Source organism: Bacillus infantis (genome assembly GCF_020171945.1).
Taxonomy (GTDB): domain Bacteria; phylum Bacillota; class Bacilli; order Bacillales; family Cytobacillaceae; genus Bacillus_AB; species Bacillus_AB infantis_A.
The window spans coordinates 171943-255011 of sequence record NZ_JAIVAP010000005.1; the positions used below are offsets into that span (position 1 = coordinate 171943).

Below are 83069 nucleotides of genomic sequence, written 5' to 3' on the forward strand. Positions count from 1 at the left end.
TCCTTCTTGAGTTCATCATTGAGCTGTTAAGGGAAGCCGGCGCAAGGCTTCCGACGAAGGTCGGCCAAACAATGGGGATTGTAGGCGGTATCGTCATCGGGCAGGCAGCAGTTGACGCCGGTTTTACAAGCAATATCCTCATTATCATCATTGCCCTGAGCGCGCTCGGATCCTTTACGGTTCCAAGCTATTCAATGGGAACAGCCATCAGGATCATCCGCTTTCCTATCATCATTATGGCCGGTTTATGGGGAGGGATTGGAATCATGATATCTTTCTGCTTCCTGCTGATTCATCTGTTGAAATTATCGGCTATCGGCAGGCCTTACCTGGCGCCGGTTTATCCGCTGAGATGGAAGGATATCCGCTACAGCATGGTCCGCTTTCCGCTTCAATATTTATCCAGAAGGCCTGAAATGAACATGACTGATGATCAATCAAGATATCCGGCGCATAAGTCTGCAAAAACAAAAGATGTGGATGAATAGGGAGGTGTGAAAGTGAAGCCCCAGATCAATATAAACCCAAAAGAAAATCTCCTTTTTGATGCGTTATTTATGTTTTTTCTTATCCATACCATTCAGACCGGGGTAGGTATTGCTGGGCTTCCCAGGATCGTCTATCTTTCCGCGGGCCATGACGGCTGGATTTCCATCATAATCTCCGGGCTGCTCGTCTCAGCAGTCATCTTTCTTTCGGTGATGATGCTGAAGCAATATGAAAGCGCAGATCTCTTCGGCATACATTACGATGTATTTGGGACCTTTTTAGGAAGGCTTATTAATCTCCTCTATACCTTTTATCTTATTTCGGGCATATTTGTTATCGTCATGAATTATGTTGAAATTGTCCAGGCGTGGGTTTTTCCTGATCTGTCCACCTGGTTCCTTGCTATGATCCTTTTGCTCCTGGCAGTGTATGCAGTAATGGGCGGCGTTCGCATTGCCGTCGGCTTTTCCTTTATGTCTTTTCTGCTTACATTCTGGATTGTCCTGATCATCATCGTCCCAGCCAGAGATTTCGATTACACCCACTTATTGCCGGTTTTGGAGTCGAGCTATACCGATGTTCTAAAAGGAGTATATAAAACATCCCTTTCCATAGTCGGTTTTGAAATGCTCCTCTTTTTATACCCTTTTATTAAGGATAAAAAAAAGGCCCATTTGTATACACAGCTTGGAGGCTTGTATACAACACTGCTGTTTGTCCTCGTGACCGTTATTTCTATAGGTTTTTTCGGGGAAAAGGGACTGGAAAGGACAATCTGGCCGGTGCTTTCTATGTTTAAGATCGTCCGTCTTCCTAATCTGGAGCGTTTTGAATTTATAGCAGTCTCATTTTGGATGCTGATTATACTGCCGAATATTTGCCTATATCTCTGGGCAGCTTCAAGGGGGATGAAAAGGGTTTTTCCCGGAAAGAAACAAAAAACCTTTATTATCCTGATTGCCCTCCTAGTGTGGAGCTGCAGTTTCCTTGTCAAAGCCAGGTATCAGATGAATATTGTAACCGATTATATTGGGATGGCAGGATTTTACTTAGGAATCTGCTATCCGGCATTGCTCTCGATGCTTGTTCTGGCGAAAAAGAAAATTTCAGCAAGGAGGAAGAGCGATGAAAATAGTGTGTAGTCTGCTGATAGCTTTGGGCCTCCTGCTGCCAGCTGCAGGATGTGTGAAGACGAAGCAGCTTGAAAGGCTGGGGCTGATCACGGCAATCGGCTATGATGAAAAAGGAGACATTATAGAGGGGACGGTAGTGCTGCACACCTTTGAGTCCAAGGAGGAAAATGTAACACAGATCATTACAGCTTCCGGCAACACAAGCAAGGGCATCCGCCAGAAGCAAAATATCAAAACTTCCCACAATCTTGTGTCCGGCCAGCTGAGGGTCGCCGTATACAGTGAGGAAACAGCAAAAAAAGGACTCCTTCAGCTTGTAGATACATTGAATCGCGATGCCACAATCGGAAACCTGGTATATTTGACGGTCAGCAAAGGGAAAGCGAAGGATCTGCTGAAAAAGGCAGGGCAAAAAGAGAAGACCAATCTTGGCACCTATCTGTATAATCTGATCAAACAGAATATTAAAGACGAGTTGATCCTTTCGCCTACGCTCCACGAATTCAATCACAGCTATTTTGATCCGGGTAAGGATCCTGTCCTTCCTGTCTTGAAGCTGGAAGAAGATAAAGTAATTATAGCGGGAATGGCCGCTTTTAAAGATGATTTGCTTGCGGGAGAGCTTGAAATTGAAAAGCTATTCTATCTGAAAACCTTAGAAGACAACTATGAGTCAGGGAACCTGGAGCTTGAGATTCCAAAGGAGAGGTTAAAGGAATACATCCTTCCTGCAAGCAGTGAAACGGAAGAACAAAAAGAAGAGCCCCTATTCATTACGATAGATGATATCGTGTCTACCAAGAAAATCAGGCTGAAGGACAGGGAAAAAGTGCAGTTCTCAATTGACATTAAACTGAAATCACGAATACTCGAGGTTTCACGCGATATGGACCTTGGCAATCCCAAAGTAATTAAGGCGGTGGAAAAGGAAACAGCCAAAAAAGTTAAGCAGGAGACAGAAACAATGCTAAAGCAGCTTCAGGAAATGGAGTCCGATCCCGTAGGCTTTGGGAATATTTATAGTGCTCATCTGGATCGCGGAAAGAGTATCACAAGAGATGAATGGCGAAACATTTACAAGAAGGCAAAATTTGATGTCCATGTGGAGAACACGATTGCCAGGACCGGCGTTATCGATTGACAGGAGCAGCAAGGCTAGTTCACTGATTTGTCATATCTTTTTCTTTCTTCTTTCTAATTCGTCTGCTAGAATTATTGCTATCTGATGAAGAGCAGGTGATTATATATGAAAAAAAAGCGGGTGTCGCTATTCAGCCTCGGACTGATGCTGCTGATAATTCTTTCCGCCTGCGGCCAAAAGGGTATCGAAAATCCATATAATTGGACGGTTCAGGACTTTACATATACCAACCAGGCTGGAGAACAGACAGGACTTGCAGACTTGAAGGGAAAGGTATGGATTGCAGATTTCATTTTTACAAGCTGTGAGGATGTCTGTCTTCCGATGACCTTCAATATGTCAAAGCTCCAGGATAAGGCAACGGAAGAGGGCATAGAAAATCTTCAGTTTGTTTCCTTCAGCGTCGATCCTGCCGTTGATACGCCGGAAGCATTGAAGGCATATGGCGACAATTTTGAAGCAGACTATGAAAATTGGAACTTTCTGACAGGATATGATCAGCAGGAAATTGAGGATTTTGCGAAGGAAAGCTTTAAGACTCTTGTCGTGAAACCGGAATCAGATGATCAGGTGATCCATGGGACCGAATTTTATCTTATAAACCAGGAAGGCAAAGTACTTAAGTCTTATACAGGGCTGAAGGATATACCTTATGAGGAGATCATTAAGGATATAAAATCGATTCAATAAGCGAAGAGGCGGCCCGTGCTGCCTCTTTTTCTTTCCGGCTGCGGACATTAAGCCCTGATTGGTTTCGATTGAAAGCAAACGTGTTATAATAATTATACTAGAAAAGGCAGGTGATTAGATGAAAAAGACATTCACCTTACTTGTATTGGCCGCTTTCTTCCTCTCTTCCTGCAGCGGGGCAGGGGACTCATCCCCTAAGAATTTGGGAATGAAGGATATCGGCATTTTTGAAAAAGAAATGGTGCCAAATGACTTTATTCCCCGTGATATTCATGTGGTCTCAGTTGGGGATTCGCTGACAGAGGGTGTTGGCGACAGTACTGGAAGGGGAGGCTACCTCCCTTACCTCCAAGAACAGCTGGAACAGGAAAAAGGCGTTGCACAGACGGAATTCCTTAATTTTGGAGTTAAAGGGAACCGGACAGACCAATTGCTGAAAAAGCTCAGATCATCGGAAGTCCGATCTGCCATTTCAGATGCAGACCTGGTCATTATCACTATCGGCGGAAATGATGTCATGAAAGTTGTAAGGCAGAATTTCTCCAATTTGAATGTCAGCGATTTTAAAGGCCAGAAAGCCCAGTATGAAGAAAACCTTAAAGAAATCATTGATACAGTACGCAGTGAGAATTCTGATACGCAGATTGCACTGATTGGACTTTACAATCCTTTTTATAAATGGTTTTCGGATATAACGGAAATATCTGATATCATGGACAACTGGAATGAAGCCAGCAGGAAAATCCTTTCCAGCTATGATTATACTTATTTTGTTGATATTAAGGATATTTTTGAAAATAAGGCAGAGGATTTGCTGTATACCGATTATTTCCATCCGAACGATAAAGGGTATGAGCTTATTGCGGATAGAGTCTACAGGCAGATTGGCCGGGAGACACTAGAAGTGATTGCCGAGCAGCAGAAATATGCAGCCAGGAATGAGGAGAGTTGACTTGAACAAAAAAAACAAATGGAAGGTCCTGTTTTTCCTATTATTGGGGATTGTAATTGCCTTCATAGCCCTTTTTTTCATTATGATAAATCTCCCGGCGAAAGATGAAGAGATTAATACAGCAGAGGTGGATGAAGACGGATATGTTCCATTTCATCTTCAGACCAATAAAAGCGACCTTAACAGAATCATTGCCCACTATATTGCCAAGGAAGGACTGGACGGTCCGATTGACTATGAAGTGATTCTTGATGATGAGGTTGAGCTTTATGGAAATCTCCCGGTATTCAGCCAGAACCTTGAAATGAAACTGACTTTCGAGCCTGAAGCACTGGACAACGGAGATGTTGTCCTTAGCCAGAAATCCATTGCTGTCGGCCAGCTGAATCTTCCGGTATCATATGTGCTGAAATTTGTCCGCGACAGATATCAGCTGCCTGAAGGGGTTGTCATCCAGCCTGATAAAGAGCAGATATATGTCTCTCTCCAGGATATGAAACTAAAGAGCGATCTTAAAGTTAAGGTTGATGAGTTTGACTTGAAAAAGGATGATATCCGCGTTACCTTATTTGTTCCGACTAAATAAAAAACTGGCTGATCTTTCAGCCAGTTTTTTCGTTCCGATAAGAGATTAATAGCTGCATGGAAGTACCATCGTGCAGACAAGTGCCTGATGCGATTAATAAGGCATGCGGGGTAGGTGCGAGCCGGTTTCCAGCCGCAGCATCATTGGGGGGCAGGTCACCCCTCAATGATAAGGGCTTCAAGCGGCGGTTCCCCGGCTGCTGTGCCCACTGCAAGGATGGTATACACTTTATTCGGCTGCAGCTTGACTCCCGGGAGTGAAAGGACTGTATTGCTGGAGCCGGCAACCCTGACTTCGAGATCGACTGTCATCGGAGTGAGCCCTAAATATTGAGTCGCCTGCCTGAAAGAGATGTTCGGGAAGATGACATCCCCTTTTTTGACGGCAATATCGACAGACGGGGCGTCCGGTGAAAGGTGAATGAATCTGACTTTGGTCTCTCCGGTCGGCACAGAAGGCTGATCTTCGAAGGCAAGCAGCTTCAATTTTGCAGCCGGTCCTGCTGCAGCAAGCGTATAGGATTTTCCGCCCTCCACTGTCACTTTTTTGCTGAGAACGGTTGACACCATATCACCGGCAGGATAGATATCTATCTGGTATTTCCCCGCAGGAAGGGACAAATAGCCGCTGACATCTTTGTAAGGGAAATCCTTCAATATCCTGTTCCCATTTACATAAATATCGACATTCGGTGCATCGGGGGAAGCGTGCACGACCCGGACCATAGCTGGCTGCCGCATGCTTTCATACTGCTGTGCGGCATCCATTCGCATGCTTTGGACAGCCCTTCTAATATATTTTAGATGCTGATAATAATAGGCAACATGCAGAGCTGGATCGCTGTACTTATAATACTTGGCAAGAAGATCGTATTTACTGGCTTTGGAAAAATAATCATGATGATCTCTGTTGAAAGACATACCTTTTCCGCTCCTATCCTCAAATATTCTCAGAGTATGATATGCCTCCAAGGATAGGTGTGTGCCTAGCGGAATTTTCGGAAAAAGGTTTACATTCGGTGATAAAAAGAATATAATGGTAACAAATATAAGCGAAAGCGGGTGAAGTGCTATGGAAAAATTATTATTTGCAGTAAATGAGATTGTATTTTCAAGCACGGCCCGGAGAGTAGCTGTATAAACCTGAGAATAGATCTATTCCTTTTTTATGCTGACTAAAACCATGGGCTGTGTGTCTGTGGTTTTTTATTATGCTCAAAAAAAATAAAACGGTCAGCATGGAGGAAATAATGAACATGAACTTAAAACAAATCGGCTTTGATGCACATTTTGAAACAGAGTTTAACAATCTTGCAGCGGAAGGACTTATTCCGGGCAGAGTGGCTCTTGAACATAAAAGAATGTACCGGGTCTGGACGGAAGAAGGAGAGCTGCTCTGCGAGGTTTCAGGCAAATATGCCTTTGCGGCAGGCAGCAGGGAAGATTACCCCGCAGTCGGTGATTGGGTGGCTGTGAAACCCAGAACAGAAGAACAAAAAGGGACCATACAGGCACTATTGCCGCGTAAAGGAAAGTTTTCCCGCAAAATGGCAGGAAATACAACCGAAGAGCAGATTGTGGCAGCCAATGTTTCAACCATCTTTCTTGTCAATTCTCTGAATGACGACCTGAACCTCCGGAGAATCGAACGTTATTTGCTCCTGGCATGGGAGTCAGGTGCAAATCCCGTAATCATCCTAACCAAAGCAGATCTATGTGAAGATGCAGATGAGAAAAAGTCGCTCGTTGAATCTATCAGCATGGGCGTGCCTGTGATTCCGGTCAGTGTTATGTCTGAATCGGGGATTGCTGAGCTCCGTCCCTATATAGGGCATGGGTCAACAGTTGCCCTGCTTGGCTCTTCTGGTGTAGGCAAATCGACCCTCACCAACTATCTCATGGGAAAAGAAGTGCAGAAGGTCCAGGAGATACGCGTGGATGATGATAAAGGAAAACATACGACAACACATAGGGAGCTGTTTATCCTTCCGGACGGAGGTGTGCTTATTGATACACCAGGCATGAGGGAGCTTCAGCTATGGAATAGTGAAAATGGGCTGTCCGAAAGCTTCTCTGATATCGAAGCACTCGCTGATTCCTGCCGGTTCAGGGACTGTTCCCATGAAGATGAGCCAGGCTGCGCTGTCCGCACCAGCATAAAGGATGGAGCAATGGAGGAAAGCAGGCTTGCGAGCTATAAAAAGCTTCAGCGCGAGCTGGCATACCTCGACAGGCGAATGGACAAAAAAGCCCAGTCTGACGAAAAGAAAAAATGGAAGAGCATCCATAAACAAATAAAGCATAAAACCAGGCATTAAAATAGGATAGGCTGCTGCTGTTCCGGTTATGCTGATTAATCCCGATATGGGAAAGCCTCCTGAGTCAAGGGGGCTTTTTCTATTTCACGGTTTTCCGGATAAAATATAGCAAAACAGCTGCCTGCCGCCTGATCAATGCAAAGCGCTTGCACTCAGCCGGCATAATCGGATAATCTAGGGAAGATAGCTTTAAAACCCCGTTTTAAAGGGAATAAGAGTAAGGTGAATGTAAAGCTGAAAAGAGGTGTCTTCAAGTGAATGAGAAGAAATTCGAAAAGGCCGTTTTTGCTGGAGGCTGTTTCTGGTGCATGGTCAAACCATTTGACCAGGAGCCCGGAATTGAAAAAGTGGTTTCCGGATATACAGGAGGTACGGTAAAAAACCCAACCTACAGGGAAGTTTGCTCCGAAACGACAGGACACTATGAAGCTGTTGAAATCACTTACGATCCTGAGGTCTACTCTTACAGCAGACTGCTTGATGTCTACTGGCAGCAGATCGATCCAACCGACCCTGGCGGACAGTTCTTTGACAGAGGACAGTCCTACCAGACTGCCATCTTCTATTATAATGATGAACAAAAGGAGCTTGCAGAGGAATCAAAGAAGCAGCTTCAGGAAAGCGGCCGGTTTAATAAGCCGATTGCGACAAAGATACTGCCGGGCCAGGAATTCTACCCTGCCGAGGATTATCATCAGGACTATTATAAAAAAAACCCGGACAGGTACGAATCATACCGCATCGGCTCGGGAAGAGATGCGTTCATCCGCAATAACTGGAGGGACATAAAATGAAGAATAAAGAAAACCTTGAAAAGAATCTGTCTCCGATGCAATACGAAGTGACGCAGAACAATGGCACAGAACCGCCGTTTCGGAATGAATACTGGAACGAATTTAATGACGGTATCTATGTGGACATCGTTTCAGGCAAGCCGCTGTTCAGCTCAAAGGATAAATATGATGCGGGATGCGGCTGGCCGAGCTTTACCAAACCTATTCAGGACGAAGAAATCATTGAAAAAGCGGATATGAGCCATTTCATGGTCCGGACGGAAGTACGGAGCAAGGAAGCTGACTCCCATCTTGGGCATGTGTTTGATGATGGGCCTGGTCCAAATGGGCTTCGCTATTGCATCAATTCTGCTGCAATGCGGTTCGTCCCGAAGGAAAAGCTTGCAGCAGAAGGATATGAAGAGTATGAAAAGCTTTTTGACGAAGACTAGAAAAAATAATTGGCGGTGTTTGTATGTTCAAGAAATTATTTGGCAAAAAAGAGGAAATTACGGAAGTAGAGCTGAAAGCACCCTTGACAGGGAAGGCGGTTGATTTGGCCGAAGTGCCGGATCCTGTATTCTCAGAAAAAATGATGGGAGACGGTCTGGCAATTGAACCTTCTGAAGGCATTGTCGTTTCTCCTGTGGATGGGGAGGTTGTACAAGTGTTCCCGACAAAGCATGCGATTGGCTTAAGGGCTGAAAATGGAGCGGAAATCCTTATCCATATCGGCCTTGAAACCGTGTCCATGAAAGGGGAAGGCTTTGAAACCCACATCTCCGAAGGTTCAAAAGTGAAAACAGGTGACAAGCTCGTAAGCTTTGATATTGATTTGGTCAAAGAAAAGGCGAAAAGCACCGTCACACCTGTAATCATCACCAATGGAGATGCTCTTTCTTCAATTGAAAAGAAACCTTTAGGAGCCGTAAATCGCGGGGAGACTCCTATTATCACTCTCGTTAAATAATGAAAAAAGCCGTCATAAGACGGCTTTTTTTCATTCAGGAAACATCGCCCTTATGCGTGGCCATGCCTCCGGATAAGATGAATTTCATTGCTTCCTCCGGCTTTACATCAATGATCTCTACTTTATCCTTTGGAATCAGGAATGTGAAGCCTGCCACCTGAAAAGTCTGAGGGATATAGACAGCAATGTCATTTTTCAAAGGCTCATAGAAATGTTCCAGATTTTCTGCTGTTATAAAACCGATGCTTTTCATGCCGTTGCCTGGTAAGGTGACAATCGCCACTTTTGAAAAGGCCCGCTTTTCACCAAGGAAGGAATTGATTGTATCTTTGATGACAGAGTAGATCGTCTTAACCAGCGGAATCCGATCCAGTATTCTGTCAATGAACCGGATCACGCTGCCAGTGATGAATTTGGTCGACAGCCATCCCAATAAAGTAATGGCTGCAGCTGTTGCCAGCAGTCCCACGCCAGGGATGTAATCTTCCTTCAAATACGGCTTCAGGGTGCTGCCCAGAAGATTGTCCAGGAACATGAATAATTTGTATATGACGAATATCACCAGAATGATTGGGACTATGGTCAATATGCCATTAATAAAATTTTTCAATAGGGTTTTCATCGTGTTTCTCCTTTATTATTGTTTCCTCCGCAAAAAGAGCTGCCGCAGGGCAGCCCGGGGTTCTTTATTGTTTCTCCGGCACGATAATTGAGGATATGCTGACAGATGAATAGGTCAATAGACTTTGGAGGCTCTGTTCACCTTTCACGACAAATCTAATGGTATGTGGTCCGTCGGATAGTCCGCTTGCTGCATATAGCGCCCTTTTTCTCTCAAATGGCCACCAGGTGGAAAGGGTTGTATAATACTGTCCGTCTATAAAGACATCAAGCATGCCGCCTTCGTCACTCCTCAATACATTTACACCAACAAAGGTGCCTTTAAATTCATATTCCAGTAAGCTGCCCTTTGCGGAGCTTTTCAGGAATCCGTTTTGATAGCGGAAATCTCCTTCCATCTTTTGTGCGTAGCTTTTTCTGGCCAAGGAAAAATCGGCAGCATCGTGAATGGGTGATTCCAGGGAAGCAATAGCAGGATTGTCTTCTGTAAGGGAACTGATGACAGTAAAGAGTTCTTCTGCATAAAATTTATAGCCTATTCCATTTGGATGGACTAGATCTTTGGTCAATTGTTCATCTGCAAGGCCAGACTTTTCAAATACGTCTCTCATATTTACGTTCTTTGCATGATAATGCTTCGAAATTCTTTCGATTTCACTCGTAAAGAGTTCATTGTCCAGCGGGCTTTCAGTAATGGTAATAATATCGCTTGCCGGATATTTTGTTTTCGCTTTTCTGAGCAGCATTTCATAAAAATAGGAGAAATCCTGCTCTGTCATGTACTTGCGGTCATTTTCCCCGAATACCAGAAAAATCAGGTCGATTCTTCCCTGATGTTCAGTATGCTGCAGCTTATATATACCTTCGAAAGCAGTTGCACCGCTTTGGACGACTGAAACTCTTTTATAATCATTGTGAAACTTTTCCTTTAGCAGCTCCTCAAGCTGGGCAAACCAGGTAAGCTCCTTCTTCTCGGCTCCTGAGCCCCTGCCGATGCTGTCTCCGATGATCATATAGCGGATGTTTTCATTTCGCGCCAGTTTTTCATAGACTGTCGATTCTGTTTCGTCCGCCCTTGAGAAAATCTGCACGCTCCACAAGGAGGCTGCAGCCAAAATCAGTGAGATAACAGCCATTAATCTTCTTTTCATTGGTGTCTCAAGTTCCCCCTGATGGTCGATTTTAATCTTTTTTAATTAATCCAGCTCTGTTGCTGGTCCGGGTGCATCTTATGCATGAGGCCCACAGGATGTGGACGGGGCGGTTTTAGCCTGCGTTCCTTAGTTGAACAGTCGCCGGCGCTTTTCTTTTTGTCCAGCTCCGTGCGCTAGCCCCTCGAGTCATAAGCCAACCAGATCAAAAGGTTAAAGAGCAAACCTTTCGCTCTGTTTGTCTTAAGCTTGTCGGGGCTGGGCAAGCGCCCTCCGCTTTTCTATTTGTCCAGCTCCGGGCGCTAGCCCCTCGAGGTCTTAAGCCACACCGGAATTGAAGGCAAAAAACGCCTTCTATTCCGGTGCGTCTTATGCTTGTCGGGGCTGGGCAAGCGCCCTCCGCTTTTCTATTTGTCCAGCCCCGGGCGCTAGCCCCTCGAGGTCTTAAGCCACACTGGAATTGAAGGCAAAAAACGCCTTCTATTCCGGTGCGTCTTATGCTTGTCGGGGCTGAGCAAGCGCCCTCCGCTTTTCTATTTGTCCATCTCCGGGCGCTAGCCCCTCGAGGTCTTAAGCCAACCAGATCAAAAGGTTAAAGAGCAAACCTTTCGCTCTGTTTGTCTTAAGCTTGTCGGGGCTGAGCAAGCGCCCTCCGCTTTTCTTTTTATCATAACTCAATGGATGTTATCTTAAAAGGGGTTTTTAAGCAGGTTGGGGCTTGTACAGTTAGTTTTATGATTAAAATGGGCGAATGCACATACAGGTCAAGTACCTAATACATATGGTGATATGGAAAGAGAAACAGAGAAAACGAGGAGTGATTCGAAATGAATTATGGGTACTCAGGCTACGGGTGTGATCCGTGCTATAGCGGAGGATATGGATATCCGGCTTATCCGGTTGCAGGAGCGCATGGCGGATATGCAGGGTTTGCGTTAATAGTTGTTCTATTCATTCTGTTGATTATCATCGGCGCAAGCTGCTACGGTAAATGGTAAAAAGGAAAGGATTGCCTTTGCGGCAATCCTTTCCTTTTTGCGGATATTCAGATTTTGAACTTTGAAACCAAAGCCCTCAGCTGCTCTGCCTGCCTTGACAGCTGTTCTGAGGAGCCGGCTATCTGGGACATTGCTGCAGAACCTTCCTCAGCTGCAGCAGCGGAAGAGTCTGTGCTGGCTGCTGTTTCCCTGGCAATGGCTGAAACTGAATCAAAAGCGGCTGTCACTTCTTCTGAAAGGCTGCGGGACGCAGATATTTCAGAAGCCATCTTATCAATATGTCCGGCTGTTTCCTCAGCCTTGCCCCTTATTTTCTTAAGAGAATTTTTCGTTGACTCCGAAATCGCGACGCCCTGCTTCACTTCCTCTGCACCTTGCTGATTGCCGGCTATAATCTTAGCAATTTCCTCCTGGATAGAGCCGACTATATTTGTAACCTGCTTGCCTGCCTGCTGGGACTGCTCTGCCAGCTTCCTGACTTCATCGGCTACCACGGCAAATCCTTTGCCTGATTCTCCTGCACGGGCAGCTTCAATGGCTGCATTGAGTGAAAGGAGGCCTGTTTGATCGGCGATTTCTGAAATTGTACTGATAATCGAATTGATATCAGCCGATTTTCTTCCAAGTGCTTCGATCAGCTCTGTATTCTGCTGCATCCTTTTTTCAATCATTCCGATTTTATCAGAAGCGAGCTGGACATTCTGCTGCCCTTCATCTGCTGCCAGCTGCATGGATTGAGAAGCTGAGCTAACCGAATTAGCACTCTCCTGGAGGGATGCTGATGCCTGATTAAGTTTTTCCATTGCGATAAGGGAAGCAGACATTTTACTGTAGGTTTCTTCTGAACCGCTGGCTATTTGGCCTGCACTGGCAGCGATCTGTGAAATTGTTTTGGATGTTTCCTCGCTGGAAGCATACAGCTCCTGGCTGCTGGAAGAAACATTGTCGGCAAGGGAGGATACTTCCCTTACCAGTCCCGCAATTCCTTCTATCAGCATATTGGCATCAGAAGCCAGCTTTGCCAGCTCATCTTTGGACTTTACCTCGATCCTTTTCGTCAGGTCTCCGCCTGCCTGGGCGATCTCAATCATAGATCGGCTGATTGCACTGGAGCTCCGTTTAATATTTCTTGATAGTGTAAAGCCAAACAGTGCCGAAAGCAGAAGTGCCGCAATGGCAAGGACAATGGTGCCGGTCTGTGCGGCTGATACCTGGCTGTTCAGATGAGCGATCCTTTCTTCGGAAGCCTTCAGCTCATCTTCCTCAAAAGACTGAATCTGGCTCTTAAGCTTATCCATTGTTTCTTTGCCTTTTGCCGATTCAACAAGCTGAGAAGCGTCTTCTTTTGAAAAGTCCCTGCGTGTTTCAATCACAGTATCAATCCAGACGAGCCATTCTTTATATGTATTTTCAATTTCAGTGATCTTATCCATTCTTGCTTTGCTGCCGGCACTCAGTTCCTTGAGTGTCTTCAGATTGTTATCAACCATGTTTTTGCCATTCCCGTATGAAGCAAGAAATGACTCTGAACCTGTGATGACAAAACCCCGTTCCCCAGTTTCTATATCTGAGTAGGCTTTGGACATTTGCTGCAGCTGTTTGTGGAATTCCATATCATGCCCGATGATATAATTCGTTTCTTCCTTCAGATTATGGATGCTTAAAATAGATCCTGCAGATAGCGCAGCAATGACGATCAGCAATATCCCGAAGGATAGATTGACCTTTCCTCTGATCGTCTTAAAATATGAAATTACTTTTTTCATGGTGAACGCTCCCCCTAGGTAAAAAGACCTTTTCAGGCTGATAGATCAAAAGTCTGCCAATATAGAAAATTATAGCAGGTTTTAAAGGGGGACTCTGCAAAAATTAGCGAAATTATGAAAAAAATCTGCAGCGAGTTTATTATCTTATTTCATTGTGAGTATAAGTTTTTCCTGTTTGTCATCGAGCTGGATCAGAACGGTGAAACTTTCTTCCATGTCAGCAGGGAATTTGACATGTTCAAAGACATGTTCAACAGAAGCTTCTTCTTTGCTTGAAAAATCGGTCTGATAGGCTGCTTTTGAATGGCCTGGAAGTGAAACTGAAAGAGTCAGCTCTTTTTCTTCCTGGATTTTTTCTCCGTTATACATCAGTTTAAGAGTGATTGCAGCCTCGCTGATTGTTTCGTCTGCCTTTATTTCCATTTTACCGTCCCAGTTCTCGCTTTTTCCTTCATATGTGTAGTAGGAAGGTGTTGAGCATCCCGTAAGCAAGAATAAAAATGAACTGGCCGCGATCAGGACTTTTTTCAAGCCCATGCACATTCCTCCTTTATATCTGAACGCTGTTTTCTTTTTCTATTCTTACCCCGGATGGGGAATTTAAATGACATGTTCAAGCTGATATAAAATAAAAAAAGAAGCCATGCACCTTAACATGACTTCCCGGTCTTCCGCTCAATCAGGCATAATTGTCACAATCTGAGCGATTCTGATAAAAAAGATTTCATCTCCGGATTGAACAGCTATATGATCGGGCTTTACATCCATCAGCCTTCCCCGCAATGTATCTTTTACCGTTTCGACAACAAGGTTTTTGCCCATTACACTTTGAAGTGTCTGATAGACATAAGGATCAAAATGAAAAACGGGGGCTGGCGCCTGCATTTGCCGGGTGCCCATCATATTAACATCAGCAGGCATGTGGTTTCTATAATACTGCATTTTTTAAATCTCCTCCTGTTCAGTTAACAATATGCACTGGCCGGGCTTCAGGTGCCGAGGGGAATTTATTCAGAAAGATTCCCGATGGACATTCATATAATGAAGCGAGCGGGGCAGCACACGCGAGACAAGTGACTGAATGGGGGAAGCGACATTGAATCAGCCGTCGTTTTTGATAAAACCTATGCTGGATGCCGAATATCCAATGATTGAACGGGGCAAAGGCATCTACTTATATGACAAAGACGGAAAGAAATATCTGGATGCCTGTTCAGGGGCAGTGACAGCGAACATCGGGCACGGTAACGAAGAAGTGATCGAGGCAATGATGGAACAGGCTAAAAAGGTTTCATTCGTATACAGATCCCAATTCACCAGCGATGCAGCGGAGAACCTTGCCAGGAAAATAGCAGAAATTCTTCCGGGTGATCTGAATTGGTCATTTTTTGTAAACAGCGGCTCAGAGGCCACAGAAACTGCGATGAAAATAGCCATTCAATACTGGCAGGAAAAAGGGATAAAAACGAAAACAAAAATTTTATCCCGATGGGTCAGCTATCACGGCATCACAATGGGGGCGCTTTCCATGTCAGGCCATCCGGGCAGGAGGGCAAGATTTGTCCCTCTTCTGGAGGATTTTCCTGCCGTTCATCCGCCATACTGCTACCGCTGTCCATATGGGCTGGAAGCACCTCGATGCGGACATCTGTGCGCAGCAGAACTCGAAACGGCGATTAAACGAATGGGAGCTGAGCAGATTGCAGCCTTTATTGCAGAGCCGGTCATCGGTGCAGCAGGAGGGGCGATCTCCCCTCCGGACGGTTACTATAAAGTCATAAAAGAGATCTGCGAAAGAAACGATATTTTGTTCATAGCCGATGAGGTCATGACGGGATTTGGGCGCACAGGTACGGTGCTTGCCTGCGAAAACTGGGGCATCCAGCCGGACATCGCCGCGTTTGGCAAAGGCATGGGGGCCGGCTATGCCCCGATAGCCGCAGCCGTAGTCTCCGATAAAATAATGGAGCCTATCATGGAAGGGTCAAAGTCAATCATGAGCGGCCATACATTGAGCGCCAATCCGCAATCATGCGCGGTTTCCCTGGCAGTCCTGGAATATCTGGAAAAAAGGAAAATCATACCTGAGGTGGGCAGGAAAGGAGAGTACCTGAGTGATCATCTCCGCCGGCTGGAAAAGAAGTACAGTTTCATTGGCGACATCAGGGGGAAGGGACTGCTTCTGGGAATAGAGCTGGTTAAGGACAAAGCGGCCAAGGACCCATTCGGCCGGTGCCAGATGGCTGTACAAAAGCTGGTCAGCGCCGCCCAGGAGCAGGGCATACTCCTATATCCCGCCGGTTCAGGGTTAGACGGCATTCATGGGGATGCCGTCATCCTTGCACCTCCTTTAAACATCACCTTGGAGGAGCTGGACGAATTGGCAGTGCTCCTTGACCGGGCTTTGTCCGCATTCCAAAGAATCATTGAACAGGAAAGCCTGAAGGGAGGAGGCTCATGAGCAGCTCTTTTAATAAAATTGTGACCGCAGCACAGGCAATGAATCATTTTCATGATGGCATTTCCATAATCGCCGGAGGATTCGGTGGAATCGGTACGCCGCCGGCCCTTATTGAGGAATTGGTTCAAAAGGGGACAAAAAATATCACCCTTATCTGCAATGATGCCGGATTTCCCCATATAGGCGCAGGGAGGCTTGTTACACTGGGACGGGTCAGGAAATTGGTTGCATCACATATAGGCTCCAACCCCGAGGCAGGCCGCCTGATGAATGAAGGCAAGCTCGAAGTGGAATTCTCTCCCCAGGGGACGCTTGCTGAAAGGATCAGGGCTGGCGGTGTTGGCATTGCCGGGATATTGACCGATATCGGCATTTCAAATGAGATGGTTTCAGCAGGGAAGGCAACTCATAAAATCAGCGGAAAAGAATATCTGATTGAAACGGCGATCACTGCTGACATTTCAATTGTGTATGCCAAAAAGGCGGATCCGTTCGGCAATCTTATATATGACAAAAGTGCACGCAATACAAACCCCCTGGCAGCCATGGCAGGGAATAAAACGATTGCCGAGGTGGAGGAAATCGTCCCAATGGGCGCCATTGATCCGGATGAGGTCATGACGCCGGGGGTATTTGTGGATTATGTTGTTCCTTCAAAGGGAGTGAACTGGAAATGGGCATGGGAATAGAGAACCGCAAGAAGATTGCGAAGAGGGCAGCTGAGGAAATCAAAGATGGAATGATAGTCAACCTGGGAATCGGCATCCCTTCCCTTGTGCCTGACTTTCTGCCTGAATCAATAAGCGTTATGTTTCATGCAGAAAACGGAATAACAGGGATGGGGCCAAGCCCGGTTAAAGGCAAGGAAGATCCGCATCTATGCAATGCGGGCGGCTTCCCGGTCACAAGCATAAAAGGTGCCTCGTATTGCGACAGCACCATTGCCTTCGGGATGATCAGGCGCGGGAGGGTTGATTTGACTATTCTCGGCTCACTTCAGGTCAGCGGGAAGGGAGATCTGGCGAACTGGATCGTTCCCGGCAAGAAAGTACCGGGGATGGGAGGGGCGATGGAGCTTGCACAGAAAGCAAAGAGAGTCATCGTTGTCATGAATCAGACAGATAAAAACGGCCAGCCGAAAATCCTTGAGAATTGTACACTCCCGCTGACATCGCCTTCCTGTGCATCGCTTGTGATAACCGAAATGGCTGTGTTTGAAATTACGGAAACAGGAATGGTCCTGAAGGAGCTATTTGCTCCATATTCAGTGGAGGAAGTAAAGAGCAAGACAGGCTGCAGGCTGCGGCTGGCGGAGAACATCAGAATAATAGATTAGCAGGCGGGGGAGGCGGTTTTATTGAGTGAGAGTGATGGAAGAGTAAAAGAATGGCTGAACAAAAACCGGTCCAAAGGAATCAGGCTTCTCCAAAGGCTTGTCCAGGAACCGAGCACAAGGGGAAATGAGGCCGGTGCCCAGGCTGTAATCATCGAGAAGTGCCGGGAAATGGGGCTTGAGCTGGATATATGGGAAATCGGCAAAGATGAGCTCCCTGCACATCCCCTATTCTGTTCTGACAGAAGGGACTTCAGCGGCAACCCGAATGTAGTGGGGGTCTGGAAGGGGACCGGAGGCGGCAGAAGCATCATTTTGAATGGCCATATCGATGTGGTGCCTGAGGGCAGCAGGGATGATTGGAAATATGACCCCTTTGGCGGACATATAAAGGACGGCAGGCTATATGGCAGGGGGGCGACCGACATGAAGGGCGGGACAGTATCCCTTCTGCTGGCGGTTGAGTCCTTGATAGCGTCGGGGAAGAAATTGAAGGGAGATGTCATTTTTCAGAGTGTCATAGAAGAGGAAAGCGGGGGGGCCGGAACGCTTGCAGCTGTAATCAGGGGCTACAAAGCAGACGGAGCGATTATCCCTGAACCGACAAATATGAAGCTCTTCCCAAAACAGCAGGGCTCTATGTGGTTCAGGATTAAAGTCAAAGGCCGTGCTGCACATGGCGGCACCCGCTATGAGGGTGTCAGTGCGATTGAAAAGGCCATCACAGTTATCGCTTCTCTCCAAGAGCTCGAAAAAAAGAGAAATGAACGAATTACAGATCCTTTATATAAAGGTATACCTATCCCGATTCCAATCAACATCGGAAAAATCACCAGCGGGGAGTGGCCATCCTCTGTCCCGGATACCGCCGTCATCGAAGGCAGGATCGGAGTTGCTCCTGAAGAAAATATGAAAATGGCAGAAAACGAGCTGGAAGCGGCATTAAGCTCCCTATCGGAAAAAGATGAGTGGTTCAGGGAAAATCCCTGCAAGGTCGAGTGGTTTGGCGGGAGATGGCAGCCTGGGAATTTGGATATTGGCCATCCACTCATGAACATAATATCAGCAAGCTATGAAAAGGCCGCAGGAGAAAAGCCGCTGATAGAGGCATCTCCATGGGGGACAGACGGCGGCATCCTTTCAAAGGCCGGCGGGACGCCTGTTGTCGTTTTTGGCCCTGGAACTACGGAGGCAGCCCACGACGCGGATGAATCCATCTCCCTGGACGAAATGTTCAAGGCTGCAGAGATCATTGCCGAAAGCATCATAGAGTGGTGCGGCTGATGGCGGTGAAGGTTCCAATGGCCAGCAGGAAAAGCCGATTGATGGGATTTTTCGGCACGAGAATTTATACTTAAGTTACATTGTCTTTAGGAGGTAAAAATATGAAGCAGGATTTATGGATCAATGGCAGTTTTGAACCCGGAAGAGAATACAGGGAGCTTAGAAGCCCTTATAATCAGGAGAAGCTGGCAGATGTGGCAGCGGCTGGAAGCGAAGAAATCGAGGCAGCCATCGCTTCTGCAGAGAAAGCATCAAAAATGATGGCCGGATTGCCTGCGCATAAAAGGGCTGAGATTCTGGAGAATGCAGTCCAAATCCTCAAGGAAGAAAAAGAGGAGTGTGCAAGGATCATTTCGCAGGAAGCAGCAAAGCCGTTAAAAGCAGCACGTGCAGAGGTGGAAAGGACCATCACGACATATGCATTTGCAGCACAGGAAGCCAGAAGGCTGTATGGTGAAACCATCCCGATGGATGCAGCGCCTGGGGGCGAGGGGCGTCTTGCCTACACGGTAAAAGAGCCGCTCGGGGTCATTGGAGCGATTACGCCCTTCAACTTCCCTATGAATCTCGTTGCCCATAAGGTCGGACCGGCAATTGCGGCCGGCAATACAGTTGTCCTGAAGCCGGCAAGCCAGACGCCTCTGAGCGCCTATAAGATCGCTGATATTTTCCATCGTGCCGGGCTGCCAGCCGGTGCACTCAATGTTATTTCAGGCAGCGGAAAAACAATCGGCGACAGCTTCCTCTCTGACAAAAGGATCAAGATGATCACTTTTACGGGAAGCCCTGAAGTAGGCACCTATATCAGGGAAAACGCCGGGCTGAAAAAAGTGACCCTCGAGCTGGGCTCAAACTCCGCCGTCATTGTGGATAAAGATACCGATCTTGATAAAGCCGTCCCGAGAATTGTATCAGGGGCTTTTGCCTTTCAGGGCCAGGTCTGCATCTCTGTGCAGCGGATATATGTGCATGAAGGCATTTTTGAAGATTTTTCTCAAAGGTTTGTCCAAGAAGCCGGCAAGCTCCAGGCAGGAGACCCGCTGGATGAGACGACAGATGTTTCTGCAATGATTTCAAAAGAGGATGCCGACCGGGCGGAGTCCTGGGTGAAAAGCGCTGTGGACGGAGGAGCAAAACTTGCTCTCGGAGGGAGCGGGGAAGGCTCTGTTTTTCAGCCGACAGTTCTGCTTGACGTAGATAAAGATCAGAAAATCTCCTGTGAAGAGGCTTTTGCCCCTGTCGTCCATATCAACCGCTTCTCAGATATAGATGAAGCGATCGGTTTTGTAAATGATTCCCAATATGGACTCCAGGCAGGTATCTTCACAAAGGATATCAATGCCGCGCTGAAGGCGGCACGCGAGCTGGAAGTGGGCGGCGTCATGATCAATGATTTTCCAACCTTCCGTGTTGACCATATGCCATATGGCGGAGTAAAACTGAGCGGGACCGGCCGGGAAGGCATCAAATATGCCGTCGAGGAAATGACAGAACTTAAGCTTGTCAGCATTAAATATGAATAACCTTTCAGCAGAAGGGACGGTTATTAAGCAATGGGGTGCTCGGACGAGTGACCCCTTTATTTAAAGGGGGGAAGAATATGGAGAAGTCATCAGTAAGAATGATCAGGCAGGAGACATTCTCTCTTGAAGTTTTCATTGATCCTTATAACAAAAGAATAAGGGTGGATGACACCCTTGGAAACCATGGGGATGCCCTTGCCTTTGCTTATGGTTTAAGAGAAGAGATCCAGGCAGAAAAAATGATCGTTAAAGCCAGGGCAGAGGAGGCCGAATTTTATCTGGAGAACGGCTTCCAGGCAGAAGGCAAGATCGACGGTTATTTTTTAGGCTCTGATGCTTATTTCATGTCCAAGTATTATAAGAGCAGCAGGAGAACCAATACGAACTGGGCTGAGGAGGATGAGGTCGCAGAAAAGGTCCGCAGGCTTGAAAGAACCGGAATTTATTCCGGCCTTGAGAAGCCATTCAGGCTTGTCCGCTTCCAGACGGAAGATGCACCGTCTTTGGCCGAGCTGTACAAAGCGGTATTCCAGGTATACCCCGTACCTATGGATGACCCCCAATATATCGAAAAGTCGATGGAAAGCGGCACTTTATTTTTCGGAGTGAAATACGAAGGCAAGATTGTAAGTGCGGCATCTGCAGAAATCAATTCCTTCTACAGAAATGCTGAATTGACAGACTGCGCTACTCTGCCGGACTTCCGGAAGCATGGATTAATGAAGATACTGATAGCCAAGCTTGAGGAAGAGCTTATCCGCCAAGGTATCTTTTGCGCGTATTCCATTGCAAGAAGCCTTTCATATGGAATGAATGCAGCCCTTCATCAGCACGGATACAGCTACAGGGGCAGGCTGTCCAATAATTGTTATATTTTTGATAAGCTTGAAGATATGAACATCTGGGTTAAAAATCTGGCCATGATGCCAAAATTCCGGCACTAGACTGACAATTTTCCGGCACCTTTTCATATAGTTGAATAAGGGGGTTGGACGTATGAAAGAACAAGTGCTTACAGCCATTTTGAAGGGAATTGACGAAGGCATCCATGCTGTGGATATAAACGGGATCACTATTTTTTATAATGAAGTTGCCGCTCTGCATGATGCTATGGGGGTCGATGAGGTGCTTGGAAAGCCGCTGCTTGAAAGCTTTCCATCACTAAGCTTGAAGTCAAGCACCCTCCTCCAGGTAATGAAAACAAAACAGCCGATATACGACCAGTCCCAAAGCTATATCAACCTGCATGGCAAAAGGATTGAAACGCTGAACACCACCCTTCCCATTTTTGTGGAAGGAGAGCTTGTAGGGGCTGTGGAAATTGCAAAGGACTATTCCCGGCTGAAGATATTGTCCGAAAGGCTCCTGGATCTTCAGAAAGCAAGCATGCCTAGCGAAAGGAAGCCGCGCCCGGCAGGAAGCACGGTTTATACGCTGGATGATCTGCTGACTGGCAATGCGGGCTTTATGAAGCTGAAGAAGGAAGCTTTAAAGCTTGCTGACTCTTCTTCTCCCATCCTCGTATTTGGGGAAAGCGGGTGCGGCAAGGAGCTGTTTGTCCAGGGAATCCACCATGCATCACCCAGAAGGGAGAAGCCTTTCATAGCGCAGAATTGTGCTGCTATTCCAGAAACCCTCCTTGAAGGAATTCTTTTCGGTACAGCGAAGGGAAGTTATACGGGAGCAGTAGAAAGGCCCGGGCTGTTTGAACTGGCAGATGGGGGGACGCTGTTCCTCGATGAACTTCATACAATGCCTGCGCTGCTGCAGGCAAAGCTTTTGCGGGTGCTTGAGGACGGGTCAGTCAGGCGCGTCGGCGGGTCCAGAAACATAGCCACAAATGTCAGAATCATCGCGGCCATGAATAAACACCCGCATGATGCCATGGAGGAGGGGATACTGAGGCATGACCTCTATTACCGGCTCAATGTGTTCACATTCGAATTATTTCCTCTCCGAAATAGGCCTGAGGATATCGAACTTCTGGCGGGCCATTTCCTCGAGTCCTTTAACAGCAAGCTCGGGAAACATGTAAAAAAGATTGGCAGTACTGCTGCAAAGTTCTTCAGAAGCTATCACTGGCCGGGAAATGTGAGGGAATTAAAGCATACGATTGAGTATATGGTCAATGTTTCTGAGGGCAGCGAGATAACTGAAGAAGATCTGCCAGCCATGCTGAAACAGGCGAGTGCCAAAAACGGAAGCAAGACAGGGAGTTCTTCCTTAAAAGATCGTGTGCAGGCAGCAGAAAAAGAAATCATTGAGGGTGCAATTGCCGAGACGGGCGGGAACATCCTGCAGGCTGCCAGGCTCCTGAACATCCCGAGGCAGACACTTCAATATAAGCTTCACAAGCATCAACTGGGAAATGCCGAATAACCGGCATTTCTTTTTATTTTACTTCCGTTCCTGCAGGCGTACATAAGGATTAACAATTGGCATGGAAATTGCATGTAATACAGTATAAGGAAGCTGCAAACTTTACCATTAGCTGGGAGGAATTGAAAATGAAGCTGGACTTATATAAAGCAGACCGCCATTGGAAGGATATCGAGCTTTGGAAGGATGTAACAGAAGAGCAATGGAATGACTGGCTTTGGCAGCTGACCAATACGATAAGAAACCTGGAAGATTTGAAAAAAGTCATTAATCTGACAGCTGAGGAAGAAGAGGGCGTAAAGATTTCAACTAAAACAATCCCATTGAATATTACACCATATTATGCATCCCTGATGAATCCTGATGATCCCCGCTGTCCTGTCAGGATGCAGTCTGTCCCGATTTCTCAGGAAATCCACAAAACGAAATATGACCTTGAAGACCCCCTCCATGAAGATGAAGACTCGCCTGTGCCCGGATTGACGCACCGCTATCCGGACCGGGTGCTGTTCCTTGTCACCAATCAATGCTCCATGTACTGCCGCTATTGCACAAGGAGAAGGTTCTCCGGCCAGATCGGCATGGGCGTCCCTAAAAAGCAGCTGGACGATGCGATAGCTTATATCAGGAACACACCTGAAGTCCGTGATGTGCTCATCTCAGGAGGAGATGGACTGTTAATCAATGATAAAATCCTGGAATATATATTGAAAAACCTGAGGGAAATCGATCATGTTGAAATCATCAGGATCGGCACCAGGGCCCCGGTCGTTTTTCCCCAAAGGATAACAGAGAACCTGTGCAATATTTTAAAGAAATACCATCCGATCTGGCTGAACACCCACTTCAATACGAGCATTGAAATTACCGAAGAAGCTAAAAAGGCATGCGAAATGCTCGCCGATGCGGGAGTGCCTGTCGGCAACCAGGCAGTCATCCTGGCGGGCATCAATGACAGTGTCCCGATCATGAAAAAACTGATGCATGACCTTGTTAAGATCAGGGTGCGTCCTTACTATATCTATCAGTGCGATTTATCAGAAGGCATCGGCCATTTTAGGGCACCTGTTTCAAAAGGACTGGAGATTATAGAAGGTCTGAGGGGGCATACATCAGGCTACGCCGTACCTACTTTTGTCGTCGATGCACCTGGCGGCGGCGGGAAGATTGCGCTGCAGCCGAATTATTTGATCTCCCAAAGCGCTGAAAAGACAGTGCTCCGCAATTTTGAGGGAGTCATAACCTCTTATCCAGAGCCGGAGAATTATGTCCCGGGCAGGGCAGAGGACTATTTCAAAAGGATTTATCCTGATATGGACCAGAAGAAAAGCAATACAGGAATATCGGCACTCATGAATGATTCACAGTTCAACCTTGTTCCTGAAGGCCTGAGAAGGCTGGACCGCAGGGAAGAGTACCAGCAGGATCCGGGGCACCATTCCCTCAAGGATAAACGGGAAAAGCGCGATGAATTGAAAGATAAGAAATTTGAAGCGCAGATGAAGAAGTGGGGACAGCAGGAGAAGGGAGAGGAACAATCATGAATTGTGATTGGTGCTCATCTGATGAAACGGCAAGGCAGACAACTTCGGTCTTCTGGGAACTGCCGGATGGAACAAAAGGGATTGAGATACAAGAAACACCCTGTATTGTATGCACTGGATGCGGAATGATTTATCAGGAAGAAAAGGTGATTGAACAGATCGAAGACCAGCTCTTTTTAATAGATACGAAAAGAATTGAAAAAACACTTACCTTTGAAGAATTGATGGCTAAACCGAAGCTCCTGAAGAGGAATTATTTCAAATTCGATTAAGAGACAGCAAAAAGGCCCATCGTGAATGGGCCTTTTTGACTTGCATGGAAATCTGCTGCATCTTTTCAAGGCATAGCAGTAAAAATCCAAAAAAAGGCTGCTGAGATGCAGTAGGTGAGCAGCCTTTCATTGGTTTCCTCCCAGCAGTTATACATACCACGTCCCTGTAAAACAGCCTGCAGACAGCAATCCTCCTGCACATCTTCCAAGGCCGGCTATTCTCGGGAGGAGAGAGCCTTTCTGTTGCTGGTTCAGGAAGGCTCTCTTTTGTGGACGAACGGGCAGGCATCCTTTATTATAGACGGTATAATGATTGAATTTTAGTGTGCGGCTGTTTTGCCGCCGCTTATTATACCAGAGAAGAAAGGGAGTACCATGTCTAAATCCTTTTATCATTTCCTGATGAAATACCGCCATCCAGAGCCAAAGGACAGCATCAGTTCTTTTGCCAATTCCGCGTTTGAAGACCACAGCTTCCCAAAAACATCATTTGATTATGATGAACTTAGCAGCTACCTGGAAATGAATGGCCATTATCTCGACAGCATGGCCATCTTTGATGAGTCTTGGGAGCTTTATTTGGTTTCAGAAACGAAGAGATAAAAAGCAGTCGGAAAGCTTCATCATATTCATTAGAGGTCTGCTTAATCAGCGGCCTCTTTTCTTTTTTTAGCTAAATGGCGCATGGGCAAATATGGGACCGAATATCTTCTTCCTGCATATGATATCGTAATTAATACTCACGACGATCATTGAGAGGATGGAGGATATGGAAAAGAAGAAAAAGCCAAGATTTAATATCGGTGATACAGTCGTGATCACGATGTATGGAACAGTCGGCAAAATAACAGATGTTAAATGGCTGGACGGAATGCATGTTTATGAAGTGAATAAAAGCGAGGGCCTGTTTATGGAATCCAGCCTCCAGATGCTTTCTGAGTATGAAGGAAATATAATGGAGAAAGAACATATAGATATTGAATATAAATTTTTGTTCGGCGATCTGGTGCAGGTGAAGGGCTATGGATCAGACCTGTTTAAAGTGGTGGGGTTCCGGACTGAGATCTGGCGCTATAAGGAGGATGCCTGGGAGGATGTCATTTATGAGCTTTCCAGAATCAATGACGGCGAATGGCTGGAGGCCGGGGAAGAAGAATTGACCCTCCTTGCGGATGCAGAAAGCGCCGACACCTTCATCCAGAAGCTGGGGCTTCTTTATCTAATCAACAAGCAGCAGAAGCCTGTCAATTTGAAGAAGCAGCAGGGTTCTGTGAAGCAGATGGAAAAAGAGTTCCTGGAAAGCCGCAAAGAGAAAAAGCAGATGATTGATGGCCTGCTTGATATATACAATGATTACCGCATCCTGTTCCAGCTGTTCGGCGACGATGAATACAGGCATATCATGCAGGTGATTGTGCGGAAGCTTAAGCACTTGACTGGCGCCGACGGAAAAAAGCATGCCTAGCCCTGCAAACCCGAAGCCAGGTATAAATAGGCAAGATAGGGAAGTCCTCCTGCCAGAAGGATCAGGAACATAGAAGAGAGAACCTTTTCAAAGAGATTGATAATGATACTGTTATCCTGGTTAACATCCTCTTTTACATCATCCAAAAACGTTCTGAGCCTATTCATGCAATCCGCCTCCCGACTTTTCTGATATAACATTGTATGCTTGTCCTGGGGAAATATGATTACAAGTGATAGATTAAAAGTTTTCTCATATTGTGCATGAAAGAAGGAAAAGCATCATACATTCTGAAAAAGGGGGCGTTGCTGTGAGAGAAATCGAAGTTTTTATAGATACGGAGGAAATAGCAGAGTTTTTCTTTCATGAGCTTGTTAAAAGGGGATACGTTCCTGAGGAGATGGAGCTTGAGGATCTGGCGGATATAACCTTCGAATATCTGCTGGATAAGTGCATCATTGATGAGGAAATTGAAGAATAGAATACAATAAGAATGAAAGCTGGCGCCGGAAAGAGCGCCAGTTTTCTTTATATTGCCGCAATTAACAGAAGTGTTAAGGTATTATCTGATGGGCAATAGATTCTGCAGCTGAAAGTAAGACATGCTGCTTTAGAAGCTTCCCTGTCATATCGTAGTCTTCGGTTTCCGGCAAGATATCCATATGATAAAGGCAGCTGCCCTGCTCATTCTTGAACCAGTCTGTTTTCCTGGTGAAATAATGCTTTTTGTCCCGCCATGCCTGTTCCAGGGCAGGGCTGTATAGCATTCCAGATTCTTTGCGGGCAGAATATCTGCTGCTCCAGTAGTCGGACCTTGAAGCAGTATGGGGGGTTCCCATGGCGAACTCTATTATCTTTCTGTGGTGTTTTTTATAAAAAAGGATCTGGTATAGGGATTTGCCTGTGGTTATGCGGGCATTGGGAGATTTGAAATCCATGACAGGGACACCGAGCAAGGCAGAGGTATTTGCTTTCTTCAGCGGGAATATAACCGTAGTAAAACCGAGTTTTTCCTGAAGAAGGAATGGCAGATCATCCAGTACACTGGCACCTGTAGCACTGATGACCCTGTCTTCCAGCATTTTTTGCTCATTCACGATCATGGCTGCTGTAATCACAGCAGAAGAGCCATGCTCATAAAAATGATTCCAAAAAGGCTCCATCCAGCATGATACATGAAATTTTGGGAGCAGGTGAAACAGAGGAACGCCCGTTTCCCTGCTGTATTCTAACAGCAGGAGCTGCGGGTATGCATCCTGGAAAATATAAGCATTGCAGCGCTCAAGAAAAAGAAAGTACCGCTCCTGGTCTTCTTCCGTGAGGAAATTGTCCAGATAAAAACTCTTTAGGTCTGTCATATAGTAGCCGCCATTCCTAGATACCATATGGGCAAGAAAGGCCCAGTGGAGATCGGGGTTGCGCTTGTAAAATAATAGATAGGCTTCTGTCCTCGTGCTATTGTTGCGGTTATATTTTTCGGTTTCAGCGGAAATAGCCGCTGCGATTTTCTTTTCTTTTTCTGTCAATATATAAATCGGCGTATTAATTTTAGCCTGGCTGATTAGTGCCTGTTCAATGCCGGCTTTCTCCCGTTCGGTAAGCAAGGTTTTCTTTGGGATGTCAGGCACAATGCGGTAATTCAAAATCCTTCTCAGCCATGCAGGATAAAATTCTGCAAATAATTTCATTTTGCCTCCCCGGATATGAAACTTTATGATCATCCATACGTATTAAAAATCATCAGGCTGAAATGAACGCATATCGTTATATTAAATGTATTAAAGTACTTTCGGCTTCATGTATGCTGCTTCAGCAGTCTAATTGAAATAGGGGGAAACAGGATGTCATTTTTTAATAAAGTGCTGGCAAGTGTAGGTGTGGGTTCTGCTTCTGTTGATACGAAATTGGAGCGGGACTCCTTTTATCCGGGTGAAATGGCCAAGGGTGTCATTGAAATCAGGGGAGGGAAGACAGAGCAGAAAATCGACCAGATTTACCTGGCTCTGAATACAACTTATATTAGAGAGTCAGATGATAAGAAATATACAGCTGCAGGTGTGATTGATAAATACAGGATTGCTGAGACACTGACGATCCAGCCGAATGAAACGCGGGAAATTCCTTTCTCTATTCAAATCTCTGAGGATGCACCTCTGACATTGGGAAGAACGAAGGTATGGATTTCAACTGGCCTGGACATTAAAAATGCGGTAGATCCCGGCGACAAAGATTATATATCCATTAAGCCGAACAGGCTCATGGACGGTGTATTCCAGGCAGTTTCCTATCTTGGCTTCAGGCTCCGGGAAGCAGAATGTGAAGAAGCGCCACGCAGGCTGCGCGGCAGGCTTCCTTTCATACAGGAGTTTGAGTTCGTTCCGGTTTCAGGGCCATTCAGGGGCAAGCTTGATGAGCTTGAACTGGTATTCCGTCCTGCCGGCGGCGGCCAGATGGAGCTGATGCTGCAGGTTGACCGGAAAGCACGGGGGCTCGGAGGCTTCCTTTCAGAGGCCCTGGAAATGGATGAAACCAATGTGAGGATGAGGGTTTCAGATTATGATCTCGCCGGAATCAGACAGAAATTGGAAAATACCATAGCACAGTATTGCTGAAGAAGGTCTCAGAGAAAACAGAGAATTCAGGGATCAGAGCTGAAATTCCGTAATGCAGTAAGCAGCGCCGCCCCGCGGAAAGCGAAGTGACTGGAACGGAAATCAACAGCCCCATTAACATCAAAAAACGATGGCAAATAAAACAATATTCCTACTGTATTTGACGATGGAAAACCATCGTTTTTTTTATGCAGTAAAACCTTCAGTTATACTCATGGATCCACAAAAGAAAAGAGCCGTTCAAAAGTGCTGGCGTATTGTAAGGAACTGTCTGGATAAAGGTCTGATATGATTCCGTTGACTCCCAGTCGCTGCATGGCTGTAAATTGATGTTTTTGCGTGACCGTCCATGAATTTACTTTGTACCCAAATGATTTTGCCTGGGTGACAAAGGATTTGGATAAGAATGCATGATGGACAGACAAGAAATCGGCAAAGCTTCTGTAGGAGGCGAGCTGGAACATATTGAGCGGCTTGCTGACCAGGATTCCGGCCTTGACTTTGGGAGAAAGGGCGCTGAATGTCCTGATATCAGCGATATTAAAAGACTGCACCATCAGGAGTTCAGGGTTGATGCCCTCCTCGAGTGTTTGGTTCAGCAAAACAGCCACCTCTTTTGCCAGGCTTGCTTCACTTCCTGCCCCCTTCATTTCAATAAGAAGGCCGATTTTCCCCCCGAAACGCTTTACGACATCTTTCAGCAGAGGGATTTTTTCTCCTTCATACTGATCGCTGAACCAGGAACCTGCGTCCAGCTCCTTCAGCCGGCTGGCGGTCAGCTCTGTTACCAGTCCGGCTCCTCCTGTTGTCCTGCCGACATCTCCATCATGGATGACCACAGGCTGGTGATCGCGGCTAAGCCACACATCCAGCTCAATAAAATCAAAACCAAGTTCATAGGCTTTTTCAAAGGCAGCCATCGTATTCTCGGGAGCAAATTGGACAGCGCCCCGGTGGGCAATGGACTGAAAAGGGCCCAGCGGCTGAAATGCAAAGCTCAGGAAGGATACAAGGATGCCGAGAAGCAGGGACCCTGCAAAAGTGTTTTTTATGCGAAAAGGCAAGAGGCGGAATTCTTTGCGGGAAAGCCGTTCAAAGGCACGTACCGCCAGTAGATGAATGAGAATAATAAATGAAAAGATCCTGGATCGGGAGAAGCAGAAGCGGTTTCTTCCTGAAAGGGCAGCTTTCGTTGCACTGAGGCCCCTCATATACATTCCCCCTTCTGTAGGTTGGGTTTATATATAATATGCGGAAGCAAGCATGTCCGGAAATGACATACGACAGAATTTTATGAAAAACGATAAAATTAGAAAATATTCTTTGAAGGAATCGACAGGACGAAAATGTAATAATTGTAGTAGAAGATATAGAGGTGCTGGCTGAAAAGGGAGGATCTGGCAAAGGGAATTACTAAAGGAGGCTTGCTTCATGCTGAAGGAATTATCATTGCCAATGTTGAAGCAGAAGGATTTTGACGTGACGATTTTCCAGACGCCGGAGTTTCGGCAAAAGAAAGGGTATAAGCAGGTGTACAGGCTGCCCATTAAGGGTGCGTCACATGAGGAGTGCCTTGATCATGCTTTCAGGAGTTTCAATGTTCCCGATCGCATGCCGGCTGACTTCAGAGGACGATTTCTGTCAACAGGTGATATTATCTTTATTGATGAGGGGAGAAGGGGGCAGTTCTACTATCAGCTTAAACCAGGCGGCTGGGCGCAAGTGAACCGGGTGCACATCAGATAGATAAAGGGAAAGCAGCAGGTAAATGCCGCCTGCTGCTTTTCCTTTTTATTTTTTTCGCCTTTCGGCAGAATTCTCTTTGCCATGTGCTTCATGTTCAGCCACGATAGCTTCAGGCGGGATATGATTGTTTTTCTTTGGTGAATTGATGCGGTTGCGATGTTTTTTTCCCATTGGCGCTTCTCCTCCTCGAATCTTTACATGGACTATTGTTTATGCTTCCTCCGAATTGTTTTGGAGGTGTGCGGTTCAGTATTGGAACGTGAAGATGGGTTGGTTTCATTCGCATGCTGGACAGCCTGTCTCAGCTTTTTGCTCATCGGTTCTTGCGGCATGTTTATCCCTCCTTAGGAAAAACTAATATTAGGTTGCCCGGGGCAGAAAAAAACATGCTGGCATCACTTGGTTTTCCAGCAGCAGCGGAAATATGGTATAGTGTGATGTGAAAGCAGTTGCAAGCCATGCTTCAGAAAAACATTGGAGGTACAAAAGATGAGTGTACATATCGGTGCAGAAGAGAATCAGGTTGCAGAGACGGTTCTCCTGCCAGGAGACCCTTTGCGTGCTAAATATATTGCAGAAACATTCCTTGAAGGTGCTGAATGCTACAATGAGGTCCGGAACATGTTTGGATATACCGGAACCTATAAAGGAAAAAAGATTTCTGTCCAGGGAACCGGAATGGGGGTTCCTTCCATATCCATTTATATTAACGAACTGATGAACAGCTATAACGTCCAAAACCTGATCAGGGTCGGTACTTGCGGTGCCATCCAGAAGGATGTAAAAGTAAGGGATGTCATCCTGGCTATGAGCGCTTCAACTGATTCACAGATGAACCGCCTTACCTTTGGGGGCGTGGATTATGCTCCAACCGCCGACTTTGACCTTTTAAAAAGAGCATATGATGCCGGTGAGAAAAAAGGCCTGAACCTAAAGGTTGGAAATGTTTTCACAGCGGATATGTTCTATAATGACAACTCTGAGCTGGAAAAATGGGCAAAATATCAAATCCTCGCAATTGAGATGGAGACAGCTGCCCTCTATACCCTTGCAGCAAAATTTGACAGAAAGGCATTGTCAGTCCTCACAGTCAGTGATCATATCCTTACTGGTGAAGAAACTACCTCACAGGAAAGACAGACAACTTTCAACGAAATGATCGAGGTTGCACTGGAAGCTGCGATTAAATAATTCTTAAGTACGATGCCCCATGCCGGGCATCTTCTTTTTTTGCTGATATCAATACTATCTATGCTTTCGAATGCAGTGCAAAAAGTGTTAAGATAAACATATTGTGAAATACTAACATGGTACACCAATAGGACAGGTGAAAGAAATGAAGAAAATATTGATCATGGCAGCAGCTGTTTTTATCCTTGGGGGATGCAGCAGAATAGAGCCTTTTGTAAGCAAGATTCCCTTTTGGCCTGAAGGAGGGCAGGCTGCAGAGAGCCCTTCAGATGAAAATAAAGAAACCGGCAATGCAGCAACGTCAACAGATGATGGACAGGCTGCAGCTGAAAAGGAAGAAGAGTCTGTCCAGGACGGCCCTGTTTTGGAAGCAGCCTTTTTCAATCAGATAACGGAAACGGAAGGCAAGAAAGTGATTCAAAACCCTGCCAATATTATGGCGCTTGTAAATAAAGATTTTATGCTGCCCGGCAGCTACATTCCGGAAGATCTTGTCCGGCCAAACGTTCCATTCTCATTCGGGGAACAGGATATTGAAAAGAGCTATATCCGCAAGGAAGCTGCGGCCCATATGGAAAAGATGTTTGCTGCAGCAAAGCAATCCGGGATTGAATTGTTTGCCGTATCCGGCTACCGTTCATATGATAGGCAGGCGGTCATATTGGATGCTGAAATCCAGCGGGCCGGGGAGGAAAAGGCGGTCCAGGCAGTAGCCATGCCTGGCAGCAGCGAACACCAATCAGGCCTGGCGATGGATATATCCAGCAGAAGCGCTAAATTGGAACTCTCTGAAGCATTCGGTGACACTGCAGAAGGAAAATGGCTTGCTGAAAATGCCCATAAATTCGGCTTTATCCTGCGTTACCCGAAAGGCAAGGAAAATATTACAGGCTATCAGTATGAGCCATGGCATTTCCGCTATGTCGGCCCGGCAGCCGGGGAGATTTATGCGAAAAAGCTGACTCTTGAAGAATACTTCAGCATTGTGAAGAAAATATGATCTTCACTCCCTGTTTTTACTTGCCCTGATTGGGGAATAGTAGACTGCAGAACAGACAGAGGGAGGAAGAAAATAATGAATAAAACAACCATGACTGTACCTGAAATGATATGCGATCATTGTGAAGAATCCATCAAAAATGCCCTCCTTTCGCTTGACGGAGTTGCCGGGGTGTCAATAGCACTTCAGGGGAAAACCGTAGAGGTCGATTATAATCCTGAGCAGACATCGGAATCCATGATCAAGGAAGCAATTGAAAATGAGGGGTATGGTATTGCCTGATTGTTTTTTGGGATGGCAGGAAAGCGTGCCATCCCTTTTTATTGGCCATTCCAAAAATGTCATTTTTTATTCATAAATTTTTTCCGTTTTTGTACATATTTTTTGTTAATTTACACTATAAAATGTTATTCTAATTTTTAAGGGTCTAAGGACTTCTTTATGGAGACGAAAGTGGTGAACAGCTTGGATAATAATCATGTAGACCAGGAAAATTCTGACAGGCAGCCTGATTCCGGATATATCCGGATGAAGAAGTTTCATTTTGTTATGCTGCTTTTTTTCATAGTATTCCTGGCAGCGGGGATTACAACCTTCGCGCTGGCGTTCGGGGATGAAAAAGCTGTCAGTATCGGCAACGAACGAAACGAATTTGATAAGCTTTATTCTGCTTATGATACATTGAAAGGCAGCTACTATAAGGATGTGGAGCAGGATACACTCATTAACGGGGCTATCAACGGAATGGTAGAGTCCCTGGGAGACCCTTATTCAGACTATATGAATGAAGAAGAAGCAGCAAGCTTCCATCAGAGCATCTCTTCTTCATTTGAAGGTATAGGTGCAGAGATTCAGGAGCAAAACGGACAGATCATCATTGTTTCTCCGCTTAAAGGCTCCCCTGCAGAAAAGGCAGGCTTGAAGCCGAATGACAAAGTCCTTTCTGTGGATGGAAAGAGCCTTCAGGGCAAAAGCTCTACAGAAGCAGTAACACTGATACGCGGCAAGAAAGGTACCAAGGTGGAGCTTGAAATCCAGCGCGCAGGCGCAGATGAAGCAACAAAAATAAGCATCACCAGGGATACAATCCCGCTCGAGACCGTTTATGGTGAAATGATGGAGGACGGAATAGCAAAAGTCCAGATCACCACTTTCTCTGAGAACACATCAAAAGAACTTATTGATGTATTGAACGATCTGCAGAAGCAGGGAATGAAAGGTCTTGTCCTCGACTTAAGGCAGAATCCGGGCGGATTGCTGAACCAGGCGATCAGTATTTCCAGCCTGTTTGTGCCGGAAGGGGAAATATTATTCCAGATCGAAGACAGGGAAGGCAATCGTGAAGTGGTAAAATCCAATTCTGAAGGCAGTCCCGACATCCCGCTGGTTGTGGTAATCGACAAAGGCAGTGCGAGCGCTTCGGAAATATTGGCAGCAGCTGTGCATGAGTCTGCAGGAGTTCCGCTTGTTGGTGAGAAGTCATTCGGAAAAGGCACAGTACAGCGTGCCGAAGATTTCACGGATGGATCCAATATGAAATTCACAACGGAGAAATGGCTGACACCCGATGCGAACTGGATTCACGAAAAAGGAATCGAGCCTGATTATAAAGCAGAGCTTCCTTCTTATGCATCACTTCCATTCATCAATCCTGAGAGCGAGCTGAAGGTATCTTCTTCATCCGCTGAAGTAAAGGCTGCACAGGAAATGCTCAAGGCACTTGGCTTTGAACCGGGCAGGACAGACGGATTCTTTGATGAAAAAACAAAGCAGGCAGTCATCCAGCTGCAGAAAGCCCATAAACTTGAGCAGACTGGTGTAATTACAGGAGATACCACTGTAAAGATGATGGATCTCTTAAGAGAAAAGCTTCTAAAAAATGATACACAGATTCAAAAAGCAGTAGAGGTGCTTAAGAAAGAAATGCAGTAATATATGATTTGAAAAGGACCGGCCTGCTGGCCGGTCCTTTTTATGCTGCTTAAACGAGCCGGAATTTTACAAATATTAGCCGGGAGGTATAGGGATGCCCCCCGATGCCCGAAAATGATGGTAAACGAATAATGGAGGCAGGCCAGTGATGAAAAAACTATTGTTTATCATATGCTTCACCATCCCATTGACTGCATGCTCTTTACCTTTTGACCCTGGACCCGATGATGCAGCCCCTGGCATTCCGGGGACTAGCGGAGAAGAAGAAACTGCCTATAAACAAGATGCAAAGGGCACTACATTCCTCCTGATAGGGATAGACAGCAGGGGGGAAGCTCACTCAAGGTCTGATGCAATCATGGCAGCAAGCTATATGCCAAAAGAGAAGGAAATCAAGCTGATTTCTTTGATGAGGGACAGCTATGTGGAAATCCCCGGAACCGGCAGGCGCACTAAACTTAATCATGCCTATTATGAAGGAGGGAAAGAATTGCTTAAAGAGACGGTTGAAGCGAATTTCGGGCTGAAAGTTGACTATACTGCCATCATAGACTTTAAGGGCTTCATCGCTGCAGCAGATCTGATCGCTCCTGAAGGACTGGAGCTTGAAGTTTCAAAGGAAATGATAGAGGATATGAAGCTGGATATGCAGCCTGGAAAGCAGACCCTTTATGGAGAAGAGCTTTTGTCATATGTCCGCTTCAGGCATGACGGAGAAAGTGATTTTGGACGGGTTGAACGGCAGCAGGAGGTCTTAGCTGCCCTCAAAAACAAGCTTTCTGAAAGGTTCAGTAATATAGAGGGAGTCCTGGACTTCCCGGCGGTTGTCCTTGAGGCAGCAAAGTATATAGAAACCGATATGGATGCCGAAGAAGCAATCCCATTGGCCGTATCCTATCTGCTCAATTCCGCTGAGAACGTTCAGACATTGAGAATTCCAGTCAGTGACAGTTATGAAAATAAACTTGTCGAGGAAGCTGGAGCAGTGCTTGAAATTGATTTTGAAGAAAATAAAGAGGCGATAAAGGAGTTTATTGGAGAAAAACAATAAAGATGCAAGATAAAAGTGCAGCCATGTCCTTGCACTGCTTTTCCTATGAGCCGGTGTAATCTATAAGCTAAAAATGCTTTTACAGCTTTTTTGCTTTCAAACAAGGCAAAGTTTAGGTAACATATGATTGGAGCGTTAACCAATTTTGTCAGGAAGTGAACATGCTGAAATGGTAAATAAAACAGAAGTTTATATATTATCGGGATTCCTTGGAAGCGGAAAGACCACTTTGCTGAAAAGGCTGCTTATGCAGGAAAAGAAGGATGGCCGGAAGACAGCGGTCATGATGAATGAGCTTGGGAAGGTATCCATTGATTCGGAAGCCGTCGATGGGGAGGTCCCATTGAAAGAACTGCTTGGCGGATGTATTTGCTGCAGCATTCAGGATAAACTGGAATCTCAGCTTCAGTCGCTGCTCCTGGATGAGAAACCTGAAGTGATTTATATTGAAACGACCGGCGCTGCCCATCCTGTGGAAGTTCTTGATGCTGTGCTGTCGCCGCTGTTCGCAGACAGACTGCAGGTGAAAGGCATCATGACTGCGATTGATGGGATGAGATGGCTTACCCGCAAGTCGCTGAGCCCGCAAGTTCAGCAGCTGCTCATAGAGCAGGTGCGGCATGCCGACCTGATCCTGGTGAATAAATCGGATGAAATGACCAGTTCAGAACAGGCCTCTGCAGTAATGGAAATCCAGTCTATAAACCAGCATGCTGTGCCTATTCTCACCACCTACTCCAAGGTCTCCGCCGACACGGTAAGGGGTCTTAAGACGAATCGGAAGACTGGGGCTGAAAAAACCTCCCTCAAGGACCTGAACCTTGGGTCCTATGTCCATACTTTTAAGGGTCCAGTCAGCCAGGAAGCATTTGAGTCTTTTTTGAGGGAGCTTCCTGATTCAGTCTTTAGGATAAAGGGATATATTAAATTTTCGGCTGAAGGTTATCCTTTCCTGTTCCAATTTTCCTATGGAATGCCTTTATATATGAAGGAATATATGAATATGCCCCTAAACATGGTGTTTATCGGCGAAAATATAGACTGGGAGCAGGTCAGCGGGAAATTAAAGGATATGGAGTGAATGATATAATATAATCGAAAGATCATTTAGCCCATATAGGGAAAGGACGATTTTCTTTGAAACAAGCAGCAGAACTGGAAAGAGCATTCCGGACTGTTTTTCGGACTTTAAGGCAGGAAGTGAATAAGCTGATGGGCGATGAAGTCACCAGCAATGAATTCACTGTGCTGAAACTAATAGCAGACGGACCTAAGATGGCTTCTGCCATTTCTAAAGAGCTGAATGTATCGGCAAGCCACATTACGAGTGTAACTGACTCTCTTGTCAGGAAAGGCTATATGACGAGAAGCCGTTCTGAAAACGACCGCAGAGTAGTGGAACTGGTGCTGACAGAAACCGGCAGCAAACTTGTTGAAAAACTGGAGGAGAAAAAATCTGCCTATTTGCAGGCAAAATTCCGTTCATTTACTGAAGAAGAGCTGGATCAGCTGGTAAAGCTGTTTCAAAAACTTATGTAATTATTTAAAGAGCCTGTGCAGCGTCTGCAGGCTCTTTTTTTTGCCTCACTTTACCCAGTCAGGATGCCGGTGAATAAAAGAAGGCTTGTGTGGGACACTTTTCATTGAGGGCCGCATGACCCACCAAACAAAAGAGAAATCGAGTGATGAGAATGAAGTTATTAAAACATCCGGCAGCCCTTATCTTCGCCAGTTTTCTTCTACTGGGCCCCGTTTTTTATGCTGACGCATCCAGCAGGCCTGCACTACTGGATTGGTCTGAAGTCAATGAGCTGCTTCCCAGATACAGCACATTTACGGTTGAAGATGTAGAAACGGGAAGGGAGTTCAAGGTGCAGCGAAGGGCAGGAAGCCGCCATGCAGATGTCCAGCCATTGACGGCGAAGGATACTGCTGTGATGAAGGAAATTTATGATGGCAAGTGGAGCTGGAGAAGGAGAGCCATTATTGTAAAGTCAGAAAAATGGAGAATTGCGGCTTCCATGCATGGAATGCCCCATGGAGCTGGAGCACTTGCCAATAACTTTCCCGGCCATTTCTGCATCCATTTTAACGGAAGCACCACGCATCGAAGGGATGAGATGGACTTATCTCATAAATTAATGATTCTGAAGTCAGCAGGCGAACTGGATGCATACATCGGAAGTGCAGAACCGGAGGAAACAGCTTCAGCATTTATTGCTGGGCTGAAGCAGCAGGACGAAGATATTGCGGGCATGCTTTCTTTGCAAAAGCTGCCATGGAAAAAAATCCTTCCTGTCATTGAAAATGTTCAGCTTGAAAGTGCTTCCGGCGGATATAGCATGGAGGAAAAGCAGACTCAGCTTCTGGAAGTTTCCGTTGAAGTTGACTGGTATATTAAAAATGAAGGGAAAAGGCATTACAAAGGAAAAATCGAAATGGTAAAAATGTCAGCTTTCGACGGCTGGAAAGTAAACGCGCAAAAATTCCTGGAAGAAAACCGCCTACTCGAAAGGTAAGCGGTTTTCTCTTTTCCTGTAAAGGGCTGTAAAAAGTATAAAGGGAATGCTATTGGCATCCCCCCCATTTTTATTTCATCTCCCCAAACTTTACAAACGTTTTCTCATCCTCCACCAGCCCGCAGGCTGCGCACTGCACTCTGACCTCTGGTCCTTTATAAGCCATATGGAAAGGGCTCAGCTGCTCTTCAGCATATTCTTCCACAATACTCCCGGAGCCGGGATCGAGTTTTACTGGCTGTGCTACCTGCCGGATGATATTGAACCTGCTGCGATTAGTTTTGCAGTTCGGGCAGCGGTAAGGTGTCCCCATTAACATTCTCCTTTCATACTTCTTATAGTTTTGCCGGTGAACGTATTTTTTGCCATTCCACTCTTCTTTATGCATATATAGTAGGGGTATACTAGAATGGATTGATAGACGCAGGCAAGGAGAGATAGAAGATGAACACTGATTATGGTTATTTGCTTGACCAGTACAGGCAGCTTTGGAACAACCGCAGGCTTGAAGGTGCCGATTCACCTGAGGATACCCTCAAGGAAGCTATCCGAAGGGAGCTGAAGGATGAAAATGCCCATCCCCGTGCCAGAAAGAGGGAGGCGGAAAAGTTCTACCTGGCTGTTAAGAGGATAACAGAATCGGACATACCTCAAGAGGATAAGCTTTTCCTGATAGAAATGCATTGTCAGCTTTATGAGCAGATCAGATCCTGAGCGTTCTCACGGCATGTGCCCTGTATTAGAGAGTGACCTAAATATATGATCAATAACTTTTCACAAATATTTCACAGTACAAGGATATAATCTTCCTATACATAGCAGAAAAGGGGAACACTCATGAGGGCAATTGCACTTACGCTGGTATATGCATGGCTGCTGCTGGTGCTGGCAGCCTGCAGTTCTGAACAATATCCGCCAATTGCAAAGGACAAAAGGGTTGCGGCAACCGTCAACATTAAAGATATGTCTCTGACCTTCATCGATTTGGATATTTTGGATGAATTGGCGACATGGAATTTACAGAAGCCCTATACGGGCGGCCTGATCCTTTCTGATGGAGATTCCTTGTTATTATACGGCAAACAGCTGGAAACCATTGATCTATATTCGCTGGAAAAAGGGACTAAGATTGGTGAATGGTCCGCAGGTACCGGGATTGTCAATGCCAGGCTCCTTGAAAGCAGGAAGGAAATTGCTTTTGCAGACCAGGAAAAAGATGAAGTCCGATTTTTTGATTTGAATGGTAAAGAAACAGGAGCAGTCCAAACTGAAGCCGATCCCTTGACGATCCTCGAAGAAAAGGAAAAAGGGAGACTATTTGTCTCCAGCTTCAAGCAGGAAGTGATGACTGTCATCGATTTAAATCAAGGCAGGAAAATATCATCCTTCAAGATCCACCCTTCCGCAGCAGGGGCCCTGATCAGGGAGGAAGAGGGAGAACTTTGGATAGGCGGCCATGGAGAAGGGGCAGAAGCCGAGAAAGATATCCATATATACAGTCTGGATACAGGCAGGCTGGCAAAAACGATCCCTGCCCCAACTATGCCGGTAGGCTTTACAGAGCTGGATGGATCTATTTTTGCCCTCAGCCACGGCTCCAGTACACTTTATAAGATGGATGGCGGCGGTAAAGACGCAGGGAGCATCCAGGTTGGGGCCAATCCTTTTGAAATGCTTCCTTTCGGACAGTATTTGATCATAGCGGGGTATGACAGCAATGATGTCCATCTGATTGATCCCGGACCGCTTCAGGTCAAAAAAACAATCAAAACAGGAGAAGGGCCATTCCAGATCATACTCCGGGGGGATGTTGAAAAATGAGTGACATAGAAATATTAATTGTTGATGATGAAGAAAATATGCGCCACCTCATCGGGATGTATCTGGAAAATGCCGGCTTCAGCTGCCGTTATGCCTCAGGAGGAAAAGAGACACTGGCAGAAATACAAAATAACCTTCCTGACCTCATCCTTTTGGATATCATGATGCCTGATGAAGATGGATTCTCAGTGTGTGAGAGGGTGCGGGCCCAATATGAAGTACCCGTCATTTTTTTATCTGCAAAAGGGGAAGAGTGGGATAAGGTAAAAGGGCTGCAGATCGGGGGAGATGATTATATCGTCAAGCCTTTCAGCCCGGGGGAATTGACTGCCCGCATTCATGCGGTCCTAAGGAGAAGCGGCAGCAGCAGCGGAGCAGATTCAAATATAACCGCTGCCGGAAAGATAACGATCGACAAAAAGGCGCGGAGCGTGAAGGTGGAAGGCAGCTATATTATGTTGACACTAAAAGAATATGAACTCCTGATGTTTTTTATCGGCCACCAGTCCCATGCGCTGAGCAGGGAACAGCTTTTAGAGCAAATTTGGGGAATGGATTATCTGGGAAGCTTAAGGACGGTAGATACCCACATTAAAACACTAAGAATGAAGCTTGGTGCAGGAGATTATATAAAGACGGTCTGGGGAATCGGGTATAAGTTTGAGGTGCCCAGGGAATGAAATACTTCTCAGGCAGCCTGGGAAGGAAAATATGGCTGGCAATCATGGCCGCAATTGTCATCACCATCGTGTACTCTTATTTTCTTTCCTATTTGTTCTATGAAAACCTTTATGTCTCACATATTGAGGAAGAGCTGCTGCAAGAAGGCGGGCGCCTGGCCTCGCAGTATAGTTCAGGCCCGATAACCGAACAGTATAAAGAAAAAGTGGAATGGTATAACCAGGTATCGGATGCGGAAGTCATTGCTGTCAGCAATCCCAGGGAGCTGAGCGCCTGCCTCCCATTTGAGATTGATTATGACACACTGATCGGCCCCGAAGAAAGAGAGCGGCTCCTAAAAGGGGATCATATCCTTAAAATCGGGTATGAAGAGCGGTTCGGCCGAAAGATCATGGGAGTTATCATCCCTTTGCTTGACGAAAACCGGCTTGAAGGAATTCTGTACCTGTATATCCCAGTGGAAAACATCTCTGAAGTCACAAAGGATTTTGCCTCCTGGTGGATTGCGGCTGCTTTGCTGTTTCTCGGAGCCGCCTTCATCTTCGGGTCAAAAGTGATCAGAAAGCTGACACATCCGCTTGCAGATATAAAAAATGCAGCAGAAAGAGTATCTGCGGGAGATTATTCAAGCAGGGTCCAGATTCGATCGGAAGACGAAATTGGGCGCCTGGCCAGGGCATTCAATCAGATGTCATCCTCCATCCAGAAGGAGGATGAAAGAAAGAAGGATTTTTTGGCTGATATTTCGCATGAACTCAGGACACCTATCAGCTATATTAAGGGCTATAGTGATGCCATCCTGCAAGGAATCGCGGAAAAAGATGATAAATATCTTCATCTTATCAATAGGGAAGCGGCCCGGATGGAAAGGCTTGTCGGAGACCTTCTTGATTTATCAAGGCTGGACACCGATGAGTACCAGCTGGTCAGAATGCCTCTTCCCCTTGCACAAGTCATAGAAGACAGCCTGGTGCGGTACGCTCCGGCTTTGAAGGAAAAGAGAGTAGAGCTGCGGACAAAGCTTGATCCGGCCGTCATTATAATGGGTGATGAAGGAAGAATAGAGCAGATCGTGCAGAATATTATGGACAATAGCATCCGATATACAGATAAAGGCTATATTGAAGTTATCCTGAAAGCTTCCAATAGGGGCTGCGTTCTTACAATAATTGATACAGGAGTCGGAATTCCGGCGGAAGATCTCAAAAGTATCAAGCAGAGATTCTACCGGGTCAATAAAGCCAGAAGCCGGGATGACGGAGGGACTGGACTCGGCCTTGCCATAGCAGAAAGGCTCATCCAGCTGCATAATGGAACCCTATCAATAGCGAGCAGTCTGGGAGAAGGCACAACCGTAACCGTAAAACTGCCAGTGCTTCAGGATTAAAATGGAAAACCCGGAATACATTCGGGTTTTTTCTTTTTTTAATATACGAATTTCTTTCATATTCGTAATAGCTGTGTAATAAACGTAAACAAAGGATGCTGCCTGAAAATGTGTCAATAAGACGTCTTTATCATATGTTTGGAAAAAAGACAGGTTCACTTCCACTTTACCAATTATTATCCATTCAATAATATTCCAGCCGCTCCACCTTAGATATCCTGATACAATAGGCTTTTTCTGATAGATTAGTACCAAAGTCAAAATCTGCAGCAAATTGGTGCACTTCCAAACTGCTAATATGTAAAATCCTCCCTCAAATATTACAAAAATCGTATGCTATGATATTACTGCAAGCAAGAGAGCAACAAAAAACAAACTACGATAATCAGGGAGGATTCATACATGAATAAAAAAGTAATCTTTTCAGTAGCAGCGGCAGCAGCATTGCTTGTATCACCAGGCTTTAATAAAGCAGATGCAGCATCTAATTGCCCGACTCCACAGCAAGTTAAAGTAAATTACTCTGGAAACCTGAATAACAAGCAGATTAACAGCCTGCTTCAAAAATATCTGAAACAATACAATATCAGCTGGGAAAATGTCCAGGTAAACAAACAGCCGGTACAAGCAGAACAGCCAAAACAGGAAGCACCTGCACCGGCTAAAGCAGAACAGCCAAAACAGGAAACTCCTGCACCGGCTAAAGCAGAGCAGCCAAAGCAAGAAGCGCCTGCACCTGCACCAGCGAAACAGCCTGCACCAGCAGAACAGCCTAAAGCTGCACCTTCAGCATCACAAGTAAGTGCCTTTGAGCAAAAGGTATTCGAACTGACTAACCAGGAACGCGCAAAAAATGGCGTACCTGCCCTTAAGCTTGATACAGAACTAAGCAAGGTTGCACGTGAAAAGTCAAATGACATGAAGACAAACGGTTATTTTGACCACAACAGCCCAACATACGGTTCTCCGTTTGATATGATGAAAAAATTCGGCATCTCTTACAGAACAGCCGGTGAGAACATTGCAATGGGCCAGCGTTCACCTGAAGAAGTGGTAAAAGCTTGGATGAACAGTGAAGGGCACCGTAAAAATATCCTGAACGCCAGCTTCACACACATCGGTGTAGGACATGTGGCAGAAGGAAACTATTGGACTCAACAGTTCATCGGAAAATAATATAGTATTCAAAAAAGGAGACAGCACCTGCTGTCTCCTTTTTTCCTGCCTTGAGACGATTCCGGAATAACTGTTTTATAAGCATTATACCCATTCTGGCTGTCCATATCAGGTTGAAAATAAATCATCTCATCTTTGCAGCGAAAGCTTTTCCTTCATGATTTTTCCGAAAAAGGATACAATACAACCTAGTGCTAATAAAGATAGGGGATTTCTATGGACATTAGAAAATCAGAACCAAAAGATATAAGCAAAATAATGGAAATTGTAAAGAAAACAGTAGATATTATGAAGCAGGAAAATAATGATCAATGGACAGATGAATATCCGGCAGAAACTGATTTCCTTAATGATATCAAGAACGGAACTATGTTTACGGCAGTTATGGATGGAGAACCTGCCGGAGCTATTACTTGCGATCAGGTCCAGGCAGAGCAATATAGCCAGGTTTCCTGGCAAAAGGAAGCAGATGAATGCTATGTGTTCCACCGCCTGGTCGTCGATCCTGAAATCAGAGGAGCCGGGATTGCCAGCCGTCTTATTTCCTTTGCTGAACAGCATGCTGTTCAGCGGAATGTGCCTTATATGAGAACTGATACATATTCACTGAACAAGAAGGCCCAAAAATTATTTGAGAAAAACGGCTACAAAAAGGCCGGTCAAATTTATATGGATAGGGAGCATCCATTCTACTGCTATGACAAACTTCTATAAAAGTAGGCCTGGAGTTCAAGTATCCATCCGGAAAGGAATATCAACAGCATCATCATCTTCATGTATAGGGATGATAATTACAAGAAGACCTTCTTCAAAAGAGGTTTTGATCTCTTGCCGTATGACCTGATAAGGAATGGAAAGTTTTTTCTCAAACTTCAGGCTGGGACGTTCTTTTATCAAATATTCCCGGTTGGGGAGCAGAGTCAGATATTTACCCTTAATAATGATTTCATCCTTAACCATTTGAACCTTGATTTCCTCCCTTTCAATGCCGGGAAGTTCTGCTTCAACAATGACGGTGCTTCCGGATTTGTAGACATCACATCTGGGCACGGACCCCTGCTGGCCGAAGAATGCTGATCCGAGACTGGATGACATATTCTGCCCCTCTGGATTTTTTTTGTTCAGACTGCCCAATAGCGGGTCATTCTGGACCTGGGTGCTCCACTCCAGAAGATGCCTGAACTGTTCCAATTCCATAGCTTGTTACCTCCTTTATTGAAATGAAAGCCAGAGCTCAAATGTTAAAGGATCTCAGTTACTTCTATCTCAGAAAACTGCATATCAATATTTTTGGGTATCCTGACTTCCAGCATGCTGTCTTTGAAGCTGGCAGAAGAGCCTTTCCTTTTTACAAGTGCAGGAAGTGTGATCGTATGCTTATTATCATACTCAGGAATATGCTCCAGGATGATCTGGTTTGAAGTATGATAAAGCTTAAGCTGTTTGAGCCAGGATTCATCTTTGATCCCTACCCTGACAAAAACATAATCATGTGTTTCGTAGACTGAGGCATCGAGTTTGGAAGAGCCGGCTGGAGAGGGATCAGAGTTCCCCTGCTGAAATGGACTGAATCCCTGCATCATATTCTGTGGCCCTCCCATTCCCTGCATCGATTGGGGAAAAAGCTGCCCCATCATATTCTGAACATATTTGTCAATCTCATCAGGCTTGAGCTGCTGCATCGTTTTTTTCATGTCTTTGTTAAACGGGAAGAGGTTCCAGGGAAACATATGATACATCCTTTCCTAGTGAGGCGTATATGCCCCGTGTTCGGTATATGCTGCAGTATTATATGCAGGCAGCAGCCTAACCGTTAATGATCATTGAGGCACTCAAAAGACCAGCAGCCAGTCCAATGGCTTATATTTTCTGCCAGCCTCTTTTTAGTTGCATATCTTAAGGGTTCTTCATAGTATAGTGATTAAGAGAGCAGAAAAAAATATAGCGGGGTAATCTAATTTGGTGAATGTAAAATCGGCGTTAATAACCGGCGGAGCGGCCGGCATTGGAAAAAGGACAGCCATTGAACTGGCAGCTAATGGGATTTCGCTTGCAATCAATTACCGCAGCAGCCGGGAAAAAGCTGAACGGCTCGCGGAGGAATTGACTGAAAAATATGGGACGCAAAATATTGCAATCCAAGGTGACATCGCTTCTGCAGAAGACTGCCGGAGCATTGCTGAGAAGGCACTTGAAACTTTCGGCTCAATCGATATCCTTGTCCATAATGCCGGGCCATACATACATGAACGAAAAAAAATGGCTGATTATTCCCTTGAAGATTGGAGCTATCTGATGAATGGGAATGTAAACGCAGTCTTCTGGATGACAAAGCTCCTTCTGCCGAAGATGAGGGAAAAAGGCTGGGGAAGAGTCATTACCATTGGATTTGACAGAGTCGAAACGGCGCCAGGGTGGATTTACAGATCAGCTTTTGCTGCAGCAAAAACGGCGGCGGCATCCCTTACAAGGACTCTTGCGCTGGAAGAGTCTGAGAACGGGATAACAGCCAATATGGTCTGTCCAGGCGATATCGTAGGTGAATGGAAAGAGAAGGAAATCATTCAGGCGAGAGAATTGATCGGAGATTTGCCGGAAACTGAAAGAGATGCCACCGGAGAGGATATCGCAAGGGTCATCTCGTTCTTAAGTGATGATAATTCCGCCTTTATAACAGGGAGCATTATTCCTGTTACGGGAGGAAAGGATATATTGGGAAAAGCATACAGGCGTGATTGCTAAGAAGGGCACATTGCTGAAAGGCAATGTGTTTTTTGCTGCCGCACTTGTGCAAATATTTGAGAAAGTTTGAGAGAATCCTGGTTCAGAAACGGGTACGTATAGTTTTGAAGGTGAAAGGGTGTTAAAATAGTAGGAAATAACTATAAATTTTGATGCAGGGTGCTGTGGAAGATGGACATATATAATAGGTTTCTTAAAAAACTCCTAATCAATTACATATTCGGCTCGTTGATTGCAGTGCTGGCAATCGGAGCAACCTTTATCTTTACTACCATTGATGCCAGGAGATATGATAAGGCCCTTATATGGATCATTCTGGCCGGGTCAATGGTCATCATGTTTTTTACCGAGGGCTTCTTCTTCAGGCTGCATATCAGGCCCATCCGTGCTGTCTTTCATTCTAATGGAATGGATGAAGAGTCTGTCAGGAAAGCGATCTTGCGGCTGAAGCAATTTCCTGTCCTTACGGTCAAGCGGATTATGCTGCCGCACCTGCTTGGACTGACGGTGCCGGCAGCAGCTGCTTCAATTTATCTGATCTCAGCCGGAGAGCTTAGGCTCTCCTTTTATATGGTGCTTTATGCCGTCATTGCCGCTTTTCTTGTAGCCAGCATGCATGCCCTGGTTGAATTCTACTTGACACTTCGCGCGATCAAGCCAGTGTTAGCCCTTTTAAAATCGGCCAGTACTGGCGGGTGGCACACTCAAGAGACTCCATCAACCATTCCGATCAAAAAGAAATTCCGCTTGACGGTCCTTGCAATAGGTGTCCTTCCTGTCCTGATTTTTATGGTGGCTGCCCAGATCAAGCTTGAAGGAATGGGGATGGAAACTGCCGTATTTTGGCAATGGGCAGCTGTTGTCATTTTCATAACAGTTTGCTATGCCATACTGACGGCGAAGTATATGGCTGAGGATATAGAAGAGCCGATTTCACGGCTCCAGACGCTGATGTCCGAGGCGGAAAACCAGAACTTTGCCTACTTGAAGGATAATGTGTATACGGACGAATTCTCGGAAGTATTCACAGGCTTCAATATTATGATATCGGCGCTGAAGCAAAGGGAAGAGACGAACCGGCAGCTGCTTGAAAGCTTTATGACTGTTCTGTCGGCCGCCCTTGATGCGAGGGATCCATATACTTCGGGCCATTCCATGAGGGTGGCATCTTTATCCCGCGACATAGGGAAGAGGCTTGGCCTTCATGAGGAGGAGCTGAAGCAGCTCTATCAGTCTGCGCTTCTCCATGATATTGGGAAAATAGGGGTCCCGGATGGAGTCCTGCAAAAAGAAGGAAAGCTGACTGACGAGGAATTCGAGTTCATAAAGGCCCATCCGGCTATCGGTGAAACCATTTTGAAGCAGGTACAGCCGGCAGGCGAAGTAGCTTCATTGCTCCCCGGGATTCGTTCCCATCACGAAAGAATCGATGGAAAAGGCTATCCTGATGGACTACAGGGGAAAGAGATACCCTATTTTGGCCGCATCATTGCCGTAGCCGATTCTTATGATGCCATGACTTCTGACAGGCCTTACCGCAAAGGAATGCTGCCGGAAAAAGCTTTGGCCATACTTGAAAGTGGAAAAGGCACGCAGTGGGATTCCCATGTGGCAGACGCTTTTATAGAGCTGGCCAGAAGAAAGCTGCAGTCTGATGCCTCCTGACTTTCAGGTTCTCTATGTACGAATCCTTTATATCTTACAAACAAAACAAAGGCCGCACCAGATTGGTGCGGCTTTATAGATGAGAGCAGAATTTTCCTGCCGCAAAGAATCATGACGAACGCAGCAATGTCTTCTCTTCCTGAAGAATCCCGCTTCCGGACTGAGCCTCCTCTGATTGAACCATAAGAGTCCGTGTCGGGAAAGCCATGCTGACTCCTTCCTCTTCCAGAATCAGCAAGATCCTGAAATTAACGTCTTCTTTGATGGAGAGATAATCTGCAAAAGAGGTCACATTTGTAAAAAAGTACAGGTAAAGATCAAGGCTTGAGTCATTGAAGCGGTCAAAGCGCACAATGATTGTATCGTTATGGATTTCCTCATGCTCAATCAGCATCAGCTCAATCCGTCTTGCGATTGTCTGCAGCTTTTCCCTTGAAGTTGAATATGTAACTCCAAGATGAAAGGCAATCTGCCTTTTCCCCATTTTAGACCAGTTTATGATCGGCTCATTGGCCAGGGTCGAGTTGGGAACTGTCACAAGGGCCTGGGCAAAAGTACGTATCTTTGTGCTTCTAAAGGTTATGTCCTCAACTGTTCCCTCGACACTGGGGGTCTTAATCCAGTCGCCTATTGTGAAAGGCTTTTCGGTTACAATCACTATTCCCCCAAACAGATTGGAAACTGTTTCTTTCGCAGCCAAGGCAAAGGCAAGGCCACCAAGACCCAATCCGGCAATGAAACCATTGATATTAAAACCCCATTCTTCCGCAATCATACTTCCGCCAAGAACAATAACAAGTGTCTTGGCCATTTTGGAGATAAAGGGGACCACCAGCTTATCGACATTAATATCGAGCCTGCTCATCAGTTTAGGGAACAGCACTGTTGTCATGCTGCTTAAGTTGAAAAGACCCCAGGCTGCAAGCACGATGAAAACAGACCGGAACAGTTTTTTTTCTGCTGTGTCACTGATCAGGTCATATGGGAAAAACTGCAAAGCAAGCTGAAGGCCGATTACTACAAATAGCCATCTGACAGGTTTTTGGAAAGAATTAAGAATAGAAGAAGCTGTGGTGATGCCTTTTTTATCTGTGAAGTCAATAATCAGCTTAAAGATGTATCTTGTAAACACTTTGCGGAGCAGCAAAAATAAAATCAGGATTCCGGCAGAAATGGCAAACTTTGCCCAAAAATCATCGGTTAACAGGTAATTCATCATTTTCCTCCTTGATGCCATACTAAGCAGTGATAAACATTAAAACACTTTACCACTAACTGCGGAAAAACTTAATAGGTTGAAAGGCGTAACTTTCAATAAGGCTCTTTTCGCATAGATTGTTGCTATTTTGCCATTCTTATAAGAGGTGATAATTTACTCTTTCAGGGAGCCAATGCTGCTATTAAAGCACCCATTTGTTCAATAAGCTTATTGTTGGAGGGCATTCAAGAAACTCTATTTAAGAGCAATCCCCAACCATCCATAAAAGAGCAGGCCACGGACTTGAATGAGGGAATCTGTGACGGACTGAAAAATAAGCGGAGAAATTCCCCCTAATTTCGAAAAAACCTTAAAAGTAGCTCAAATAGATGGAGAAATTCCTTCTATCGATTCAAAAAACAGGAAAATGGACAATTCCTCACCGCTTAACCGGAAATTTTCCTCTTATCTACATCCACTTGTGCCAAATTCAGCAGCTTAACCGGAAATTCTCCTCTTATTTTAAGGCTTGCTGGTCACAAATACGGATAAGACTTCCTGATTGCTGTTAGCTGAATAAACCTCTCTTTGAAGGGGGAAAAAGAGGGACCCTTCACCCAATATTGAAAAAGCCTGTCTGCCATATAAACCTATGCGGACATCAAACGCGAAGGTACAGGAATGGAAGTATCGTTTTTTGATAGTCTGGAATATATAGGGCTAGTCCAGTTTCTTTTGACAATCAGTTTTTGCGGGAGTGGTCTTGGGTGCTGCATATACGGAGGGCGATCAAGTTTAACATCAGCGTGTTAAATTTGCAGGCTTAATGCTAAAGAATAAGGGATGAGAGCTGAGCCGCTGAATTTTTTCCTTGAAGGTCTTCTGCTGCTTCTTTCCGCATATATTATACGGACAAGCGATTGGAGAGGAGAATGAAGGGTGGCATATCAGGGGTCGAAAGGCTGGTATATTCAAAAGCTTAAGGAAATGGGGATCAATAAGCATCCGATAGACCGCAGAAAAATAGAATTATACAAAACCTATATTGTCAGAAAACTATATATCGATGAATTAAAGAAAAATCCGGGAAAATAAGCAAAGGGGGAGGCTGCATAGATAGCAGTCTCTTTTGTTATGGCAAATGGTGCAGCGGGGCCTTTCCGGAAGCTGAGCCTGCTCCGCCGGCCAATAGCAGCGGCACGCCAGAGCTTTACTGAAAGGCATGTTGGAAAGCGGCAAAGCATATGATGAGAGGGAAAGGGGGCGGGGGATAGTGAGAACTCTTATTGCGAACAAGCTGACCACCATTTGGAAGGAAATCGGGGAAAGCTGCCTTGACTCTCCGGGTAAACCCGGAAGCAAGGGGAACACAGCCCGGCAGCAGATTTATCTGCTCCAGCACTTTCCTGTCCACCTTCATGAATATTACTTATTGGCTAGTCTGATTATCAAGTCCAATTGGCTGGCACCTCCCTGGAAACTGTTCTCTTTTAATTGCGGCAGTGCAATTGACTATGATGCCTTTTATGCTGCAGCATGCGAGCAGGATATCGTTGTCTTTACATACACCGGCATCGGCGAAGAGTTCTGGGGCGGCCAGAGTGAAGTCCCGCCCAATAAACATAAGATGATTTGGTCACCTCCATCAGGCTTGCGGGGAGGGGAATTGGATGAAATCAGCTTAATCATGTTCCCTAAATCATTAAAAAGCTTTACCAGCAGGGATTTTGAAGCAATAAGCCAGCAGCTGCAAAGAGCAGATATGAAAAGGAATAGACTCTGCATGGCTTTCTCAGCATCCGACCCTGAAAGTCCGGAATATGAGCTGAACCGGTTTCACTCACTCCTTGAACAGGCTGCAAGGTGGCAGAAGTACAGAATCTGCCAAGAGGAGACTGTGCATATTCAAACTGAAACAGCCTTCGAATATGCCGATGGCCGTTTTGAATATCCCCAAAAAATACTGGCGAGAATGCGGGAAAAGAAGGTCCCTTCCTCAATATGGCCTGTGGAAAGGCTTGAACATGCGTATATGAAGGCGGTTTTTCTGGAAGCAAGGTAATTTTTTTAAAACGAAAAAGCCAGTCTGGAATGACTGGCTTTGTTAGTTTCCTGTATTCTTATGCCTCCATCAGCTGGGACACATCCTGTACCGGCTGGACTCCGCTCCGCATTACGTGAAGTGTATATAAGTCCTTTGGAATTTCATACAGATTGTAGATAACCTCCTGCTTGTTCAGCTGTTCAAAGATATGCTTCCTTGTTTCATTGGCCTGAACAATATATGGAAGCTTCTCGGCAGCTTTTTGCGATCGGATATTGACATTTCTGATTCTCATAAAGATCGTTTCGATACCCGATTCATAAAAAAGCTCATCAAAGAAAGCATCCTTGGCTGTCTTATTATAGCCTTTCCCATGATAAGGCTTGCCGAGCCAGGTGCCGAGGAACCCGGCCTGATCCTGGATGTCGAACAGATTGATGGTGCCGATCGGTGCACCCCATTCATCGAGGATGGTGCGGGAAATAAGCTCACCGCGTTCCTCTGCTTCAATCGTCTGCTTGGTCATAAATAAAAATTCATCATAGGAATAGGCTTTTTGGCGCACAAAAGGGAAGACTTCCGGGTGCGTCATTAATTCGTACAAAGCATGGCAATCCTGAAGATCGCGTTTCTTGAGCATGTATGTTCCCTCCAGCCCGAGGTAGTCCTGCTCCATGCCAAATAGAGCCCTGGTCCCACCCTCGAAATTTTTTGTAATGTTGCTAAAAAATTTCGGGGTGGGAATCGAACCCACTAGAACCATCCTTGAATTGGATGGTGGCGCACCATTTGCCTTCCCTATATCTATTGCATTCCATTATGTGTTTAATCAAAGGCAGAAATTCATCAGAATCATTGCCACTTAAGGTATCATACTAAAAAAAAATAAAAAAAGAAATAGGTAAATTGTTAATATTTCTTGAAAAATTTACAGCAAAATTCAGCAGCGGATTCTGACAAAATTCATCAATCAGAATAGACGAATTCTCCGTCAATCATTGTCCAGGACGGCTTGGACAGAAAATGGAAGGGATGAAGGCTCCAAAGGGCCAGATCTGCATCCTTGCCCGGCTCAATTGAGCCGAGCCTGTCTTCAACTCTCAAATTCCTGGCCGGAATCAGCGTGATTCCCTCAAGTGCTTTCTGTTCAGAAAGGCCTTCCCTCATGGCAATGGCAGCACATACATTCAAATACTGAATCGGTGTATAAGGATGGTCTGTCGTTATCGATACTTCAATTCCGGATCTCGTCAGCTCGCTGTATGTCCTCCATGTTTTGTTTTTCAATTCTACCTTCGATCTTCTTGTCAATGTCGGGCCGACGGACACTTTTAAATTCCTTCCCGACAGCTCGTCGGCAATCAAGTGGCCTTCAGTGCAATGCTCAATCCTCAGATCAAGATTGAATTCATCTGCCAATCTTACCGCAGAAATGATATCATCAGCCCTGTGTGCGTGGATCCTGACAGGGATGGAACGTTCAAGGGCGAGAAGGAGGGGGGCGGTACGGAGATCTTCCGGTGTTGCCGAACTTTTGGCTGCATAAAAAGCCTCCCTGAGCATTCCCATGATGCCCATCCTGGTAATCGACTCTTTATTGCCGTGGCTGTGAATCCGCTTTGGGTTTTCCCCGAATGCGATTTTGAGGCCAGCCGTTTTCTGGACCATCATCTTTTCAATATTTTTGCCGGCAGTTTTAATGACAGAAGTGGTTCCGCCAATGACATTGGCGCTGCCAGGCATGATATGGACCGCAGTGATTCCATGCCGCACAGCATCCGAAAAAGCAGGGTCGAGCGGGTAAACACCGTCCATTGCCCTGATATGCGGACTGAGTGGTTCTATGGTTTCATTGGCATCATTCCCGGCCCACCCGGTCCCTTCATCATAAAGCCCCATATGAGTATGCACATCGATGAAGCCTGGAAGCAGATGCCTGCCGCTGCAGTCAATGATCCTGACAGAAGAATCCGTCTTAATTGAAGGGGAAGCCTTCTCTATTTTGCCGTCCGAAACAAGGACGTCACCCCTGAAGGGTGCTGAAATAATCGGGTAGACAAGCGCATTTTTCAACAGCATCCTGGTCATGATTATGCCTCCTTAATTGGCATCAATCTTTTTTGCGTGCTTTTACGGCAATATAACCGGCAAGCAGAAGAGCAGCGGTGACGATGATCGGTGCCAGATATGGTTTGGCATAATCCTTTACCTCATTCCAGTGGGAGCCAAGCTCCATTCCCAGGAGCAGAAAAAGCACAGTCCAGGGGATGATGGCTGCCACAGTGTACAGAAAAAAGGTTCTGAGAGGCATCTTTGCTATTCCTGCCGGTATGGAAATGGCATGCCTTACGACAGGTATGAACCTGGCTGTGAAAATGACGCCGGTGCCGTATCGGTTAAACCAGTTCTCGGCAGCATCCAGATGGCTGCCTTTAATCAGCAGATATTTCCCGTATCTCTCGAGGACAGGCCTGCCCCCAAAATAACCGAGCCAGTATAGAAAAAGCTGGGCAGCGGTGCCGCCTGCCACCCCGGAAAGCAAAGCTCCTGCAAAATGGATCTTTCCGCTTGCAACCAGGTAACCTCCATAGCTCAGGACAATCTCACTGGGAATAACTTCTGCCATCAATCCAAGTGCTATGCCCAGATAGCCGAGGCTTGAAAGGAACTCAAATAACTGAATGACCATTTCCTTCACTGTTACACGCCTCCCTTAAAAAATCCCTGTCATCTGAAGGGCGAGGACAGCAAAGCCCAAAACCCATACATAGACAGCAAAAATCTTAAGTGATTTTCTTTTCAGGAATGAAATCATCCAGACTACAGCGGCATAGCCGAACAGGGCTGATGAGAGTGTGGCGATCAGCAGGCTCCCAAAAGGGATGGCTTCGGTATGGCCGGCATACATTTCTCCTGCCTGCATCACAATCCCCCCTGCTATCGCTGGGATGGAGAGAAGAAAAGAAAAATAGGCAGCTGTTTCTCTATCCAGCTTCCTGATAAGGCCTGCGGCAATCGTTAATCCGGAGCGGGAGAGGGCAGGGAAGATTGCTGCTGCCTGGAATGTGCCGATGAAGATGGCATCCCCCATGCTGATATCGTCCATCTTTTTCCTGCCTTTTTTAATTCCATCGGCAGTCCAGAGGATAAAGCCGGTCAGCAAAAATTCCCACCCGATGGTAACGCCGGATTTTGACAATGAATCGAGAAGGTCACCGAGAAGGAGACCTGCAATAACGGCAGGCACTGTCCCGGCAGCAAGGAGCATGGAAAGCCGGCCGAAAGGTTTTCTGACGATTTGGAGGAGCTCATCTTTGTAAACAACAAGGACTGCCAGCAGGGTGCCGACATGCAGCATGGTATCAAGGAACAGGCCCGCCTCATCAAGCCCGAACAGGTGCCTGCCGAGATATAAATGCCCGGTGCTCGAAATCGGGAGAAATTCAGTCAGGCCCTGGATCATCCCCAGAATAAGCGCTTCTATTTTAGAAAGCATCCTATCACCCTTTACATTCTTTTTGAAGTATTGATGAAGGCTCTTTTATATGCTTGTTTCTTGCGCGCGATAAAGTCCCTCCCTAATTAGTATTCAAGTTGTCCCAAACAAGAACAGGGAAAGGAAAAGTAGCGCTCAAAGAATTTTTTAAGGTGAAGAATGAAACCTTTTTAGATGTGGGGCGTAGTAATAGTTATAAGAAATCATTTTTAATATTGGAGGAATTATTAGTGGAATACCAAAAAAACTCTAGCAGTGATGAAAGGCTCATGGCATCCCTGATTTATATATCCAGCCTGTTTACGACCTTTCTCGGGCCGCTTATCATCTGGCTCTTGAAGAAAGATGACTCCGAGCTTGTGAATCATCATGGAAAAGAGTATTTTAATTTCCTTATCTCCTATGGCGTGTACAGCATCATCAGCACTGTCCTGATGATTGTGCTTATCGGATTCATCACCATCTGGATTGTCCCAGCACTGGCTTTTGTCTTTACCATTGTGGCGGCAGTAAAAGCCTATGAAGGCAATGAATACAGAATACCGCTGGTTTTCCGTCTGATAAAATAAAACAGCAAAGCTGCTGATTCCTCTCAAGGGGGCCAGCAGCTTTTTTTGTGCGGCCATCAGGCGGAGCCTGTGACAGATGCGGATTTTTTTTGTTAGAATATATCCATTATCATTAGGTATTAAGAGAGAGGAGTCTTTACATGCTCAATGAAACCGGCCTGGTGCTCGAGGGCGGCGGGATGAGGGGCGTCTATACGGCAGGCGTGCTGGAATACTTTATGGAGCAGGATCTGTATTTTCCCTACATAATAGGCGTTTCAGCAGGAGCCTGCAATGCTGCTTCGTATATTTCCGGTCAGAAGGGAAGGAATAAAACAGTCAATGTGGATCTTGTCAGTGATCCCCGCTATATATCATGGCGCAATTATTTCCGGAACCGGCAATTCTTTGGAATGGATTTCATTTTTGATGAGGTCCCTAACAAGCTTGTCCCCTATGATTATGACAAGTTTCATGACAGCCAGTCTGAGTTTGTCATAGGCACGACCGACTGCCATACAGGAGAACCAGTGTATTTCAACAGGGCAGGCTATGGGCAGGATGTTCTGCAGGTCCTTAAAGCCTCTAGTTCCCTGCCGTTCATCGCGCCTGAGATAGAGTACAATAGCAGGAAGCTGCTGGATGGGGGAATCAGTGACCCGATTCCGCTGAAAAAAGCCCAGCAGGACGGCTTCCAAAAAAATATTGTCATTCTTACAAGAAATAAAGGCTATCAAAAAAAGCCTTCAAAATTCCATTTCCTTGTAAGAAGAAAATATCCAACTTATACCGGCCTTCAAAAGGCCATGGAAAACCGCTACCGGCTGTACAACCAGACACTGGGCTATCTGGCTGAAGAAGAACAGAATGGCACTACTCTTGTCATCCAGCCATCAGAGCCGCTCGAAGTGGGAAGGATGGAAAGGAACCCAGCCAAGCTTGAACACCTGTACAACCAGGGCTACAGCGATGCCAAGAAGCAATTTGGGCGGATTCAGTCTTTTATTGGGTGACAGGCACCTGTACCAGTTGTAGACCAGTTTATAGCAGATCCCTGCCCGCTTTGGGCAGGGGTTTTTGTCTTGGGAGAGTAAGCGTCCTGCGGCATTGGAACCGGAAAGCTAAATATATTATTAAACTGTCTTTCTTTAAAATAGAGGTTCAGGGTGTTTCGCTGGAACCGTTATTAATGACTTTCCGCAAAATAATGGTTCCAGAGCGGATCGCTGGGACAACTATATTTAATGTTCGGTAAAATAGCGGTTCCAGAAAGATTGCATGAACTACTATTTTTATTGTTTCTCAAAATAGTGATCCTAGTGCGTATCCCTGGCTTGCAGACCCCACATACCCTTATATCCCCACCGATTCCCTAGCATGATTTTCAGCCGCGTTTAATAGAATTAAAGAGCAGCAAAAATTTGAAGCAGAACCGCAAACAAATTCTTCACAGGAGACTTGCTGATGAATATTCAAAAGCATTACAGCCGATTAGCAGATATATCTCTTAACAGCAGCCTGGCAGCGCTTGTGCCTCTGATTTTTATCCTTCCGGCCTGCCTGGCTATGCTGCCGGGCAGGGAGCTGGTGTTGGCAGCTGTGCCTTTTCTTTTGTACAGCTTTGGCTGTTATCAGATGAGTATGGTCCATCAATCAAGGTCAAAAGCGGTGGACAGGCTGGGCAGCTGCCAATCTCAGGGGAAGCTATTGGAAGAAAATCACCTGCTTGTTTCCCATCTTCCTTCATCTTCTTTAGGAATGCTGTTATTCACACCTGACGGCCAGCTGGCGGGAGAGCTGAGAGATTCGGACTCAACCTTATTCGGGAAACTGTGCCCCTCTTTTCTTACCAGGTACTTTCAGCGGGAGTATGGGCTATATAATCGATCAGGCGTTTTGATGATCCTCTTTTTGTCCAGGAAAAATAAAGTGGAAATTTTTAGGGCAGATCGCCGCTATGTCGGGACGATGCAATTTATTCATAAACCAGGAGGAACAGCTGTTATACAATTCAACCAGAAGGCGCTTTCTGTCCGGAGGGAAAGATTTTTCCTGGATTGCAGGATTGAATGGGATGGCGGGAAAGAGTTAATGAGCTACCAAAAGGGCCTGATGCCTGTAAGCTGGGCTGAGACTTTTCAAAATCCCAATATGGAGGTTATAGCCTTTAACAGCAATGCTGGACCTAAGGAGAGGATTTTGGCATTAGCAGCAATCGCCAAGCTGTTTAATGACGGAGGCTGATTGGAAGCAGCCAGGTTTGAGCTGCTTATATAAGGGAATCTATCATTAAGATCATATACTGCAAAGAGCGGAGGATAATGTGATGGATAACAGCTATGAAAATTGCATAAAGGCATGTCTTGATTGCCTGGAAGCCTGTGAGGAATCATTCAGGAAAACCCTGGAAGAAGCAGATGCCGGGAAGAAGTCTGGCGCTATCAGGCTGTACAGAGAAAGTGCCGATATTTGTACACTGACAATCAAGGCACTTGAGTCAGAAAGCGATTTTATAAAAAAATATACTCTGCTCTGTTCAAGGATAGTCGATCAGTGTGCAGAAGAATGCAAGCAGTTTGACCAAGCTCATTGCATGAACTGTGCAGAGAAATGCTATCTTTGTGCAGAAGAATGCAGAAAGCTTGCTGCTTGAACAGATACTGAAATAGACGAACACAATCCGGCCGGCGTGCCGGTTTTTTTATTGCCGGCTGTTTACTTAGATCACATAGCATATTAAAATGGTGTTCTGGCACGAATATTCAGCCTATGCAGCTTAGGCCTGCTAGGACATATAAGATTGCTAATAATAGCCGAGGTGTGCAATGAAAAAGTTTCTTCTTGTTACAGGGATCATTTTGCTGGCTTTATTCGTTATTGATAAGACGGTCTTGAAGGATAAAGGGGTCGTAAACAAGGTGCTGCCGGCTGAAAGATATGAAAGGCTGGAGAATCCGGAGGAGATAGAGGTGGGGATTGAACCGGGCAATAAAGCACCGGACTTCACTCTGACTGATATAGAGGGAAAAACAGTGAGCCTCAGTGATTATAAAGGCAAGAGGGTTTTTCTTAATTTCTGGGCAAGCTGGTGCCCGCCCTGCAAGGCCGAAATGCCTGATATGCAGGAGCTTTACGAAGAAAAAGCAATCGGGGATTTTGAAATACTGGCTGTCAACATGACCTTTATCGAAAAGAACAAAGGCGATGAAATGGACTTTGTAAAGGATAACGGCCTTACCTTTCCCATTCCGCTTGATGTAAAGGGGCAGGTCATGGGTGAGTATGAGATTATGGCTTATCCAACCAGCTTTTTTATAGATTCTGACGGAATTATCAGAAGCAGGGTTATGGGCGCCGTAGATAAGGATTTTATAGAAAAAGAAAGCAAAAGGCTTCCATGATGTTCATGGAAGCCTTTCTTCTGTATCTGCCGGCAAAATATCTGGTGCTGCTGCCTGCAGCCGCTCCTTGATCTTCCTCTTTCTGTAAAGCATCATGCCAGCTTCCCCGATATCCCCTACTGCTGAACGGTTGATGAATGCCCCGAATACAAGCCCTGCAATCGGCACCATCTGAAAAAGTTTCTTCCAGCCAAATTGATCACGATAAGCAAAGACAACTTCACGCCATCCCTGGATCTCAGATGCGATTTCCCGCTGAACATCCTCTTCCGGCGAATCGATATCGGACAGCTGCCTGAGAATCGCCTGCTTGCCAACGATGTCAGCAGATACAAATTGCAGCGCCTTGACGATGAACAGTCGCTCTTTCTTGCTTTTCGGATCATAGCCGTAGCAGATGGCAATATCCTGAAGGGTCTTCAGCTGCATCCCAAGTAGAACTGGAATATCAAGGCTTAAAGTAAACAATCCTCCAAAGCCTGTCCCTGCCCCCTGAATGGCTGCAATCTTCTTCCTGGAACCTGTCAGCTTCTCTGCTGCCCCGTCCATCTCCTTGATAGAAAGAACAGCAGTATCCTCAAGAGTATTCACATTCCGTCCAGGATAATAAGATTTAATGGAATTAGAGGTGCTTAAATAGCTGCCGCCCGTCTGTATGTAGCTGCCGAGCTCATCAAGCATAACACCCATCTTTTTCTGAATGATGGCTGGGGTCAGCTTGTCCAGCACTTTAAATGGAAGCCTGCCGATTTTTTCCCAAAACCATAGGCCGCTCTGATCTTCTTCCCATTCCTGGCATTTCTGCAGCTCAGACTGCAGCTGTTGTTTCGTCTCCTGCATTGTTAGATTCCTTTCTGCTTATAATATGCATATAATACGGTTGTCCCTATCCAAAGGTTTCAGGTGCCAAAGCACTATTTTAAATAAAATTTGCGGCTCTTAAGCTCTTTGAATTGTCGAAAGAGATCATTCATGATAAGATGCCTTTAATATTATAAGAATAATATTCCTTCGGGGTCGGGTGAAAGTCCCAGCCGGCGGTGATGAGGCATGCCTCTTAGTCCGTGACCCGGCTTCACGCTTAGTGAAGACGGTGGATTTGGTGAAATTCCAAAGCCGACAGTTATAGTCTGGATGGGAGAAGGAATGGATGTATGAACCGCGTTTTTAACATTGTGTTAAGAACGCTTATTTCGTCATGTCTAATTTGGCCCCGTACTGATTCTGTACGGGGCCTGCTGTTTTTTCTGGAGAGAAAAAATTGAACGATAGGAAAAGAGGGTGTACATATGACAGATGAAGATTATATGGATCTGGCCCTGTCCCTGGCCAGGAAAACAATCGGGCAGACCAGTCCCAATCCATGTGTCGGCGCCGTTGTGGTAAAAGATGGACAAATTGCAGGAATGGGGGCTCATTTAAAGGCCGGCACCCCGCATGCTGAAGTCCATGCCATCCGGATGGCGGACGGTCTTGCCAGGGGAGCAGAGATTTACGTAACACTCGAACCGTGCAGCCATCATGGAAAGACTCCCCCCTGTGCAGACCTGATCATCGAGTCGGGGATCAAGAGGGTGGTCATTGCCTCAATAGATCCCAACCCGGTTGTCGCCGGCCGCGGGATCGAAAAGCTCCAAGCAGCAGGGATAGAAGTTGCTGTTGGAATCAGGCGGGAAGAAGCGGAAGAAATAAATAGCGCATTCTTTCATTTCATGAGGACCAGCAGACCATATGTAACGATAAAGGCCGCCGCATCATTCGACGGCAAAACAGCAGCGAACACTGGTGACAGCCAATGGATTACCTCTCCAGAATCCAGGGAAGATGTTCACCGGCTAAGACATGAACATGACGCAATATTGACGGGCGTGAACACAGTCATCCATGACAACCCCCAGCTTACCGCCAGAATGCCCCGAGGCGGAAAAAACCCTATAAGAGTAATACTGGATTCCACATTAAGGATCCCTGATGATGCAGCTATCCTGCATGATCAAAAAGCTCCGGTCATCATTTTTACCGGCAGCGGATATGACAAAAGCAAGGCTGAGAAAATTAAAGCTCTGGGCACGGAGCTTGTACATTTTCCTGAGGAAGAGGTGCCAGCAGGCCAGGTGCTCGAAGAATTGGGAAAAAGGCAGGTTCTTTCCGTCTTTGTTGAAGGCGGTTCTGAAATCCATGCTTCTTTCATTAAGGAAGGGCTATTTCAGCAGATCATTCTCTATGCAGCCCCAAAAATCATAGGGGGAAGAAAAGCAGTCCCGTTTGTAGGGGGAGAAGGGATCTCTTCAATGGATCAATCCATTCCCTTGGCATTTAAATCGGCCGAACGCATCGGTCCGGACCTTAAAATTACTGCGGTGCCGCAGCCGGAGGAGGGCCATCATGTTCACAGGATTAATTGAGGAAGTCGGCAGGGTTGAACAGATTGTCCACCAGGGGAAAACTTTAAAGCTCAGCATATCGGCCAGCCTGATACTCGAAGATGTGGGAATTGGCGACAGCATTGCCGTAAATGGCGTTTGCCTGACAGTCACTGATTTTACCGCGGGAAAATTCAGCGCTGATGTTATGCCGGAAACATACCATTCAACCAGCCTTGCCGAACTGAAGCGCAATAGCCCCGTAAACCTTGAAAGAGCCGTGAAAGCCGGCGGCCGCTTTGGGGGGCATCTCGTCTCAGGGCATATAGATGCCAGAGGCAGCATTCTTAGAAAAAGGCATGAAGAAAATGCCATCTATTATGAAATCGAAGTGCCGGAGGAATGGTCCCATTTGGCAGTGGGGAAAGGTTCAATTGCTGTAGATGGTGTTTCGCTGACAATTTTTGAAGCGGGAGCTTCTTCCCTGACAGTCTCCCTAATTCCCCATACCGCCGGCCATACCATACTGGGAGGGAAGGACGCAGGGGAAACTGTGAACCTTGAGTTTGATATGCTTGGAAAATATATTTACAGCTTTATGAATAAGGCTGCCTCCAAGCCGGAAAAGAAAACTGTCTCGGAGGCGCTTCTCAGAGAAAACGGCTTTTTGTGACAGCCTGAGAACTGAGTTTAAGCAATAAAAGAAGGCATGTCTTTCGCCAGGAATGAATTGGGAAATACCTGCCCTTAACCAAAGGAGAGCTGTATCCATGTTCAATACAATCGAAGACGCTATAGCAGAACTTAAGAAAGGCCGGCCTGTTATTGTAAGTGATGATGAAGATAGGGAAAACGAAGGCGATCTGGTAGCTCTAGCTGAATTTGCCGGGCCGGAAACAATAAATTTCATGGCAAAGGAGGGGAGGGGTCTGATTTGCATGCCTGTAACAGAAGAGCTTGCAGTGAGGCTCGGCCTCCATCCCATGGTTGATGTTAATACAGACAGCCATGGTACAGCTTTTACAGTCAGTGTTGATTTTAAGGAGACAAAGACAGGCATCAGCGCATTTGAAAGGGCACAGACCATCGAAAAACTTCTCGATGAAAATTCATTACCCGAAGATTTTGCCCGCCCAGGACATATCTTTCCTTTAATTTCCAAGGAAGGCGGTGTCCTCAGAAGGGCCGGCCATACAGAGGCGGCAATTGATCTGGCTCGTCTGGCCGGGGCAAAGCCTGCAGGAGTCATCTGTGAAATCATGAAGGACGATGGGTCCATGGCATTAGTGGATGACCTGAAAGAAATGGCTGAGAAATTCAATCTGAAGATGATTACTATCAAAGACCTGATCGAGTACCGGCTTGAACACGATTCTCTCGTTAAAAGAGAGGCGGAGATATCGCTTCCTACTGAATATGGACAATTCAAAGCGGTCGGCTATACAAATAAACTGGATGGCAAAGAGCATATCGCCCTTGTAAAGGGAGAAATTTCAGAAGAGGAGCCTGTGCTTCTGAGGGTGCATTCAGAATGCCTGACCGGGGATGTGTTTGGTTCGCACCGCTGTGACTGCGGCCCTCAGCTTGAAGCAGCCCTCAAGCAGATTGAAGAAGCCGGATCAGGTATCCTCCTGTATATGCGCCAGGAGGGAAGGGGCATCGGCCTTATCAATAAAATGAAGGCTTACAAACTGCAGGAGGAAGGCTATGACACAGTGGAGGCCAACCATATGCTCGGATTCAAGGATGATCTCCGCGATTACGGGATAGGTGCACAGATACTGCGGGACCTGGGCGTAAGGAAGATGCGCCTGCTGACGAATAACCCCAGAAAAATCGCCGGCCTTGAAGGGTATGGGCTGGAAGTATCAGAAAGGGTGCAGCTTCAGCTTCCGTCTAAAAAAGATAATGAAAACTATATGAAAACCAAAAAAACAAAATTAGGTCATTTGCTGACTTTTTAATGGAGGAAAATACGATGAAAAAAGTGATTGAAGGAAATCTGGTAGGTACTGGGCTTAAAATAGCTATTGTTGTTTCAAGGTTCAACGAATTTATAACCGGGAAGCTTCTGTCCGGAGCAGAGGATAGCTTGAAAAGGCATGGTGTCGCAGAGGAAGATGTAACGGTCGTGTGGGTGCCGGGAGCCTTTGAAATCCCTCTTGCGGCTAAGAAAATGGCTGATTCCGGAAAGTATGACAGCGTCATAACGCTAGGGACTGTCATCAGAGGAGCCACACCGCATTTCGACTATGTAAGCAGCGAAGTATCAAAAGGAGTGGCATCAATCAGCATGTCAAGCGGAATCCCGGTCATCTTCGGTGTCCTGACTGTCGATACGATCGAGCAGGCGATTGAACGTGCCGGAACGAAGGCAGGAAACAAAGGCTGGGAGGCTGCCGCAGGAGCGATTGAAATGGGTAATCTTTACAGGGAAATGGCTAATTAAAGGGTCTCCTATTGGCATAGAACTCAATGTCTGCTAAAATATATCCTTGTGGCTCACCTGTTTATCAGGGAGAGCGGGTAGGGAGAGGGCTATACAACAGAATAGGTAATACTAATGAAAATGCTAAACCAATTATTCCAGCTTGATGCCAATGAAACAAGCTTCAAGAAGGAAGTGATGGCGGGTACGATCGGCTTTTTTACCATTGTGTATATTATAGCTGTCAATTCGCTCATTCTTTCGGAAGCCGGAATACCTCTGGAAGCTGCCATTATGGCGACCATCATCACTTCAGTTGTCGGCTGCTTCCTGATGGGATTCTGGGCGAATGTACCGATCCTTCTTGTGCCTGGAATGGGAATCAATGCCCTGTTTTCTTACACACTCGTGCAGTCTATGGGGCTGTCATGGCAGGAAGCGCTGGCGGTTGTATTTGTTTCTGGGCTTGTTTTTGCATTCGTGGCTTTTTCGCGTTTTGCGGGGAGCCTGAGTGCAGCCATTCCACAGTCGCTCAAGGAAGCTATCACTGTAGGCCTTGGGTTATTCCTGATGCTGATTGGGCTTGAAAAGGGCGGCATCGTCGAAAAAGGCACCAACTCGCTCATTGCGTTAGGCAATCTGGGAGACCCGCATGTGCTGGCGACGATCATTACGTTCCTCCTGGCGATCGTTTTGTTTATGCGGAATGTCCCGGGAAATTTTCTGATCACTGTTGCTGCCGGAACGCTCATTGCCTTGCTGTTTGGGAATATTGATGTATCGCAGGCAAAAGAATCTTCTTTTTCTTTTGGCGATTATCTGGATGTTTTCGGGGCTATGTCTTTTGAAAGCTTCTTTTCCATAACGTTCTGGGTGGCAGTCTTCTCGCTGACCATGGTCCTGGTGTTTGAAAATATCGGTCTGGTTCACGGCCATGTTTCATTCATCGGCAAGCCGGAACGTTTCAAGCGGGCTTTTCAGGCAAATTCAGTTTCTGCACTTCTTTCCGGCCTTTTCGGAACAAGTCCGACGGTTTCAACCGTTGAAAGTGCAGCCAGCATGGCTGCAGGAGGCAGGACAGGACTTACGACAGTGGCTACAGGGCTTCTGTTCATGCTATCGGCATTTTTCATTCCGGTAATCAAGCTGATTCCAAACAGTGCGATTGCCCCTATCCTTATCATCATCGGCGGATTGATGCTCCAGAACATCCGCAACCTTGATATGAAGGATATGAGTGAAAGCTTCCCGGCATTCTTCATCATAGCGATGATTCCGTTTACCTACAGCATTGCAGACGGAATTGCCGTCGGATTCATCCTTTATCCCATCCTCAAAATCGCAATCGGAAGGGCGAAGGAAGTCTCCGTTGCTCTGTATGTAATTGCAGGACTATTCCTGGCAAACTTCGTGTTTCATGTCATCAGCTGATTCCTAAAAAAAGCGCCATTATCATTGGCGTTGCACTATGTTAACAAAAAGGGGTACGGAATTAACACATTCCGTACCCCTTTTTTATGCTTCCTTTTTAATTCTGACAGTGAGAGTCGAAATCAGGCTGACAGTCTAATGAGCTGCTTATAATATTCCTGATGAAAGATCTCTAGGAACTTGAATACCATCTTTATACAGAACCGAAACCCCTTATAGAGAACCTGTTGTTTGCAGTGGAAAGCACGCAGACTCCTGTGGGAAATAGCGGGCAGGGCTAAGACCCCGCAGGAGCGGCAGCGACGAGGAGGCTTAGCGCCGCCCCGCGGAAAGCGAAGTGCCAGGAACGGAAAACAACAGCCCCATTTGGCTGAAATTTGAACTTGTTCACAGTCTGTGGTGTCCAAAGGAGAATTTTAAACGATAAAATTTAAGATTCTACAAACTAAATAGGTTCGTGGAATGAAACCTTCTATTCTAAATTGTCCTCCTGTAACTCCATCTTTTCAAAGACAGCATAAATTTGCTGAAAGCCTGTTGTTTGCAGTGGAAGGCACGCAGACTCCTGTGGGAAATAGCGGCAGGGCTAAGACCCCGCAGGAGCGGCAGCGACGAGGAGGCTTAGCGCCGCCCCGCGGAAAGCGAAGTGCCTGGAACGGAAAACAACAGCCCCACTAAAAAGTAAAACTTGTTTCAAACATTTCTTCAGGATGAGATATTCTAAAAAACCGTTCTTTTCCAATAAAATATACCATTCTACAAACTTCGACAGACATACTGGCAAATTTTGTTTTAAAATAAAGACAACCTAACATTTGGAATAACAGCGGAGGTTATAAAATGGAAGTCTTTGTTGCGAGGCAGCCGATTTTTAACACTAAGGAAGAAGTATTCGCTTATGAATTGCTGTACAGAAGCAGCCAGGTGAATGAATTTCCCCTTATCAACGGCGACCAGGCGACCGCCGACGTCATTATAAACAGTTTCTTAAATATAGGAATCGACAGGCTGTCCGGAGGCAAGCCCTGTTTTATTAATTTTACCGAAAACCTGCTCAATCTCCGGCTCCCGACTTATTTCAGGCCAAGGGAGATTGTTGTGGAAATACTGGAAACGGTGGAACCCAGCAGCTATCTGATTGATATCTGCCGGGAACTGAAAAACCTGGGGTATCAGATCGCCCTTGATGATTACGCCCTCCAGGAAGGCAATCCTTTTTCAAAGCAGCTGCTCGAGTACACAGATATAATTAAAGTGGACTTCCTCGCCACTTCAGCCGGCATGAGGGAGAGGATTGAGCGGGAAGCCAAACGGCTCAAGCTCAAAATGGTAGCGGAAAAAGTCGAAACAAGAGCTGAGTTTGAGGATGCGAGAAGAAGGGGCTATGATTATTTTCAGGGCTACTTCTTTGAAAAACCCGAAATTGTATCAACTTATGATGTTCCGACCTATTTTCATTCTTATTATGAGATGATCTATAATCTCTCGACTGCTGACCCAAGCATAGATTTGATATCAAATCTGATTGAAAGAGATTTATCACTTTCCTATAAGCTGCTTAGGCTGATCAACTCTCCGGCTTTCAGGCCGAAGCACAAGATAAACAGCATCAGGCAGGCGACGGTTCTGCTGGGGCTGAATGAAATCCAGAAGTGGATCTATGTGCTTGCTGTCAGGGAGTCTGCCCTGGAAAAGAAGGCAGTGCAGAAGGAAACGATCAGGATTTGCCTGATAAGGGCAAAGATGGCTGAATCTATAGCGGTTTTAAGAAAGAAAGGGGCTTTGAATGCCCAATATTTTTTAACAGGAATGTTTTCGATGATGGACAGCATTCTTGGGGCATCGATGGAGGATATATTGACTGATCTGCCGCTTCAGGACGAAATAGGGGATGCGCTCAGGGGCATCCAAAATCCTCTTAAAGATGTGCTGGATCTTGCGGTCGCTGTTGAGAAGGCTGACTGGAAGCTGATCAGTGAAAAAAGCAGGTGCCTTCATATAGAAGAGAATGCTCTTTTTCGCATATATGCCGATTCTATAGCATGGACCAATAGTCTGCTTTCAGAAGAATCTCTTTACATATGATTGCAGCTGACTTCAAAAGCGCCGGTCTGCGGCGCTTTCGAAGTTTGTCAGAGCCATCGTCTTTGCGGCTTGACATATCTCTTCGCTTCTGCGGCTAAAAGCTTCCTTAAAGAATTCTGTGATACAGCGGCCATTATGTCCGCGGGATTGGGGAATGTTCCATGATCATTGAAGCGTACCCGGATAGAGCCATTGTAAATTTCCTGTTCCCCGTACAGGATCCTTGTATCTACAAAAGCTGTTTTTTCTGTTAACCCGTTTGCTGCTTCAAGCTCTTCAACCCTGCTGATGAAAAATTTGAACTTATATTCCTGCATCGCTTTGACTCACCTCCGGCCTGCACATAGGTTAATACCCGCCATATCGTATTCTAACTCATATCGTCCGCAAGAGGATTGAACTTGAGAGGAATTTATGGCAATCTATTATTATGATGATTTAGCAGGTTAAAGGGAAAATGGAGGTTTTGAAATGGAAATAGAAATTCTGAAATGCCATGGGTCGGGAAACGACTTTTTGCTGATAGATGAGATATCAAGAAATTATGGATTTACGGAAGAACAGCGGCGGGAGCTTGCCATCGCTCTTTGCCGCCGGGATTCTCAACTGGGGGCAGACGGTATTCTTTTTACAATGAAGAGTGATAAAGCCGATGCCCGGATGAGGGTGTTTAATGCTGATGGATCAGAAGCTTCAATGTGCGGCAACGGCCTGCGCTGTGTCGCCCGCTATGTATGCGAACTATTAGATTTGAAGGAAGCGATCATTGAAACAATGAAGGCAGATTTAAAGGTTGAAAAGCGGCCGGATATCTTCCCGGAAATTCCAACCTATCTTGTTGAAATTTCACCAGTCTCCTTCCAGATCCGTGATTTGCCGCTCATGCTGAATCAGGAGACATTAAAGGATGAGAAAATAAGCTCATTGTCAGATTCGCTTAATTTCACTGCTTTAGCTGTTCCCAATCCGCATCTGATTGCGGTTTGCAGCAAAGATGATATTAGATCAGATCTTCAAAAAGAGATCAGTGAGCAAGTCAATGGCCCGAATGAGCTGTTTCCTGATGGAGTAAATGTCAGCTTCATCAAGCCTCTTAGAGAGGAAAGCATTTACGTGAGGACCTTTGAGCGCGGAGTGGGCTTCACGAATGCATGCGGAACTGCGATGTCAGCTTCCACCCTGGTATCCTGCCTTCAAGGGATGAATAAGCTTGAAAGGCCGGTGGATGTGTATAATAATGGGGGAAAGGTCCAATGTATCGCACATGAATCAAATGGCGGGTATACAATCGACCTGATCGGGAACGCGACGTATATGTACCGTGTAAAAGCCTATGCGGATCCTGCCCAGCCTAAGTCGTTTACTTTGGGTGAAAAAGCTTATTTTGAGGCCGAAGCAGAACAGTATGGCAAGCTGCAGGAACATGCCAGTGAAGTAATAGAAGAATATTTATGATTAGAAAAGAATGCTGCCGCCGCAGCATTCTTTTTCGGTGCAGAAAGATACTGTGAGCTTTCAGGTCTTTTTTTCTGCGTTCAAGAATTCAAGAACCGGAGAAAAAGCCTGCAAATCCTTTGCAGAGAAATAACCTTGAAGCGGGTCTCCCAGTTTGTTGATCCGTTTTACAACATTATCTACCCGGAACTCTTCCATCCTGAGCCGGTCATTAACTTCTTCCCAAAACAATGGTGCTGCGATACCGGCATACTGGTTGCCTCTGGCTGAATATGGTGCCACAATCGTCTTTCCCTCTGCATGCTGGATATAATCGACATAAAGCCTGCCGCCCCGGTTTTTCTTCATTCTTTCAGTTGTGAAAAGGTCCGGTTCTTTGGATATAAGATAGTCAGCAATGAAAGAAGTGAACAGGCGTGTATCGTCATAAGTGTAGGCATTCTCAGGAAGCGGGATGTAAACCTGGAGCCCTTTATTCCCGGATGTCTTGACAAATGATGTGAGCTTAAGATGATCGAGCACTTCTTTAATCATCAGTGCGGCCTTTATAGCAAGGGTGAATGCATCCCGGGATGGAGGATCCAGATCGAAGACGATTTCAGACGGACCTTTGCTTTTGATGGTCTGAAATGGTATATGAAATTCAAATGCCAGCTGATTGCCGAGCCAGAGAAATGTCTTAAGATTATTGCAGACAATATAATTGATTCCATCTGACATTTTTGTTTCAACAAAGTCTGGTGTATAGTCGGGTGCGTTTTTTTGGTAAAATGGTTCCCCGAAAATGCCGTGCGGATACCTGATGACGGTGAGAAGCCTATCTTTTAGAAATGGCAGCATATATGGGGAAATTTCCCGTAGATAATGGATAAAATCTATCTTCTTCAGTGCTGGCGTTTCCCATATAGGCTTGTCAGGATGTGTGATTTCTACATCATCGGGGAGATTCTTCTGCTGTTCGGCAAATTGGCTGTAGGTGCACTGCTCAGGCTTCAGGTCAAAACGGAATTGATGGAAGTGGGGCTCACGCATCTGCCCGTCATAAACCTCCAGGTACTTTAGCTCTGTACAAATGCCCGGATTAACATAAACAAATCTGCCATCTTCTTCTCTTTTGTTGTTTTTGATTGTCTCCATAAGGGCCTTTTTCTCATCAGGCTTTAGCCCGAATATAAATTGGCCGATCGGGTGGACCCTTTCGCCATCATACACGCCTGCATAGAAATAACCATTAGATTTTTCATAAGCTGTGATAAAGCAAGAAACATATTTCCAATTTTTGTATTTCTGCCATAAGGTTGAGCGTTTGCCTTCCTCCCATTTGCTTTTCTCCTGTTTAGCCACAATTCCTTCGCCATCATGAAGGATCACCTGTTCCCACAGATTTTTAAAATCTTCATATCCAGGTATCATCTGAAGAAGCCTTGTGCTCTTTTCGTCAGGCTCAAGCGGGAGCTGTGCTGATGTGAAAAAATTCTCTAATGCGGCTTTCCTCTCCCTGTAATCCAATGCTGCTATGCTCTTCCCTTTAAGCTTTAATGCATCAAAGATCAATAAGCGGCATGGCGATTGCCTGGCTTTTTCCAAAATCCTCTTTTCTGAACGCATTCTACCCCTTACTTGGATAGAACCAAAATGGGCTTTATGTTTATTTTCTAAATAAACAAGCTCTCCATCCAATTGAAGAGGCAGGAAAGGTTCAAACACCTGAAGGCTGTTTTCAAGGAAAGACCTGACTTCGGGAAAAAGTTCCAGCAGCGGTTTGCCATTTCTGCTTGTCAGAGAAAGCCCCTTGTCATCCCACTCAAGGATGGCCCTAAATCCATCGTATTTTACTTCGTAAAACCATCCTTTGGCATCTGGAGCATCAAAGGTCAGGCTCGGAAGCATTGGTTTCATTGTGACACTCCTTTCCGCGGCAGGGTTCGACTATCCTCAGTCATTCTAACGGCTCATCCTCCATTATTCCATTCTGGGGGGGATCCTACTCCGCTGGCAGAAGTTATCTTGCATTTCAAATGATGAATCATCGCACATTAAAGTTAAAGACTATAGAATGGAGAATCAGGATGCATACAATCTGGAAAGGCAGCATCAGCTTCGGGCTTGTAAATATACCGATTAAGCTTCATGCAGCAATTGAGGACAAGGACATTAAGCTGCGGACCCTTCACAAGGAGTGTCATTCTCCAATTAAATATGAGAAAATCTGTCCGGTCTGTGAAACAGAAGTCAAACCGGAAGATATTGTAAAGGCTTATGAATACACAAAGGGAAAATTTGTCGTTCTTGAAGACGAGGACCTGAAGAAATTGAAGCAGGCTAACGAAGACAAAGCTGTTGAAATCATCGATTTTGTTAAAATGGCTGAAATCGATCCCATCTATTATGACCGCAGCTATTATATGTCCCCAGGTGATGGGGGAGGAAAGGCTTATTCGCTTTTGAGAAAAGCACTGGAAGACTCGGAAAAGGTGGGGCTCGCCAAAATCATCATCCGATCAAAAGAGCAGCTGGCCGTTGTCAGGGTATTTGAAAATACTCTGATCATGGAAACAATACACTTTCCGGATGAAGTGAGAAAAGCCGGCGATGTACCGAACGTCCCTTCTGAGGACAAAGTGACAGAAAAAGAGCTGGAAACTGCCATCATGCTCATCGACCAGCTGACAACAGCATTTGAGCCTGACAAGTATACAGATGAATACAGGTCTGCGCTTCTGGATCTCATCGAAGCAAAGCGGACAGGCAAAGAAGTGGTAACTCCTGCAGAAAAAGAAACAAAATCAAATGTAACAGACCTGATGGCCGCATTGCAGGCTTCAATCGACAATACCAAACCCGATAAGCCGAAAAAGCCGGCTGCGCGCAAGAAGAGGGCTGCTGCACGGCCGAAGGAAAAGAAAGAAGCGTGATGGAAAAACCGCCTTTGTGCGGTTTTTTCTTATTCATATGCGAATTATGTTCACAAACTGCCTAAATAGGCAATATAGAAGGTATAGGACAATAACAAGAAAAGGAAGTCATACATGAAAAAACTGACAGGAATCAAACTTTTGTATATTCTTTCTGCTGCAGCACTTCTTGGCCTTTTTACTTTTCTTTTTGCCGAAATTGCAGAAGAGCTGAAAGAAAACGAACTGGAGGCTTTTGACCATGCAATCATCAATTTTGTCCAGTCTTTTATCAATGACCAGCTGACTGCGTTGATGTTCTTAGTTACATACCTGGGCTCTGTGAAGTTTCTTGTGTTTATGGCCGCAGCAGGCGGACTCATTCTCATGGTTTATAAAAAATGGGCATTAAGCGTGTTTCTGCTGGCTGGTTCAGGCGGCGGGGCGCTGTTCAATTGGCTTCTTAAGTGGATTTTTAAAAGAGAACGCCCTGATATTCTACCGCTCCTGACTGAATCAGGATTCAGCTTCCCGAGCGGCCATTCTATGGGTTCTTTTATTTTTTACGGTGCTACAGCCTATATATTGGTCCATTTGTTTTCTAAAATTAGCTTAAAGATCTTGGCTGTCCTCGCAAATGTCATGATAATCCTTTTGATCGGCTTAAGCAGAATTTATCTTGGGGTGCATTATCCAAGTGATGTGGCAGGCGGTTTCCTGGCAGGCGGAGCCTGGCTGGCAGCCTGTATCATTATTTTCAGGTTGTACGAATATCGGAAGGATCTGTAAAAAGGTTGCTATGATATAAATTCGGCTGCTGATTTCCAATTAGTTGACAGCTTTTACTTTTATGATATACTAGTAAAGCACGTATTTGAGGATATCTGCGGGCAGAATGGAGCGGAACGCCATTTTGCAGATCATGCTCTTTAGATTTTTACTGCTTAGCAACAATAGGTTTATACCTTTAAGAATTAATTTGTGGACAGCTTGATAATCAGATGCGGATGCTGTACAGCAGGATGCCGCCTGAATGGTATGATTTCTTCTTAATGCACATCTTCTATAAACCCGAAACATTTCTTCGCATGGATTGCTTCAATTCAATAATGCGGTCTTTAAATGACTGAATCTTAAAGAGCTGCTATCTTATCCCGATTGTTTACCTGATTCCCGCTGGCGCGGTCTCGGAGCCGCAAGGATGGAAGAGAGGCAGGGCTTTCATTGTTTTAGGTTGAAATTACATTTAATATACTTTATATATAGCCTCAAATATGATAAAAAGGACAGCGTGCTTACATGCTGTCCTTTTTCAATTCATTGACCAATGCCTAACAGTAAATACTATATTATATTAAGTATATGTGTCATAAATACGAACGTTTATGTATGAATATATACATAATATCTGTGTTTTGTGATATGATGGAATAGGAAAATTATTTATAGAGGCGCAGTGACTGACGACGATAGTGGAAGAAACCACAGTGGAGCTGCGTACATATATAGCCGGTCGTCTGGGCAGCCAGCAGTCTGCTTTAGCCTTTTGGGAAAGCGGCCTGAATTTTATACCTGGAGGTTGTATGCTATGACTGAAAAATTGATTCTTGATGGTAAGCAGGTGGCAGCTGATATTAAAGAGGGATTGATGCCGAGGGTGAAAGACCTCAAGGAAAAAGGGATCACTCCCTGCCTTGCCACAATCCTGGTTGGAGATGATCCATCCTCTGAAACTTATGTCAGAATGAAAGGGAATGCCTGCGCACGGCTTGGCATCCGGTCTGAACGAATTCACATGCCGAAAGAAACCACAACAGAAGAACTGGTAAAAACGATTGAGGAACTGAATCAAAATAAGGAAGTTCATGGCATCCTGCTTCAGCATCCTGTTCCCGGACATATAGATGAGCGGAAGGCATTTGAAACCATCAGCATAGATAAAGATGTTGACGGCGTGACAAGCCACGGCTACGGGCAGACTGCCTTGGGATTTGGTACATATCCATCGTGCACCCCTGCGGCAATCATGGCAATCATCGATTATTATCAACTCCCCGTTGAAGGTAAGCATGCTGTAGTGGTTGGGAGAAGCCCTATCCTTGGAAAACCGGTTTCCGCTTTGCTTTTAAACAGAAATGCGACAGTAACAACATGCCATTCGTATACTGAAAATCTCTCCCGATTTGTTGGCCAGGCTGATCTTGTCATTGCAGCAGTCGGAAAGCCGGAATTCATAAAAGGAGAATGGATCAAGCCTGGAGCTGTTATCCTGGATGCAGGGTATAATAAGGGGAATGTCGGAGATGCAGAGTATGGAAGCTGCCTTGAAAAGGCATCAGCCATAACACCTGTACCAGGCGGCGTAGGCCCGGTCACAATTTCGATGCTGCTGAAGCATACGGTTGAAGCAGCAGAAAAGACAGTTGGAGTTAATGCCTAAGTAAGAAAAGGTTGACTTGTTCTTTTTAATGAAGTAATATTAACTTAACACTTTAAGATTCGTTTTATATTTGGATAAGTAGTCGTAGCTGCGCTGGTTGTAGTCGATTTTATCTTCTTCAGCACGTGCAGGCTGCGATTTTTTTGTTTTTATATTATACCGCAAGCTTATAGTGAAACACTTTTTGGAGGTTTTTATACATGAACACAGGTAAAGTAAAATGGTTTAATGCAGAAAAAGGATTTGGATTTATCGAAACATCAGAAGGACAGGACGTTTTCGTTCACTTTTCAGCTATCCAATCTGAAGGCTTCAAGTCTTTAGAAGAAGGCGAAGCAGTAACTTTCGAAATCGTTGAAGGCAACCGTGGACCACAAGCTTCTAACGTAGTTAAAGGCTAATAGCATTAATGATGAGGTGATGCATGGCAAAGCATGCATCGCCTTTTTGTGTATTGAAACGGACGGCAACTTATGAAAAGAAGAAGCAGGCTCGTGAATAACGCTTTTCTTTCCTTCATTTACTCCATTTCGTATCCTTCCACCATTCCCCTAGAAAACCGCCCATGAGGCGGACTTTGATTGTGCTGTAAATATAATCACTTGGGCGGGGTTTAAACTTATTTGAATCGGAAATGTAAAAAAGAGATAGAAAGTGGTTAGCCTAGATATATACCTGCTGTAACCCTATATACAATTTGATAAGAAACAATTGGTTAGAAATTAAGGAGGATTTAAACTTTGACAACTTTTTCGGATTTTAATTTAAGTAAAGAGCTTGAAAAAGCAGTTTCCAATATGGGCTTTGAAGAGCCGACCCCTATCCAGGCACAGGCCATTCCAATCGGGCTGAGCGGAAAGGATATGATTGGCCAGGCGCAGACCGGTACAGGTAAAACCACAGCTTTCGGCATTCCGCTTCTCGAAAAGATTGACATAAATGAAGGGATTCAAGGCCTTGTGCTGGCGCCTACCCGCGAGCTTGCCGTACAGGTGGCTGAAGAACTGAACCGGATTGGACAGGTGAAAGGCGTCAGGACTCTGCCGATTTACGGGGGCCAGGACATTTCCAGACAGATCCGCGCTTTGAAGAAAGACCGGGGACCTCATATTATTGCAGCTACTCCGGGAAGGCTGATTGACCATATCGAAAGAAAGACAATCCGCCTGAATAAAATTAAGCTGGCTGTCCTTGATGAAGCTGATGAAATGCTGAATATGGGCTTTATTGAGGATATTGAACGCATCCTGAGCGAAGTTCCTGAACAGCGCCAGACGCTGCTGTTTTCAGCGACAATGCCAAGGCGCATTCAATCTTTAGCAGAGAGGTTCATGACAGAACCGGAAATGGTTCAGATTAAAGCTAAAGAACTTACTGTAAAAAATATTGAGCAGCATTATATGGAAGTGCATGAAAAGCAGAAATTCGATGTGCTCTGCAGCCTGCTCGACATCCAGTCCCCGGAACTGGCTATTGTGTTCGGGCGCACCAAGAAGCGTGTGGACGAAGTGGTTGAAGGGCTTATTAAACGCGGCTATTCTGCTGAAGGAATCCATGGCGATGTTCCTCAGAATAAGCGGGATCAGGTAATCCGCCGCTTTAAGGAACAGACCATCGATATTATGGTAGCGACAGATGTGGCTGCAAGGGGACTCGATATCAGCGGAGTGTCCCATGTTTACAACTTTGATATCCCGCAGGATCCGGAAAGCTATGTACACCGCATCGGGCGGACTGGCCGTGCCGGAAAGAAGGGGCTTGCTGTAACATTTGTTTCTCCTCGTGAAATTGATCATCTGAAGCTCATTGAGCGGGTAACGAAAACAAAAATGGCAAAGATGCCGATTCCGACTTTCAGGGATGTTATTGCAGGCAGCCAGCAGGCAACCATTAATAAAATGATGAAGGTCATCGAAAACGAAGAATTCAATGAATATAAAAGATCGGCAGAAAATCTCCTTGAGGAAACAGATTCAGTCACCTTGCTTGCTGCTGCACTTAAGCTGCTGACAAAAGAACCGGATATAACACCAGTTAAGCTAACAGCTGTAGAGCCGATCCGCTCAAGGAAGCCGAAGCCGAAGTTTGACCGCGACAGAAGCCGCCGCAGTGACAGAAGCAGGAGCGGCGCAGGCGCACGCGACCGCAGAAGAGGCAGAAGCGGAAAATCAGGTTTTACTCCTAACTCAAAGGGGTAATAGTTCATTGAGGGCAGTTTATGGATTTTATAAGAGGATGGGTTATCTTTCCTGAAAAATTTTTAAAAAATGATTATAAAATCTGTAAAACTTACCCATATTAATATAGCGGGGCATCGCCCCAAAGATTTTGTTGAAATTTAGGAGGAAATGTACATGGCTACAGGTAAAGTAAAATGGTTCAATGCAGAAAAAGGTTTTGGATTCATCGAAGTTGAAGGTGGAGAAGACGTATTCGTTCATTTCTCTGCAATCCAGTCTGAAGGCTTCAAAAGCCTTGATGAAGGTCAGGAAGTTGAATTTGACATTGAAGAAGGCCAGCGTGGACCGCAGGCTGTTAATGTGACGAAACTATAATATTCACTTCATATGATGAAGAGTCTCCTAGCGGGGCTCTTCTTTGCTTTATAAAGGAGGAATGAGGTTTGCTTATAACCGCCATATCAGATACCCATATGCCAAAAAGGGGAAGGGGCCTGCCCAGGTTTCTCACTGAATATCTTGAAATTTCGGATGTTATCATTCATGCCGGTGATTGGCAGGACTTGTCTGTTTACAGGGAACTCTCATCCTTCGGGAAGCTTGAAGGGGTTTTTGGAAATACAGATAGCGGAGAGCTCAAGGAAATGCTGAAGGATAAGCTTATCCTTGATATTAATGGTTTTAAAATCGGTGTTGTGCATGGGCATGGAAAAGGGAAGACGACTGAAAAGAGGGCGCTTGAAGCTTTTGCAGCTGACAAACTGGACTGTCTAATCTTCGGCCACTCCCATATACCGGTCTTGAAAAAGGAAAACGGCACCCTTATCATAAATCCAGGTTCTCCAACTGATAAAAGGAGGCAGCAGCGGTTTTCTTTTGCTGTAATCAGGGCAGAGGAAGAGCTTTCAGCAGAGATTGTTTATTTTGATAAAGAATCTTAACAGGAAAAAGCAGGCCGCATTTGGTGCGTCCTGCTAATTGAGTTTCAGCTCATAATAATCCTGGGATTCAAGCGGTATAAATCCGCATGACGTATAAAGATTTAGGGCATTACTGTTTTCGGCGGCCACCTCCAGGAAAATATCCCTCCCTTGTTTCCTTTCCTGCCTGATAATTCTGCTTAAAACACTTCTTCCAATGCCGCGCCTCTGAAACTCAGGAAGGATCGCGAATCCATAAATCCAGCTCTCTTTGCCGTCTGTCTGTATCCTCACCTTACCTGCGGGAACTCCGTTATACTCAATGATGAATAAAGTCTGTCCATGATCGGCTGCTGTTTGTCCGTAAAACAGAGTTGCATCTTCTTCGGAAAGGCTGAAACAAAGAACATCCAGCAGGATGCAAATATTTGCATCTCCGGCAGACGCCTCTCTTATTTCGACCTCTTTTTTTTCAGATAGAATATCTGAGCGAGAATACTTCATCTGATGCTCGGTGAAAGAGTACTTACAAGGAAGCGATTTGAAAAGCTGTTTGGCAGCATAGGACTCTGCGGGAGCATTTAACAGTATTTCAGAAGCGTTTGCCAATTGTTTTTCAGCCTGCCTTAAGAGGGCTGAAAATATTCCCTTCTGCCGATGTTCTGGATGAACCATTCCGCATACCTCCATTTTAGCTCCGAAAGGATACAGAGCCAAAAAACCTGTCAATCTTCCATCCTGATATGTGAAGAAGTCTGTCTTTGATTCGATATTCCTTGATTTCAGCATATCCCAATTAAGTTTTAGCCTGAAATTTTCATGTTTTTCGCAAATATCCTGAAGTTCCTTAATTTCTTTCAGCTGTCTTACTGTCAGCATCGCTTTCCCCCCCAATCCCGTATATATCTATATTAGCCTGAAGGAGGGGGAAGAGGAATACATAATTGCAAACCATCAGAATTATTCAATTAGTGGCATTTAATTGTGTAGTTCACCTGGAATGGTTATGATAAGTAGAGTAATGATTCCGGAGGTGTTGGATAATGAAAAGTTTTACAGTAGAATTTCACAAAGAAGATCAAGTAGAAGCAATGAAGGTTAATAAGCTGAATGAAGAGGATTTCAATTTTGCCACTGAAGGCGGAACCAGGCATCTTTTTGAGCTTGATACAAACGTAGGCTTTTTTATTTACTTTGATGCGATCAGCAAAGAGGGGACAGAGTCATATCTGGTTCTCCATTATGAAGAAGAAAATGAAGAGCCAAGTGCCTGTTATTCGTTTGAACTGAAGGATTTCTACCAATTTGCTGCACTTCAGTTGAACGATCTTGAGTTTAGTGAAGAAGCAGGGGAAGAGGAAGAGGAAGAGGAAGTGTACGGACCTATCCATCATCTTGCTCATCTTATGTATCATATTATTGAAGAAGGCCGGAAAATCGAGGAATAGAAAAAAGAGCAGCTCGCTGCTCTTTTTTTTGCTTAGAATGCTGGTGCACAGAAAGCTGTTATGCAGGAAGGTTCGCCTTACAGTAGCTTTCCACCATCTTTTCCTCTTCTTCATCCAGTGCAAAATCGAGAGCCTTTTCATCAGAAAAAAAGAAGTGGTAATTGAGGATTTTTGAACCTGTCTCATCTTTGTAAAAAAGGACACGCAGGCTCAGCCCTTCCTCGGAGTATAATTCATCATCTTCCGGAACTTCTATGTCTAAGAGGAACTCATACCTCTGCCCTTCCAGTATCCCTGTAGGATCAATGATTTCTTCAATCAAATGTCCTGTAATTTCCATCTATATCATCCTCTCTGGGTAGTTTCTGTTTATCGATATTCGTATTATACACTTTTATGCACGCCTGCGTAATCTTTTGTTCTTATCCTTCTTCAAATCCATTGTTTCCATCCTTGAAGGGTAAAGATTCATACTAAGAAACTTTAAAATGCTGCATTGACAAATACAGGGAAATGCTGTATACTTATAAAGTATTTAATTCAGGAAATAACATTTAATTTCAGATTCACTTGTTATAAAGGATCCAGTCCATTATTTTATAACGGGTGAATTTTTATTTTTCGAGGGCTTCGGCTCTTTGAGGAGGTGCCTTTTATGGCAATGGGATTCGGGAGAAAAAATACCGAAGAAGTAAAAACAGAAGAAGTGAAAGTCTGGGAATGTATTTCTGACAGCTGCAATGGATGGCTGCGTGATAACTTTAAAAGCAGTGATCAGCCGGCTTGCCCGCTTTGCAACAGTGAAATGAAGGAATCGACTAAGCTGCTTCAAGTTGTTGTTAATAATAGCATCTACTCAAAATAAGGAAACCAAATGGCCTGGCCATTTGGTTTCTTTTTTTTATGTCCGGATAAATCAGGCAGCATCGGGCAAAATAAAGGAAAAACCTTTAGATATGATGGAAGTGAAGAGAACAGTGACTGGCATGCACCTTTTTATAGCATTGGTATTTTTTAGTGTGATTTTAATTTATATTTCCTTCAGGAAAGAAATCAGGGTATCACTGCCGCTCTATTTCTTTGTAATGGGTTTATCCTTTATTTTGGAATACATAGTATTTATTCTTGGAAAAGCATACACTTACAGGCCGACTGTGTTTGAAGAAAAGTGGTTTGATGAGGTATTTGGGGCAAGCATTTCACAGGCACTTTTCATTCCGGCGGTACTTACAGCAGTCTCAATTTTCCGGATTGGCTTTTTTTGGAGGCTTGCAGTAATAGCCGGCATTTTTTTGATAGAGAGCTTTTTCCTGAGAGAGGGCGTTTATGAGCAGCATTGGTGGAGAACGTGGTACACGAGCGTAATCCTTTTTGCGGCTATGTTTGTGACAGACATATGGAGGGATTCATTAAAAAACCCTTCCTCTTTTGTAAGATTTGTGACGGTATATATGGCAATTACCACAATTATTCAGGCTGCTGTTTTTTATACGGTGATCTTTTTCCGGATCCATACCTATCACGCCGGCTTTTTTGAGTCGCATGACCGTGATCAGCTTGCTTTCAGCACCCTCATTTGGCTGATATACAGCCTGATATTAGCTGTAATAGTCATCTATGAATTCAGGAAGATGGTTTTTGCAGGACTATTTGCGGGGGCCTGGCTGTTTGAAAAACTTTTGATCCAGGCTGGTGTTTTAACGATTTCCAATTTGTGGAGTTCTGTATATTCAGCTGCGTTCATTACGTTATTCTGCTTTCTGATAGGCAAGCTGGCCGTTTATTTCTTTCCTGATATTAAAGGTGAATCTGTATAATGTCCTTTCAGGCGAATTGCATTATAATAAAAGAAATAATGCACTCTTTAAGGGGTAAGTTTTCATGGATGAAGTTCAACGGCTTAAACAGGAAAATGCTGAATTAAGGAATGAAATACTGCGGCTGAAAAATAGGTCAGAAGTAAATCATGCTTATTGGCCTGACATGGATAAAGGGGATGAAGGCGTATCGTTTGAAAAGCTGGAGAGCTTCCTGAATCCTATACTTGATATGGTTCCTCATCATATTGTTTTTATAGATGGGAATGGGCTTATAACCTTATGCAATCTCCAGGCTGCGAGGGACCTTCATGCTGACAGAAGGGAAATAATGGGCCGCCACATCAGGGAGCTGCTGAAGATTCCTGATGATAAAATAAATCTGCTCGAATCCCTCAGGACTAAGAAGCCCATCGTTAACAGGGAAGTGCTTGACAAAAATTACGGAATCAACAATACAAGAGTTATACTGGACGGAAACGGAAACGTGAAGAGGGTATTGGGTGCGTTCCAGTTCCTTAATGGAGTAAAGGAAGCAGAGAAGCAGGCTCTTGCAGGGAGGATTGCAGCAGGCATAGCCCATGAAATCAGAAACCCGCTTACCACGGTAAGAGGCTACCTTCAGCTTCTTCAAGGGAAGACAAATCAAGAGGTGTCTGAGCTGTTTTCTTCCTTGCTGATCCCGGAAATTGACAGGGCCAATAAAATCATCACAGATTTCCTTAGAATTGCAAAACCGGGTGAAACGACCAGCGAACTGCTGAATGCAAAGGAATTCCTTCTGGATTATACCGGGAAATTCCTGAATAGTGAAGCGCTGCTGTATAATGCGGAAATTGAATATCAATTAACAGACATTGCAGATGAAACATTCTTTAAAGGAAATCGTGATGAATTGCTGCAGGTGTTCATTAACCTTTTCAGAAATTCTTTCCAGGCTAAAGGGAGCGAACCGCTTAAAATAATCATTGCTGCCAGAAGAGCTGACTCCTTCATTAGAATTGAATTCAGGGATAATGGAAGGGGGATTCCTTCTTCTATTCTGCCCCATATTTTTGACCCTTTCTTTACTACGAAGGATGAAGGGACAGGGCTTGGGCTCTCAGTTTCCAAAAAGGTTATTGAAAATCACGGCGGCATGATGAATGTAATGAGCGATGAGGGGGGAGCTAAGTTTATCATTGACCTTCCTGCAGAAGGCCGCCTTGACTATTAATAATATTTTTATCGTACAATCAACAGAAATGCCCCCGGCTGAATATGAATAAATAAATTCGTAATCAGCAGGGGGGATCAGGTTGGATGTCAAAAAAAATCTGTTGAACTATACTGCAGTGGGGGATTCGATTACTGCCGGTGTGGGTGCTTCGTTCTTTTCCCCCGGCTTTGTGCCGCGATTTGCCAGACTTGCAGAGGAATCCCTTGGCCGGAGGGTTGTCCATAAAACTTATGCTAGGCCGGGAGCCCTTTCGGGTGAAGTTCTGGAAGCTGTCAGGTCTCCTGCAGTATCCAATGCTTTAGCGGGATCAGACCTAATTACGATCACAGCCGGAGGCAATGACCTTATTCAGGGATTAAGGTCATATCTGCTGACAAAAAATGAAAAAGACTTATCTTCGCGCCTGAATTTATCAGCAGAAAAGCTAAGCGGCATTGTAGAACATATTACTGAACTAAAATCAGATTCCCCGGAGCCTTATATGGTTTATCTCCTAAACCTTTATAACCCCGTTGCCGGAGAAGAAACAGCAGACCGGTGGATCAGGAAATTCAATAAGCAGCTGCAGCAGCTGTGCGATCACCATCACTTTCGGACAGTGAATATATTTCAGGCTTTCAAAGGGAATGAGAATGATCTTGTTGCGATGGACAGAGTGCATCCCAATGACAGCGGCTACAATCGCATTGCTGAAAAAATAAAAGATACTGGCTATGGACTTTTGATCTGCCAATAGACAGGTTCCATCTCAAGAAAGAGAGGGCGCCTGTCTTGTTTTTTTGTGAACCCAATAATTTCCACCTTATTTCCTGTTGACCATCATCTACCGTGCTGTTATTATAAATGAACAGCAATCGACATTGACTGCTGGTAAATTTCTTCTCATTTTATCAATTTATGATTTCAGCATTATAATTTTTATCGAATTATGTTGACAAGAGGTTGGTAAACTGGTATTATAATAGAGCTGCTTTGGGAAGGGCGCTATTGAAAGATTGTTCTTTGAAAACTGAACGAACAAAAACGTCAACGTTAATCTTATTTTTATCAGAGCTAAATCTTACTCTTATATGGAGAGTTTGATCCTGGCTCAGGACGAACGCTGGCGGCGTGCCTAATACATGCAAGTCGAGCGGACGGATGGGAGCTTGCTCCCTGAAGTCAGCGGCGGACGGGTGAGTAACACGTGGGCAACCTGCCTGTAAGACTGGGATAACTTCGGGAAACCGGAGCTAATACCGGATAATGCATAACCTCTCATGAGGTTATGCTGAAAGATGGTTTCGGCTATCACTTACAGATGGGCCCGCGGCGCATTAGCTAGTTGGTGAGGTAACGGCTCACCAAGGCAACGATGCGTAGCCGACCTGAGAGGGTGATCGGCCACACTGGGACTGAGACACGGCCCAGACTCCTACGGGAGGCAGCAGTAGGGAATCTTCCGCAATGGACGAAAGTCTGACGGAGCAACGCCGCGTGAGTGATGAAGGTTTTCGGATCGTAAAACTCTGTTGTTAGGGAAGAACAAGTGCCGGAGTAACTGCCGGCACCTTGACGGTACCTAACCAGAAAGCCACGGCTAACTACGTGCCAGCAGCCGCGGTAATACGTAGGTGGCAAGCGTTGTCCGGAATTATTGGGCGTAAAGCGCGCGCAGGCGGTCTCTTAAGTCTGATGTGAAAGCCCACGGCTCAACCGTGGAGGGTCATTGGAAACTGGGGGACTTGAGTGCAGAAGAGGAAAGTGGAATTCCACGTGTAGCGGTGAAATGCGTAGAGATGTGGAGGAACACCAGTGGCGAAGGCGACTTTCTGGTCTGTAACTGACGCTGAGGCGCGAAAGCGTGGGGAGCAAACAGGATTAGATACCCTGGTAGTCCACGCCGTAAACGATGAGTGCTAAGTGTTAGAGGGTTTCCGCCCTTTAGTGCTGCAGCAAACGCATTAAGCACTCCGCCTGGGGAGTACGGCCGCAAGGCTGAAACTCAAAGGAATTGACGGGGGCCCGCACAAGCGGTGGAGCATGTGGTTTAATTCGAAGCAACGCGAAGAACCTTACCAGGTCTTGACATCTCCTGACAACCCTAGAGATAGGGCGTTCCCCTTCGGGGGACAGGATGACAGGTGGTGCATGGTTGTCGTCAGCTCGTGTCGTGAGATGTTGGGTTAAGTCCCGCAACGAGCGCAACCCTTGATCTTAGTTGCCAGCATTCAGTTGGGCACTCTAAGGTGACTGCCGGTGACAAACCGGAGGAAGGTGGGGATGACGTCAAATCATCATGCCCCTTATGACCTGGGCTACACACGTGCTACAATGGATGGTACAAAGGGC

91 protein-coding genes, 1 rRNA gene, 1 pseudogene and 2 riboswitches (1 of these 95 running past the window's edge) are annotated in these 83069 nt (G+C 45.4%); of the genes and pseudogenes, 68 read left to right on the plus strand and 25 right to left on the minus strand.

Going from position 1 to position 83069, the window contains the following annotated elements; all coding sequences use genetic code 11:
* From LCM00_RS10540 to LCM00_RS10565, 6 genes are all read left to right on the plus strand, one after another.
* Positions 1–488, plus strand: the 3' portion of a protein-coding gene (locus tag LCM00_RS10540; protein ID WP_224901268.1) for a spore germination protein. The gene continues 1036 nt to the left of window position 1, outside the view; the window shows 488 of its 1524 coding nt (coding positions 1037–1524); its start codon lies off the left edge, out of view; the stop codon is at positions 486–488.
* A 12-nt stretch (positions 489–500) separates the two neighbouring features.
* Positions 501–1631, plus strand: a complete 1131-nt coding sequence (locus LCM00_RS10545; protein ID WP_224901271.1) for a GerAB/ArcD/ProY family transporter — start codon at positions 501–503, stop codon at positions 1629–1631.
* On the plus strand, positions 1615–2763 hold the full coding sequence (locus LCM00_RS10550) for a Ger(x)C family spore germination protein (RefSeq protein ID WP_224901274.1): 1149 nt from the start codon (positions 1615–1617) through the stop codon (positions 2761–2763). Before LCM00_RS10545 ends, LCM00_RS10550 begins: the two co-directional genes overlap by 17 nt.
* Before the next feature lie 105 nt (positions 2764–2868).
* Positions 2869–3453, plus strand: a complete 585-nt coding sequence (locus tag LCM00_RS10555; protein ID WP_224901277.1) for an SCO family protein — start codon at positions 2869–2871, stop codon at positions 3451–3453.
* 118 nt (positions 3454–3571) lie between these two features.
* Positions 3572–4405, plus strand: a complete 834-nt coding sequence (locus LCM00_RS10560) for an SGNH/GDSL hydrolase family protein (protein ID WP_224901280.1) — start codon at positions 3572–3574, stop codon at positions 4403–4405.
* Position 4406: 1 nt separating this feature from the next.
* Positions 4407–4991, plus strand: a complete 585-nt coding sequence (locus LCM00_RS10565) for a YpmS family protein (protein WP_404802150.1) — start codon at positions 4407–4409, stop codon at positions 4989–4991.
* Positions 4992–5146: 155 nt separating this feature from the next.
* Here the strand turns inward: LCM00_RS10565 and LCM00_RS10570 are convergent, their stop codons facing one another.
* Entirely contained in the window at positions 5147–5911 is a 765-nt protein-coding gene (locus tag LCM00_RS10570) for a DUF4397 domain-containing protein (RefSeq protein ID WP_224901287.1), read from the minus strand.
* Between the two features lie 335 nt (positions 5912–6246).
* Between LCM00_RS10570 and rsgA the strand changes: the two genes are divergently transcribed.
* From rsgA to LCM00_RS10590, 4 genes are all read left to right on the plus strand, one after another.
* A complete protein-coding gene (rsgA, locus tag LCM00_RS10575) occupies positions 6247–7308 on the plus strand; it encodes a ribosome small subunit-dependent GTPase A (protein ID WP_224901290.1) in 1062 nt (353 codons plus the stop codon).
* A gap of 254 nt (positions 7309–7562) precedes the next feature.
* Positions 7563–8102: a peptide-methionine (S)-S-oxide reductase MsrA gene (gene msrA / locus LCM00_RS10580; protein WP_224901293.1), complete on the plus strand. Its 540-nt coding sequence runs from the start codon at positions 7563–7565 to the stop codon at positions 8100–8102.
* Entirely contained in the window at positions 8099–8533 is a 435-nt protein-coding gene (gene msrB / locus LCM00_RS10585) for a peptide-methionine (R)-S-oxide reductase MsrB (protein WP_224901296.1), read from the plus strand. The genes msrA and msrB overlap by 4 nt, the downstream gene beginning before the upstream one ends.
* A gap of 23 nt (positions 8534–8556) precedes the next feature.
* Positions 8557–9051 (plus strand): PTS sugar transporter subunit IIA, encoded by a 495-nt coding sequence (locus LCM00_RS10590; protein ID WP_224901298.1) that lies wholly within the window; start codon positions 8557–8559, stop codon positions 9049–9051.
* A gap of 34 nt (positions 9052–9085) precedes the next feature.
* Here the strand turns inward: LCM00_RS10590 and LCM00_RS10595 are convergent, their stop codons facing one another.
* Both LCM00_RS10595 and LCM00_RS10600 read right to left on the minus strand, forming a co-directional pair.
* Positions 9086–9673: a DUF502 domain-containing protein gene (locus LCM00_RS10595; RefSeq protein WP_224901301.1), complete on the minus strand. Its 588-nt coding sequence runs from the start codon at positions 9671–9673 to the stop codon at positions 9086–9088.
* Positions 9674–9737: 64 nt separating this feature from the next.
* Positions 9738–10823: an SGNH/GDSL hydrolase family protein gene (locus tag LCM00_RS10600; protein ID WP_224901304.1), complete on the minus strand. Its 1086-nt coding sequence runs from the start codon at positions 10821–10823 to the stop codon at positions 9738–9740.
* An 827-nt stretch (positions 10824–11650) separates the two neighbouring features.
* Here LCM00_RS10600 and LCM00_RS10605 point away from each other — a divergent pair.
* Positions 11651–11821 (plus strand): YjcZ family sporulation protein, encoded by a 171-nt coding sequence (locus LCM00_RS10605; RefSeq protein WP_224901307.1) that lies wholly within the window; start codon positions 11651–11653, stop codon positions 11819–11821.
* A gap of 47 nt (positions 11822–11868) precedes the next feature.
* Here LCM00_RS10605 and LCM00_RS24880 read toward each other — a convergent pair whose 3' ends face one another.
* The 4 genes and pseudogenes from LCM00_RS24880 to LCM00_RS10620 form a co-directional block, all read right to left on the minus strand.
* Positions 11869–12819: a methyl-accepting chemotaxis protein gene (locus LCM00_RS24880; RefSeq protein WP_404802152.1), complete on the minus strand. Its 951-nt coding sequence runs from the start codon at positions 12817–12819 to the stop codon at positions 11869–11871.
* Between the two features lie 24 nt (positions 12820–12843).
* Positions 12844–13587, minus strand: a pseudogene (locus LCM00_RS24885) (CHASE3 domain-containing protein); the annotation flags it as partial.
* Positions 13588–13731: 144 nt separating this feature from the next.
* On the minus strand, positions 13732–14124 hold the full coding sequence (locus LCM00_RS10615) for a hypothetical protein (RefSeq protein ID WP_224901316.1): 393 nt from the start codon (positions 14122–14124) through the stop codon (positions 13732–13734).
* A 138-nt stretch (positions 14125–14262) separates the two neighbouring features.
* Entirely contained in the window at positions 14263–14529 is a 267-nt protein-coding gene (locus LCM00_RS10620; RefSeq protein WP_224901319.1) for a YuzF family protein, read from the minus strand.
* A 139-nt stretch (positions 14530–14668) separates the two neighbouring features.
* Here LCM00_RS10620 and LCM00_RS10625 point away from each other — a divergent pair, with 139 nt between their 5' ends.
* The 11 genes from LCM00_RS10625 (at position 14669) to LCM00_RS10675 (ending at position 25848) form a co-directional block, all read left to right on the plus strand.
* Positions 14669–16048, plus strand: coding sequence for an aspartate aminotransferase family protein (locus tag LCM00_RS10625; RefSeq protein ID WP_224901322.1), 1380 nt, complete (start codon positions 14669–14671; stop codon positions 16046–16048).
* On the plus strand, positions 16045–16737 hold the full coding sequence (locus LCM00_RS10630) for a CoA transferase subunit A (RefSeq protein WP_224901325.1): 693 nt from the start codon (positions 16045–16047) through the stop codon (positions 16735–16737). The genes LCM00_RS10625 and LCM00_RS10630 overlap by 4 nt, the downstream gene beginning before the upstream one ends.
* A complete protein-coding gene (locus LCM00_RS10635; protein ID WP_224901328.1) occupies positions 16722–17384 on the plus strand; it encodes a 3-oxoacid CoA-transferase subunit B in 663 nt (220 codons plus the stop codon). The genes LCM00_RS10630 and LCM00_RS10635 overlap by 16 nt, the downstream gene beginning before the upstream one ends.
* A 21-nt stretch (positions 17385–17405) precedes the next feature.
* Positions 17406–18665: a peptidase gene (locus LCM00_RS10640; protein WP_224901331.1), complete on the plus strand. Its 1260-nt coding sequence runs from the start codon at positions 17406–17408 to the stop codon at positions 18663–18665.
* Positions 18666–18766: 101 nt separating this feature from the next.
* A complete protein-coding gene (locus LCM00_RS10645) occupies positions 18767–20188 on the plus strand; it encodes an aldehyde dehydrogenase family protein (protein WP_224901334.1) in 1422 nt (473 codons plus the stop codon).
* A gap of 77 nt (positions 20189–20265) precedes the next feature.
* Positions 20266–21132, plus strand: a complete 867-nt coding sequence (gene ablB / locus LCM00_RS10650; protein ID WP_224901337.1) for a putative beta-lysine N-acetyltransferase — start codon at positions 20266–20268, stop codon at positions 21130–21132.
* A gap of 52 nt (positions 21133–21184) precedes the next feature.
* A complete protein-coding gene (locus LCM00_RS10655) occupies positions 21185–22567 on the plus strand; it encodes a sigma-54 interaction domain-containing protein (protein WP_224901339.1) in 1383 nt (460 codons plus the stop codon).
* Between the two features lie 128 nt (positions 22568–22695).
* Complete coding sequence (gene kamA, locus LCM00_RS10660; protein WP_224901342.1) at positions 22696–24111, plus strand: lysine 2,3-aminomutase; 1416 nt, start codon at positions 22696–22698, stop codon at positions 24109–24111.
* Positions 24108–24383, plus strand: coding sequence for a YokU family protein (locus LCM00_RS10665; protein WP_224901345.1), 276 nt, complete (start codon positions 24108–24110; stop codon positions 24381–24383). Before kamA ends, LCM00_RS10665 begins: the two co-directional genes overlap by 4 nt.
* Positions 24384–24758: 375 nt before the next feature.
* Positions 24759–24986: a YozE family protein gene (locus LCM00_RS10670; RefSeq protein WP_224901348.1), complete on the plus strand. Its 228-nt coding sequence runs from the start codon at positions 24759–24761 to the stop codon at positions 24984–24986.
* Positions 24987–25152: 166 nt separating this feature from the next.
* Entirely contained in the window at positions 25153–25848 is a 696-nt protein-coding gene (locus LCM00_RS10675; protein ID WP_224901351.1) for a hypothetical protein, read from the plus strand.
* Here LCM00_RS10675 and LCM00_RS10680 read toward each other — a convergent pair.
* Positions 25845–26015 carry a hypothetical protein gene (locus tag LCM00_RS10680; RefSeq protein WP_224901354.1) on the minus strand — a complete coding sequence of 57 codons (171 nt, stop codon included), beginning with the start codon at positions 26013–26015 and terminating at the stop codon, positions 25845–25847. The two genes, LCM00_RS10675 and LCM00_RS10680, sit on opposite strands and share 4 nt — an antisense overlap.
* A 143-nt stretch (positions 26016–26158) precedes the next feature.
* On the opposite strand from LCM00_RS10680, the gene LCM00_RS10685 reads away from it, so the two are divergent.
* Complete coding sequence (locus tag LCM00_RS10685) at positions 26159–26329, plus strand: YozD family protein (protein WP_009795467.1); 171 nt, start codon at positions 26159–26161, stop codon at positions 26327–26329.
* A 73-nt stretch (positions 26330–26402) separates the two neighbouring features.
* Here LCM00_RS10685 and LCM00_RS10690 read toward each other — a convergent pair whose 3' ends face one another.
* On the minus strand, positions 26403–27536 hold the full coding sequence (locus LCM00_RS10690; protein ID WP_224901358.1) for a DUF2515 domain-containing protein: 1134 nt from the start codon (positions 27534–27536) through the stop codon (positions 26403–26405).
* Between the two features lie 153 nt (positions 27537–27689).
* Here LCM00_RS10690 and LCM00_RS10695 point away from each other — a divergent pair, with 153 nt between their 5' ends.
* Complete coding sequence (locus LCM00_RS10695) at positions 27690–28460, plus strand: sporulation protein (RefSeq protein ID WP_224901361.1); 771 nt, start codon at positions 27690–27692, stop codon at positions 28458–28460.
* A gap of 212 nt (positions 28461–28672) precedes the next feature.
* Here LCM00_RS10695 and LCM00_RS10700 read toward each other — a convergent pair whose 3' ends face one another.
* Positions 28673–29671 carry a glycerophosphodiester phosphodiesterase gene (locus LCM00_RS10700; RefSeq protein WP_224901364.1) on the minus strand — a complete coding sequence of 333 codons (999 nt, stop codon included), beginning with the start codon at positions 29669–29671 and terminating at the stop codon, positions 28673–28675.
* 220 nt (positions 29672–29891) lie between these two features.
* On the opposite strand from LCM00_RS10700, the gene LCM00_RS10705 reads away from it, so the two are divergent.
* Positions 29892–30206, plus strand: coding sequence for a YodL domain-containing protein (locus LCM00_RS10705; RefSeq protein ID WP_224901367.1), 315 nt, complete (start codon positions 29892–29894; stop codon positions 30204–30206).
* A gap of 45 nt (positions 30207–30251) precedes the next feature.
* Here the strand turns inward: LCM00_RS10705 and LCM00_RS24635 are convergent, their stop codons facing one another.
* Both LCM00_RS24635 and LCM00_RS24640 read right to left on the minus strand, forming a co-directional pair.
* The gene (locus LCM00_RS24635) at positions 30252–30377 is read right to left on the minus strand and encodes a hypothetical protein (RefSeq protein ID WP_257991558.1); all 126 of its coding nucleotides are present in this window, start codon (positions 30375–30377) and stop codon (positions 30252–30254) included.
* 32 nt (positions 30378–30409) lie between these two features.
* Positions 30410–30538 (minus strand): hypothetical protein, encoded by a 129-nt coding sequence (locus tag LCM00_RS24640; protein WP_263623324.1) that lies wholly within the window; start codon positions 30536–30538, stop codon positions 30410–30412.
* Between the two features lie 157 nt (positions 30539–30695).
* Here LCM00_RS24640 and deoD point away from each other — a divergent pair, with 157 nt between their 5' ends.
* The 8 genes from deoD (at position 30696) to LCM00_RS10745 (ending at position 37899) form a co-directional block, all read left to right on the plus strand.
* Positions 30696–31397 (plus strand): purine-nucleoside phosphorylase, encoded by a 702-nt coding sequence (gene deoD, locus LCM00_RS10710; protein WP_224901372.1) that lies wholly within the window; start codon positions 30696–30698, stop codon positions 31395–31397.
* A gap of 145 nt (positions 31398–31542) precedes the next feature.
* Positions 31543–32397 (plus strand): M15 family metallopeptidase, encoded by an 855-nt coding sequence (locus LCM00_RS10715; protein ID WP_224901375.1) that lies wholly within the window; start codon positions 31543–31545, stop codon positions 32395–32397.
* A gap of 75 nt (positions 32398–32472) precedes the next feature.
* Complete coding sequence (locus LCM00_RS10720) at positions 32473–32679, plus strand: heavy-metal-associated domain-containing protein (RefSeq protein ID WP_224901378.1); 207 nt, start codon at positions 32473–32475, stop codon at positions 32677–32679.
* Positions 32680–32925: 246 nt separating this feature from the next.
* Positions 32926–34329 carry a lmo1851 family serine protease gene (locus LCM00_RS10725; protein ID WP_224901509.1) on the plus strand — a complete coding sequence of 468 codons (1404 nt, stop codon included), beginning with the start codon at positions 32926–32928 and terminating at the stop codon, positions 34327–34329.
* A 148-nt stretch (positions 34330–34477) separates the two neighbouring features.
* Entirely contained in the window at positions 34478–35380 is a 903-nt protein-coding gene (locus LCM00_RS10730) for an LCP family protein (RefSeq protein ID WP_224901381.1), read from the plus strand.
* 169 nt (positions 35381–35549) lie between these two features.
* The gene (locus LCM00_RS10735) at positions 35550–36461 is read left to right on the plus strand and encodes a CobW family GTP-binding protein (RefSeq protein WP_224901383.1); all 912 of its coding nucleotides are present in this window, start codon (positions 35550–35552) and stop codon (positions 36459–36461) included.
* 56 nt (positions 36462–36517) lie between these two features.
* Complete coding sequence (locus LCM00_RS10740; protein ID WP_224901385.1) at positions 36518–36919, plus strand: MarR family winged helix-turn-helix transcriptional regulator; 402 nt, start codon at positions 36518–36520, stop codon at positions 36917–36919.
* A gap of 146 nt (positions 36920–37065) precedes the next feature.
* The gene (locus tag LCM00_RS10745; RefSeq protein WP_224901387.1) at positions 37066–37899 is read left to right on the plus strand and encodes a hypothetical protein; all 834 of its coding nucleotides are present in this window, start codon (positions 37066–37068) and stop codon (positions 37897–37899) included.
* Between the two features lie 70 nt (positions 37900–37969).
* Here LCM00_RS10745 and LCM00_RS10750 read toward each other — a convergent pair whose 3' ends face one another.
* Positions 37970–38212: a DNA alkylation repair protein gene (locus LCM00_RS10750; protein ID WP_224901389.1), complete on the minus strand. Its 243-nt coding sequence runs from the start codon at positions 38210–38212 to the stop codon at positions 37970–37972.
* Positions 38213–38343: 131 nt separating this feature from the next.
* Here LCM00_RS10750 and LCM00_RS10755 point away from each other — a divergent pair, with 131 nt between their 5' ends.
* The 6 genes from LCM00_RS10755 to LCM00_RS10780 all read left to right on the plus strand — a co-directional run bounded on the left by LCM00_RS10755 (position 38344) and on the right by LCM00_RS10780 (position 43678).
* A complete protein-coding gene (locus LCM00_RS10755; RefSeq protein ID WP_224901391.1) occupies positions 38344–38613 on the plus strand; it encodes a hypothetical protein in 270 nt (89 codons plus the stop codon).
* Positions 38614–38736: 123 nt separating this feature from the next.
* On the plus strand, positions 38737–39720 hold the full coding sequence (locus LCM00_RS10760; RefSeq protein WP_224901392.1) for a YncE family protein: 984 nt from the start codon (positions 38737–38739) through the stop codon (positions 39718–39720).
* Positions 39717–40400 (plus strand): response regulator transcription factor, encoded by a 684-nt coding sequence (locus tag LCM00_RS10765; protein ID WP_224901393.1) that lies wholly within the window; start codon positions 39717–39719, stop codon positions 40398–40400. Before LCM00_RS10760 ends, LCM00_RS10765 begins: the two co-directional genes overlap by 4 nt.
* Entirely contained in the window at positions 40397–41788 is a 1392-nt protein-coding gene (locus tag LCM00_RS10770; RefSeq protein ID WP_224901394.1) for a sensor histidine kinase, read from the plus strand. Before LCM00_RS10765 ends, LCM00_RS10770 begins: the two co-directional genes overlap by 4 nt.
* Before the next feature lie 402 nt (positions 41789–42190).
* Complete coding sequence (locus LCM00_RS10775) at positions 42191–42964, plus strand: CAP domain-containing protein (protein WP_224901397.1); 774 nt, start codon at positions 42191–42193, stop codon at positions 42962–42964.
* A gap of 216 nt (positions 42965–43180) precedes the next feature.
* Positions 43181–43678, plus strand: a complete 498-nt coding sequence (locus LCM00_RS10780; protein WP_224901399.1) for a GNAT family N-acetyltransferase — start codon at positions 43181–43183, stop codon at positions 43676–43678.
* A 15-nt stretch (positions 43679–43693) separates the two neighbouring features.
* Here LCM00_RS10780 and LCM00_RS10785 read toward each other — a convergent pair whose 3' ends face one another.
* Both LCM00_RS10785 and LCM00_RS10790 read right to left on the minus strand, forming a co-directional pair.
* On the minus strand, positions 43694–44161 hold the full coding sequence (locus LCM00_RS10785; protein ID WP_224901401.1) for an Hsp20/alpha crystallin family protein: 468 nt from the start codon (positions 44159–44161) through the stop codon (positions 43694–43696).
* Positions 44162–44205: 44 nt separating this feature from the next.
* Complete coding sequence (locus LCM00_RS10790; protein ID WP_224901412.1) at positions 44206–44694, minus strand: Hsp20/alpha crystallin family protein; 489 nt, start codon at positions 44692–44694, stop codon at positions 44206–44208.
* Positions 44695–44926: 232 nt separating this feature from the next.
* Between LCM00_RS10790 and LCM00_RS10795 the strand changes: the two genes are divergently transcribed.
* Positions 44927–45706 carry an SDR family oxidoreductase gene (locus LCM00_RS10795; RefSeq protein ID WP_224901415.1) on the plus strand — a complete coding sequence of 260 codons (780 nt, stop codon included), beginning with the start codon at positions 44927–44929 and terminating at the stop codon, positions 45704–45706.
* A gap of 171 nt (positions 45707–45877) precedes the next feature.
* A complete protein-coding gene (locus tag LCM00_RS10800) occupies positions 45878–47371 on the plus strand; it encodes an HD-GYP domain-containing protein (protein WP_224901418.1) in 1494 nt (497 codons plus the stop codon).
* A gap of 109 nt (positions 47372–47480) precedes the next feature.
* Here the strand turns inward: LCM00_RS10800 and LCM00_RS10805 are convergent, their stop codons facing one another.
* Complete coding sequence (locus LCM00_RS10805; RefSeq protein ID WP_404802151.1) at positions 47481–48590, minus strand: mechanosensitive ion channel family protein; 1110 nt, start codon at positions 48588–48590, stop codon at positions 47481–47483.
* A gap of 918 nt (positions 48591–49508) precedes the next feature.
* On the opposite strand from LCM00_RS10805, the gene LCM00_RS10810 reads away from it, so the two are divergent.
* Together LCM00_RS10810 and LCM00_RS10815 are read left to right on the plus strand one after the other, a co-directional pair.
* Positions 49509–49664 carry a YflJ family protein gene (locus LCM00_RS10810; protein WP_224901424.1) on the plus strand — a complete coding sequence of 52 codons (156 nt, stop codon included), beginning with the start codon at positions 49509–49511 and terminating at the stop codon, positions 49662–49664.
* Between the two features lie 178 nt (positions 49665–49842).
* Positions 49843–50631: a hypothetical protein gene (locus LCM00_RS10815; RefSeq protein ID WP_224901427.1), complete on the plus strand. Its 789-nt coding sequence runs from the start codon at positions 49843–49845 to the stop codon at positions 50629–50631.
* Positions 50632–50689: 58 nt separating this feature from the next.
* Here LCM00_RS10815 and LCM00_RS10820 read toward each other — a convergent pair whose 3' ends face one another.
* The 4 genes from LCM00_RS10820 to LCM00_RS10835 form a co-directional block, all read right to left on the minus strand.
* A complete protein-coding gene (locus LCM00_RS10820) occupies positions 50690–51253 on the minus strand; it encodes a GNAT family N-acetyltransferase (protein ID WP_224901430.1) in 564 nt (187 codons plus the stop codon).
* Positions 51254–51579: 326 nt separating this feature from the next.
* Positions 51580–52701 (minus strand): amidohydrolase, encoded by a 1122-nt coding sequence (locus LCM00_RS10825; protein ID WP_224901434.1) that lies wholly within the window; start codon positions 52699–52701, stop codon positions 51580–51582.
* A 22-nt stretch (positions 52702–52723) separates the two neighbouring features.
* Positions 52724–53302, minus strand: a complete 579-nt coding sequence (locus LCM00_RS10830) for a DedA family protein (protein WP_224901511.1) — start codon at positions 53300–53302, stop codon at positions 52724–52726.
* A gap of 24 nt (positions 53303–53326) precedes the next feature.
* Positions 53327–54109, minus strand: coding sequence for an undecaprenyl-diphosphate phosphatase (locus LCM00_RS10835; protein WP_224901437.1), 783 nt, complete (start codon positions 54107–54109; stop codon positions 53327–53329).
* A gap of 269 nt (positions 54110–54378) precedes the next feature.
* On the opposite strand from LCM00_RS10835, the gene LCM00_RS10840 reads away from it, so the two are divergent.
* From LCM00_RS10840 to LCM00_RS10860, 5 genes are all read left to right on the plus strand, one after another.
* The gene (locus LCM00_RS10840) at positions 54379–54678 is read left to right on the plus strand and encodes a DUF4870 domain-containing protein (protein WP_224901513.1); all 300 of its coding nucleotides are present in this window, start codon (positions 54379–54381) and stop codon (positions 54676–54678) included.
* A gap of 140 nt (positions 54679–54818) precedes the next feature.
* Entirely contained in the window at positions 54819–55670 is an 852-nt protein-coding gene (locus LCM00_RS10845) for a patatin-like phospholipase family protein (RefSeq protein WP_224901440.1), read from the plus strand.
* Positions 55671–56121: 451 nt separating this feature from the next.
* Positions 56122–56901, plus strand: coding sequence for a hypothetical protein (locus LCM00_RS10850; protein ID WP_224901443.1), 780 nt, complete (start codon positions 56122–56124; stop codon positions 56899–56901).
* A gap of 82 nt (positions 56902–56983) precedes the next feature.
* On the plus strand, positions 56984–57310 hold the full coding sequence (locus LCM00_RS10855) for a four-helix bundle copper-binding protein (protein ID WP_224901447.1): 327 nt from the start codon (positions 56984–56986) through the stop codon (positions 57308–57310).
* Between the two features lie 172 nt (positions 57311–57482).
* Positions 57483–58058, plus strand: coding sequence for a TlpA disulfide reductase family protein (locus LCM00_RS10860; RefSeq protein WP_224901449.1), 576 nt, complete (start codon positions 57483–57485; stop codon positions 58056–58058).
* A 3-nt stretch (positions 58059–58061) separates the two neighbouring features.
* Here the strand turns inward: LCM00_RS10860 and LCM00_RS10865 are convergent, their stop codons facing one another.
* Positions 58062–58898, minus strand: a complete 837-nt coding sequence (locus LCM00_RS10865; RefSeq protein WP_224901452.1) for an EcsC family protein — start codon at positions 58896–58898, stop codon at positions 58062–58064.
* Positions 58899–59061: 163 nt separating this feature from the next.
* A riboswitch (FMN riboswitch) is annotated at positions 59062–59208 on the plus strand.
* Positions 59209–59347: 139 nt separating this feature from the next.
* On the opposite strand from LCM00_RS10865, the gene ribD reads away from it, so the two are divergent.
* The 6 genes from ribD (at position 59348) to LCM00_RS10900 (ending at position 66365) form a co-directional block, all read left to right on the plus strand.
* Entirely contained in the window at positions 59348–60463 is a 1116-nt protein-coding gene (ribD, locus tag LCM00_RS10870) for a bifunctional diaminohydroxyphosphoribosylaminopyrimidine deaminase/5-amino-6-(5-phosphoribosylamino)uracil reductase RibD (RefSeq protein ID WP_224901455.1), read from the plus strand.
* Positions 60444–61094, plus strand: a complete 651-nt coding sequence (ribE, locus tag LCM00_RS10875) for a riboflavin synthase (RefSeq protein WP_224901457.1) — start codon at positions 60444–60446, stop codon at positions 61092–61094. Before ribD ends, ribE begins: the two co-directional genes overlap by 20 nt.
* A gap of 97 nt (positions 61095–61191) precedes the next feature.
* On the plus strand, positions 61192–62385 hold the full coding sequence (locus tag LCM00_RS10880; RefSeq protein WP_224901515.1) for a bifunctional 3,4-dihydroxy-2-butanone-4-phosphate synthase/GTP cyclohydrolase II: 1194 nt from the start codon (positions 61192–61194) through the stop codon (positions 62383–62385).
* Between the two features lie 14 nt (positions 62386–62399).
* Positions 62400–62870, plus strand: coding sequence for a 6,7-dimethyl-8-ribityllumazine synthase (gene ribH / locus LCM00_RS10885; RefSeq protein ID WP_022544069.1), 471 nt, complete (start codon positions 62400–62402; stop codon positions 62868–62870).
* A 114-nt stretch (positions 62871–62984) separates the two neighbouring features.
* Positions 62985–64280, plus strand: coding sequence for an NCS2 family permease (locus tag LCM00_RS10890; protein ID WP_224901459.1), 1296 nt, complete (start codon positions 62985–62987; stop codon positions 64278–64280).
* An 840-nt stretch (positions 64281–65120) separates the two neighbouring features.
* The gene (locus LCM00_RS10900; RefSeq protein ID WP_224901461.1) at positions 65121–66365 is read left to right on the plus strand and encodes an EAL and HDOD domain-containing protein; all 1245 of its coding nucleotides are present in this window, start codon (positions 65121–65123) and stop codon (positions 66363–66365) included.
* A gap of 47 nt (positions 66366–66412) precedes the next feature.
* Here the strand turns inward: LCM00_RS10900 and LCM00_RS10905 are convergent, their stop codons facing one another.
* A complete protein-coding gene (locus tag LCM00_RS10905; protein ID WP_224901463.1) occupies positions 66413–66682 on the minus strand; it encodes a hypothetical protein in 270 nt (89 codons plus the stop codon).
* A 154-nt stretch (positions 66683–66836) separates the two neighbouring features.
* Here LCM00_RS10905 and dapF point away from each other — a divergent pair, with 154 nt between their 5' ends.
* A complete protein-coding gene (gene dapF, locus LCM00_RS10910; RefSeq protein ID WP_224901465.1) occupies positions 66837–67820 on the plus strand; it encodes a diaminopimelate epimerase in 984 nt (327 codons plus the stop codon).
* Between the two features lie 60 nt (positions 67821–67880).
* Here the strand turns inward: dapF and LCM00_RS10915 are convergent, their stop codons facing one another.
* A complete protein-coding gene (locus LCM00_RS10915; protein WP_224901467.1) occupies positions 67881–69719 on the minus strand; it encodes a DNA ligase D in 1839 nt (612 codons plus the stop codon).
* A 170-nt stretch (positions 69720–69889) separates the two neighbouring features.
* On the opposite strand from LCM00_RS10915, the gene ku reads away from it, so the two are divergent.
* The 7 genes from ku to LCM00_RS10950 all read left to right on the plus strand — a co-directional run bounded on the left by ku (position 69890) and on the right by LCM00_RS10950 (position 76275).
* Complete coding sequence (ku, locus tag LCM00_RS10920; RefSeq protein ID WP_224901469.1) at positions 69890–70735, plus strand: non-homologous end joining protein Ku; 846 nt, start codon at positions 69890–69892, stop codon at positions 70733–70735.
* A gap of 114 nt (positions 70736–70849) precedes the next feature.
* Positions 70850–71503 (plus strand): phosphatase PAP2 family protein, encoded by a 654-nt coding sequence (locus LCM00_RS10925; RefSeq protein WP_224901470.1) that lies wholly within the window; start codon positions 70850–70852, stop codon positions 71501–71503.
* A gap of 657 nt (positions 71504–72160) precedes the next feature.
* A riboswitch (ZMP/ZTP riboswitch) is annotated at positions 72161–72244 on the plus strand.
* Between the two features lie 58 nt (positions 72245–72302).
* The gene (locus LCM00_RS10930) at positions 72303–73154 is read left to right on the plus strand and encodes a bifunctional 5,10-methylenetetrahydrofolate dehydrogenase/5,10-methenyltetrahydrofolate cyclohydrolase (protein WP_224901473.1); all 852 of its coding nucleotides are present in this window, start codon (positions 72303–72305) and stop codon (positions 73152–73154) included.
* Between the two features lie 200 nt (positions 73155–73354).
* Positions 73355–73555 (plus strand): cold-shock protein, encoded by a 201-nt coding sequence (locus tag LCM00_RS10935; RefSeq protein WP_009795528.1) that lies wholly within the window; start codon positions 73355–73357, stop codon positions 73553–73555.
* 339 nt (positions 73556–73894) lie between these two features.
* On the plus strand, positions 73895–75352 hold the full coding sequence (locus LCM00_RS10940) for a DEAD/DEAH box helicase (RefSeq protein ID WP_318247610.1): 1458 nt from the start codon (positions 73895–73897) through the stop codon (positions 75350–75352).
* Between the two features lie 156 nt (positions 75353–75508).
* The gene (locus LCM00_RS10945) at positions 75509–75709 is read left to right on the plus strand and encodes a cold-shock protein (RefSeq protein WP_009795530.1); all 201 of its coding nucleotides are present in this window, start codon (positions 75509–75511) and stop codon (positions 75707–75709) included.
* Positions 75710–75777: 68 nt separating this feature from the next.
* On the plus strand, positions 75778–76275 hold the full coding sequence (locus LCM00_RS10950; RefSeq protein WP_224901476.1) for a metallophosphoesterase family protein: 498 nt from the start codon (positions 75778–75780) through the stop codon (positions 76273–76275).
* A gap of 33 nt (positions 76276–76308) precedes the next feature.
* Here LCM00_RS10950 and LCM00_RS10955 read toward each other — a convergent pair whose 3' ends face one another.
* Positions 76309–77133: a GNAT family N-acetyltransferase gene (locus LCM00_RS10955; protein ID WP_224901479.1), complete on the minus strand. Its 825-nt coding sequence runs from the start codon at positions 77131–77133 to the stop codon at positions 76309–76311.
* Positions 77134–77297: 164 nt separating this feature from the next.
* On the opposite strand from LCM00_RS10955, the gene LCM00_RS10960 reads away from it, so the two are divergent.
* A complete protein-coding gene (locus LCM00_RS10960) occupies positions 77298–77702 on the plus strand; it encodes a cytosolic protein (RefSeq protein WP_224901483.1) in 405 nt (134 codons plus the stop codon).
* A gap of 58 nt (positions 77703–77760) precedes the next feature.
* On the opposite strand, the gene LCM00_RS10965 is transcribed toward LCM00_RS10960, so the two are convergent.
* Positions 77761–78042 (minus strand): DUF6509 family protein, encoded by a 282-nt coding sequence (locus LCM00_RS10965; RefSeq protein ID WP_224901486.1) that lies wholly within the window; start codon positions 78040–78042, stop codon positions 77761–77763.
* Between the two features lie 315 nt (positions 78043–78357).
* On the opposite strand from LCM00_RS10965, the gene LCM00_RS10970 reads away from it, so the two are divergent.
* From LCM00_RS10970 to LCM00_RS10990, 5 genes are all read left to right on the plus strand, one after another.
* Complete coding sequence (locus LCM00_RS10970; protein WP_009795535.1) at positions 78358–78567, plus strand: cold-shock protein; 210 nt, start codon at positions 78358–78360, stop codon at positions 78565–78567.
* 91 nt (positions 78568–78658) lie between these two features.
* Positions 78659–79519, plus strand: a complete 861-nt coding sequence (locus LCM00_RS10975; protein WP_224901489.1) for a hypothetical protein — start codon at positions 78659–78661, stop codon at positions 79517–79519.
* Positions 79520–79583: 64 nt separating this feature from the next.
* The gene (locus tag LCM00_RS10980; RefSeq protein WP_224901492.1) at positions 79584–80735 is read left to right on the plus strand and encodes an ATP-binding protein; all 1152 of its coding nucleotides are present in this window, start codon (positions 79584–79586) and stop codon (positions 80733–80735) included.
* A gap of 82 nt (positions 80736–80817) precedes the next feature.
* The gene (locus LCM00_RS10985; RefSeq protein ID WP_224901495.1) at positions 80818–81474 is read left to right on the plus strand and encodes a GDSL-type esterase/lipase family protein; all 657 of its coding nucleotides are present in this window, start codon (positions 80818–80820) and stop codon (positions 81472–81474) included.
* Positions 81475–81805: 331 nt separating this feature from the next.
* A 16S ribosomal RNA gene (locus tag LCM00_RS10990) occupies positions 81806–83069 on the plus strand; the annotation flags it as partial.

What these genes read in the sequence shown, in the direction of transcription:
- LCM00_RS10835 (WP_224901437.1), bottom strand. Translation starts at nt 54,109, where the DNA reads ATGCTTTCTAAAATAGAAGCGCTTATTCTGGGGATGATCCAGGGCCTG.
- LCM00_RS10840 (WP_224901513.1), top strand. Translation starts at nt 54,379, where the DNA reads ATGGCATCCCTGATTTATATATCCAGCCTGTTTACGACCTTTCTCGGG.
- ablB (WP_224901337.1), top strand. Translation starts at nt 20,266, where the DNA reads ATGGAGAAGTCATCAGTAAGAATGATCAGGCAGGAGACATTCTCTCTT.
- LCM00_RS10695 (WP_224901361.1), top strand. Translation starts at nt 27,690, where the DNA reads ATGTCATTTTTTAATAAAGTGCTGGCAAGTGTAGGTGTGGGTTCTGCT.
- LCM00_RS10755 (WP_224901391.1), top strand. Translation starts at nt 38,344, where the DNA reads ATGAACACTGATTATGGTTATTTGCTTGACCAGTACAGGCAGCTTTGG.
- LCM00_RS24640 (WP_263623324.1), bottom strand. Translation starts at nt 30,538, where the DNA reads ATGCCGCAAGAACCGATGAGCAAAAAGCTGAGACAGGCTGTCCAGCAT.
- LCM00_RS10715 (WP_224901375.1), top strand. Translation starts at nt 31,543, where the DNA reads ATGAAGAAAATATTGATCATGGCAGCAGCTGTTTTTATCCTTGGGGGA.
- LCM00_RS10865 (WP_224901452.1), bottom strand. Translation starts at nt 58,898, where the DNA reads ATGCAGGAGACGAAACAACAGCTGCAGTCTGAGCTGCAGAAATGCCAG.
- LCM00_RS10925 (WP_224901470.1), top strand. Translation starts at nt 70,850, where the DNA reads ATGAAAAAACTGACAGGAATCAAACTTTTGTATATTCTTTCTGCTGCA.
- LCM00_RS10600 (WP_224901304.1), bottom strand. Translation starts at nt 10,823, where the DNA reads ATGAAAAGAAGATTAATGGCTGTTATCTCACTGATTTTGGCTGCAGCC.
- LCM00_RS10780 (WP_224901399.1), top strand. Translation starts at nt 43,181, where the DNA reads ATGGACATTAGAAAATCAGAACCAAAAGATATAAGCAAAATAATGGAA.
- LCM00_RS10830 (WP_224901511.1), bottom strand. Translation starts at nt 53,302, where the DNA reads ATGGTCATTCAGTTATTTGAGTTCCTTTCAAGCCTCGGCTATCTGGGC.
- LCM00_RS10915 (WP_224901467.1), bottom strand. Translation starts at nt 69,719, where the DNA reads ATGAAACCAATGCTTCCGAGCCTGACCTTTGATGCTCCAGATGCCAAA.
- LCM00_RS10850 (WP_224901443.1), top strand. Translation starts at nt 56,122, where the DNA reads ATGAATATTCAAAAGCATTACAGCCGATTAGCAGATATATCTCTTAAC.
- LCM00_RS10680 (WP_224901354.1), bottom strand. Translation starts at nt 26,015, where the DNA reads ATGAATAGGCTCAGAACGTTTTTGGATGATGTAAAAGAGGATGTTAAC.
- LCM00_RS10615 (WP_224901316.1), bottom strand. Translation starts at nt 14,124, where the DNA reads ATGGGCTTGAAAAAAGTCCTGATCGCGGCCAGTTCATTTTTATTCTTG.
- LCM00_RS10980 (WP_224901492.1), top strand. Translation starts at nt 79,584, where the DNA reads ATGGATGAAGTTCAACGGCTTAAACAGGAAAATGCTGAATTAAGGAAT.
- LCM00_RS10790 (WP_224901412.1), bottom strand. Translation starts at nt 44,694, where the DNA reads ATGTTTCCCTGGAACCTCTTCCCGTTTAACAAAGACATGAAAAAAACG.
- LCM00_RS10720 (WP_224901378.1), top strand. Translation starts at nt 32,473, where the DNA reads ATGAATAAAACAACCATGACTGTACCTGAAATGATATGCGATCATTGT.
- LCM00_RS10890 (WP_224901459.1), top strand. Translation starts at nt 62,985, where the DNA reads ATGAAAATGCTAAACCAATTATTCCAGCTTGATGCCAATGAAACAAGC.
- LCM00_RS10935 (WP_009795528.1), top strand. Translation starts at nt 73,355, where the DNA reads ATGAACACAGGTAAAGTAAAATGGTTTAATGCAGAAAAAGGATTTGGA.
- LCM00_RS10620 (WP_224901319.1), bottom strand. Translation starts at nt 14,529, where the DNA reads ATGCAGTATTATAGAAACCACATGCCTGCTGATGTTAATATGATGGGC.
- LCM00_RS10855 (WP_224901447.1), top strand. Translation starts at nt 56,984, where the DNA reads ATGGATAACAGCTATGAAAATTGCATAAAGGCATGTCTTGATTGCCTG.
- LCM00_RS10970 (WP_009795535.1), top strand. Translation starts at nt 78,358, where the DNA reads ATGGCAATGGGATTCGGGAGAAAAAATACCGAAGAAGTAAAAACAGAA.
- ku (WP_224901469.1), top strand. Translation starts at nt 69,890, where the DNA reads ATGCATACAATCTGGAAAGGCAGCATCAGCTTCGGGCTTGTAAATATA.
- dapF (WP_224901465.1), top strand. Translation starts at nt 66,837, where the DNA reads ATGGAAATAGAAATTCTGAAATGCCATGGGTCGGGAAACGACTTTTTG.
- LCM00_RS10785 (WP_224901401.1), bottom strand. Translation starts at nt 44,161, where the DNA reads ATGGAATTGGAACAGTTCAGGCATCTTCTGGAGTGGAGCACCCAGGTC.
- LCM00_RS10725 (WP_224901509.1), top strand. Translation starts at nt 32,926, where the DNA reads ATGAAGAAGTTTCATTTTGTTATGCTGCTTTTTTTCATAGTATTCCTG.
- ribD (WP_224901455.1), top strand. Translation starts at nt 59,348, where the DNA reads ATGACAGATGAAGATTATATGGATCTGGCCCTGTCCCTGGCCAGGAAA.
- kamA (WP_224901342.1), top strand. Translation starts at nt 22,696, where the DNA reads ATGAAGCTGGACTTATATAAAGCAGACCGCCATTGGAAGGATATCGAG.
- LCM00_RS10560 (WP_224901280.1), top strand. Translation starts at nt 3,572, where the DNA reads ATGAAAAAGACATTCACCTTACTTGTATTGGCCGCTTTCTTCCTCTCT.
- LCM00_RS24635 (WP_257991558.1), bottom strand. Translation starts at nt 30,377, where the DNA reads ATGGGAAAAAAACATCGCAACCGCATCAATTCACCAAAGAAAAACAAT.
- LCM00_RS10570 (WP_224901287.1), bottom strand. Translation starts at nt 5,911, where the DNA reads ATGTCTTTCAACAGAGATCATCATGATTATTTTTCCAAAGCCAGTAAA.
- LCM00_RS10800 (WP_224901418.1), top strand. Translation starts at nt 45,878, where the DNA reads ATGGACATATATAATAGGTTTCTTAAAAAACTCCTAATCAATTACATA.
- LCM00_RS10645 (WP_224901334.1), top strand. Translation starts at nt 18,767, where the DNA reads ATGAAGCAGGATTTATGGATCAATGGCAGTTTTGAACCCGGAAGAGAA.
- LCM00_RS10750 (WP_224901389.1), bottom strand. Translation starts at nt 38,212, where the DNA reads ATGGGGACACCTTACCGCTGCCCGAACTGCAAAACTAATCGCAGCAGG.
- LCM00_RS10765 (WP_224901393.1), top strand. Translation starts at nt 39,717, where the DNA reads ATGAGTGACATAGAAATATTAATTGTTGATGATGAAGAAAATATGCGC.
- LCM00_RS10760 (WP_224901392.1), top strand. Translation starts at nt 38,737, where the DNA reads ATGAGGGCAATTGCACTTACGCTGGTATATGCATGGCTGCTGCTGGTG.
- LCM00_RS10825 (WP_224901434.1), bottom strand. Translation starts at nt 52,701, where the DNA reads ATGACCAGGATGCTGTTGAAAAATGCGCTTGTCTACCCGATTATTTCA.
- LCM00_RS10595 (WP_224901301.1), bottom strand. Translation starts at nt 9,673, where the DNA reads ATGAAAACCCTATTGAAAAATTTTATTAATGGCATATTGACCATAGTC.
- LCM00_RS10605 (WP_224901307.1), top strand. Translation starts at nt 11,651, where the DNA reads ATGAATTATGGGTACTCAGGCTACGGGTGTGATCCGTGCTATAGCGGA.
- LCM00_RS10880 (WP_224901515.1), top strand. Translation starts at nt 61,192, where the DNA reads ATGTTCAATACAATCGAAGACGCTATAGCAGAACTTAAGAAAGGCCGG.
- LCM00_RS10655 (WP_224901339.1), top strand. Translation starts at nt 21,185, where the DNA reads ATGAAAGAACAAGTGCTTACAGCCATTTTGAAGGGAATTGACGAAGGC.
- LCM00_RS10730 (WP_224901381.1), top strand. Translation starts at nt 34,478, where the DNA reads ATGAAAAAACTATTGTTTATCATATGCTTCACCATCCCATTGACTGCA.
- LCM00_RS10860 (WP_224901449.1), top strand. Translation starts at nt 57,483, where the DNA reads ATGAAAAAGTTTCTTCTTGTTACAGGGATCATTTTGCTGGCTTTATTC.
- LCM00_RS10905 (WP_224901463.1), bottom strand. Translation starts at nt 66,682, where the DNA reads ATGCAGGAATATAAGTTCAAATTTTTCATCAGCAGGGTTGAAGAGCTT.
- LCM00_RS10690 (WP_224901358.1), bottom strand. Translation starts at nt 27,536, where the DNA reads ATGAAATTATTTGCAGAATTTTATCCTGCATGGCTGAGAAGGATTTTG.
- LCM00_RS10735 (WP_224901383.1), top strand. Translation starts at nt 35,550, where the DNA reads ATGGTAAATAAAACAGAAGTTTATATATTATCGGGATTCCTTGGAAGC.
- LCM00_RS10965 (WP_224901486.1), bottom strand. Translation starts at nt 78,042, where the DNA reads ATGGAAATTACAGGACATTTGATTGAAGAAATCATTGATCCTACAGGG.
- LCM00_RS10670 (WP_224901348.1), top strand. Translation starts at nt 24,759, where the DNA reads ATGTCTAAATCCTTTTATCATTTCCTGATGAAATACCGCCATCCAGAG.
- LCM00_RS10770 (WP_224901394.1), top strand. Translation starts at nt 40,397, where the DNA reads ATGAAATACTTCTCAGGCAGCCTGGGAAGGAAAATATGGCTGGCAATC.
- LCM00_RS10555 (WP_224901277.1), top strand. Translation starts at nt 2,869, where the DNA reads ATGAAAAAAAAGCGGGTGTCGCTATTCAGCCTCGGACTGATGCTGCTG.
- LCM00_RS10945 (WP_009795530.1), top strand. Translation starts at nt 75,509, where the DNA reads ATGGCTACAGGTAAAGTAAAATGGTTCAATGCAGAAAAAGGTTTTGGA.
- msrB (WP_224901296.1), top strand. Translation starts at nt 8,099, where the DNA reads ATGAAGAATAAAGAAAACCTTGAAAAGAATCTGTCTCCGATGCAATAC.
- LCM00_RS10665 (WP_224901345.1), top strand. Translation starts at nt 24,108, where the DNA reads ATGAATTGTGATTGGTGCTCATCTGATGAAACGGCAAGGCAGACAACT.
- LCM00_RS10960 (WP_224901483.1), top strand. Translation starts at nt 77,298, where the DNA reads ATGAAAAGTTTTACAGTAGAATTTCACAAAGAAGATCAAGTAGAAGCA.
- LCM00_RS10625 (WP_224901322.1), top strand. Translation starts at nt 14,669, where the DNA reads ATGGGGGAAGCGACATTGAATCAGCCGTCGTTTTTGATAAAACCTATG.
- ribE (WP_224901457.1), top strand. Translation starts at nt 60,444, where the DNA reads ATGTTCACAGGATTAATTGAGGAAGTCGGCAGGGTTGAACAGATTGTC.
- LCM00_RS10930 (WP_224901473.1), top strand. Translation starts at nt 72,303, where the DNA reads ATGACTGAAAAATTGATTCTTGATGGTAAGCAGGTGGCAGCTGATATT.
- LCM00_RS10705 (WP_224901367.1), top strand. Translation starts at nt 29,892, where the DNA reads ATGCTGAAGGAATTATCATTGCCAATGTTGAAGCAGAAGGATTTTGAC.
- LCM00_RS10955 (WP_224901479.1), bottom strand. Translation starts at nt 77,133, where the DNA reads ATGCTGACAGTAAGACAGCTGAAAGAAATTAAGGAACTTCAGGATATT.
- LCM00_RS10700 (WP_224901364.1), bottom strand. Translation starts at nt 29,671, where the DNA reads ATGAGGGGCCTCAGTGCAACGAAAGCTGCCCTTTCAGGAAGAAACCGC.
- LCM00_RS10805 (WP_404802151.1), bottom strand. Translation starts at nt 48,590, where the DNA reads ATGATGAATTACCTGTTAACCGATGATTTTTGGGCAAAGTTTGCCATT.
- LCM00_RS10845 (WP_224901440.1), top strand. Translation starts at nt 54,819, where the DNA reads ATGCTCAATGAAACCGGCCTGGTGCTCGAGGGCGGCGGGATGAGGGGC.
- LCM00_RS10550 (WP_224901274.1), top strand. Translation starts at nt 1,615, where the DNA reads ATGAAAATAGTGTGTAGTCTGCTGATAGCTTTGGGCCTCCTGCTGCCA.
- LCM00_RS10775 (WP_224901397.1), top strand. Translation starts at nt 42,191, where the DNA reads ATGAATAAAAAAGTAATCTTTTCAGTAGCAGCGGCAGCAGCATTGCTT.
- rsgA (WP_224901290.1), top strand. Translation starts at nt 6,247, where the DNA reads ATGAACTTAAAACAAATCGGCTTTGATGCACATTTTGAAACAGAGTTT.
- deoD (WP_224901372.1), top strand. Translation starts at nt 30,696, where the DNA reads ATGAGTGTACATATCGGTGCAGAAGAGAATCAGGTTGCAGAGACGGTT.
- LCM00_RS10900 (WP_224901461.1), top strand. Translation starts at nt 65,121, where the DNA reads ATGGAAGTCTTTGTTGCGAGGCAGCCGATTTTTAACACTAAGGAAGAA.
- LCM00_RS10590 (WP_224901298.1), top strand. Translation starts at nt 8,557, where the DNA reads ATGTTCAAGAAATTATTTGGCAAAAAAGAGGAAATTACGGAAGTAGAG.
- LCM00_RS10675 (WP_224901351.1), top strand. Translation starts at nt 25,153, where the DNA reads ATGGAAAAGAAGAAAAAGCCAAGATTTAATATCGGTGATACAGTCGTG.
- LCM00_RS10745 (WP_224901387.1), top strand. Translation starts at nt 37,066, where the DNA reads ATGAGAATGAAGTTATTAAAACATCCGGCAGCCCTTATCTTCGCCAGT.
- LCM00_RS24880 (WP_404802152.1), bottom strand. Translation starts at nt 12,819, where the DNA reads ATGCTGATAGAAGGAATTGCGGGACTGGTAAGGGAAGTATCCTCCCTT.
- LCM00_RS10630 (WP_224901325.1), top strand. Translation starts at nt 16,045, where the DNA reads ATGAGCAGCTCTTTTAATAAAATTGTGACCGCAGCACAGGCAATGAAT.
- LCM00_RS10635 (WP_224901328.1), top strand. Translation starts at nt 16,722, where the DNA reads ATGGGCATGGGAATAGAGAACCGCAAGAAGATTGCGAAGAGGGCAGCT.
- LCM00_RS10975 (WP_224901489.1), top strand. Translation starts at nt 78,659, where the DNA reads ATGATGGAAGTGAAGAGAACAGTGACTGGCATGCACCTTTTTATAGCA.
- LCM00_RS10820 (WP_224901430.1), bottom strand. Translation starts at nt 51,253, where the DNA reads ATGCTCAAGAAACGCGATCTTCAGGATTGCCATGCTTTGTACGAATTA.
- ribH (WP_022544069.1), top strand. Translation starts at nt 62,400, where the DNA reads ATGAAAAAAGTGATTGAAGGAAATCTGGTAGGTACTGGGCTTAAAATA.